The following is a 111,077-nucleotide window of genomic DNA, read 5'->3' as shown; positions in this document are numbered from 1 at the left end:
CGGTCCACCCAGGCCGGGGAGCACCCCGACGATGATGCCGAGGATCACGCCGACCGCCATGAAGCCGATATTGTGCCAGGACAGCGCGACCTGGAAGCCGGCGATGAGCGAGGAGAGATCGTCCATCGGTTACCCTTCAATAGCCGAGCATGGCTTCCAGCGGACCCTTCGGCAGGGGCACGCGGAACTGCAGTTCGAAGACCCAGAAGCAGACGATCGGCACGAGCAACGCTGTCAACGCGATCGCCCACCAGCGCGAGGTGCCGACCACCGCCATGAAGGCGATGATGAAGACGGCCGAGGCGACATAGATGCCGAGCGGCTGGATCAGCGCCACGAACAGGACGAGCGGCCCCAGCACCCTGACGACCTGGCGCAATTGCTCATAGGTGACGAAGACCCCGTCCGGCCGGCGGAAGGACTGCCAGAGGATGAAGAGCGAGGCGGCGAGGAAGATCCAGCCGACGCGGGCCGGGAAGAAGCCGTTCTGCGGGCCGCCATCCCAGCCGGCGCCACGCCCATGCGAGTCGTAGAGCACGATGCCGGCGAGGCCGATCAGCAGCAGCGCCGTGGCGATTTCGACCGGCCGGCGCGAGATGCCGGGTTCGGGTGTTTCGGTTTCGCTAGAGCTCGACATTATCCGTCCCCTCCCATGTCATCCCGGACAAGCCGCGTCAGCGGCTCTGGTGCCGTCATTCCAAGGCCGGCAGCCCTGGTTTCGTCATGCTCGCCCTTGTGGCGAGCATCCACGTCGTGAACACCGCACGCGAGCAGCGAAGACGTGGATGGTCGGGACAAGCCCGACCATGACGCCAAGGGTGCGGTTACGGCCCCGGCCTTACTTCGCCATGAAGCCGGCTTCGGTCATCAGCTTCTCGTGCTTCGCCTCGTCCGCCTTCAGGAAGGAGACGAAGGCCTCGCCATCGCGATAATCCGCCGCCAGCGCATTGCGGGCGAGGTACTCTTTCCATTCCGGCGTCTCGGAGACCTTTTTGAACAGGTCGACATAGAAGGCCTGCTGCTCCTTGCTGACCTTGCCGGGCATGAACATGCCGCGCAGCATCTGGTAGCTGACATTCAGCCCCTGCGAGGCGCAGGTCGGGATGTCGGCCCAGGACTGCCCGTCCGCGACCTTCTCGGTGTAGGCCATCTTCTGCTCGGCGAAGACGCAAAGCGGGCGCGTGGCGCCGCCACGCCAGTTGGCGAGATCCTCGGCGGGGTTGTTGGTGGTGGCCTCGACATGCCCGCCCGACAATTGCGTCGAGGCCTGGCCGCCGGAGGTGTAGGGGATATAGGCGAACTTGGTGCCGCCCTGCTTCTCCATGGCGAAGACGAGCAGATTGTCCTCGCGCTTGGACGAGGTCCCGCCGATCTTCATCGCTGGGTTCGCAGCTTTCGCCGCCGTCATCAGGTCGCCCGCGCTCTTGTATGGAGCCTTGGCGTTGACCCAGAGCAGGAAGGAATCCTGCGCCAGCATCGCGACCGGGGTGTAGTCCGTCCAGTTCAGCGCCAGCTTGGTCGCCATCGGCGTCATGAAGATGCCGCTCGAGGTGGTGATCAGCTTGTGCGGATCGCCAGCCGATTTCTGGATGTCGAGCATGCCCTCGGCGCCACCGGCGGCCGGCTTGTTGACGACGATGATCGGCTGCTTGGTGAATTGCTGCTTCTGGATGATGCCCTGGATCGTCCGCGCCATCTGGTCGGACGCCCCGCCCGCCGAGAACGGCACGACGATCTCGACCGGCTTGTTCGGCTCCCAGGCAGCGGCTTGCCCGATGCCGGCGGCCAGAATTGCGGTCGCGGCCAGCCATTGCTGCTTCATGATCGCTCCTCCCAATGATTGCGCTCTGACGGCGCGGTGAAGGAACCTTAGATCAAAAATTTTTGCATTCAATCCAAAATTTCAGAAATAAAAAATGACCACGATCCTTGCGGTGCGAGCGTCGGCCGGCCTTTGGATTGCTTCGCCGCCCGACTCCCGCAAATGCGGGCTGGTCGCAGTCAGGCAGAAGCCTGCGCCGCCTTCCGCTTGTTGCGCAGATGCTGGAACAGGATATCCGACAATTCCGAGCCAGCGCGCCGCCGTAGCGCATCGAGGATCGCCTCATGCTCGCGCATCGCCTCGCCCCAGCGGTCACGATCCTTGGCGAGATTGGCCGAATAGCGCACCCGCCGGATCCGCCCAGCCAGGCCGGCATAGGTCGTAGCCAACGTCGCATTACCGGCAGCGGCGACGATCAACTGGTGGATCGCCTGATTGCAGTGGAAGTAGCCATGCATGTCGCGGCGCAGGTAAAAACGGTACATCTCATGGTGAACCCGCTCGATTTCGGCGAATTCTTCCTCCGAAATCCGTTCGCAGGCCAGCCGCCCGGCCAACGCCTCGAGCCCACCCATCACATCGAAGAGCTCGCGGATGTCCTCGGAACTAAGCTCGCGCACCCGCGCACCGCGATTGGGCAGGAGCTCGATCAGCCCTTCCGCCGCCAGGACCTTGAGCGCTTCACGCAATGGCGTGCGCGAGATGTTGAAACGCTCGCACAGCGCCCGCTCCGGGACGCGCGCGCCATCGGCAAGATTGCCCTCGACGATGAAGTCGCGCAGCGCGACTAGAAGCCCTTCATGCAGCGAGGCGACCGGCTTCGCAGCCTCGGCCAGCGGCGGGTTCTGCTCATCAATGGTATCGAGGAATGGCTCGTTCATGCATCATCGCTAAGTCGGCTCGAGCCCGCTGTCGAGCCCGATTGCACATAATCAGCATACCAGAGGGCGATTGATCTTTCAAAAAATGAATGCAAAATATCAACCAGCAGCGCAATAGCGCCGGCCCCCTGAGAGGAAAAGACCATCATGCAAGGGCGTCACTTTCTGCACATTCCCGGTCCGAGCCCGATTCCGGACCGGATCCTGCGCGCCATCGCGATGCCGATCATCGACCATCGCAGCGCCGAGTTCGCCGCGCTCGGCAAGACGGTGCTGGAAGGCAGCAAGTCCGTCTTCAAGACCAGGCAGCCGGTGGTGATCTACCCCTCTTCCGGAACCGGCGCCTGGGAGGCGGCGATCGTCAACACGCTCTCGCCCGGCGACACCGTGCTGATGGCCGAGACCGGCCATTTCGCGACATTGTGGAAGAACATCGCGACACGCTTCGGCATCGAGGTCGAATTCATCCCGGGCGATTGGCGCCGCGGCGCCGACCCTGCCGCGATCGAGGCGAGGCTGACCGAGGACAAACTCCGCAAGATCAAGGCGGTGATGGTCGTCCATAACGAGACCTCGACCGGCGCGACCAGCCGCGTCGCCGAGATCCGTAAGGCGATTGATGCGGCCGGCCACCCTGCCCTGTTCATGGTCGACACCATCTCCTCGCTCGCCTCGGTCGACTATCGCCATGACGAATGGCAGGTCGACGTCACGGTCTCGGGCTCGCAGAAGGGGCTGATGCTGCCGCCGGGCCTCGGCTTCAACGCCGTTTCGGAGAAGGCGCTAGCAGCTTCGAAGACCAATACCCTGCCGCGCTCCTTCTGGGACTGGGAGGAGATGATCAGGATCAACGCCGGCGGCTTCTTCCCCTATACGCCGGCGACCAACCTTCTCTACGGGCTGAAGGAGGCACTCGCCATGCTGCAGGAGGAAGGGCTTGATCAGGTCTTCGCCCGCCACCAGCGCCTCGGGAGCGCCTGCCGCGCCGCGGTCAAGGCCTGGGGGCTGGAGGTGCTCTGCGAGAACCCGGCCGAACAGTCGCCGGTCCTGACCGGCGTGCTGATGCCGCCGAGCCACGATGCCGACCGCTTCCGCAAGATCGCGCTGGAGAAATACAACATCTCGCTCGGCTCCGGCCTCGGCAAGGTCGCCGGCAAGGTCTTCCGCATCGGCCATCTCGGCGAGTGCAACGAGCTCAGCCTGCTCGGCGCCCTCTCCGGCGTCGAGATGGGCCTTGCGGCTGCGGGCGTGCCGCATCGCAGCGGCGGCGTCGCGGCAGCGATGGCCGATCTCGAAGGGCGCGAGCCTGGCAACGAGGCGAAGGTCGCGGCCGTAGCGTGATCGAACATAAGCAGCCGCCTCTCCCCGTGATATTCGCCCTTGAAGCGCGGCAGCCGCACCCGCCTCGGCGATGTGTCGGACAAGCTCGGGGAACCCCTCTCCCGGATGGGAGAGGGGCAGGGGTGAGGGACCGCCGCTGATAATTGGACCGCTACGGCGCCGTTGCGCCTTCTGCGGATAGGGCAGGCCCTCATCCCTGCCCTTCTCCCACACGGGAGAAGGGTTCCCCGCGGACGCCATTTCGACCATCGGCCGCTGGAAACTCGGCGCGAACCTCATTCAGCATCAGCCGCCTTTGCCCCCCCGCGCCGCGCGCAACAGGTTGCTGCGCAACCTGACCACCGCCTTCTGCACCACCGGAAAATCCTCGCCGAGCCCCGCGGCCGCCACCAGATTCATCGGCAGCGCCTTCTCGCGCAGCTTCCGGCCTTCCGGCGTCAGGCTGACGCGCACCTGGCGCTCATCGGCCGGGTCGCGCTGCCGGCGGATATAGCCGAGCGTTTCAAGCTTCTTCAGGATCGGGGTCAGCGTGTTCGACTCCAGGAACAGCTTCTCGCCGAGGCCGCCGACGCTCTGATTGTCCTCCTCCGACAGCGCGATGATCGCGATGTACTGGGTGTAGGTGAGCCCGAGCTCGTCGAGGATCGGCTTGTAGGCGCGCCCATAAGCCAGGTTGGCCGAATAGATCGCGAAGCAAAGAAAATCCGCCAGCCGGGGGGCATCGGGACGTTTCGGGGTCGGAGCGGGCATGGCCGGGCCTCGTCGTGAGTGCGTCATCGCCCCCTCAATATATGTCGCATCCGATTAAATCGGAAGTGTTGACATCGCTTCCGAGCTTCACATATAAGACCGCATCCGATTAGATCGGACACGATCTAAAAACAGAAGGAAGCTCGACATGTCCCAGACCGACAAGGTTCTCTATACTGGCCGCACCCACACCACCGGCGGCCGCGATGGCGCCGCCCGCAGCTCGGACGGCCACCTCGAGGTCAACCTGACCTCGCCCGGCGCAGCCGGGGCCGGCACCAATCCCGAGCAGCTCTTCGCGGCCGGCTGGTCGGCCTGTTTCATCGGCGCGATCGGATTGGCGGCGCGCGAGCACAAGGTCGCAGTGCCCGCCGAGACCGCGGTCGACGCCGAGGTCGACCTGCGCCATGGCGAGCGCGGCTATGTCCTGCAGGCCCGCCTGAACGTCGCCCTGCCGGGGCTGGATCGCGAGACCGCCCGGGCCCTGGTCGATGCGGCGCACCAGACCTGCCCCTACTCCAAGGCGACCCGCGGCAACATCGAGGTCGAGATCAACCTGATCTGAACCGCATCGGACGGCGCCGCGCGGAGGTCCCGCCGACGCCTCCCTTCCCCAGTCATCGCAACTCCGGACAGAAGGCATTCCACTATGGTCAAGGCCCCTGAAACCATCGATTCCAGCCGCCGCTTCTTCGTCGGCTCCATGGCAACGGCGATTGCCGCGGCCGGGCTTGACCTGCCCCGACCAGCTTTGGCGGCGCCCGCGGCGCTGTCATCCTTCGGCCAGCTCAAGCAGGCCGAGGCCGGCGCGCTCAGCGTCAGCTATGCCGAGCAGGGCCCGACAGACGGCCCGGTGGTCATCCTGCTGCATGGCTGGCCCTATGACATCCACACCTATGTCGACGTCGCCCCGCTGCTGGCGGCCAAGGGCTACCGGGTGATCGTGCCCTCTCTGCGCGGTTATGGCGGAACCCGCTTCCTCTCGCAGGAGACGCCGCGCAACGGCCAGCAGGCGGCGCTCGCCGTGGATGTGATCGCGCTGATGGACGCGCTCAAGCTCGACAAGGTGCTGCTCGGCGGCTGCGACTGGGGGGCGCGCACGGCCTGCATCGTCGCGGCACTCTGGCCTGAGCGCGTCAAGGGCCTGGTCTCGGTCAGTGGCTACCTGATCGGCAGTCAGAAGCTGAACGAGGCCCCGCTGCCGCCGAAGGCCGAACAGCAGTGGTGGTATCAATACTATTTCGCCACTGAGCGCGGCGCGGCCGGCTACGCCAAGAACACTCGGGATTTCGCCCGCCTGATTTGGGAGACCGCCTCTCCGAAGTGGAAGTTCGACGACGCTACCTTCGCGCGTTCCGCCACAGCCTTCGACAATCCCGATCATGTCGCGATCTCGATCCACAATTACCGCTGGCGCCTCGGCCTGGCGCAGGGCGAGCGGCAATTCGATGCATTGGAGAGCAAACTCGCGGCTTTCCCGGTCATTACCGTGCCGACGATCACGCTCGAGGGCGATGCCAATGGCGCGCCGCACCCTGATCCCGCGGCTTATGCCAAGAAGTTCTCGGGCTGGTATCGGCACAGGACGGTCGATGGCGGCATCGGCCACAACCTGCCGCAGGAAGCACCGGCCGCCTTCGCCGAGGCGATCGTCGCGGTCGACCGCGCCTAACAGCAGCTTTGCAGATTACGGCTCGGGATGGTTACCCGAGCCGTTTCTCGATGCCGACAAATGTGAGCGATTCCCGAAGGGCCGGCTTTACCGCTCCTCCCGTATGATCCGCGCGATATTAGGGAGGGATTGATGGCCTTGAAGATGATGCTCGCGGGGGCTGCCGCGACGATGCTGCGACAGCTTCCTGTGGTCGCCCCAAGCGAGCAGGCGCCGCTCGTGTCGGGGGCGCCGGACGAATTGCCGATGACGCCCGCCCCGATCGAGCCATCCTGGATCATCGCCGGAGATCCCGTCGCGCGCGTTGCCCTGCATTCACGCAGCAAGGACGAGGCGGCCTCGACCGCTCTCTGGGACTGCACCGCCGGCGAGTTCCGCTGGTTCTTCGACTGGGACGAGACCGTCATCATCCTGGAAGGCGAGGTGCACGTCACCGCGCAGGATGGTTCGCAGCGGATCTTGCGCAAGGGCGACATCGCCTATTTCGCGAGCAAGACCTGGGCGACCTGGCGGATCGACACCTACGTCCGCAAGATCGCCTTCTGCCGCAAGCGCTTCCCGGCGCCGGTGGCCCTGGCCTACCAACTGCGCAACATGCTGCGCGGCGACAAGAGATCACAGGGCGGCCTCGCCGCCTGAGGCGATCCGGACGCGACTCGTTCCTCCAAATCGACACCTGCATGCGAGCGGGCGCATACCGCCGGCTCGCATGCGTGTGCTCGCATCAGGCGCTGACATTACCTAACGTCATCAAGGCAAACTCAATTCAAGAATAAGCACGATAAAAGTCCAACGTGGGATCAAAACAAAAGCATGAGCCGTATGCGTAGGTGGTCAAGAAACGAATTACCTACCGATAACATTTCATTAACCACATTTGCCCATTCTCTGACCATAAGCACGCGCAATAAGAGAGACGGCCACGACTGACCGCCGCTGACAAAAATGGAGGGAAGCATGCGTTCCACGTGGATCTTGCTGTTCATCGGCATGCTGGCGGGCGACGCGAATGCCGCGACCGCGACGGGCACCTTCCAGGTTCAGATCAACATCCAGGCCGCCTGCACGATCGCCAGCGCCACCGATATGAACTTCGGGAACGTCGGCGTCCTTTCCACGAATATCGATAGCACCAGCACGATAACCGTGCAGTGCACGGCGACCACGCCCTACAATATCGGCCTCAATGCCGGCCTCAACGGCGGCGCCGTGACGACACGGCAGATGAGCGGTGCCGGTGGCACGGTGAACTACTCCTTGTTCCGCGATCCCGCCCGGACGCTGAACTGGGGCGAAACGATCGGCACCGATACCTCGGTCGGAACAGGGTCCGGTTCGACGCAAGCCTATACGGTCTATGGCCGGGTGTCGGCGCAAGCGACGCCGAGCCCGGCTCTCTACACCGATACGATCACCGTGACCGTCACCTACTGACCGCTGCCGGCATCGCCGGCACCAGGAGATCTTCAAGCATTCAACCCGGGCAGGCCACGACCCCGTGGCCAACGGCGAACTGCGCCCGTAGCCAACAAAGGAGGACGCGATGAGATATGGCTTCGCCTTGGCCATCGCCTGCTGCCTGCCAGCATCGATGGCTTCAGCCGCCTCCCTGCAGGTTGCCCCCGTCCTGCTGACCGTGCCCGCCCCGGGCGCGGCCACGACGATCACGCTGCGCAACACGGACACCCAACCCATCACGGCCCAGATCCGGGTGTATCGCTGGGTCCAGGCCGGCGGCGAGGAGCGGCTCGAACCGACCAGCGACATCGTCGCCAGCCCGCCGCTCGTCGACCTGCGCGCGCGTCAGGACTACACGGTGCGCGTGGTCCGGACCACGAAACAGGCCGTGACCGGCGAGGAAGCCTATCGCCTCGTCATCGACGAGCTGCCAAAGCCGCAGCAACGCACCGGCACGGTATCGCTCGTGCTGCGCCACGTCGTCCCGGTCTTCTTCGCAAGCCGTGGCACCTCTCCGCCGGACGTAAGCTGGGGCATCAGCAAGCAGGGCCAGCGCCTCGTGCTCAGCGCCAGGAATCGCGGCGATATCCATCTGCGGCTGTCTGCCGTCAGCGTTCGCGATACGTCAGGCAACCTCGTCGGCGCGAACAAGGGGCTGGTCGGCTACTCGCTCGGACAGGGCATGATGAGCTGGCCGCTGCCGGCCACGGGGGCGTTGCCACGTCCAGGCAGCAAGGTCTCGATCAGCGGTTCCAGCGAAATCGGTCCGTTCAATGCGACCGCGCTCGTTCAAACGGCGCCTTAGCGGCTGTCTGGTTGTCATGCTCGTCAATGCCGGCTTGCTCCTGGCGTTTCGCGGCGATGCGGTAGCAGAAGGCCGGGCACGGGAGCTTCTGCTCGATGTCTCCATTGGTGGCCATTCGGTCGGCCTCATCGGCGCGTTCCATCAGAGTGAGACGGGCGCCCTGTCGGCCCGTCGCAAGGAACTCGAGGAGCTCGGCATCAAGGTCCCGCAGCATTTCCGGCTCGATGATGACGTGCCGCTCTCGGCCATACCCGGCCTGAGCCACCGCTACGACGAAGCCGCACAGCGGATCGACCTCAAGGCGCCCGAGGGCCTCCGGATGGCGAAAATCTATGATGCAACGCCGCAACCGGAGGCTGCGCCCGGAGCAGGCCGGACGGCAACCGGCGCGGTGCTCAACTACACCCTCTTCGGCAGCTCCAGCGGAGCGCGGTTCTACGATTTCTGGCGCTATCCCAGCCTCTCGGCCAATCTGGACGGGCGCGTCTTCAGCCCCCTCGGCGTGCTGTCGCAGAGCGGGATCGTCGCCAACCGCTCACTCGCCACCGACAAGGCCGAGATCCTGCGGCTTGACACCAGCTGGAGCTATTCCGACCCGGCCACGCTGCTGAGCTATCGGGCCGGCGACACGATCTCCGGCGGCCTGCCCTGGACGCGCCCAATCCGCCTCGGAGGCCTGCAGATCCAGCGCAATTTCGGGCTGCGGCCCGATCTCGTCACCCTGCCCTTGCCGAGCATCGACGGCAGCGCCGCCGTGCCCTCCACGGTCGATGTCTTCGTCAACGGCATCCGCACCGTTTCGCAGGATGTCGGCTCCGGGCCGTTCCGGATCAACAACGTCCCCATCCTCTCCGGCAACGGCAACGCCAGCGTCGTCGTGCGCGATGCCGCCGGCCAGCAGACCGAAACGACCTTGCCGTTCGCGGTATCGAGCAAGCTGCTGCGGCCGGGCCTGAGCGATTTTTCCGCCGAGATCGGCATGCCGCGCCTGCAATACGGGCTGCGATCGAGCCTCTATGCCGAGCAGCCCGCAGGCTCGGGCAGCGTACGCTACGGGCTGAGCGACCGCGTCACGCTGATAGCCCATGGCGAAGGGGCGCGCAGCTTCGGCAATGCCGGGGCCGGTGCCGTGGTCGGGCTCGGATCGCTCGGTGTCGTCAGCGCCGCAGGTGCCGGAAGTTGGCGCAGCGGCGCGACCGGCGGGCTGGCCTACCTCGCCTTCGAGACCCGCCTCGGCGACGTCTCCTTCTTCGCCTCGAGCCAGCGCAGTTTCGGCAACTATCACGACCTCGCCTCGGCCACCGCTTCGCCGACAGCGCTCGGCACGCTCGCCTTCGACCTGCCGGGCCGCATTGCCGCCTCCGCCACCGATCCGCACGCCTGGTCCTGGCTGCAGCTCCCGCCGCGCGCGGTCGAGCGCGTCTCCATCGGCCTGCCGGCGCCGTGGCTCGGCGGTGGGCTCAATCTCGGCTTCGCCCACCTCAAGGAGGCCAGCGGTCGCTCGAGCCGCATCGTCAATGCGAGCTACTCGCGCCCCCTGCCGCTGGGCGGCTCATTTTACGCCACGGTGTTCGCGGACCTGACGACGCGCGGATCCGCCGGCATCTTCGCCGGCCTGTCCTTCCCGTTCGGTGGCAACATCACCGCCTCGACCGGCTTCACCAGATCCGGCGGCGCCTGGGCGCTCGCGGCCGACGTCGCCAAGCCTATCGGACAGGAGCCGGGCAGCATCGGTTGGCGCCTGCGCGATGTCGAAGGCGCCAGCTACCAGCGCCGCCATTCGGCGTCGATCGCCTATCGCGGCAATTACGGCCAGGTCGAAGGCGGCGTAGAGCAGGGGGCGGGGCGTATCTCCGGGACGGCACAGCTCGACGGCGCGCTGGTCGCGGCTGGCGGCGGCCTCTTCCTCGCCAACCGCATCGACGACGCCTTCGCCATCGCCAGGGTCGGCGCCCCCGATGTCGATGTTCTCCATGAGAACCGCGTCGTGGCGCGCACGGGCGCCAACGGGACGGCGCTGATCCCCAATTTGCGCTCCTACCAGTCCAATCGCATCTCGATCGATCCGCGCGGACTGCCGGTCACCGCCCTGGCGGAGACGACCCAGGAGGTCGCGGCTCCGCCGGACCGGGCTGGCATCGTGGTCGATTTCGCAGTCCGCTCGGCGGTCAACGCGGCGATCGTCATTCTCCACGGGCGCGACGGCAAGCCGCTGCCGGCTGGCGTGCCCGGCGCGCTCCAGCCGGGCCTGCGTGGCGTCACCAGCCCGGCCCCGGATTTCACCGTGGGCTATGACGGACGCGCATTCGTCGAGCACCTCGGCACCGACAACGAGATCCGCGTTCGCCTCGCCGATGGCGAATGCAGCGCGCGCTTCCCCTTCGCGCCCCAGGAGGGAACCCAGATCACGATCGGGCCGATCCCATGTCGGTAAGGTCCCTGCTCTGTCTCATGATGACCTGCGCCATGCTCATCATCGCCGGCCTACTCGCCGCAACCGGACATGTCGCGGCCCAGTCCTGCACGCTCAGCGTCACGCCGATGATCTTCAATCCGATCGACGTCACCGCCAATGCCCAGGTCGATGCCACGGCAACCGCGACCGTCACCTGCTCCGGCCTGCCGCTGCAGCTCGTCGGGGTCTGCATCGACCTCGGCCCGGGCTCCGGTGGTGCGACCGATGCGACGAGCCGCTTCATGGTCAATGGCGCCCAGCAGCTGCGCTACGGCCTTTATTCTACTGGCATGACGCCCTGGGGCTCAAGCACCTGGGCCGGTGGCGCTGCCAATCCGGTGGGCTTCAACATCACGCTTTCGCTCGGAGGAACCGGCAGCCGCTCGGAAATCATCACCGGGCGCGTCTATGGCGGCCAGCCGACCGCGGCCCCACTGGCCTATGCGAGCACCTTCACCGGCCTTGAGGCTCGCATCCGTTACGGGCTTTTGTCATTCCTGCTCGGCTGCAATCTCCTGACCAATTCGCAGACCACGACATTCACTGTGACCGCCAATGTCCCGCCGACCTGCCGGGTGACGACGAACCTGCTCGAATTCGGTTCCGCCGGCATTCTCGGCAGCGCTCGCGATGTCGCGAGCAACCTGACACCGACCTGCACCAACGGAACGGCTTACCAGGTCGGGCTGGACGGCGGCCTCGCCGGCGCAACGAACCCGGCGCAGAGGCGGATGGCGAAGGGAACGGAATTCGTCACCTACGGGCTCTACCGCGATGCCGGCCGAACGTTGCCTTTCGGCAGCACGCCGGGGGTCGATACGCTGGTCGGGACGGGCACGGGCCTGGCCCAGGCCGTCGCCATACATGGCCGCGTGCCACCGCAGACAACGCCGTCTCCCGGCCTGTACGCCGACACGGTCGTCGCCACCGTCGTGTACTAGGTGCAGCGGCTGTGTGAGCCAACCTGGGGCCAGCCAACGGCTCGGGAGGGCGCAGTCGCGCCAGGGGGCGAACGAGCGGAATCCATCCCGAGCGCAATCAAGCACTCAGGTCCAGGCATCCAACGATTTCAAGAGGTTCCGTGGTGGGTGATGTAGGGCTCGAACCTACGACCCGCTGATTAAGAGTCAGCTGCTCTACCAACTGAGCTAATCACCCATACGCCACGAAGACGTTGCCGAAGCGACGGAGCGCGTCGGCAGGCGGGCGTATAGCAACCGCCCCTGCCCCTGTCCACCTGTTTGCGACAGAAATATGCAAACTGGTCTCGCCGCCATCGGATGGCCTGTGTGCCAGACCCGGGAAAGACCTGCCGCGAGAGGTGCGGCAGGCCCTTTTTGCCGCTCTCAGGCGGCAGCGCGGCGGTTGAGCAAATGATAGAGCGCGATCGCGGCAAAGGTCGCCGTGCCGATGCCGCCGAGCTCGTAGCCGAAGATCGGCAGCTTGAGATCGCCGGCGCCGAGAATCAGTGCGGTCGCCACCGTCAGCAGGTTCTTCGGCTGGGCGAAGTCGACCTTGTTCTCGACCCAGATCCGGCCGGCGGTCGCGGCGATCAGGCCGAACACGACGACGGCGAGACCGCCCAGCACCGCGACAGGGATCGTGCCGATCACCGCGCCGAATTTCGGCGAGAAGCCGAGCAGGATGGCGATCACGCCGGCGGCGACGAAGACCAGCGTCGAATAGACTCGCGTCACCGCCATCACGCCCATGTTCTCGGCATAGGTGGTGACGCCGGTGCCGCCGCCGGAGCCGGCGATCATCGTACCGACGCCGTCGGCGAAGAAGCCGCGTCCGATCAGCCCATCGAGATTGCGCCCGGTCATCACCGAGATGCCCTTGATGTGCCCGAGATTCTCCGCGACCAGGATGATCGCGACCGGCACGATCAGCGCCATCGCCTTGGCGTCGAACACCGGCGCGACGAAGTTCGGCAGGCCGAACCAGGCGGCTGCCGCGACCTTGCCGAAATCGACCGGCGGCGCGCCGAAGCTCGTCGCCGTCGCGGCATAGAGGATATAGGCGGCGAGCCCGCCGATCAGCACCGGCAGGCGCTGCACCAGGCCGCGGCCATAGACCGCGATCAGCGCTACTGCCACGACCGTGAACAGCGCGATCCACTTGGTGTAGGGGCTGGCCGAGATCATGTTCATCGCGACCGAGGTCAGGTTGAGACCGATCGCGGCGACGACCGCACCGGTCACCACCGGCGGCAGCAGCGTCTCGATCCAGCGCGTGCCGACGCCCTGCACGATGAGGCCGATCGCGGCATAGACCGCGCCGCAGGCGATGATGCCGCCGAGCGCAACCGGCAGGTTGGCGTTGGGGCCGGTGCCGGCATAGCCGGTCGCGGCGATGACGACGCCGATGAAGGCGAAGGAGGAGCCGAGATAGCTCGGCAGCCGCCCGCCGGTGATGACGAAGAACAGCAGTGTCGCGATACCGGAGAAGAAGATCGCGACGTTGGGGTCGAAGCCCATCAGGATCGGCGCCAGCACCGTCGCGCCGAACATGGCGACGACATGCTGCAGGCCGGCGATGATCGTCTGCCCGGTCGGCAGGCGTTCGTCCGGCATGACGTCGCCGGAGGTCTTCAGCGTCCAGTTCGGAAAATAGCCAGCCATCGTCCCCGCTCCCAGCCATCGCGCGCAGGCGCACCAGGCCGGAATAGTGGCAAGAATCGGGCCTGCGCCAAGCGAGCAGCGGGCGCCGTCCACCGCAAACAGCGCGCAACGGTGCAGATCAGCGACCGACAGGCTACCGGCGGAGAAATCCGCCCGTCAGGGCGCCGCGCCAAAGGCACGGTAGCGCTCATCGGCCCGGGCATCGAGCGCGCGGGCACGGGCGAAATCGGCCGCCGCTTCGGCCGCGTCGCCGCGGCGCTGGTGCGCGACGGCGCGGCCATACCAGGCCTGGCCGAGGCGGGCGTCGAGCGAGAGCGCCCGGTCGAAATCGGCGATCGCCGCATCGGTCTGCCCGAGCGCCGTCCGCAGCGCGGCGCGTGCCACCCAGCCATCGGGGTCAGTCCGATCGGCGGCGACGGCAGCATCGAGATCGGCCAGCGCACGATCGTATTCGCGGGCATGCTGCAGCAGCAGGGCGCGGTTGAGCAGGGCCGCGGCATTGGCGGGCGCGACCGCGACGACGTCGTCATAGGCCTTCAGCGCCGCGCTCAGCTGGCCGCGCGCCGTCAGCGCCCTCGCCCGCTGGAACAGCGCCTCGATCGAGCGCGGCTCGCTGCGCAACGCCGCTTCCGCATCGGTTTGTGCCGCGGCGTAGGCACCGTCCCGGAAACTCAGCCGGGCGCGCTGCACCAGAGCCGCGGGGTTCTCCGGCTCGAGCAGCAACGCCGTGGCGAGATCAGCCCGCGCCTGTGCCTCACGCTGCGGCTGGCCGATGCCGAACTGAGCCCGGCGGATCAGGCGCGGCACGTCGAAGGCGTCGAGCGCAAGCGCCGCATCGAGCGCAGCGAGCGGGTTCGGCGGTGCCGGCAAGGCCAGGGCTGGCTGAGGCTTTGGTTGAGGCCGCAGCGCGCGATAGACGCCTTGCACCGCCTCGCGCTCCCGCTCAAAGGCGTCGCTCGCGCCCCGCAGCAGGCCGGCAAGGCGTGACGGCCAGACCTCGATCGAGCGGCCAAGCGCGGGCAGCAGCTCCTCGCGGCGTTCGAGCGCGCCTTCATGCTCCGGATCGACCGCGAGCAGCGCGCCATAGGCGGCAGCAGCCGCGCTCCGGTCGCCGCGCACCTCCTGCGCCAGCCCGAAGCCGAACAGCGTGGCACGATCCTGCGGCTTCAGCGCCAGCGTGGCGCGGTAGGCCTCCAGCGCCGGCACAGGGCGGCCGAGCGCCAGCAACGCGTCGCCGCGCATGCCATGCCAGGCTCCGGCATCATGGCCGGGCCCGGCCCGGTCGAGATCGCGCAGCGCCTGGTCGTTGCGGCCGAGCTGCAGCAGGAGCTGCGCACGATTGCGCAGCGCGTTGCCGTCGCCTGGGACGAGGGTGATGGCAAGGTCGAGGTCGCGCAGCGCCTCCTCGCGGCGGCCGACCTCGGCGAGCAGGCCGGCCCGATTGTTCAGCCCGAACGCTGCGCTCGGCTGGACCGCGAGCAGCCGATCATAGGCGGCTATCGCCTCCTCGGCCCGGCCTGTGCGCTGCAGGAGAAAAGCGCGCCGTGACAGCGAGGCCTCGTGGCGCGCATCGAGACGCAGCGCCCGCTCGTAGCTGGCGAGCGCCGGCCCTTCATGGCCGAGCGCCTCGAAGGCGCGCCCGCGTTCGAGCCAGACCTGGGCGACGGCCGGCTCCAGCCGCAAGGCACCGTCGAAGGCAGCGATCGCCTCGCGCGGCCGCGCCAGCGCAGCGAGCGAGATACCGCGGCGATAATGATAGGAGGTGACCTCCGGCTCGAGCGCAAGCGCAGCGTCGAAATCGGCCAAGGCCGCCTCGTGCTCGCCCTCGACCTGCAGGAACCGCCCCCGCGTGCCGCGCGCCCAGCTGTTGGACGGATCGAGCGCAATCGCGCCATCGAGATCCGCGCGGGCTCCGGCGACGTTGCCGGCGCGCTCGCGCAGCAGGGCACGGTCGGCCAGCAGCGTCGCGCGCCCGCCAAGGACCATCGCCCGCTCGATCAGCGCCGCGGCTTCGGCATGCCGGCCGAGCTCGGACAGGGTGTGTGCCCGGCCGCGCAAGGCAGCCAGGTGATTCGGCACCGCCTTGAGCGCGGCATCGAAATCGCGCAGGGCCTCGTTGAGGGCGTTCTCGGCTTCGGACAACCAGCCGCGGCTGGCGAGGAGGTCGGCGCGGACGGTGCGGTTGAATTCGCTGCTCAGGGCCTCATCGCAAGCGGCGCGCCGCTCCCTGCCGCCAGCCTCGGTCGCGCCCATGCAGAGCCGGACGCGCTCCTGCGTGCGCTCTGCCTGCTCCGGCACGGAGGCGGGCGCATAGGCCGCGACGGGCTGCGCGCTCAGCACGGCCAGGACGCCCATCGGCAATAGGCGCAGTAACTTCATCGAGAATGTCTCGCGTGGTCCCCCGCGCACATGAGAGCGACACCTGTTTCGCGAATCCAGGCTTTGTTCCATGCGGGAAGCAAAAAATGAGCCGGTGTGCCGCGCTGGTCACAGCGTGGCGCACCGGCTCACCGAAGTCTGAAAGCTACTCGGCCGCTTGGGCGTGCACGCGGTTGCCGCGGGCGACGAGCTTGTTGAGCGCCGCCAGATAGGCCTTGCACGAGGAGACCAGCGTGTCCGGATCGGCGCCGCGACCGGTCACGGCCGCGCCGTCATGCGAGAGACGCACGGTGACTTCCGCCTGGGCGTCGGTGCCCTCGGTGACGGCGTGGACGTCGTATAGCTCGAGCACAGCCTCATGCGGCACGATCGCCTTGACCGCATTGAACACCGCGTCGATCGGCCCGTTGCCCTCGGCCTCCTCGGCCGTCACCCGGCCATCGACATCGAGCTTCAGCATGGCGCGCTGCGGGCCGCGCGTGCCGGCGATCACCGTCAGCGAGACCAGCTTCACCCGGTCATGGGCGGTCGCGAGATTCTCGTCGACCAGCGCCTCGATATCCTCGTCGTAGACGTGTTTCTTGCGATCGGCGAGCGCCTTGAAGCGGGTGAAGGCGTCCTCCAGCTGATTGTCGCCGAGCTCGTAACCCATCTCCTTCAGCTTCGAGCGGAAGGCGGCGCGGCCGGAATGCTTGCCCATCACCAGCGAGGTCTTGGTCACGCCGACCGAGGCCGGGGTCATGATCTCGTAGGTCTGCTGATGCTTCAGCATGCCGTCCTGGTGGATGCCGCTTTCATGGGCGAAGGCGTTCCGGCCGACGATCGCCTTGTTGTACTGCACCGGGAAGGAGCAGGCGCTCGAGACCGCCTTCGAGGCGCGCATCAGATAGGTCGCGTCGATGCCAGTGTCGTAGGGCATGACGTCGCCGCGCACCCGCAGCGCCATCACGATCTCCTCCAGCGCCGCATTGCCGGCACGCTCGCCGATGCCGTTGATCGTGCACTCGACCTGGCGCGCCCCGCCCTCGACAGCCGCCAGCGAATTGGCGACGGCGAGCCCGAGATCATTGTGGCAATGCGCCGAGAAGATCGCCTTATCGGCATTCGGCACACGCTCGCGCACCGCCCTGAACATCGCGCGATACTCGTCCGGCGTGGCGTAGCCGACCGTGTCGGGCAGGTTGATCGTGGTCGCGCCGGCCTTGATCGCGGTCTCGACCGCGCGGCAGAGATAGTCGATCGGCGTGCGGGTCGCGTCCATGCCCGACCATTCGACGTCCTCGACCAGGTTGCGCGCCTGCGTCACCGTCCTGGTGATGATCTCCAGCACTTCCTCCTCGCTCTTGCGCATCTGGTACTGCAGATGGATCGGCGAGGTTGAGACGAAGGTGTGGATACGAGGCTTCGCGGCATGGCGTACCGCCTCGCCGGCACGGGCGATATCGGCGGGAATCGCGCGGGCGAGGCCGGCGACGGTCGCGCGCCTGATCCGGCCGGCGATGGCCGAGACCGCCTCGAAATCACCGTCCGAAGCGATCGGGAAGCCGGCCTCGATGATGTCGACGCCCATCGCGTCCAGCATGTCGGCGACCTCGAGCTTCTCCTCGAAGGTCATGGTCGCGCCGGGGCATTGCTCGCCGTCACGCAGCGTGGTGTCGAAAATCAGGACCCGGTCCTTGGTGGACACGGTGTTGCTGGGATTGCTCATGGTCTTGGTCCTCGGGTCAGGACGCGCCGCACATCGATTCCGGCAGGCGCGAAAGGTCTAAGGCTTGGTTCCCGTCATCCCCTGAGCGCCCAGGCACATGTGCCCGGCCGGCCCTCAGGGGCTGGTAAGAAGAAGCAGCTGACCAAGGAGCGAGGGAGCGCGCATGCCGGCCGTCCGCGCAATGGCGCGGTTCTGGCTCTCGGCATGGGTGGCGAATGCGGCCACGAACGATCCTCTCGTCGACGGAAGCTGTCTACCGGATCGCAGCCTAGGAAGGCAAGCCTCGGAGGTCTTGAACGTTCGTGCGCTGATCGGCGAGGCGCTCATCGCCTGAACTCCTCCCTTCCCCCTTGTGGGGAAGGGTATGGGGATGGGGGTGGTGCCGCCTGGTGATCGTTCTCAGAAGAAGGCAGCAGCGATAGCGCCATCAGGGTTCGCCCATCGCTCTGGCTTTGCGACCCCCACCCCTTCCCCTCCCCACAAGGGGGAGGGGTTCCCGCGCCCTTCAGCTCATCCCGCGGCACCGGCCCGCTCCTTCAGCGTGCTCGTCCCGGCGAGCGGCGCCGGCCAGACCTGCAACCGGTAGAAATCGTCGCCCTCCAGGCCGTCCTCGCTCAGCGTGTCGAGGCCGGCATAGGAGACCCGCACCCGATAGGGCCCAGGTGCGAGCGAAAACCGCGCCCGCTCCTGCGGCGAGCCTTCGGTGCAGCCGATCACCATCACCTGGCCCGAGCGCACGCTGAAGGAACACTCGTTGACCAGCTCCCATTCGCCGAAATCGGCCTCCGGCGCCGCGTCATGGACCGAGAGCACGACCGGGACATTCATGTTCCGGGCGGTCGCGATGCCGACCGAGCATTCGCCGACGGCGAGCATCCGCTCCACCGTCTCGTCGGTCCAGAACGTCCCCCAATCCTCGTCGACCGCCTCGTCCTGGAGATAGAACTGGAAGTAGTCGGCGAAGATTTCGAGCTCGATGGTGTGCAGCGGCATCATGACGGTGAGCCTTCCGTCGAATTGTGACGGGAGTAAGTGCGCTATGCCCTCGCTGCACTGGCAAGACGAGCGCAGAGCGTGGACTAACGTGACCGGCGCGACTCGGCCGGCGGTCGCGTGCATCGGAAGCCGGCCCGCCTGACCGGAGTGCCTTGCCTGTGTTGCGCTATGATCGTCCGGCCATCGGGCTCGCCATGGGCCTTTCGGGGCTCGCCGGCTTCGTCGATGCGCTCGGCTTCCTGAACATCAGCGGCTTCTTCGTCTCGTTCATGACCGGCAACACCACCCGCCTCGGCATCGAGCTGGCGGAAGGCCGCCTGGACGGCATCATGCTCGCCGGCATGATCATCCTCCTCTTCGTGCTCGGCGTGATCTGCGGTTCGCTCGTCGGCCATGTCGGCAAACGCCGGCGTCGGGCCACTGTGCTCGCTTTCGTCACACTGGCGCTGGCGCTCTCGGCCGGTCTCTACGGCGCCGGGCTGGCCATAGCAGCCGCCGGCACCCTCGCTCTGGCGATGGGCGCCGAGAACGCCGTCTTCCAGCGCGACGGCGAGGTCACGATCGGCCTGACCTATATGACCGGCACATTGGTCAAGATGGGACAGCGCCTCGCCGGCGCCCTGCTCGGCGGCTCCAAGCGCGCCTTCCTGCGCCATTTCGTGCTCTGGCTGAGCCTGCTCGTCGGCGCGTTCCTGGGCGCCTATGCGCATGGGCACGTCGGGCTGGGGGCGATCTGGCTGGCGGCCATGGCGGCGGCCGGCTTCACCATCGTCGCCTTCTTCATGCCCAGCCAGGACTGAGCGATCAGGCCCCTTCCATCGGGGACCTTTGCCTCGCGGATGGAATCGACCATGGTTCCGGTCCGACCCGCCGGAGCCCAGCCGATGCGCACCATCCTCTTCGCCACCGCCCTCGGCCTCTCCCTCGCGGCTTGCCAGACGCCGTCGGGCGGACCGCCGCCGGCGCCCTCGCCCTCGCCCGCGCAGGCGCCGACCGGAGTCACCCCGAACACCTTCCGCATGCCGACCGGCTCTGGCTGCGCCGGCGAAGTCGACCGCTTCCAGGCGGTGATGGACAACGATCTGCAAACTGGCCACACCACCAAGGGCGTCCATACCCGCGTCAGCGCGGAGATCGACACGGCCCGCAAGAGCTGTGCCGCCGGCAATGATGGCGGAGCGATCGGGCAGATTCGCGCGACGCGAACGAAGTTCGGCTATCCGTGAGCCTGTCCGCCTCTCCTTACGGGGGGAGGCTTCGCAGGGCGAGTGCCGTCAGGAGCCAAGGGAGGCGCTAGATCATGATCACCCGCCGCATCTTCGCCGCCGCGCCCCTCGCTCTGTCTGCGCTGCCCTTGCCCGCCCTCGCCGCCCCGCGCACGCTCTCCGGCACGGTCGTCTATCGCGAGCGGATTGCGCTGCCGCCGGGCGCGACGGTCGAGGTCAGCCTGCTCGACGTCTCGCTGGCCGACGCTCCGTCCCGCACCATCGCCCGCACGCGGATCGTCCCGCGCGGGCAGGTGCCGATCCCGTATCGGCTGCGCTTCAACGACGCCGTGATCCGGCCCGGCCATCGCTACGCGCTTCGCGCCGAGATCAGGGCTCGTGGCCAGCTCTGGTTCACCACGACGGAGTACCACGCCGCCCTCGTGCCGGAGGCGAGCGGCGAGATCGTCGTCCAGCGCGTCGCGCCACCGGCAGAGGTCGGCGGTCCCGCCGGCTTCTGGCGCGTCGAGAGCCTGCATGGCCGGCCGCTGCCTGCCGGCATCCGCGCCACGCTGAAGATCGAGGCGGACGGGCGCGTCTCCGCTCATAGCGGCTGCAACGGCATGGGCGGACAGGCGACCATCCGCGACGGAAATATCCGCTTCGGCCCGCTGGTCGGCACGATGATGGCTTGCCCGGAACCGCGCATGCAGGTCGAGCGCCATTTCCGCGAAGCTCTGGAGGCCACGCGGAGCTGGCGCATCGAGCGCGGCGCGCTCACCCTGCTAAGCGGGCGCGGCGCGCGTCTCGTCGTGCTGGCGCGGGAGTAGGCTTAAGCCGCCAGCCCCCGCTTCTCCAGCAGCGCGTCCGGCGTCGGCAGGCGGCCGCGGAACAGCGTATAGGCCTCGGCCGGATCGCGCGTGTCGCCGGCCGAATAGATGTAGCGCTTGAGCTTGCCGGCGACCTCGGCGGCAAAGACGTCGCCCGCCTCGATGAAGGCGTTGAAGGCGTCGGCGTCCATCACCTCCGACCAGAGATAGCTGTAATAGCCGGCCGAATAGCCGTCGCCCGAGAACACATGCGAGAAATGCGGCGTGCGGTGGCGCATGGTGATCTCGGCGGGCATGCCGATCCGGGCTAGCTCCTTCGCCTCGAAGGCGAGCGGGTCGACCTCGGTCGGCTCTTCCAGCGAATGGAAGGCGAGATCGACCAGCGCCGAGGAGGTGTATTCCACCGTGGCGAAGCCCTGGTTGAAGGTCTGCGCCCGCTTGATCTTCTCGATCAGCGCCTCGGGGATCGGCTCAGCCGTTTCGGCATGCAGGCAGAAGCGCTGCATCACCTCCTTCGTCAGGAACCAGTGCTCGTAGAGCTGCGAGGGCAGTTCGACGAAATCGCGCGAGACCGCGGTGCCGGCGAGCGAACCGTAGTGCACATCCGAGAGCAGGCCGTGTAGCGCGTGGCCGAATTCGTGGAAGAGTGTGCGGGCATCGTCGATCGAGAGCAGCGCCGGCTTGCCCTCGGCCGGCTTGGCGAAGTTGCAGACGTTGACGATGATCGGCCGGACCTCACCGTCGAAATTGCGCTGGCCGCGATAGGCGCTCATCCAGGCGCCGGAACGCTTCGAAGCGCGGGCGAAATAGTCGCCGAGGAAGAGGCCGATATGCCGGCCACTCGCGGTCTCGATCACCTCGAAGACGCGCACGTCCGGGTGGTAGCCCTTGAGTTCCGACCGTTCGGCGAATGAGAGCCCGAACAGCTTGCCGGCAGTGTCGAAGGCGGCGGCGATGATCCTGTCGAGCTGGAGATAGGGCTTCAGCACGGCCTCATCGAGCGCATAGGTCTTCTGCCGGACCTTCTCGGCATAGAAGCGCCAGTCGGACGGGCGGATCGGAGCGTTCTCGCCTTCGCTCTGGGCGAGCGCGGCGAGGTCGGCCGCTTCCTGCCCCGCACGGGCGCGCGCCGGCTTCCAGACCAACTCGAGCAGGTTGCGGACGTTCTCGGGCGTCTTCGCCATCGAATCGTCGAGCTTGAAATGGGCGAAGGTGGCAAAGCCCAGGAGCTTTGCCTTCTCGGCCCTCAAGCTCACCATCTCGGCGACGATGGCGCGGTTGTCGGTTTCGCCGCCATTCTCGCCGCGCTTGCTCCAAGCGGTGAAGGCCTGCTCGCGCAAGTCCCGCCGCGTCGAGAAGGTCAGGAAGGGCTCGATGATCGAGCGCGAAAGCGTCACCGCGTGCTTGCCATCCTGGCCGCGATCGGCGGCGGCGCGCGCCATCGCCGCGACGACGAAGGACGGCAGCCCGTCGAGATCGGCCTCGTCCTCGATGATCAGCGCATAGCTCGCCTCGTCCTTGAGCAGGTTCTGGCCGAAGCTAGTGCCGAGGCCGGCCAGCCGCTCGTTGATCGCCGCGAGCCTGGCCTTGGCCTCGCCTTCGAGCTTGGCGCCCGAGCGAATGAAGCCGCGATGCGTCCGCTCCAGCAGGCGCGATTGCTCTTCGTTCAGCCCCAGGCCCTCGCGCTGCGCGAAGACGGCATCGACGCGGGCGAAGAGCTCGTGATCCATCATGATCGCCGACCAGTGCCGCGACATCACCGGCGACATCTCGCGTTCGATCGCCTGCAGCGCCTCGTTGGTGTCGGCCCCGGCGAGATTGTAGAATACGCCGCCGAGCCGGCTCATGCCGCGCGCCGAGCGCTCCAGCGCCTCGATCGTGTTGGCGAAGTCGGGCGCGGCGGTCTCGGCCTTGATCGCCTCGATCTCGGCCCGGTGCTTCTCCAGCGCCGCCGGATAGGCCTCACGGATATGCTCGGGCGTGATCTGCGCGAACGGCGGCAGGCCGAACGGCGTCTCCCAGGCGCGCCCGAAGGGATTGTCGGCAGGCAGGTTCAGGACTTCGGACGCATCGGCCATCGGCAACCTCGATCGGTAAGGGGGTCAATCCCGCCCGAAGATATGGACGAGATAGGACGTCATGAAGGGCGGCATGTCGTAAGCCGCACAATCGGCGAGATTACGGATGATCACGATGTCGGAAAGCTCCGGCTCCGCCTGCGCTTCGATCCGCTCCAGCATCAGCGCGCGCGCCTCCTCGGCGCTCCAGGGAACCGCGACCGGGCGCATGAAGGCGACACGGCCAGGCACGATCACCGCCGTCCAGCGCTCCTCGACCAAGATCTCGTCGAGCGTGAGGCCGGTCTCCTCGCAGAGCTCGCGGGTGACGCTGCCGGCGAGATCGAGCGTGCCGTCGGGACGGACATCCTCCTCGTCCGGCGTGCCGGCGGCGAAATAGACCTTGCCGGGATTGGCGGTGTGATCGCCCATCTTGCCGAGCAGGAAGGCGCCATCGGCCGCCCTGAGCGCCGCCATGGCGAAGCCGTTGCGGATCGTCGGCTGCGGCAAGGAACCCTGAACGCCGAAATCGCGCCAGGCCAGGAATGCGGCATAGTCGGCGGCGAAATAGCCGGCCTGAAAGACGCCGCCCTCGATCGCGGCGCGATGCTGCAGCATGATCCGGCCATTGAACATCGAGGGCTTGCCGACGGTGAGCTTGGCCCAATGCGCCGTGATCTCCTTGGTGCGCTCGCGGGCGAAGCCCCAGTCGAAAGCTTCAATCCTTGCCTCGACACGGTCGAGCGCGACGATTTCGCCGTCGACGACGCCACTGCCGCTCACAGCAGCACACCTTCGCTCATCACCACGGCTCCACCGCCGATCGTCGCCGAGGCCAGAACGCCACCAGCGACCGTCAGCGTGAGCTCGATCTGCGACGGCCGCCCCATCTCGTAGCCCTGCTCGATGACGAAGCGGTGCACGCCATCGCCGGGGCGGTCGAATGCCATGATCGCGCCGGCAAAGGCGGCGACGGCCGAGCCGGTCGCCGGATCCTCGGTGACGCCGACGTCCGGCCAGAACATGCGGGCGTGGTAATGGTGTCCCGCTTCGTCCGTCTCGCGGCAATAGACGAAGGCATTGCCGTTCGCCGCCGCCGCCACCGCGCGCTCGAACGCCGCTCCTGCGACCCGCGCTTGGGCGACCGCCTCGCGACCTGAAACCGGCACCATCGTATAGGCGACGCCCGCCGAGAAGGCGCTTGGCCGATGGCCCTCGAAGCCGAGATCGGCGAGCTCAAGCCCAAGCGCTTCCGCCAGCGCCGCGTCGGCGATCGGCTGTGCGATCGTCTCCGGCAGCTTCGGCAGGGTGAAGGTGGCGTGGGCGCTGCGGGCATTGCCGAGCGCAATCGCGCAGGGCACCAGCCCGACCTTCTCCTCCAGGACAAGCCTGTCCGCAGCCCGCCCCTCGGCCGCATCGCGCAGCGCCAGCAGCACGGCGGTGCCGACAGTCGGGTGACCGGCGAAAGGCAGTTCCTGCCCGGGCGTGAAGATACGGACCGCGGCGCGATGGGCCGGGTTGGCAGGGGCTGCGACGAAGACCGTCTCCGACAGGTTGAACTCGCGGGCGATGGTCTGCATCGCCGCGGTATCCAGCCCCTCGCTGTCGAGCACGACCGCGAGCGGGTTGCCGGCATGCGGCCTGGTCGTGAACACGTCGAGCGTGACGAAGCGGCGGCTCATGCGGTTTCCTTCGGGATAGTCAGCTCGATCGTCAGCGGGCAATGATCGGAGGCCTTGGGCCGGTCCCAGCCGACGCGCGGATAGCGGTCATGGGTCAAGGCGAGCTTGGCCATCGAGCGGTCGGCCTCACGCGGATCGAGCGGCACGCGATAAGGCAGACCGCGCCGGATCGTCTGCATTGTCGGGTTCGGATTTGCCGCAGCGAGCGCCGGCGAGAGCAGGATGTGGTCGAGCGGCATATGGCTGTCGACCAGCGCTTGCCGCTCCTCCGACCAGTAGCGCCGGAAATGCGTCCAGCGCTCATGCGGCGGCAACGCCTCCATCGGGTCGACGGCGAAATCCTCGAGCAGCGGCTCGATGCCGCTGTCGCCCTCGTCGACCGGCGCCGCCAGCGGCCCGAGCCCGATCCGATAGCCGTTGAGATCGCCGAGGATCGCCCAGTTCGCCTCGCGCCAGCCCGGTCCGAACCAATCCTTGATGATCTTCCTGACCGCCAGCGCCTCGGCCCGGCGGATCGGCAAAGTCGCCTGCCTGCCATCGTCGCGGCCATTGTTCATCGACTTGAGATGGCAGCCGAACAGGGTCAGCCGGCGGTCGCCGAGATCGAGCTCGACCGCCAGGCAATCGCGGGCGAAGACCTTGTCGTTGGGCACGATGCCGAAGGCGGCGATCTCGGGCGAGAACGCCTCGGCATCGGCGAAGCTCATGCCCTTGTAGGAGCGCACCGTGACCTGCCGCGGCTGCACCAGATCGCGCCGTGCCGCAAAGCCGATATCGATATTGCGCCGGTCATTGCCGTCGATCAGCGTGAAATGGCCGTAGCGATGATCGGCGATCCGGTGGACGTAATTGGCGAAGAAGGCCTGCAGGCTGGCGAGCGAATCGACCTCCTGCAGCATCCAGATGTCGGCATTGGCCTCGGCGATGGCGAGCGCCGTCATCTGGCGCTTGTCGTCCTCGAGCGCGACCGCGAGCGAGCGCTCGACCGCATCGCGCTCGTCGGCGCGCGGGAAATGGAACAGCGACATCGCCGCCGCCGTCTCCGCCCGCCCGCCCGGCTCGAAGCGATGGCGCGTCAGCAGATTCTCGACGTTGAAAGTGCCGAGCCGCAGCTTCATGAAGCCCTCGCGGCTACTGGCTGCCGCCAATGTGAGCCCTCATCCTGAGGAGCAAGCACAGCTTGCGTCTCGAAGGATGCTCCAGAAGATTCCGGAGCCTCCTGGAGCATCCTTCGAGACGCCGCTGCGCGGCTCCTCAGGATGAGGGCTGAGGGAGTCAAAGGCACTCGTCAAACCGCCTCGGGCGCGAAGAGCTTTGAGGGCGTCACGAACTCGTCCTGTGCCGCCACCGTCAGGATCTCGCGCGAGCCGGCCTCCTTGGTCCGCTTCAGCAGGCCGTAGATCGAGGAGGCCGCCTTGCCGAGCGCGCTCGCGGCTGAGCCGTCACGCAGATAGTGGACGAAGAACAACGCGGCGATCGCGTCCCCGGCGCCGTTGATGTCGAGGTCGATCTTCGGCGTGCGCACCCGGTAGGTGCCCTGCCCGTCCGCCGCCATCATGTCGATCGCGTCGTCCGGCGTCTCGTTGGTATGCAGCGAAGTGACGAGCACGACCTTGGGCCCGGCATCGCGCAGCGCCTCGACGGCGCGATGCGCATCGGCCAGCGTCTTGACCTCGACATCGGTGAGCAATTCGAGCTCGAACTGGTTCGGCGTGACGATGTCGGCAGCCGGCACAGCCTGCTCGCGCATGAATTCGGGGATGCCCGGCCGCACGAAGACGCCGCGGCCGACATCGCCGATCACCGGATCGCAGCAATACATCGCCTTCGGGTTGGCCTCGCGCACCTTGGCCACAGCCTGGAGGATAGCGTGGCCGATATCGGCCGAGCCCATATAGCCGGAGAGCACGCCGTCGCATCTGCCGAGCACGCCGCGCTCGCCGATGCCCGCCATCAGCTCATCGATCGTGGCGCCATCGAAGACCTGCCCCTTCCAGGCGCCGTAGCCGGTGTGGTTCGAGAACTGCACGGTGTGGATCGGCCAGACCTCGACGCCGAGACGCTGCATCGGGAACACGGCCGAGGCATTACCGACATGGCCATAGGCGACATGGGACTGGATCGAGAGGATGTTCATGGGGGATAGGCCAGCCTTCGACAAAACGACGCGGCGAACCTAGCGGCTGGTGCGGCGCGCGCCAATCGAAAGCCGTGATGGAAGCGATCAGCCTCGGCGCTATGGGCTCGACAGCTTCGCCACGCCGGCGGTGTCGGTGAATTGTGTGACGCTCTTCAGCTTGCCGTCGGAGACAGTGAAGACGTCCATGATCTCGAAAGAACCGCTGCGGCCCGTCGGCTTGCATTCGACGTCGGCACGCCAGTGCAGGGTGGCCGTCTCGCCGTCGACCGTCATCGCCAGTTCCGCGATATTGCTGAAGACATACGTCGCGATCAGCCCGGCCATTTGCTCGCGGACGGCTTCGATACCGTCTGGCTGCACGAAGACTTCGGCGGCCTGCGGCCCTCCAGCGAGACGATAGCTGCACTGCGGGTGGAAATGATCCATCAGCGCATCGAGATCGCCGCGATGACGGGCGGCATAGGCATCCCGAATGAGGGTTTCGATCGCAGCACGCTCGATCATCTTGCCTCTCCTTGCGTCAACGGCACAATCTCGCGCCGCGACAACTGCAAGTCCAGCTTGCATTTGGAGTGAGCCGCCAAAAAAAATGGCGCCGCTGTGAAGCGACGCCATCATCAGCGCGACGAGCGGGCCGAACCGGATCAGGATCCGGCAGCCGCCTTCTTCGCAAACGAGTCGATGAAGGTCTTGCCGAGGTCGACATTGGAGTTCGTCAGCTCGGGGTCGAGCAGCTTGAGCGAATCGTACATGCTCTTCATCGCGTCGGCGGTCGGGATGCCGGTGCGCGAATAGCTCTCCTGCGAGTTCTTCACCGCCGTCAGGTAGAGCGGCTTGTCACCGAGATGATATTCGGGCGGGACGAGATCGGCGACATCCTCGGGCTTGGCCGTCTCCAGCCATTTCAGCGACTTCATCAGCGCGTTGACGAGCTTTTGCGTCGTGACCGGATTCTTCTCGGCGAAGTCGTTCTTGAGATAGAGCACCGCCGCCGGGTTCGAGCCGCCGAACAGCGCCTTGGTGCCGGCCTCGGTGCGGGTGTCGATCAGCGAGACGACATCGCCATCCGATTCCAGCTTCGAGGTCACGGGATCGAGATGCGAGATCAGGTCGACCTGCTTCTGCTTGATCGCCGCGACCGCGCTGGCGCCGGCGCCGACGCCGATGATCGGAGCGTCCGTCGCCTTGAGGCCCGCCTTGACCATCGCATATTGCGCGGTCAGCGCCGTCGAGGAGCCCGGCGCGGTGACGCCGATCTTGAGACCCTTGAAGTCGGCGGCCGACTTGACCTTGTCGGCGAGGTCCTTGCGCACCGCGATGGTGATCGCCGGGAAGCGCCCGAGCTCGATCACGGCGCGGATGTCCTGGCCCTTGGCCTGCATCCGGATGGTGTGCTCATAGGCGCCGGTGACGACGTCGACCGAGCCGCCGACGAGCGCCTGCAGCGACTTGGCGCCACCGCCGAAATCGTTGATCTCGACGTCGAGCCCCTGGTCCTTGAAGAAGCCCTTCTTCTCCGCGACGGTGAGCGGCAGGTAGTAGAGCAGCTGCTTGCCGCCGACGCCGAGCGTCAGCTTGGGCTTCTCGGCGTTCTGGGCGAAGGCCGGCGCGAGGCCAAGCGCAGTGCTGAAGGCGAGCGCAGCGAGCGCCGCGCGGCGAGTGAAAAACATAGGTTTCCTCCGGTTGAGCGACGACGCGCTTCGTAAAAGGCGCGATTTTGCGACGAAGATAGGCGCATTGCCGCGGGCTGGGCAAGCGCGGGGACAGGCCACGTGAACACGAATGCGAGGACCGATCGGCGCGGAAGCGACGCGAAAGATTCAAGGCTTGTTAAAGATGGCCTTTCACATTGGCTGGATGCGGGGATTTCCGACGATGCCTCGACAAGGGCTTTCGACCAGAACGGACGAAACAGGAGACGGTCATGGTGGACGCAGTAGCGGCCCGGACTGCGCCTTCCCTACGTGAGCTCCAGCAGGGCGCATCGACGTCGCGCTCGCCGCCACAAGACAGTCGAGGCACCTCGCCTGCCGTTATGGTGCCGGCAGCACCCGAGCAGGACGACGCCGTCATCCTCGACCTGTCGGAACAGGCTCGGGCCGTTCTGGCGCAGGCGAACGCTCGCGATCGAGCCGCCCCATCGGCCAACGCCGCCGATAATCTAACCGGGCTGATCCGGTTCGAAGAGCGCTTCAAGCTCATGACCGAATACACCGCGCTTCAGCAGGAACTCGCCTGGCTCAGCGATCGGACTGCAGCCTATGCGCTCGACAAGATGTTTCAGAGCGCAGCCGTCCAGCAGGGCGAAAACGGCGAGGCAGATCAACGAGCGGAGTTCGATCGCGATATGCAACGACGCGAGGAGCTGACGCCGCGTTTTGCCGAGCTGACGCGGAAGCTCGGAGCCCTGCCAGGCCAGGAGAGTTAGCGGAAGATGCGGCTCGCGTAGAGCGCGATGGCGAAACAGGCGAGCGCGACGCCGAGCAGGATCCAGCTCGTTTCGGTCGGGTTTTCGAGAGCCGCGTTCGACGGGTCTTGCGAATCATAGTGCACGTCGACCGGCGCTCCGGCCGGATAGCGTGCGACGATCTTCTGCGCGAAATTCTCCGACCCGGACACCTCCAGGCCGAGCTTCACCTGCCGGCTGTGCAGGCGATTGCCGCCGACCGTGTAGGCGAACTCGACGATCGGGATATAGCTCGTGCGCACCCTGCCATCGTCCGTCGTTCGACGCTGCTCGACGACACTGGAGACGATCTCGCCTTGCGTGACCGGCCAGGCATTGGCTCGCGCGAGATAGCGCCGGTGCCCGACGAAGAACAGCAGCGCCGCCAGTCCGAACAAGCCGGCGAACAGCATCACCGGGACATCCGCATCCGGCATGCGTGCCTTGAGAACCTCGGCTCCCTGCGTCACTGCCCAATAGAGCCCACCGCCGAGCAGCGCTGAGACGAGCAGCAGAAGGCTGCAGCCTTTCATCGCGCCCTTGGGCGGATCGCGCTCCAGCACGCAATCATCGGGATCAGCCGGGTCGTAGTAGACGGTCACCACAGCGCCGAGCGGGTAACGCACCAGCGCCTCCTCGGCATATTTGCCGCTGATGTCGCCGAGGCTGACGCGCGTGCCGCGGTACTCCTGCCCTCCGACCTTGAAGGTGTAGGCGACAGCCGGGACGTTCACGACTGTCCCGATCTCGTTGCCGGCGGGCGGGCGGCGCGTCGTCATCTGCGAATGGGTGACGTGTCCTAGCACCTGCGCCCAGCCTTTGGCGCGCCGCACCTTGAGCATCGCGTTGATCACCATCGCGGCGACCATCACCACCATCGGCGATGCGATCAGCGCGATATTGCCGAGGGTCGTCCCGGCGAAAGGCAGCCGCTCCACCCAGCTCTCCGGCAGAACTTCCACGATCACGAAGATCAGCGCGAGCGAGGCGACCACCGCCGCGATCGCCCAGACCGGCGGCTCGCCCGAAGCTTCGGCCGCCTTGGCCGGCGACGCTTTGCGCAGCCAGCTCCGGTTGGCGCGCCAGCTGTCATTGCCACTGAGATAGGCGAGGAAGATCGTCTTCAGCGTCGCGGTGTCGACTGTCTCGGCGGCATCGAACCGGGCCTTGCCCGAATGGTAGGCCAATCGGAACCGGCCGGCTCTCTCCAGCTCCGCTTCGACATAGCCATCACCGTCGGAGAGATTGATGAACCAGTCGGGATCGTCACCGCGCTGGTCGATAGCGCGAGCGATGTCCTCGGGCGTCGGATCGGTGGTGATGCGATCGTGAACGTCGAGTTCCATGAGCGCCCCCCAACATGGAAGGGCAAGGATGACGCTCGTTCGCGCTTGGAATCAAGCGAAGCTTACGTTAGGTCGCCATGGTCGAGTGCTACCTCGGAGGGGCTAGGACATGGCTTCGTCGAGAAACGAAGCGATCCCCTGACGCCGCCTGTCGACGATCAGCCTCGTCACGTCCGGGCGGGCGTAGTGACCGGCCTGGTCGAAATTCTGCCGCTCGCGCCAGACTTCGCGATGGTCTAGCTGCGCGACCAGCAGGTCTTCGCGTCCGGTGACCGGCTCCACCACCCACTCGCCGTCCGGGCCGGCTATGCAGGATCCGCCATTGGCCAGCACGTCGGGGCAACTGGCGAGCATCGCCGCCGCTGGATGATCGGCCGGAACGTCCGATCGGCGCAGCAGCCCGGAGACTGCGAGAACATAGCTGCGTCCCTCTCGCGCCAGGAAACGAGTGGTGCCTTCGGTGTTGCGCGGGTTCCCCGGCCAGAGCGCCACATGCAGGTTCTCACCCTGCGCGTAAAGCGCCGCCCGCGACAGCGGCATCCAGTTCTCGAAGCAGTTCAGCCCGCCGACCGTGAACGGCCCGACACGGTGGACCTGCAGACCATGCCCGTCTCCCGGCGCCCAACTCAGTCGCTCCTCATAGGTTGGCATCAGCTTGCGGTGGACCGAGGCGATTGTCCCGTCGGCGGCGATATGAACCCGCGAGCAGTAGATGCTGTGCCCGCCGCGATCGACCGGCCGCTCGATGATGCCGAGCATGACCGCGATGCCACCTCGCGCCGCCGCAGTGCAAACCGGTTCGAGATGGCCGGCTTCGATCTGCACGGCCTGCTCGAGATAGAGCGCATGAAGCTCCTTCTGCAGCGGCGATTCGAACCGCGCCCCGTCAGTATGCTCGATCCAGAAGGGATAACCCGGCACGAGCGCTTCACCGAAGACGACGAAACCACACCCGGCCTGTGCGGCGCGTTCGATCCAGGCAACGATCTTATCCAGCGTCCGAACCCGGTCGAGCCAGACGGGTGCAATCTGGGCAAGGCCTACGGTCAGCGAACCGGCTTCGATATCGATCATGTTGGGGACAATCCTCACTTGAGCAGCATGTGCCCCCGGGTTAGGCATGCGCCCACGATCAGTCCAATTAATCAGTCGAATAGAGTTCGATCATGTTTCCTAATGTCAGCCTGGTTCAATTGCGCTGCTTCGCCGGTGTCGTAGAGCACGGCGGCTTTACGGCGGCGGCGGACAGGCTCTGTCTGTCGCAATCGGCCGTCAGCCAGACGGTTGCGGGGCTGGAGCGGGTGCTCGCAGCGAAGCTGTTGCTGCGCGGCCGCGACACCCTGGCGCTGACGGTCGCCGGCGAAAAGGCCCTCGCCGAGGCGCGTGCGGCGCTCGCCGCGGTCTCGCGGCTGGCGAGCTGTGCCGGCCAGGCCGAGGCATTGAATGGCGTCGTGCGGATCGGTGTCGTCCAGAGCGCCGCCATCAGACTGCTTCCCGCCTGGCTGCGTCGCCTGCGCACCGAGCACCCGCGCGTCACCGTGACGCTCTACGAGGGAACCGATCCCGAGGTGACCGGCTGGGTCCAGGCTGGAATCGTCGAGATCGGCATTACCAGCCGGACCCACCCTGAACTCGCCGCTCGGCCGGTCTGTTCAGACGACTATCTCGCCGTCCTGCCAGCGAACCACCCGCTGGCGTCGCGCAGCACCGTATCGCTGAAAGCGCTCGACGGACAACGCATGCTGCTCTCAGGCGGCGGTTGCGAGACGTTGATCCAGGAATTGCTGGTGGCGGCGGCGAGCCATCCGGAAATCGTCTGCCTGGTCCGCGACAATGCCACCTTGCTCGGCATGGTGCGTGAGGGGCTCGGGCTGACCATCATGCCTGAGCTCGCCATCGACGATGCGGACGGGATAGCAACCCTGCGCCTCGAACCCGCGCTCCGCCGCACGCTGCATGCCGTGACGCTACCGACGGAAGCACTCGCCCCGGCCGCGCTCGCCTTGCTGCGGCTGATCGAAGCCGGCCACCCTGCCAAGCGGTCGGCCGCCGTGCCAGAAGCGGCAAGTGCCGATCAGCGCTAGGTCGTGGTCGTCGAGCTCTGCCCCAGCCGCCAGAATCGGCAGGCGATCGCAACCGTACTAGCTGAGACATCCTTTTGTTCACGAAACTCACGCTAACCTGCGCTTGCAGGAAGCTGTGAGGCCAACCCGTGTCTGCAATGACAAATCAGATCAGTAGCCACAGCGGAGCATCCGACTCTCACTCAAGCGGCTTATCGTACGACAATCACCAGCAACTGCTTGAAGTCGGCCCCAATCGCGTGGCTCTTACCCTAGTAACGATCGCCCTTTTTGCACTCCTTTTCCCGCTTCTGCTGGGCGTCTGGTTCATCCCTCAGTTCATGTTCTCCAGCGATGTTTCGACTTGGACGCGGGTTCTCGCCGCCGCGCATTGGTTCGTCGCGACCCTGCTTGTCCCGCTCGCGCTCGGCGTGGCCTTCACGTGTCTCATCGATGCAATGAGGCCGTCCCCCATTCTGAAGATCGATCAAGACGGCCTGTTCGATGCCCGCGCAGGAATCGCGATCGGCTGGAACTCGATCGTTCGCGCGCGGATTGGCCATCATCGATACGGCATCGCGCATGTCGCGCTGACACTTGACCGACCTCTGCTGGCTCACCGCAACCCCATGCGTCTCGGCGGTGGGTTACAGTGGCGCCGCAGATCAAACCGGCTGTGCGTGCCGCTGATGCTGCTCGATCAGAAGGCGGATGTGATCGCCGGGACGATCATGAACTTCGTCAGCGCCCACGGCGGTGATGTTTCGTCTACCCGCCTGTAAGGCGGCCCAGGAGACCTGAACGGCTGTGGTCTCCCGCTTGAGCTTTCACGTCGTGGTTGTCGAGCTCTGCCCCGGCCGCCAGACCAGCAACCGGTTCTCGACCAGCGTCACCAGTGAATCGATCAGGATGACGAAGATCGCCAGGATCAGCATGCCGGAGAACACGCCGGTGACGTCGAAGACGCTCTCGGCCTCGTGGATCTTGTAGCCGAGCCCCGCCGACGAGCCGAGATATTCGCCGACCACGGCACCGACCAACGCGAAACCGACCGAGGTGTGCAGGGAGGAGAACATCCAGGTCAGCGCCGAGGGCCAATAGACATGACGGAAGAGCTGGCGCTCGTTCATGCCGAGCATGCGGGCATTGGCCAGCACCGTCGGCGAGACCTCCTTCACGCCCTGATAGACGTTGAAGAAGACGATGAAGAACACCAGCGTGAAGCCGAGCGCCACCTTCGACCAGATGCCGAGGCCGAACCACAGCGCGAAGATCGGCGCCAGCACGACGCGCGGCAAGGCGTTCGCCGCCTTGATGTAAGGGTCGAACACCGCCGCCAGCAACGCGTTCCGGGCGAAGGCGAAGCCGAAGAACACGCCGGCCGCCGAGCCGATGACGAAGGCGAGCACCGTCTCGGTCAGCGTGATGCCGAGATGGTAGTAGATATCGGCGCCGGTGAGCTGCTTCCAGGTCCGCGCCAGCACCTCGCCGGGCGTCGAGAAGAAGAACTGCGTCGTCTTGATGTCGCCGAACAGGCTGGTGGTCGTGACGATGTGCCAGATCGCCAGAAACACGACCATGACCAGAATCTGCAGGCCGATGAGCTTGACGCGGTTCATCCGGCGATCTCCGGGCAGAAGAGCGAGAGAACCGCAACACAAGCCCTCCCCCCGCTTGCGGTGGGGAGGGTTGGGTGGGGGGCAGCGCCGCTCGGCGCTTGGTTGCAAGAATAGACGAGCCCTGCTTTCCGGCCCCCGATCCCTAGCCCTTCCCCACCGCAAGCGGGGGGAAGGGAATCGCGGCTCACCAAAGCCATGTTCATTTGGAGGTCTCCGCGACCAGTTCCTTGCCTTCGCCCATGGCGTAGGCCTTCTGCACCTCGACCCGGAGCGAGGTCCAGATGTCGCGATGGATCTCGTGGAAGGCCTTCTCCAGCCTGATCTCGGCGATGTCGCGCGGACGCGGGAGCGGCACCTTGTAATCGGCGACGATGCCGGCGGCCGGACCGGCCGACATCACGACGACCCGGTCCGAGAGCGCGATCGCCTCTTCGAGATCGTGCGTCACGAAGATCAGCGCCTTGCGGTCCTTCGACCAGAGATCGAGCAGGAGATTGCCCATGATCTGGCGGGTCTGTGCGTCGAGCGGCCCGAAGGGCTCGTCCATCAAAAGGATCTCGGGGTCGCGGATCAGCATCTGCGCCAGCGCCACGCGCTTGCGCTGGCCGCCCGACAGCATGTGCGGATAGCGCTCGACGAAGGCACGCAGGCCGACCCGCCCGAGCCAGTCGCGGGCGTGTTTGTCGGCTTGCGCATCCGAGACGCCCATCGGCTCGAGCGCGACCTTGACGTTGTCGAGCGCCGTCTTCCACGGCATCAGCGCATCCTGCTGGAAGAGATAACCGGCGCGGCGGTTGAGGCCCGAAAGCGGCTGACCGAAGATCGTGACCTTGCCCGCCGAGGGCATCAGCAGGCCGGCAGCAGCATTGAGCAAGGTCGACTTGCCGCAGCCGGTCGGCCCGACCACCGAGACGAACTCGCCCGGCGCCACCGCAAGGTCGATCTTCTTCACCGCCTGGTAGCGCTGGCCGCCCTGGAGATGGAAGGTGATGTCGATGCCGGCGAGGCTGACCGCCGGCAGTTCTGCTGCCGCGCCCGCATCGCCGGGCGGGCTGACCTTGGACTCCATGGATATCCCGTCCCCTGCCGTCGGCGCCGTCCCGGCGCGCGCGGCTTATTTCCGTTCGTCGCGAACACTAGGCAATCGTTCCGCGAAGGCAACCCGCCCGCGACACGGGGTCTCGCCAACCAGCGGGTTGTAGTAGCGAAAAGTCGACGCTTCTGCTCTATCGCTCGCGACATCGTTCGCCGCTCTCAGGAGAATTCCCGGCCCATGCCCCCGCTTGAGCAATGGATGCACGAGCTCGTCGCGTTCATGCGTGCCAACCAGTACTGGGCGGCCCCGATCGTCTTCTTCATCGCCTTCGCCGAATGCGTCGCGATCCTGTCCTGGCTGGTACCGGCAACGGTGTTCTTCACCGCCTTCGGCGCGGTTGCCGGCGCTTCGGGCCTCAATCTGATGCCGCTCTCGCTCGCGGCGGCGCTCGGCGCGGCCTCCGGCTTCTGGCTCTCCTACTGGATCGGCCTCGTCCTCGGCCCGCGCGTCGGCGATCACTGGCCGTTACGCGACAATCCCGCTTTGCTCCAGCGCGGACACGACTTCTTCGAGAAATGGGGCGTGCTCGGCGTCGCCATCGGTCATTTCTTCGGGCCGATCCGGGCGGTGATCGCGCTCGTCGCCGGCATCGTGAAAATGCCGTTCTGGCCCTTCCAGCTGGCGAACTTCGCCGCCTCCTTCGCCTGGGGCTTCGGCCTGATCTACGGCGCCGGACGCTTCTCCGAATACATGATGCAGTTCACCGGGAAATAGCCATCGCATCGGACCGAAAAGTGGGCTCCACTTTTCGGTCCGATGCGACACCAAATTCGATCGCCATTGTCGCGTCCATTAGGACGCGCGGCGATCGAGCCAATCGCGGCGAAAACCCGGCGGAAAGCACAACGCCAGCTGAACGCTCACCTCAGATCGCGTTCAGCCGCACAGGCCGAAAGTCCGGGCATCGCGTCGAGACCGGATCCTCCGGTTCACCACCGGCGCGGCGGCGCGGACGGCCCGGCATCCGCGCCCCAGCTCCACCGGGCATGACTTACAGGAGTCGAGATCATGACCATGTCTCGTTTCGCCATCGGCCTCGCTGCGCTCGCTCTCGCCGCCGGCCCGGCCCTCGCGCAGACCGCGACCCAGCCGACGACCCCGGCCAAGCCGGCCGCCCCCGTGACGACGCCTGCCGCTCCCGCAGCAAAGCCTGCTGCGCCTGCCGCCACCCAGGCCCAGGCCAAGAAGGTCAACATCAACACCGCCAGCGCCGCCGAGCTCGAGCAGCTCAAGGGCATCGGCGAGGCCCGCTCCAAGAAGATCGTCGAAGAGCGCGCCAAAGCGAAGTTCAAGAACTTCGACGATCTGGTGAAGCGCAGCGTGCTGCCCTCGAATGTCGAGGCCGACATCAAGGACCACGTCACCTTCTGACCCCGATCAAACTAGACGAGCCGGCCGCTTCGCGCGGCCGGCTCTTTCGTTTTCGAACCGTCATTGCGAGGAGCGCAGCGACGAAGCAATCCAGGGGATGTAGAGCACGGCCGCTTCTGGGTTGCTTCGCTACGCTCGCAATGACGACCCCTGTTATCCAGCTCGCTCGAAAAGCGCTCTAGCCTTCGCTTCCCTGCCCCTGCGAGGCATCCGCCTCGCGCAGCGCCTGGGCGCAGTCGTCGCAGCAGACCTCGACGGTATTGCCGCCGACCGTGACCTTGATCGGGTTCTCGTCGAGCTCGCAATCGCAGGCGGCACAAGTTCCACTCATGGCATTCCTCCGTCTCAGGGCCGCTCATTCGGCCGCCCTGAGAAAGACCACCCGGCTGCTTACGGCGCTGTCGGATTCTTTAGCGATCCGCTCCGGGCGGGCCGGTGCTCCCGCGCTCAGGCCGCGCAGGACCTGGTCGACGCTTTCGCCGCCCGCGAGGCCACGCCGCTCTTCGACGCGCAGCGAGATGATCCCGGTCGGGTCCCCAAAAAAGGGAGCAGCCGTCGCGTCGCGCAGATCGCTGTCGCGTAAACCGAGATCTCGCAGGTCGCGCTCGGTCATATCGCAGAGAGTGCGATAATCGCGGCGCGACTGCAGCCAGCGATCGATCGCGCCGAGAATCCGGCCGAGCCCGTCGACCATTGCGAGCACGGGCTTGGCCGATCCGATGATGAAGCTGATCATGTCCTGTCTCCGTCGTTGTGATGACGAACGGACACCCATGTCCTGTCTCCGTCGTCATGATGACGAACAGGACACCCATGGGCCGACAGCCGCTGTCAGAATCTTTCGCGATCACTGACAGCTTGTGTCAGCGGAGATTGAGCGAGCGCTGGAACTCCGCCGGCGTGCGGCCATAGGCCTGACGGAAGGCGGCGCTGAAATGGCTGTGGCTGGAGAAACCCAGCTCGAGGCCGAGCTGGGTCAGGTCGTCGTAATCACCGAGCAGATCGAGCGCCCGAGCCAGCCGCAGGCGCAGCTGGTAGCGATAGAGCGGCACGGCCTCGACCTGGGCGAAGACCTGCGTGAGATAAACTGGCGAGACCCCGACCTCGCGCGCGATCTCGGCCAGCGTCCAGCGCCTGGCGAGGTCGGAGGCCATCACCAGCTTCGCCCGGTCGACCAGCTTGCGGCGCCCAATCGACGCACCGGCCGCATGCGAGGTGCGTTCGCCCAGCGCCCTCCGTACCAGGGTCAGCGCCAGCGTCTCCGCCTCGAGCGGCTCGGCGACGCCGCGCTGCAGGCTGTGCCGTAGCAAGGCGACGAGCACTTGCGCGCGCGGATCGGTTCGACGGTGCAGCGTCAGGAAAGAGGTCGAGCCCTTCCGCAGCAGCTCGGCCGGCACAAGCTCGTGGAGAGCGTCCTCGCCGAAACGTAGGTCGAGGCAGGCATCGCCACCCGCGACTGGGTGGCTGACCTGATAGCCTTCATGCGGGTTGAAGAACAGGACCTGGTTGCTCTCCGCGACGACATCCTCCCGCCCGACATGGCGCACGAAGACGCCGCGATACGGGAAGACCAGGTGGGTCGCGTGAGCGCATTCCGTGCCGCTGCGATGCCGGCACTCGCCGGAACAGACGACATCGCGCACCAGCACGATCTCGCTGTCGAGGAGCCTGTTCACCAAGAATTGCGACATGCCTGCCTTTCGCAGCGTCGGTTGACGCCGCGGAGAATTACAGCAGGCCGAGCACAACCATTGTCAGCAGGGCGAACGAAGCGCCCAGCGCCAGATACGCGATCTTGAACTGAAAACCCTGGGACGCATGCATCGATCGGATCGGTGTCATCGTCGCCTCCATCTGTTCAGCCTGGTCTGTTTCGTCGTCGAGTTCTTTCGTCGTGGCCAGGTCGCGGTGGGCTCAATAGGCCCACATTTCAGCGACGCCCCAACCGAGGATCGCGAGGGCAAGGCCAGCCACCAGAACGACCAGCACGGGCCGGTCGAGGAAGCCCTGCCTCGCCTCCACCGGGGTCTCGACCGCCGGATCGGCGTCGGAGTGGACGTCCGCCCGCATCGGCGGGATCGGCTGGCCACCCTTCTCGGGAATGCGCGCCTCGCGCTCCTTCACGTCGTCTTGCATCGCCGCCTCCATTGGCTGGCTTCGGAATCGTATCAGCCGCTGGCCGCGCGCATCAGGATGCTCGCCAGCAAGGTGACCGCTAGAAAACCACCCAGCAGCAGGACGGGGAGCTGATCCTCCCATGAGCCCGTCTTTGCGACATCGGCGAGCCCGTGACGGGCATGGCGCTGATGCAGCCGCTCGATCGCTCTCTGCCTCTGTTCGTCTTCGCGGGTCATCGCACGCTCCTGCAGATATCGACTGGAGCATAAACGCCCGCCACGGGGCGCGGTTCCAATGGCGACCTCCGACAACGCGGAACGGGCGCCCTGCCGGGCGCCCGTTCCGTTGATTGTCAAGCAGTTGAGAGCGATTCCGGAATCAGCCTCGCAGCGCGATGAAGCAGCCTACGAAGTCCGGTGCTTGCGTCAGTTCTTGGTCTTGTCGACCAGCGCCTTGGCCTTGATCCAGGGCATCATGTCGCGCAGCTTGGCGCCGACCTCCTCGATCGGGTGGGCGGCGTAGCGAGCGCGGGTCGCCTTGAACGAGGTCTGGTTGACCTTGTTCTCCAGCATCCAGTCGCGGGTGAACTTGCCCGACTGGATGTCGGTCAGGACGCGCTTCATCTCGGCCTTGGTCTCGGTCGTGATGATCCGCGGGCCGGTGACGTACTCGCCATATTCGGCCGTGTTCGAGATCGAGTAGTTCATGTTGGCGATGCCGCCCTCGTAGATCAGGTCCACGATCAGCTTCACCTCGTGCAGGCACTCGAAATAGGCCATTTCGGGGGCGTAGCCGGCCTCGGTCAGCGTCTCGTAGCCGGCCTTGATCAGCTCGACCAGGCCGCCGCAGAGCACGACCTGCTCGCCGAACAGGTCGGTCTCGCACTCTTCCTTGAAGGTGGTCTCGATGATGCCGGCGCGGCCGCCGCCATTGGCCGAGGCGTAGGAGAGGCCGAGGTCATGGGCGTTGCCGGTGGCGTCCTGGTGGATCGCGATCAGGGTCGGCACGCCGCCGCCGCGCTGATACTCGGAACGGACGGTGTGGCCGGGTCCCTTCGGCGCAACCATCAGCACGTCGAGGTCCTTGCGCGGCTCGATCAGGTTGAAATGGACGTTGAGGCCGTGCGCGAACAGAAGGGCGGCGCCCTCCTTCATGTTGCCGTGCAGCTCGTCACGATAGATGTCGCCCTGCAGCTCGTCCGGGGTCAGCATCATCATGATGTCGGAGACCTTGGCGGCCTCGGACGGGGTCATGACCTTGAAGCCGGCCTCCTCGGCCTTCTTGCGGGTGGCCGAGCCGGCCTTCAGGGCGATGATGACGTCCTTGACGCCGGAATCGCGCAGGTTGAGCGCGTGGGCATGGCCCTGCGAGCCATAGCCGACGATGCAGACCTTCTTGCCCTTGATCAGATTGATGTCGGCGTCGCGATCGTAATAAACGCGCATTGGAGGCGTCCTTCCTTGGGTTGGTCTCTTGGCTTCAGGCTTTCGGTACGGCGCCCTGCCGTCCGTGAAGTGCGAGGAACTGGTCGGTGGCGCGCGCCGCGTCGCGCTGGATCTCGGCCCGTCCATTAGCGAACGCATCGCCCAGCAGCAGCCTGATCTGCACGTCGCGGCCTACCAGGCCGAAGAAGGTGCGGAACGCCGTCTCGGCGTCGTCGAAGCTGAGGAGCCCCGCCGCGCGGCCGGCCTCCAGGACCGGCTTCAGCCGCTCGCCGATGGCGAAACGCCCGTTCGCCAGCACGATCCCGCCGAGATTGCTCTTGCCCGAGGCGGCATGGCCGATGGCGGCGCGATTGAGCGCGATCGAGGTCTGGCTCGTGATCACGGTCAGCCAGTTCTCGGCGAAATCCCGCAGGCTCTTGCGCAGCGTCGCTGCGTCGAGCGCCTGGCGGTCGTAATTATCGGCACGGACCCTGGACGCCTGCCATTGCACGGTCGCGGTCAGCAGCCCGTCGCGGTCGCCGAACCATTTGTACAGCGTCTCCTTCGAGCAGCTGGCGCGGCGGGCGACGGCCGTCATGGTGAGTTGGTCGCCCTGCTCCACCATCAACGCCAGCACGGCGTCGAGCACGGCCTGCTGCCGCTCGCTCAGCGCCTCACCTTGGCTATGGGTTGCGGGTTCGCTCATCGATCCGAGAGTACCGTACGTTACGGTTCCGGCATCTACCGCACGGCTTGCCGGGGCGCAAGGGTACGCGGGAGAAAATTCATCGCCTGCGCGCCGTCACGGCACCTATATCTTCCCCCGAGAGAAGTGCCCGATCCGGAGCATACGATGAGACAGCCTACCCCGCCCGCCGCCACCGAAGTCCTCGCCTTCTGGCGCGCGGCCGGCCCGGACAAATGGTTCGCCAAGGACGATGCTTTCGACGCTGAGATTTCCAGTCGCTTCCGGCCACTGGTCGCCGCGGCCGCACGCGGCGAGCTCTCCGATTGGGAAGAGACGCCGGAGGGTGTCTACGCGCTGCTGATCCTGCTCGACCAGTTCCCGCGCAATCTCCATCGCGGTTCGGCTCACGCCTTCGCGGCCGACGGGCTCGCCCGTGAGGTCGCCGGCCGCGCGATCGCGCGAGGCTTCGACGAGGCCTTCGACAACCCGGAGCGCCGCTTCCTCTACATGCCGTTCATGCACTCCGAGGATCTCGCCGACCAGGAGCGCTGCGTCGCCTTGAGCGAAGCCTCAGGCGACGACGACTCGACCAAATGGGCGATCGTCCACCGCGACATCATCCGCGATTTCGGCCGCTTCCCCCACCGCAATACGGTACTGGGTCGCGAGACCACGGATGAAGAGCGCCGCTTCCTCGACGATGGCGGCTTCACAGGCTGAAGGCGGCCACGCCAATCAGCCGCCGATCGCCTTACGGTGAGCCTCGGCCAATTCGGCCATGCTCTTGAAGTGGAAGTCGACATTCGGCCGGTTCGCCGGGATCTGCGTCGCGCCGCTGCCCGTCATGCCGAAGCGCCGGTCGATCCAGGCACGCGCCAGCCCGGCCCGCTCCGCCGGGACATGGTCATGGAAGAGGCTTTGCGCGGTGTGCAGGACGTCGCCTGCTTTGAGATCGAGATCGGCCTCCAGATGCGCCAGCAGATAGGCGAAGTTGCGCGGGTCGGGCTTGTAGGAGCCGATATCCTCGGCGGTGTAGATCGCGTCGAAGGTGACGCCGAGCTTGCGGTTGCTGGCCGCGAAGCTCGTGCGATCGACATTGGAGAGGATCACCAGCCTGTAATGCCGCTTGAGATAGGCGAGCGCCTCTGCGGAATCCGGAAAGGCCGGCCAGTCTGGCACGGAGCCGCCGAAGCGCTCGTTCAGATCGGCATGGATGTGGACGCCAAGATCCTTGGCGAGGCGGGCATGAACGGCAGCCAGAAGCGTCGAATAGCGCAGCGATGGCCCCGCCTCTTCCATCTCGGTCTCGATCCGGGCGAACTGCGCCAGCGCGTCCTCGCGATCGAGATCAAGCCGGCCGGCGCTCAGCAGTGGCTGCAGCGCGTTCCAGATCCCGGTCTCCCAATCGATCAGCGTGCCGTAGCAGTCGAAGGTCAGGACCTTGAAATCGGTGAGTTTCATCGGGGAGAGCCTCATGAATGGCGGGATCACGTGCCCCGACCATAGCGAGCGCCCGCAAAGCCGTGATGAGGCGAACCTCCGAACGACTTGACCGAAGCTACGCTTCTCCCTGAGAGCTAACTATACGCGAGTCGTCCCGGGCGACCGCAGGGAAGACCCGGGACCCATTCCGGAACCCTTCCGATAGAGGTTCAGGAATGGATCCCGGATCGGCGCCGCTGACGCGGCTTGTCCGGGATGACCTCGTATTGATAGCAATCTGCCCTTCAGCCACCGCTCCGGCTCGCGGCGCGGAACTCGGACGGAGTCAGGCCGAAGCGCCGCTTGAACTGCCGGTTGAAGGACGAGGCGTTCTGATAGCCGACGCCATAGGCGATCTCGGAGACCGGCAGCGCTGTCCTGGCCAGCTTGTCGGCGGCCTCGTCGAACAAGCGGCCGAGCTGTGATTGCTTCGGCGACTGCCCGGTCGTCGCCCGGTACAGGGCATGGAATCGGCTCTGGCCGAGGCCGACCGACCTGGCCATCTCGGCGACGCTTCCGGCTGGCGCATCGCGGGTGACATCGAGGACGCGGCTTTCCGAGCGCGACAAGGGCCGGGGCAGCGCGTTCGGCTCGACCAGCTGCAGTCCTGCCAGCGCCAGGCGCGCGGCATCACTTGCCCGGCAGGCGCCAGCTTCGACCTCGGCGCCGAGCTGGCGGAACATCCGCCACAGCCAGGGCTCGACCCGCGTCAGCGACGGCAGGGCATCGCGCAGCAGGGCCGGAACCGCCTCGCCGGCAAAGGCCGACGCCTCCACGTCGAGGATGAGCATGCTGCAGTCGCGGCTCGGTTCGAAATCGTGCTCGTGATCGCGCGGGATGATGGCGACGCAATGGCTGGAGACGACGCTGCGATGCCCCTCGATATCGAGCCGCATCGCGCCGCGCATCGGCAGCAGGATCTGGCTGTAGTCGTGGCGGTGGCGGTCGCCGCCGCGATAGCTGCGGATTTCAAGATGGATCGACATCGCCCGCTCACGCGCAAGGGATCATGCCGCGCATTTGCCGCCGATTACCGCAGGCGATCAAGAGCCGCGGCTCAGCCGCCCGCCATCTGCTGCGCCGCGATCCGCTGCAGGAAGATCGCCACCACCGTCAGCACGAAGCCGGCCCACCAGAGCGGCGAGCGCAGGCTCTTGCCCGAGCCGAGCGGCTCGGCTTCCGTCTGGCCGCGAAGCCGTTGCATGATCGGCCAGGCGAAGCAGGCGAAGCCGATGGCGCCGAGGCCGAGCGAAAGCAGATTGACGGTCTCGGCGTTCATGGGGCGTCTCGCATCGCAATCATACCCATGAACGCGACGACTCGCTCCCTGACGCGCACGGTAATATCGTCTGGCAGGCGTCCGATGAAGCGAAAATGACGGCGCTGGTGATCGACCATGCGCGCCTGATCGGCCAGGACCGCCCCGCTCACCACACAGCCGGAAGGTATCTGCACTTTTGTAGGCCAGGGTTCGACATTGGATGTGATCGGGCAAATCAGGGTTCGCGAGGACACACGATGCAGCGCCTCACTGGACAGCACCAGTGCCGGCCGGCGCCCTGCCTGTTCCGAGCCGACGACCGGATCGAATTCGACCCAGAAGACATCCCCTGCCTCAGGATTTCTTGGGACGGGGGTTGTAGTCGTCATAGATCACTTCGGATCCGACATCGGGGCCCCAGTCGACCGTATCGTCCGGCGCGTTCTCCGGCCCTAGCCTCTTAATCTCGGAGACAATCCAGTCGAGCGTGACTGGCCTTGGTTCAGGCAAGGGCGCGCGCTCGGACTCCACCGGCACGAGTTTCACCGCGCCGCCGTCGACCGTGACATCGAGCGTCATGCCCTGTGCCAGGCCGAGCTCCTTCACCACCGTTTTCGGCAGGCGCACCGCGGTGCTGTTGCCCCATTTCGAGACCTGGACCTTCATGCCAGCCTCCTTCGGATATCCATATAGAGGCCGCTCGGATATCCGGCAACAGCGGGCAACCCGGTCCGCATGCCTGACCTCCTCGGACGCGCTTAGAGTCCGGCTCTGGTCGAGGGCCTTTCGGCAACTGCCTCGACGGGATCAGGCTCCTCCAACCCCAGCCGTCGCAGCAGATCGCCGATCAGCCCCGAGACCAGCAACGCCAGCATCCGGTCGATGCCCGGCAAGCGCGCCAGCGGCAGAACCATCCGGTCGCGGATCAGCGGCAGTAGAGCGCTGTCGCGCTACTCAAAGCCTTTGGCTCGCATGGCTGCAACTGCTGATGGCGAGGCGATGAATTCCATCAGCCCCTTGGCCTCGGCGACCCGTGGCGTTCCTTGCATGACCCCCGCGGCGAAGTGCAGGTAATTCTGGACCTCGGTGGGCAGCGGCCCGACCAGATCGACCCCAGGGGATGCCAAAATGACGGTAATCTGCGAGAGCCCAAGTTCCACCTCACCGGATGCAACCGCTGCCTCGGCTCCGCTTGGGCCGAAATGCTTTGTTTTCGGCTTCAAGTCCGCGGCGATCCCAAGGCGCTCGAACAACTGGGACAAGTAGATACCGCCCGGAGCTCCGCTGGCTGGGTCGATATAGGCGACGGACTTCGATGCGACTAGCGCTCGCTTGAAACTGTCGACCGACCCAATATCCGGCTTCGATACACCCTTACGCGACAGAACGCCCATCCCGACCTTCGCGACGTCACGCGCCGTTCCCACCTCGAGCTTGTTCTGCTGCTGCAATCTTGTGAGAGCGTCCGGGGTCATGATGACAAGATCTGCCGCATCGCTCGCCTGCAAACGATCTAATAGCTGTGGCGGCGTGCCATAGGTGATGGTGACCTTGTGTCCTGAGGACTGCTCGTATTGCGGCACCAACTCGGACAGGGCGCTGCGTAGCGGCGGTAGGCTTAGGACGCGAATCTCGGCTGCCTCCGCGATGCGCGGGACGATGAACAGCGCCATGCCAATAAAGGCGGCCGAAACCCGATGCATCTTGCTCTCCAGGCTACGACTTCACGAAGCGGAATATCCACGATCTACGTGCCAGAAGCGGATGCACCAAAAAGCAATGTTAGCTCAAACCGCTCATCTTGTCTCGCAGCGACGAAGCGAGCTTCAGATGCAGCAGCTGACGGTTGCGGCGGGGCGGACGGCGGCGAGGAGATTGGTGGCGAAGCGGTCGTAGCATGTTGCGACCCGGCGGAAGTCCTTCAGCCGACAGCCGCAGCTCCGGAATCCATCGAAGAGTGTCGCGCTTTACGATGGATTCCGGCGCTCCGGCCGGAATGACGAAGGGTTTCCGCAATCAACTACATCGCCTCCGGGCCGCGGCTCATCGCCGCGATACCGGTGCGCGAGACCTCGGTGAGCCCGACCACCGTCATCAGCTTGATGAAGCGCTCGACCTCTTCGGTCGCCCCGGTGAGCTCGAAGACGAAGGAGGTCAGCGTCGCATCAAGCGTGCGCGCGCCAAAGGCGGCGGCGAGCCGCATCGCCTCGACGCGATGGTCGCCCTTGCCGACGACCTTGAGCAGGCAGAGCTCGCGCTCCAGCGCCTCGCCCTGCAGGGTCAGGTCGACGACGCGGTGGACCGGCACCAGCCGGTCGAGATGCGCCTTGATCTGGTCGATGACATTGGCGGTGCCCGAGGTGACGACAGTGATGCGGGAGAGGTGCTTCTCGTGCTCGGTCTCCGAGACGGTGAGACTCTCGATGTTGTAGCCGCGGCCGGAGAACAGCCCAGCGATGCGGGCGAGAACGCCCGGCTCGTTGTCGACGATCACCGCCAGGGTGTGGCGGGCGATCGGCTGGGCTGTCGGGGCGCTCGGATAGTGCGTCGTGTTCATCGCTGGGCCTTGCTGCGGCTGAGATTTGGGCGGAAATCGGTCAGGACGGGTTCGTCGACCTCGTCCTCGGATACGATCCAGGGCTCGGCCAGCGCGGCCTCGCGCCAGGCCTGGAAGCCGGGCGTGCCCTGTACGGTCTCGACATAGGCGGCGCTGACAGGATCGAGCGCGACCGAATAGGTGGTGAAGCGGCTGGCCACCGGCGCGAACATCGCGTCGGCCGCGCTGAACTCGCCGAACAGGAACGGGCCGCCGGCGCCGAAGCGCTGCCTTGCATCGCGCCAGATCTCGCCGATGCGGGCGATATCGGCCGCCACCGCCGGGCCGCGATCGCGCGCCGGGTGCACCCAGGCGAGGTTCATCGGGCAGGCGCCGCGCAGGGCGGTGAAGCTGGAGTGCATTTCCGCCGAAATCGACCGCGCCAGGGCCCGCGCCGCCGGATCGCGCGGCCAGATCGGCAGCTCGGGATGCGTCTCGGCGAGATATTCGATGATGGCGATCGAATCCCAGACCGCGATCACGCCGTCGACCAGCGACGGAACCTTGCGGGCGGGCGTGTACTCGGCAACGGCGCGCTTCCAGTCCGGATCGTCCATGGTCGGCCCGAAGGGGATCAGGATCTCCTGGAAGGGGATGCCGAACTCACTCAGCACCAGCCAGGGCCGCAGCGACCAGGAGGAATGGGTCTTGTTGGCGATGATCAGCTTCATGGCGCGCTCCATCCGTCGAAGGGAGCGCGGACGCTATCGGCACGCCCCGCGACGATCCCGCGCCTTTTCGTGATCTCACTCATGACGTCAGGCAATCGGCAGGTCACGCCGCCTGCTCCATCGCCAGCGTGAAGTCGAGCGCCGCCTCGACATGCAGCGCAGTGGTGTCGAAAACCGGCAGCTCGAAATCCGTCTGCGAGAGCAGGAGCCCGATCTCGGTACAGCCGAGGATGACGCCGTCGGCGCCCTCCTCCCGCGCCGCCCTGGCGACGATCTCGCGATAGCGCGCCTTGGAGGCCGCCTCGACGCGGCCCTGGCAGAGCTCCTCATAGATGATGCGGTGGACGTCTGCCCGTTCCGCCTCGTCCGGCACCAGCGCCTCGACGCCGAAGGCGCCGAGCCGGTCGCGATAGAAGCGCTGCTCCATGGTGAAGCGCGTCGCCAGCAGCAGCGGCCGACGGCTCGCACTCTTGCGGATCGCCTTGGCGGTGACGTCGGCGAGATGCAGGAAGGGCAGGTTCGTCGCCTGGGTGATGTGGTCGGCGAGCTTGTGCATGGTGTTGGTGGCCAGAACGATGCAGACCGCCCCGCCCTGCTCGAGCCGACGCGCACTCGCCGCCATCGCCGCCCCCGCACGGTCCCAGTCACCCTTCGCCTGCATCTCGGCGATCGACGAGAAGTCGACCGAGTGCAGCAGGACATCGGCCGAGTGCAGCCCGCCCTGGCGCGCCCGCACGCCCTCGTTCAGCAGCCGGTAATAGACCGCCGTCGATTCCCAGCTCATTCCGCCGATCAGGCCGATGGTCGCCATGTGATCCCCCAACTCATTACCGCCGGGTCATCCCGGGCGAGCGCTGCTCGACCCGGGATCCATTCCTGAACGGTTCCGGCATGGATCCCGGATCAGCGCCGCTTCGCGGCTTGTCCGGGATGACGCGTACCAGGCTTGGGCTCAAACGAGCTGCTTGCCCTTGGCGTCGATGATCTCGCCGGTATCGCCTTCGAAATCGGGCAGGATCATCTCGTTATGCGCCTTGCCCGACGGGATCATCGGGAAGCAGTTCTCTTCCTTCGCCACCAGGCAGTCGAAGATCACCGGTCCGGGCGTCTCGATCATCTGCATGATCGCAGCATCGAGATCGGCAGGATCAGAGCAGCGGATGCCGTGCCCGCCATAGGCCTCCGCCAGCTTGACGAAGTCCGGCAGCGAGGCCGAGTAGCTCTCCGAATAGCGCCCGCCATGCAGCAGTTCCTGCCACTGGCGCACCATGCCCATGTACTCGTTGTTGAGGATGAAGACCTTGACCGGCAGCCGGTACTGCACCGCCGTCGACATCTCCTGCATGTTCATCAGGATCGAAGCCTCGCCGGCAACGTCGATGACGAGCGCGTCGCGGTGCTTCATCTGCACGCCGATCGCCGCCGGCAGGCCGTAGCCCATGGTGCCGAGCCCACCCGAGGTCATCCAGCGGTTCGGCTCCTGGAAGCGCAGGTATTGCGCCGCCCACATCTGGTGCTGGCCTACTTCGGTGGTGAAGTAGGTGTTGCGGTCCTTGGTCAACTCGTAGAGCCGCTCGATCGCATATTGCGGCTTGATCACCGAGCCGGACTGCTTGTAGCCGAGGCTGTTCCGCGCCCGCCAGCCGTCGATCTGCGTCCACCAGGCGGTGAGCGCGGTCTTGTCTATCTGCGGCGAGGTCTCGCGCCAGATCCGGACCATGTCTTCGAGCACATGGGCGCAGTCGCCGATGATGCCGATATCGACCTTGACGTTCTTGTTGATCGAGGACGGATCGATGTCGATGTGGATCTTCTTCGAGCGCGGTGAGAAGGCGTCGAGCCGGCCGGTGATGCGGTCGTCGAAGCGCGCGCCGATATTGATCATGACGTCGCAGTCATGCATGGCGAGGTTGGCCTCGTAGGTGCCGTGCATGCCGAGCATGCCGAGCCACTGCCTGTCGGCGGCCGGGAAGGCGCCCAGCCCCATCAGCGTCGAGGTCACCGGATAGCCGGTCAGCCGCGCCAGTTCCCGCAGCAGCGCCGAGGCGTGCGGGCCGGCATTGATGACGCCGCCGCCGGTGTAGAACACCGGCTTCTTCGCCTTGGCGATGAGCTCGACCGCGGCCTTGATCTTGTTCAGGTCACCCTTGACCACCGGCCGATAGGTCTTGTGCTGGTTGTCACGCGGGCGGCTATAGGCGCCGGTCGCGAACTGGATGTCCTTGGGCACGTCGATCACGACCGGGCCCGGCCGGCCATTGGCGGCAACGTAGAAGGCCTCGTGCAGGATGCGCGGCAGGTCGGCTATGCTCTTCACCAGATAGTTGTGCTTGGTGCATGAGCGGGTGATGCCGACCGTGTCGCATTCCTGGAAGGCGTCAGAGCCGATCAGATGCGTCGGAACCTGGCCGGTGATGACGACGAGCGGGATCGAGTCGAGCAGCGCATCGGTCAGGCCGGTGACCGCATTGGTCGCGCCAGGGCCGGAGGTGACGAGCACGCAGCCGACCTTGCCCGGCGCCGAACGGGCATAGCCCTCGGCGGCATGGACAGCGCCCTGCTCGTGGCGGACGAGCACGTGCTTGACCCTGTCCTGCTGGAAGATCGCGTCATAGATCGGCAGTACGGCGCCGCCGGGATAGCCGAAGAGATGCTCCACACCCTGGTCCTGGAGGGCGCGAACGACCATCTCGGCACCGGTCATCATCTCGCTCATAACGGTCTCCTACGGAGGTCTTGGTCAGTTTCGATCGGAAAAAGGCAATAAAAAAGGCCCTCGGAGGGGCCTGGGCGTGCGCTGGCGTCGGGGACGCCCGGTTGTTAAACCGGCCCCTACCAGCGCACCTGTACGATAATAAGCTTGCGCATGTCGCAGCCCTGTCGAAACGAAAGTTGCCGGACGCTAGCCGAGCAACGCCGCATGGTCAAGCGGGATCAGAGCCGGCGCACGACGATCACTTGAAGGCTGCGCACTCTCGGTACGAAGCCGCGACCTGTCCTCTCCCCCCTTGTGGGGGAGAGTTAGAGAGGGGGGTTATGCCACCCTCGACATGGGCCCAACTTGGCGCGGAGAGGACTGCGGATGCGATCCCCCCTCCCAACCCTCCCCCACAAGGGGGGAGGGCTCCCGCGCCCTACAGACGAAGGCAGCTCCCAGGCGAAGCGAATAGCTCAGTCCGCATTTGGAGCGCGACAAGCCGCGAGCGCCACGCCGAGCGCAGCCTCCGGCGCAGCCGCCGTCCAGCCTTCCATCTGATGGCGGAACCAGGTCATCTGCCGCTTGGCGTAGGCCCGGGTATCGGCCTTGCCGCGTACCACTGCCTCGTCCAGCGAAAGCCCGCCGTCGAGATAGGCGATCAGCCCCGGCACACCATGGGCGCGCATCACCGGCAGCAGCGGGTCGAGCCGGCGCTCGCGCAAGGCCGCGACTTCGGCGAGCGCACCCTGAGCCATCATCGCATCGAGACGCTCATCGATCCGGGCACGGACCAGCTCCCGCTCCGGCGCGAGGAAAAGCTTGAGCAGCTCTCGCCCCGCCAGTGGTCCCGGTCGCCGCGCCCCCTGGAAGCTCGCCAGCGAGCGGCCGGTCGCCTGCAATACCTCCAGCGCCCGCATCACTCGCAGGCGATCGCTCGGCCGCAGGCGCGCCGCCATCCCCGGATCCTTGCCGGCGAGTTCGGCATGCAGCGCGCCGGTCTCGCGCTCCGCCGCCCAGGCCCGGAACGCGGTCCGAACCTCCTCCGGCACGGGCGGAATCTCCGAGAGCCCCTCGGTCAGCGCCTTGAAGTAGAGCCCGGTGCCGCCAACCAGCACAGGCAAGGCGCCCTGCCCCGTCAGTTCCTGCAGCAGCGTCGTGACCTCGGCCGCATAGGCCGCAGCAGAATGGTTCACGGCGCCGTCGATGTGACCATAGAGCCGGTGCGGCACCTCGCCCATCTCCGCCAGCGTCGGCCGCGCCGTGATTATCGAGAGATCGCGGTAGACCTGCATCGAGTCGGCATTGACCACGACGCCGCCGAAACGCTGCGCCAGCGTGACCGCCAGCGCCGACTTGCCGCTCGCGGTCGGACCTGCGATGAGCACCGCGCTGTATTTCACTTCGCTTCCGGCTCCCTCATGACGCTCGTCGCCACCTTCGTCTCCGCCCATGGTCAGGCCCTGCTGGGCGATGCGCTGCTCGCCCGCCTGCGCGCCGCCTCGCCCGCCCCGGCCCGGATCGAGCGGCTCGACGGCGAGGTCGCGGCCGACCTCTTCGCGGAAGCAGGCGATGCGCGCAAGCTCGAAGCGGCGCTGCGCCCCGCGCTCGACGGCGCACCCGTCGACATCATCGTCCAGTCTGCGCAAACGCGCCGCAAGCGCCTGTTCCTCGCCGACATGGATTCCACCATGATCGGCCAGGAATGCATCGACGAGCTCGCCGCCTATGTCGGCCTGAAGGAGAAGGTCTCTGACATCACCGAACGCGCCATGCGCGGCGAGCTCGAATTCGAGCCGGCACTGCGCGAGCGCGTCGCGCTGCTCAAGGGAATCGCGCTCGACGTGGTCGACGAGATCATCGCCAAGAGCATCACGCTGACGCCGGGTGGCAGCGCGCTGGTGCGCACGATGCGCGCCAATGGCGGCTACACGGCCTTGGTCTCGGGCGGATTCACCGTCTTCACTGGCCCGATCAGCGCAACGATCGGCTTCGACGAGCACCGCTCCAATATCCTGCTCAGCGAAGGCACCCTGCTCTCAGGGTCCGTCGCCGAGCCGATCCTCGGCAAGCAGGCCAAGCTCGACGCCCTGATCGAGTTGCGCGCCCGCTTCGCCCTGCCGCATGAGGCGACGCTGGCTGTCGGCGACGGCGCCAACGATCTCGCCATGCTGGGCGAGGCCGGGCTCGGCGTCGCCTTCCGTGCCAAGCCGGCGGTCGCGGCTGCGGCCGATGCCCGCCTCGACCATGCCGACCTCACCGCTTTGCTCTACGCCCAGGGCTATCGCGGCGACGAGATCGTCAGGGACTGACGATCAGTCGACCAGGGCAATCGCTTGAAAGCGATTCTCGCACTATGCGGCGGCTCAAGCCCTCCCCCCGCTTGCGGTGGGGAGGGTTGGGTGGGGGGCAGCGCCGCTCGGCACCACATCGAAAAACAGACGCGCCCTGCTTTGCGGCCCCCCATCCCTAACCCTTCCCCACCGCAAGCGGGGGGAAGGGGACGCGCATAACCTTCAAGGCGATTGCACTGCTCAGTCCACGATGAACAGCCGCGCGCCCTTTGGCGCGCGCGAGCGGTGCGGCTCCGCGTTATCGGCAACCTGATAGCTCATCCCGGCCCGCAGCAGCATGACCCGGCCGTCAGCCAGCGTCGTCTCGAGCTCGCCGTCGAGGCAGAGCAGGATGTGCCCCTTCTCGCACCAATGGTCCGAGACATAGCCCGCCGAGTATTCGACCATCCTGACGCGGATCGGATTATCCGCCGGCCCGAAGCGCCGTGTGCGCCAGGTCGCCTGGCCCTCTTCGCCGGGAAAATGCTCCGGCTCGACGGAAGACCAGTCGGTCGTGCCGAAGGGAATGTCGCTGATCCGCATTGGACGCCTCTTTGATTGGGTCCGGAACCTTGTCGGAGCGGTGACCGCGCTTCCAACGCAAAAATCTGATGGCGCCGATCAGCGCCAAGAAAAAAGGCGGCCCGGAGGCCGCCTTTTCGTTGATCAATCGATGAGGAGCGGTCAGCTCATCGTCACCGCGACGAAGCGGACTTCGCCCTGGCCGTTCGAGACGAGCAGGAGGGCCGACTTCTTGCCCTCCTTCTTGAGGGCGTCGAGCCGCTTGGTGACCTCCTCGGGCGAATTCACCGCCTCCTGGCCGACCTCGACCACGAGTTCGCCGACGAGGATGCGCTTGTCGGCGGCGTTCGAGTTGCTGTCGACCTTGGTGATGACGACGCCCTTCAGCCCGTCCTTGATCGAGTAGCGCTTGCGCAGCTCCTCGGTCTGGGCCGAGAATTCGAGGCCGAGCGCCGAGGCGGTCGCCGGCTTGGCAGCCTCGCCCGTCGGCTTGTTCGCCGAGGCCGGCTGGACCTTCTCGCCATCCTCGAGCCGGGCGAGCTTGACCGTCTTGGCGAGCTCCTTGCCCTTGCGGACGACCTGGATCGGCACATCCTTGCCGACCGCGGTGCCGGCGACGATGCGTGGCAGCTCGCGCGAATCCTTCACGTCCTTGCCGTCGAACTTGACGATCACGTCACCGATTTCGAGGCCGGCCGGCTTGGCCGGGCCCTTCTCGTCGATGCCAGCGATCAGCGCGCCGCGCGCCGTACCGAGGCCGAGCGCTTCCGCCGTGGCCTCGTCGACGTTCTGGATGCGCACGCCGAGCCAGCCGCGACGGGTCTCGCCGAACTCACGCAGCTGGTCGACGATGTTGGTCGCGAGCGACGATGGCACAGCAAAGCCGATACCGACCGAGCCGCCGGTCGGCGACAGGATCGCAGTGTTGATGCCGATCACCTCGCCGGCCATGTTGAACAGCGGGCCGCCCGAATTGCCCTTGTTGATGGCCGCGTCGGTCTGGATGTAGGTGTCGTACGGGCCCTGGTTGATGTCGCGGTTGCGGGCCGAAACGATGCCCGACGAAACCGAGCCGCCGAGGCCGAACGGATTGCCGATCGCCATGACGGGGTCGCCGATACGCGCCTTGTCAGAATCGCCGAACTTGACGAAGGGCAGCGGCTTGTCGTGCTTCACCCGCAGCACGGCGAGGTCGACCTTGGTGTCCTTGCCGACGACCTCGGCCTTGAGGCGCAGGCCATCGCTGAACACCACGGTGATCTCGTTGGCGTCGCCGATGACGTGGTTGTTGGTCACCACAAGGCCGGACGGATCGATCACGAAGCCCGAGCCGGCCGATTGCGAACGGCGCTGCTGCGGCGGCTGTTGCGGCTGGTTCTGACCCTGTTCGCCGCCACGGCCGCGGCGGTTGAAGAATTCCTCGAACAGGTCGCCGAACGGGGTGTCGGGGCCGAGCTGCGGCAGTTGCGGCAGGGTGCGGCCGCGGTTCTCGCTGGTCGTCACCGCTGCGATGTTGACCACCGCCGGCATCACCCGCTCGGCGAGATCGGCCAGCGAGATGGTGGTGCCATGGACCTGCGGCACGGCCTGGACAGGCCCGGGCGCCGGCGTCGCCTGGCTGAATGCGGGCACCGTTGCGAAGGCCATGCCGGCGACAGTCGCGACCCGCGCCAGACGGTAGGCATGGGAATGTGTAAATGCCATCGATGTCCTCATGATCATGAGCTGCCGCGCCAAGTGATCGGCTTGACGGCATTGCAGCGCAGCCGGAATCCGAACGCAACTTAAGAACGCCAAAATGCGGCGGAAGGGCGACGCAAGATTGCGTCATAACGTCGTGATCGCCCGAAAAAGGTCCAGTCAGCCTCTCGCCAGCCAGACCAGCCCGACACCGACGACCGCCGAGACGATGCCGATCAGGCGCATCCGCTCAGCGGGCGTCTCGGAGGCGCTGCGCAGCGCCTCCTTGGCGATCTCGGGAATCGACGCGAAGAGCAGTCCCTCGATGGCGAAGACCAGGCCGAGCGCCGCGAGGAAATCTGTCATGCGCAGCGCTCGGTCCTAGATCACGATGATTTTGGATCGATTCGATCCAAAATCATAAAACGTGATCGATTCTAAGGGCTTAGAGCAGGGGTTCAGCGAAAAACCGGTTCCCACTTTTTCGCATCCTGCTCTAGGATCAGGGCTTGGGCGCGGCCGGCGTCGCCGGGGCCGCGCTGGTTCCCGCGCCGGCCCGTCGGCCGGACGGATCGTTGAAGAAGCGGAAGAACGGCGAATCCGGCGTCAGCAGCATGCGCGTGTCGCCGGACTTCAGGCTCGCCTCATAGGCCTGCATCGAGCGGTAGAAGGCGAAGAACTCCGGATCCTTGCCGAAGCCCTCGGCGAAGATGCGGTTGCGCTCGCCCTCGCCCTGACCGCGGGTCTCGTCGGATTTCCGCTGCGCCTCGGCGACGATGATGATCGCGTCGCGCTCGGCCTTTGCCCGGATCTCCTGCGACTGCTGGCCGCCGAGCGCGCGCGCTTCTGCCGCCTCGCGTTGGCGTTCGGTCTGCATGCGCTGGAACACCGCCTGCGAGTTGGCCGCCGGCAGGTCGACACGGCGCAAGCGGACGTCGACCACGGTCATGCCGAAACGGCCCGCCTCGCGGTTCACCTCGTCGCGGATGCGGTTCATCAGCCGCGAGCGATCATTGCGGACCATCGACGTGAACGTCGCCTCGGCGAGAACCGAGCGGACATTACCATTGACGATCGAGGCGAGCTGCGAATTCGCCCGCGGGATGTTGTTGACCGCCTGGTAGAAGCGCAGCGGATCGGAGATCCGGTAACGCGTGAAGGCGTCGACCACGAGACGCTTCTGGTCCGAGGCGATGATCTCCTGCGACGGCAGGTCGAGATCGAGGATGCGGTTGTCGAGGAAGACGACCTGCTCGAACGGTGCCGGCAGCTTGAGATAGAGCCCCGGCGCGGTCGCGACGGTCCTGACCGCGCCGAAGCGCAGCACAATGGCGGAGTCCGTCTGCCTGACGACGAAGGTGCAGGCATAGAAGACGACCGCGGCGATGGCGACGATCGCCAGCAGACCTACACGAAGGAAGCCGTTCATCGCACAGCTCCCTGGGTCTGGCCGGCCGGACGGCGCTGCTGCTGCCCGAGCTCGCCGAGCGGCAGATAGGGCACGACACCGCTGCCGGAGCCGTTCTGGTCGAGGATCACCTTGTCCATGCCACCGAAGACGCGTTCCATGGTTTCGAGGAAGAGCCGCTCGCGCGTGACGGCGGGGGCGTTCTTGTACTGCTCATAGACCGAGTTGAAGCGGCTGATCTGGCCGAGCGCCTCGTTGACCGTCTGGTCCTTGTAAGCCTCTGCCGACTGGAGGAGCTGCGCGGCCTTACCACGCGATTCCGGCACGACGCGGTTGGCGTAAGTCTCCGCCTCGTTGCGCAGGCGCTCCTGGTCGGCGCGCGCCGCCTGAACGTCGCGGAAGGCATCGATGACCTGCTGCGGCGGATCGACCTTCTGGAGCTGGACGAGGTTGATCTGGACGCCGGCCCGGTAGGTGTTCAGCGTGTCCTGCATCAGCTGACGCACTTCGGTCTCGATCACGCCGCGATCGGTGGTCAGCACCGGCTGAATGTTGCGCCGGCCGATGATCTCGCGCATCGCGCTCTCCGCAACGGCCTTCACCGTGCCCGGCGGATCCTGGATGTTGAAGACATAGTTCTCGGGCGCGCCCGCATCGATCTTCCACTGCACGATCACATCGATGTCGACGATGTTCTCGTCACCGGTCAGCATCAGGCTTTCCTCGGTGACATCGGTCTGGCGCGAGGCGCGCACCGACTCGACGGTACGGAAGCCGACTTCGGTGGTGATGACGTTCGTCACCTGCGGCTTGACCACGCTGCCGATCGGATAGGGCCAGTTGTAGTTCAGGCCTTCGCCGGTCTTGCCGATGTATTTCCCGAAGACGAGATTGAGACCGACCTCGTTCGGGCGGACGATGTACCAGCCGGTCATGAACCAGATGAAGATCAGGAACAGGACGCCGATGATCAGGCCGGGCCCGCCAAGATTGCCGCCGGGCAGGAAATTCTTGAGCCGGTCCTGACCGCGCCGGATGATCTCCTCGAGATCCGGTGGTGTGTTGCCGCCGGACGGACCGCCGCCCCAGGGACCACCGCCATTGCCGCCGCCACCGCGCTGACCCCAGGGGCCACCGCCGCCGCCGCTTCCGCCGCTTCCACCGCTCTGGTTACTCCAAGGCATGCCTCAGCCGTTCCTCACTCTTCGCTTTCAACCGTGCATAGCTGAACGGCAGAACGCTGTCAGCGCCATCAGGCGCAATGCGCGTTGAATTGGGCATCGGCCACGGATTCGTCAACGACGCAAGCCCCCTTGGTCTTAGACCGTTCGTCGCAGTTCGCGGTTTGACGGCTCAGGAGGTCCGCTCGAAGGTCGCTCAGGCGGCATTCGGCAAAGGACGTGCGCGCTCTACCCGTTGTCGCTGTTCGGGCGTGTTCATCACCGCCCAGAGATCACTACGCCGCTGCACATTCAGCCAGAAGTCCGGGCTGTTGCCGAAGACGCGCGCCAAGATCAGCGCCGTTGCCGCCGTGACGTTCCTGCGGTCGCCGCACAGTTCGTTAACGTGCTTGCGCTGAACGCCCATCGCCTCGGCCAGGGCCGCCTGGGTCAGGCCCATCGGCTGCATGAATTCTTCCGACAGGATTTCGCCGATGGTCGCCGGCTTGCGCTTGGTTGTCAGCATGATCGCCTCGCCTTGCCTCATCGATAGCTGTGATCGTCCAGATAAAGCTCACCCGCCTCGCCCCGCTCACCATCCCAACGGAAAATGAGTCGCCATTGCTGGTTGACCCGGATCGAGTGAAGCCCGGCCAGATTGCCGCGCAGTTTCTCGAAATGATTGCTGGGCGGCACACGCAGATCCCGATCGTTTACAGCATCGTCAATCATCTGGAGCTTGCGAAATAAGCGGGCCTCGAGCTCGGGCGGAATATTGCGAGAGCGGACGTCCTCCACGAAAAAGAGCCGCAGCCATTCATCGCGAAAGCCGATGATCATTCCGCCACTCCAGCGCGGCCCCTATGTACCACCCTATGGCTCAATCAGCAAGAAGTAGGAGGCAGGTACGAAGCTTTCGCCGCATCGGCTGTCGAAAAATCTTAGCCCTCAACCCGCTAGAAATAGCAGCTTTGTTCCAGATCAAGGCTGCTCAGAAGGGCGCTTGTCTCTGCCGCTCGAAGGTCGCGAACGCGAACGAAAACTCGTCGTCCGCGCTGGCCGGATGCTCGCTGCGGGCGCTCTCGCGGAAGGCCGTGCGGTCGAAATTGGGGAAGACCGCATCGCCCTCCGGACGGGCGTGGACGAAGGTCAACTCCAGCCGGTCAGCGACCGGCAGCGCCTGCGCATAGACCTCGCCACCGCCGGCGACGATCACGGCACGCGCGCCCATCGCTTGGCCGAGCCCCTGAGCCGTTGCGAGCGCCTGATCCAGCGACGGCACGACATAGACGCCTTCAGGCTGGAAGTCCGGTTCGCGCGAGAGCACGACGGTCTGGCGCCCCGGCAGCGGCTTGCCGATCGACAGGAAGGTCTTGCGCCCCATGATGATTGGGCAGCCCATGGTCAATTCGCGGAAGCGGCGCATGTCGGTCTTGAGCCGCCAGATCAGCTGGTTGTCGCGGCCGATCACGCCGTTCTCGGCGAGCGCTGCGATCAGGACGACGGGAAGCTTCGCCACCGGCTCAGCTCCCGGCCGCGAGCTTGCGCAGAGCCTCGCCGTCGACCCGTTTCACGGTCCATTCGCTCTGCGCCACCGCGCCGATCGAGCGGTAGAACACCCGCGACGGCTCGTTCCAGTTCAGCACCCACCAGGCGAAGCGCGACAGGCCCTCGTCGACGCAGCGCTTCGCCAGTCGCACCATCAGCCCTTTGCCGATACCACGGCCGCGATGCTCGGGCCGGACATAAAGGTCTTCCAGCCAGATGCCGTGGCGGCCGGTGAAGGTCGAATAAGTGTAGAACCAGATCGCGACACCGGCCGGGGCGCCGTCCCATTCGGCGATGTCGCAGAACACCTTCGGCTCCGGGGCGAACAGGGCCGCCGCCATGTCGGCCTCATTGGCCTCGACCTCGTGTAGCAGCTTCTCATACTCCGCGAGCTCGCGGACGAAGGCGAGGACGAGGCCGGCTTCGTCGGGCCGGGCGGGGCGGATCGTCATGGACATGGGAGAGCACTGCCGGAAGCCGAAAACCACGGGCCCCGTATAGGAGGCGACAGCGATGCCGGCAACGCGGCTGTCATACCGGCCGCGCGAATCCCGAAGTTTCGCGTGGAGCCTTGTCTGGCAATTCTACGCAATACGTTTCGAGTAGTCCGCGACGGCCGCCCGGGGGGCGGTCAAGTGGACCACCCCCCTTTCGGCCAGGCAGCACGACGGGACGAGCCGGGCGGAAGGACAGCTTCAGAACGACAGCGTCGCAGCGCCTTCCTTGATCTCCGCATGCATTGCGCTGGCGCCGACGATCACGACGCCATCCAGCAGGTCGGCCTGCTCATAGCCGCGCGATTTCACGCAAGGCGGGCAAGCCCAGATCGTCCCGCCGCGCTGCTGGAAATCCGCGATCAGCGCGGCCAGCGGCTCCAGCGGCGCGGCCTGCGTCATGCTCTGACCACCCTTGCGGACGAGATCGATCGCCGTGCTGGTCAGGAAGATCGAAACCTTCAGCCCGGCGGTGAGGCCGCCATTGGCGATCGTGAAGGCAACGGAAGACAGTTCGGATTCGATGCCTTTGGTGATCAGGACAACGAGTTTGTCAGTCGGATTGCGCATTGTATCCTCGGGTTCTCGGATAGACTGCACGCTTCGTAGGAGCAGGTTGGACCGACGTCTTTGGCCGGAATGCCGAAAGCCTTGCCCGAAAATCCGACCGGCAGCAGCGGCTCCGCCGGCGACGATGCCCTGTCGTCCCTGCTGGGGACGATCAGATTGTCCGGCTCGCTCCAGTTCTGCTTCATGCCGACCGGTTCCTGGCAGACCGACGCCGCGCCGTCACTGGCGCAGCTCTCGGCCGATGCGAGCGGCACCATGCCGTTTCACGTCGTCGCGGAAGGCAGCTGCTGGCTCGAGCTGGACGGTGTGCGAACCGCGCTCGAAACAGGGGATGTGATCGTTTTCCCCTTCGGCAGCGGCCATCAGCTCGGCGCCGGCGAGAATGGCAGGCTGGTCACCCCAACACAGGACCTGCCGCAAAAGCCCTGGCGCGATATCCCCATCCTTCGCTATGGCGACGAAGCCCGGCGCGTGCGGCTGCTCTGCGGCTATCTGCAATGCGATGCTCTGAGCTTCCTGCCCCTCAGGCAATCCCTACCGAAGCTGATCCATACGCGCACGCAAGGCGCGAACGATGCGGACTGGCTGCGGGCGACGATCCGGCAGATGGTTGCCGAGGTCGATCGGCCACGGGCCGGCGGCATCGCGATGCTGCCGAGGCTGACCGAGATCGCCTTCATCGAAATTCTGCGCCATCAGATTTTGATGGCCCCTCCCGCCGCGACGGGCTGGTTCGCAGCGCTCGCCGATCCTCGGCTGTCGCGCTGCCTGGCTCTCATTCACGATGATCCGAAGCAGGATTGGTCCCTGAAGAGGCTGTCTGCCGCATCGGCCGCATCGCGCAGTACGCTGGCAGAACGTTTCCGCATGACCCTCAACACCTCGCCGATGCGATACTTACGCGATTGGCGCCTCCATCTGGCCAGCGTGGCGCTGGGCACCTCGGGGCAAGCGATCGCGGTAGTGGCGCATGCGGCCGGCTACGACACCGAGGCGGCGTTCAATCGCGCCTTCACGCGAGCCTATGGCAAACCGCCCGCCGCTTGGCGCAAAGCGCTCAAGGCGCCTCCTCCGGTATGCCCCTGACCAAATAAGCTGCGGCCCCGCCGCTCATCAGTGCCAGGCAAAACCAGGTCAGCGCGTAGACCAGATGGGTGTTGCGGAAGCTGACCTGGGTCATGCCGCCTTGCGGCAGCGGTCCGGGCTCCGTGGCCGCATCGGCATCGACGAAATAGGGCGCGACCTCACCCAGCCCCCGCGCCTGCGCGATCGCCGTCACATCGCGCGAATACCAGCGGCCGGCTGCGGGATCGTTGGCGCGCAGGAAGCCACCGTCCGGCTCGCTCAGCCGCAGCAGCCCGACCACCCTCGCCTCTTCGCCGGCGACCTTGCGCCGGTCCACCGCGGCGCGCTGTCCTTCCGGCACGAAGCCGCGATTGACGAGGACTGTGAAGCCGGCATCCACCCGGAACGGCGCCAGCACCCAGAAACCGGGGCCGCGCTCCGTCACCGCCATCGTCAGCGTCTCAGGAGTGTCGAGATAGCGCCCCTGCAGGACGACGCGGCGATATTCATCCGCTGCGACGCTGATCCCGTCCCATTGCGCCGGTCCTGGCGCAGCAACCGGCGGGGCCGTAAGGCGCTGCTCGACGCGGGCGATCAGGTCGAGCTTCCAGCCCAGCCGCAGGAGCTGCCAGATGCCGAGGCCGGCGAAGACCAGGGTGGCAAGGCCGAGCCCGGCGATGAAAATCACCCGTGCGACACCGCCGTGTCGTCGCTTCTCCGCGCCAGGCGACACGGCGCAGGACTCACATCTTGTGCAGGTCGGGCATCATGTTGGCGTTGAGGTGGAACATCACCCAGAGCGAGCCTGTGAGCGCGATCGCCACGATGACGATCGTGAAGATCAGCGCCAGCATCGTCCAGCCGCCCTCCGAGCGGCCGTTCATGTGCAGGAAATAGACCATATGGACAACGATCTGCGCGGCGGCGAAGAGCATGATCACGATCGCCGTCAGCGTCGAGTTCGCCAGCACGTCGTTCATGACGAGCCAGAACGGGATCGCGGTCAGGACGACGGAGAGCAGGAAGCCGGTGACGTAGCCGCGCAGGCTGCCATGCGCCGCGCCATGGGCGTCGTGCCCGTCATGATGGCTGGCTTGGGCCTCGGCGTGGTTCTGGCTCATTTCAGCACGCCCATCAGGTAGACGAAGGTGAAGACGCCGATCCAGACGACGTCGAGGAAGTGCCAGAACATCGAGAGGCACATCAGCCGGCGCTTATTGGCCTCGATCAGTCCGTGCTTCGACACCTGCGTCATTAGCACCGCGAGCCAGATCAGGCCGAAGGTGACGTGCAGCCCGTGCGTGCCGACCAGCGTGAAGAAGGAGGACAGGAAGGCGCTGCGCATCGGCGTAGCGCCTTCATGGATCAGGTGGGCGAATTCGTAGAGCTCGATCCCGAGGAAGGCGAGGCCGAAGAGGGCGGTGACCACGAGCCAGCCCTGCATCGCCGCCTGCCGGCCCTTGTCCATCGCCAGCATGGCAAAGCCATAGGTGATCGAGGAGAAGAGCAGCATCGCGGTGTTGACCGCCACGAGCTTCAGGTCGAACAGGTCGGCGCCGGATGGCCCCGCCGCGTAATTGCGCCCCAGCACGCCATAGGTCGCGAAGAGGACTGCGAAGACCAGGCAGTCGCTCATCAGATAGAGCCAGAAGCCGAGCATGGTCGAGCCGCCGGGGTGCGCGTGCTCCTCCTCGGTGACGTAGAACGCCGGAACGCCGTTCGCGGTCTGCGCTGTCGCCTTAGCCATCATCGCCCCTCAGGCCCGGCCCAGAAGCCGGGTGCGAGCGTCTTCCGCCCGCACAACCTCGTCGGCCGGGATGTGGAAGTCGCGGTCGTAGTTGAAGGTGTGGATGATCACAGCTGCGAGCACGCCGACGAAGGAAAGCGCCGCCAGCCACCAGACATACCAGATCAAGGCGAAGCCGCAGATCGTCGCCAACCCGGCGATGATCAGGCCGGCGCCGGTGTTCCTGGGCATGTGGATCGGCCGGTAGCCCGTGAGCGGGCGCTGGTAGCCGCGCTTCTTCATGTCGGCCCAGCTGTCGAGGTCATGTGCGATCGGCGTGAAGGCGAAGTTGTAGGCCGGCGGCGGCGAGGAGGTCGACCATTCCAGCGTGCGCCCGTCCCACGGGTCGCCGGTCGTATCGCGCAATTGCTCGCGGCGCAGGATGCTGACGCCGATCTGGATCAGGAAGCACAGGATGCCGAGCGCGATCAGTACCGCTCCAACAGCCGCGACCACGAACCAGATCTGCAGCGAGGGATCCTCGAAGCGGCTGAGGCGCCGTGTCACGCCCATCAGGCCGAGGATGTAGAGCGGCATGAAGGCGACGTAGAAGCCGACCACCCAGAACCAGAAGGAGAGATGGCCCCAGAACGGATCGAGCTTGAAGCCGAAGGCCTTGGGGAACCAGTAGGCGATGCCGGCGAAGACGCCGAAGACCACGCCGCCGATGATGACATTGTGGAAATGGGCGATCAGGAACAGGCTGTTGTGCAGCACGAAGTCGGCCGGTGGCACCGCGAGCATGACGCCGGTCATGCCGCCGATGACGAAGGTCAGCATGAAGGCGATGAGCCACATCATCGGCAACTCGAAGCGGATGCGGCCGCGATACATCGTGAACAGCCAGTTGAAGATCTTCGCTCCCGTCGGGATCGAGATGATCATCGTCGTGATGCCGAAGAAGGAGTTCACGCTGGCGCCCGAGCCCATCGTGAAGAAATGGTGCAGCCAGACCAGGTAGGACAGGATGGTGATGACCACCGTCGCATAGACCATCGAGGCGTAGCCGAAGAGGCGCTTGCCGCAGAAGGTCGAGGCCACCTCGGAATAGACGCCGAAGATCGGCAGGATCAGGATGTAGACCTCCGGATGGCCCCAGATCCAGATCAGGTTCACGTACATCATCGGGTTGCCGCCGAGATCGTTCGTGAAGAAGTTGGTGCCGACATAGCGGTCGAGCGTCAGAAGCGCGAGTGTCGCCGCCAGGATCGGGAAGGTCGCGACGATCAGCACGTTGGTGCACAGCGCCGTCCAGGTGAAGATCGGCATCTTCATCAGATCCATGCCGGGCGCGCGCATCTTGACGATGGTCGCGATCAGGTTGACGCCCGATAGCGTCGTGCCGATGCCTGCGATCTGCAGCGCCCAGAGGTAGTAGTCCATGCCCACCCCGGGCGAGTAGGCGGCCCCCGACAGCGGTGGATAGGCGAGCCAGCCGACTTTGGCGAACTCGCCGATGAACAGCGAGGCCATCACCAAGACGGCGCCGCCGACCGTCATCCAGAAGCTGAAATTATTGAGGAAGGGAAAGGCGACATCGCGCGCGCCGATCTGCAGCGGCACGACATAGTTCATCAGTCCTGTGACGAAGGGCATCGCCACGAAGAAGATCATGATCACGCCATGGGCGGTGAAGATCTGGTCGTAATGATGCGGCGGCAGGTAGCCCTCATTGCCGGCGAAGGCGATCGCCTGCTGGCCGCGCATCATCAGCGCATCGGCAAAGCCGCGCAGCAGCATGATCACGCCGAGGATCATGTACATGATCCCGATCTTCTTGTGGTCCACGCTGGTGAACCACTCGTGCCAGAGATAGCCCCAGAGCTTGAACCGGGTGATCAGCGCGACGAGCGCGAGCCCGCCGAGCACGACGGCCGCGAAGGTCGCGATCAGAATCGGCTCGTGATAGGGGATCGCCTCTAAGGTGAAGCGTCCGAAGATGAGCTTCCACCAGTCGGGATAGGAGGTCATGCTTTCCTCGGCTCGCGGATGCGGCTCAATTGACGGCGCGGGCGGATAGGCCCGCAGCGCCGTAGACATCGGTCGGCGTGCAGATCGCCGTCACGAACGGGCGCGGCGGCAGTGGCTGACCGCCGCGGCGCACGCTCTTGTCGTATTCGAGCGCGACGACGGTATGGATACCCTCCTTGCCGCCGCCGCCCTTGGCGTCCATCGCCATCATGTCGCGCATGCACATCTTGGTGCGGTCGACGCACATGTTCAGGATGGCGGTGAAGAGATCCGACGGGATGTCGCGGAAATAGCGGACCGGCTCGCGCTCGCTCGGCCGCTCCAGCACGAGATATTCGTCGCGCCCGAGCGCGCTGCCGCCACGGATCGCGCCCTGCACCCACTCGCCGAAGGCCTTGTCGTCGACGCCGCGGAAGCGGAAGCGCATGTCGGAGAAGCCGGCGCCGCTGTAGTTGGCGGAGAAGCCCTCGAACTCGCCGGGATGGTTGATCACGGCGTTGAGCTTCGTCTGCATACCTGGCATGGCGTAGATCTGGCCGGCAAGCGCCGGGATGAAGAGCGAGTTCATCACCGAGGACGAGGTGATGCGGAACTCGATCGGCTGGTCGACCGGCGCCACCACCTCGTTGAGCGAGGCGATGCCCTGCGCCGGGTAGAGGAAGAGCCACTTCCAGTCGAGCGCCACGACCTGGATCACCATCGGCTGCTTCAGCGGATTGGGCTCGCCCACCTTGGCCGTAACGGCCGGCTTGGCTGCGCTGATCCGTCCGAGCTTCCGATACGGATCGAGCAGATGCGTGCCCATCCAGGTCATCGCGCCGAGGACGACGATAATCAGCAGCGGCACCGACCAGATCACCACCTCGAGCGGCAGCGAATGGTTCCAGTCCGGATCGTAGCTCGCCTTGGCCGAGGCGCGGTAGCGCCAGGCGAAGAAGATCGTCAGCGCCATCACCGGGATGATGACGAGCAGCATCAGCGCGACGGAGGCGAGCATGAGATTGCGTTGCTGCAGCGCAACATCGCCCGACGGCGAGAGCAGCACCATCTGGCACCCGCCGAGCAGGGCGAGGATCGGTAAAACCGCTAAAAGCCGAAAGATCCGCAAGAGACTTAAGACCTCCCTATCGGGGAACAGCCGTTGTCTATGTCCATTCTTTCGCACCGCACATAAGACAATCTGTCTCATTGCGGCAGTTTGACGGGTCGCTTCTATCCACCGTATCCATTTGCACGAGGTGCGGGCAAGCCCGGTTCTCCGGCACGCCCGCCAGCTTAGGAATTCGCGGTCATGAGCGCTGACGCGGCGAGCCACTCACCGGGACACGTGGTCGACGAGCACGGGCGGGACCATGTTTCCCCCGCCGACATCGCACTCGGCGTCATCATCGGGCGAACGTCAGAATATTTCGACTTCTTCGTCTTCGGCCTCGGCTGCGTGCTGGTCTTCCCCGAGCTGGTCTTCCCGTTCGTCGACCGGCTCACCGGCACGCTCTACAGCTTCGGCATCTTCGCGCTGGCTTTCGTCACGCGCCCGATCGGCTCCGTGCTGTTCTTCTCGATCGACCGCAATTATGGCCGGGCGACCAAGCTCACCGTCGCGCTCTTCCTGCTCGGCGGCTCGACCGCGGCCATCGCCTTCCTGCCAGGCTACCAGACGATCGGCATCTGGTCCTGCGTCATCCTCGCCGCTTTCCGCCTGCTGCAGGGCATCGCACTCGGCGGCGCCTGGGACGGCCTGTCCTCGCTGCTGGCGCTGAATGCTCCCGCCAACCGGCGCGGCTGGTACGCCATGCTTCCGCAGCTCGGCGCGCCCTTCGGCTTCATCCTCGCCGCCGGGCTGTTCGCCTATTTCGAGGGCGCGCTCTCGAAGGAGGATTTCCTCGGCTGGGGCTGGCGCTATCCCTTCTTCGTCGCGCTGACGATCAACGTCGTCGCGCTGTTCGCCCGTCTGCGCATGGTCGCGACCCATGAATTCGCAGAGCTGATGGAAACGCGCGAGCTGGTGCCGACGCCGGTATCGGAGCTCATCCGCGCCCATGGCCGCACGATCATCCTCGGCGCCTTCGTGCCGCTGGCGAGCTTCGCGCTCTTCCACCTCGTCACCATCTTCCCGGTCAGCTGGATCAATCTCTTCACCGACCGCTCGGTCTCCGAGTTCCTGCTGGTGCAGTCCGCCGGCGGTGTCGTCGGAGCCGGTGCGATCGTCACCTCCGGCTTGATCGCCGACCAGATCGGGCGCCGCAACACGCTGCTGCTCTCCGGCGGAATGATCGCGCTCTTCAGCCTGTCGAGCGTCGTCGCCCCGCTGCTTTTCGGCGACAGCCTGGCCGGGCAGACGATCTACGTCATCATCGGCTTCGGACTGCTCGGCCTGTCCTACGGCCAGACCGCCGGCGCAGTCGCAGGCAGCTTCGGCACGCAGTACCGCTACACCGGCGCGGCGCTGACCTCAGACCTCGCCTGGCTGCTCGGCGCGGGCTTTGCCCCGCTGGTGGCGCTGACGGTGTCGAGCACGTTCGGCCTCGCCTGGGTCGGCATCTACCTGCTCTCCGGCGCGCTCTGCACGCTCGCGGCGCTGGCGATCGATCGGCGGTCGGAAGCACGCTACGAGTGAGCCGGCCACACCACGACCCCGACCTGAAGCGGGCACCGGTCACGTTGATACTGTCGCCCTCGATCAGCGCGCGTGCTCGACCAGGCGGGCACGCTGCAGGAAAGCGTGATCGGCGAGTCGAACTGATCGCCAAAGCCGGCAAAGACATCGGCGGTAGTGTCGTTGATAGGAAGGAGATCGGGCTGCTCGAGGCATAGGTCCCAGGTCGCGAATGTCGAGCCGGCGGCAACGACGTAGCGATCAAGCAAGGACGCATCCGGAGCTGAGCGCTCAATCCAGTCTCAACTTGCCGGGAGCAACGCCGAAGACTTTGCGAAAAGCCGTGGAGAAATTGGCGGCGCTGGCATAGCCGGCGATGTGGGCGGCTTCGGCGATCGTCACCCCTTGATATTGCAAGGCGTTGCGCGCCCGGTTGAGCCTGAGGTCCTTGACATAGCTATAGATCGTCGTGCCGAAGGCGAGGCGGAAATCGCGCTGCAGGCTGCGGATGCTGACCCCGAAGCGCGAGGCAATCTCGTCGATGGGTACGCCGACCGCCTCGTCGGATTCGATGAAGCGTTTCAGTGCCTCCAGCCGGTCGAGATCGCGCCGGCGCAGTGAATAAGCCTCGTTCGGCTTGATCCCGGCGATCGAACGCAACGCTTCGGCGCTCGCCTCGATCGCCCGGCTGGTCAGAAGAAGGGTATGGAGCAGTGGCTCGAATTGCGGCGGGCGCAGGATCTGCTCGGCGAGCGCGATCTGGCGTGCTGTCAGCGGCCAGGCGCCATAGCTCACGGGCTGCTGCGACAGCCGCGCATAGGCCGCCGAGGCGCCAAGCCCGTCCTCGGCGTGGTGTGCGAGCCACTCCGCCGTCAGCACGACGATCGCCGCGCGCAGATGGCAGCCCTGCCGGGCGAAGCGCTTGAAATGCTCCGGCTGCTGCAGGGCGAGGAAGGCGCCCTGCGGCTGGCCGTTGTTGGCGTCCGGGCCGATGCAGATCTTTTCGTCGCCGACCAGCATCGAGACCTCGCCGCCGAGCACGAAGGAGAAGCTGATCGAAGGCGGCATCGTGATGTCGGCGGAGAAATCGGCCAGATCGAGCACATCGACGGTATGGACCGAAAGCCCAGGCGCCAGCTCAGTATAGGCGAGCCGGCCGCGATGCAACTGGTCATGCACCAGCCTGCGGTTGTCGGTGATGCGGAAGTCGCCGCCGAGGCCGTCTGCCAGAGTCTTCAGATCGGCATGGCCGAGCGAGCGGCGGATCGGATTGGACTGTCGCGGCAAAGGGCTCCCCGAAGCTCGTGCCTGGTGACCGCAATGGCAGTTTGCGTGCCCAACTTGTCAAGGATTTCATCCCAGTTTGAAAATAGTCGAAAGTGAACAGTTTTGGCGATGCAATAGTCGCTTTTGCAAATACATCGGCCATGGAGACGGGCGTAACGCCGTGTTCTATCGCTCTGGACAACCCAGAGCCGAAGATCCATGCGAAACCTGTTCCTCTCCGACACCGCCTTGACCTGCTGGCTCGGCGCCGTCGCCTCTCTGGTCTTCGCTGGCGGGCCAGTCCAGGCACAGACGGCAGAGCCGATCGATCTGCCAGCGATCGTCGTGCAGGGCGAGACGGCGACCTCGCCGGTGCACGGCTATGTGGCGAGGCGCAGCGCGACCGCCACCAAGACCGACACCCCGATCATCGAGACACCGCAATCGGTCAGCGTCGTCACGCGCGACCAGATCGAGGCGCAGGGGGCAAGGGGGGTCGGCGAGGCCTTGCGCTACACAGCCGGCGTGGTGCCCGAATGGCGTGGAGTTGCAGGCGGCAATTTTGGCGCTGCAATCGGCAGTGTCATGATCCGCGGCTACGGCGTCGACGGCTATTGGGACGGCCTCAAGATCCCTGCGATCGGCACCTATGGCGCCCCTGCACCCGATCTCTATCTGATGGAGCGCGTCGACGTCCTGAAGGGGCCGTCCTCGGTGCTGTTCGGTCAGGCGGCTCCCGGCGGTGTGCTCAATCTCGTCAGCAAGCGGCCGACGGATCAGCCCTTGCGCGAGGTCACTGCGAGCATCGACAGCAATGGCCGTGCCTTCACCGGCTTCGACATCGGCGGCCCGGTCGATCCGCAGGGGCAATGGTCCTACCGAGTCACCGGTCTGGGCGTAACCGGCGAAACGCAAGTCGACCATACCCGCGAGGGGCGTTTCGCCATCGCGCCGTCGATCACATGGCGGCCGAGCTCCGACACGAGCCTGACCGTGCTCGGCAGCTACCAGCACGATCCTGAAATCGGTTATTATGATGCGCTGCCGGCGATCGGCACCGCCGTGCGCAACCCGCTTGGGCGCATCCCCAAGGGCTTCTATGCCGGCGAGCCGGGCTTCGACCGCTTCGACCGGACATACGCGTCGCTCGCCTATCTGTTCGAGCACCGCTTCAACGAGGTTCTGACCATCCGGCAGAACCTGCGCTATGTCCGTTCCGAGTTCTCCTGGGACGCCGTCCAGGTCTCGGCGCTCGCCGCCAACCGGCGCACGGTCAACCGCTATGCCCTGATGAACCGGGCGGAGGGTTACGGCCTCTCGCTCGACAATCAGGCCGAGCTCAACTTCGACACCGGCCCGCTCAAGCACAAGCTGCTGATGGGCCTCGACTATCTGCGTTCCGACTTCAAGAATGCGATGGCGAACGGCACCGCCGGCCCGATCGACCTGTTCGCGCCGGTCTATGGCACCGGCACGATCCGCTTTCCGGCGACGCCGCAGACCAACACCTCGCAGGCCTCCGAACAATTCGGCTTCTATGCGCAGGATCAGATTCGCCTGGGCAACCTGATCGGCCTGTTCGGCGGTCGCTTCGACCGGGCCGAGAGCGATACGCTGAACCGCAACAACGGCGTCATCACGCGCCAGTCCGACCATGCCTTCACCGGCCGGGCCGCGCTGCTCTATCTCTTCGACAATGGGCTCGCGCCCTATGTCAGCTACGCTGAATCCTTCCAGCCGACGAGCGGCACCGATTTCTTCGGCGCGCCCTTCAAGCCGCGCACCGGCCAGCAATGGGAAGCCGGTATCAAGTACCAGCCGGCCGGCTTCCGCGGCCTGTTCACGCTCGCCGCCTTCGACATCACCGAGCAGAACCGCACCACGCTCGACCTCGCCCATACTTGTGGCGCGACCGGCAATGCGCGCGGCTGCGGCAACTTCAACATCCAGATCGGCGAGGCGCGATCGCGCGGCGTCGAGGCCGAGGCCAAGGTCGAGATCACGCCAGAGTTCAATCTGATCGCCGCCTATACCTATCTCGATGCCCGCGTCAGGCGCAGCGACGGCGGCGACCAGGGCATGCGCCTGACCAATTCGCCGCGCCACAGCGCCTCGGCCTGGCTCGACTACTCGTTCCGCAGCGGGCCGCTGGCCGGCTTCGGCCTCGGCGCCGGTGTCCGCCATGTCGGCGCCTCCCCGGCGAATACGCTGACCACGCTGAACTATTTCGAGGCGCCAGCGGCGACGCTGGTCGATGCGGCGCTGCGCTATGATTTCGGCGTGTCGATGCCGCAGCTCGCCGGGCTGCAGCTGAAGGTCAATGTCCAGAACCTGCTCGACAAGGCCTATGCCGCGAGCTGCGGCGGCACCAGCCTCGACGCCGGCTACTGCTTTGGCGGCCAACGCCGGACGGTGACCGCCAGCCTGACCTATCGGTGGTGAGCGATGGTTGAACGCATGTCCCATCCGACCCGCCGCGCCGCACTGGCGAGGCTAGCAGCGGCCGCGGCGGCGGCGAGTTTCGCACCGGCGCTGCGGGCGCAGGCACCGGTCAGCTTCACCGACATGGCCGGCCGCAGCGTGACCCTGCCGCGCCTGCCGCAGCGGATCGTCCTCACCGAGGCCAATGATCTGCTCTCATTCGCCTTGCTCGATCCTGATCCGGCCGCGCGGGTGGTCGGCTGGGCGGCGCTGCGTCGCTTCGACAACGGCACGTTCGAAGCCTATCGCCGCCGCTTTCCGGCGATCGACCGGATCGAGATCGTCGGCGACTGGTCAGCCGACAGCTTCGCGGCCGAGAAGGCGATCGCGCTCAAGCCCGACCTTGTTCTGATGACGGCTTATCAGGAGCCCGGGCTTGGAAATGGCGACCTGACCCGCCGCTTCGAGGCAGCGGGAATTCCGGTCGCCTTCGTCACCGCCGGCGTGAACACGCGCACCAGCGCGACCGAGATCGCGCCCAAGCTCAGAATGTTCGGCGCGATCCTCGGTCGCGAGCCCAAGGCTGAAGACTATATCGCCTTCTACCAGTCCCATCTGGCGGCGGTCACCGAGCGGATCGCCCACGCCAACCCCACGCGGCCCTCCGTGCTGATCGAAACCTATGCCGGGCTCGGTGAATGCTGCCGGGCACCGGGGCGCCATGGCTGGAGCGAGTTCGTCGAGGTCGCCGGCGGCCGCAATCTCGGCGTCGACACGCCCCAGGCCGGCGGCATGCTCAGCCTCGAATACCTGCTGGCGCAGGAGCCGGAGGTCTATATCGGCAATGGCGGCTCCTATCTCGACGGCAAGGGGCTGGTGATCGGCCCGGGCTACGACCGGGCGACCATCCACGCCTCCCTGCTGCGCCTGACCGAACGGACCGGCTTCAGGGAGATCAGGCCGGTGCGCGAGGGCAAGGTCTATGCGATCTGGACCGTGTTCGCGACGCAGCCGATCAACATCGTCGCGATCGAGCAGATCGCGAAATGGTTGCATCCGGCACTGTTCGCCGATATCGATCCGGCCGCGACGATGGCGGCGATCAATCGCCGCCTGTCGGTGCCGATGGAGGGCATCTACTGGCTCGGCCTCAACGAGCAGGAGCCGGCTCGATGACGGCCCGCGCGCGACAGGCTCTTCCCGGCGATGATGTCGGCGGCGGCTTGCGAGAGTTCACCTTCCACAGTGACGACGGCTGGCCCCTGCTGGCGTGGATCGGCGAGGCCGGTGACGTCCGTCTGCCGCCGTTGGTCATGCTGCATGCCGGCGGCCCTGACCACCACATGCTGCTGCCGCTCGCAGCGCGGCTGGACCAGGGGCGAACGATCGTGCTGCCCGACATCCGCGGCTATGGCCGCTCGCATTGTGCCGATCCGGCGCGCCATCGCTGGTCGCAATATGCCCGGGACGTCGTCGCACTGATCGATCATCTTGGCCTTCGCCAGGTCGATCTGCTCGGCATAGGGCTCGGCGCGACCATCGCGATGCGGGCTGCAATCGCCACCCCCCAGCGGTTTCGCAGGATGGCGCTCATCAGCGTCGAAGACATCGAGGACGATGCCGACAAGGAGAAGGAAAAGGCCTATCTCGCCGCGTTCGCGAGCCGTGTGCGCGAGCAGGGGATAGCAGCCGGCTGGGAGCCGATCCTGGCGCATTTCCCGCCGATCGTCGGCAGAATGGTGCGAGACGCGATTCCGCGCTCCGACCCTGCCAGCATCGCCGCCGCGGCGGCGATCGGCGAGGATCGCTCCTTCCGGCAGCCGGAGGAACTGGTGGCCTTGACGACCCCTACGCTGATCATTCCGGGTATCGACAGTCGACACCCACGCGAGCTCGCCGGGAAACTCGCGAGGATCATGCCAACCGCGGAATTGTCCTCGGCGGCGATGACAGACGAGATGCAGTCGGAGCAAGATTTTGCCGATGCGCTCGCCCCTGAGATCGCGCGCTTTCTCTCTGCTTAAATACTGGAAATCCTCGAGGGCTATGCCGTTCCAGATCCGGACCACCTCGACTGTTCCAGGTCTTCGACCTCTGCTGGGCATCGCCGGCCGACGATCGCGTCGATAACGGCGGAGGCCGTAAGCGGTGGACGCGCCAAGCCATCGTTAACGAGCATGGCCGACGTCACCTCAAACACGTCGCAGCAATGCTTCAAACAACTCCCAGCAGTCGCACCAGCGCGTAGCTGATCGCGCTGAGGGTGATCAGCGAGAGCGTCACCGCGAGCGTGACGCGCGGGCCGGCCTTGGCGACCGTGCGGATATCGACGCCCAGGCCGAGCGCCGCCATCGACACCACCGTCAACGCCTTGGCAGTTGCCGCGACCCCCGGCAGGAGAACGGCCGGAATGGCTCCGGCCGAGCGCAGCGCCGCCATGACGAGAAAGAGGACGATGAACCACGGCACCAGCAGGTGGAGCGGAACGGCGCGGCGCGCCGGGTACTGGCCCGTCGTGATAGCGGGCGCTGCCTCATCGGCCTCTTTGCACAGGCGACCGGCCAGCAGCGACAGGGCGAGCACAACCGGGGCGAGCATCAGGACGCGGACGAGCTTGACCAACGTACCGATCTGCACCGCCATCGCACCGACCGGCGCTGTCGCGGCCAGGACCTGGGGCACCGCATAAACAGTCAGCCCGGCCATGATGCCGAACTGGGTTTCGCTCAGGCCGAGCACCGGAACCAGCAAAGGCAGGCCAAGGACCACCAGCACGCCCAGCACGGCCGTAAAGGCGATCGAAGAGGTGACGTCCTTGCTGCTGGCGCCGATCACGGGAGCGACGGCGGCGATGGCCGAATTGCCGCAGATCGAATTGCCGCAGGCGATCAGGATCGCCATCCGACGCGGCAGCTTCAGCGCCCGCGCGATGGCGTAGCTCGACACGATCGCCACCAGGACGATTCCGGCGATGCCGGCCAGCAGCGCAGGCCCCGCAGCCAGGATCGTCGCGGCGCTGAGCGAGGCGCCCAGCAGCACCACGGCGATCTCCAGGAGCGTCCGGGCCGAATAGACGATGCCTCCGCGCCAGCGCTGGCCGGGTGTCCAGACCGTTCTCACTGCCGTGCCGATCAGGATCGCAAGGACCAGCGCTTCAAGCCAGGCGCGGCCGAAGGCGAACTCTTCAAGGCGCTCGAACAGCTTGGCGGCGAGCGAGACGCCGCTGCACAAGGCGAGGCCCGGCAGGATGTCGCGGGCTTGCCAAACAAGCCTTCCGAGCAAGCCGCGTGAGGCTGCGTCGGTGCCGTGTGCCGTCATTGGAGGACCTTCGTGACGCTGTGGGCGCGCAGCGGCGGTATCGAAATCAAGCAACCTGCCGCTGGGATTGAACCATTCCGTTCGGCACCGCGACCCCACCGCCGGCCGCGGACTTGTCGGGCTGGCGCCATCAAGGAGGCTGGCGCAGCGTCGCGAGAGAGATCTGAGTTTCGCGAGCAGAATATTCCTCCCGAGCCGAAGTCATACTTCGACCCGGGAGGAATTTCTGGCCCAGCACCATGGCGTGATGAAGCTGAGTTCGCTCAGAATTTTAGTGTGCCGTTGAAACCCTGGCTTGGTCGCTGCTCACGCGCGAACTGGAGGTTTCGCGAGACAGAAGGATGGAGATGGTGGTCAATGCCAGCGCGCCAGCCACATACCAGGCAATGGCCATCGGCGTCTGGAATTCGCGCAGCAGCGTGGTTGCGATCAGGGGAGCGATACCGCCGCCCAGGATTCCCGCCAACTGGAAGCCCAGGGAAATGCCGCTGTAGCGGACATGGGTGGGGAAAAGCTCGGTGATGAAGGCGGCCAATGGCCCATACATGAAGGCCCAGCAGGTCATTGCGACGCAGATCGCGACAGTGATCATCGTGGGATCGCGCGTATCGATCAGGGAAAAGAAGAAGAAGACCCAGATCATGCCGCCGATCGACCCTACCAGGAAAACCGGCTTTCTTCCGATGCTGTCCGACAATGTCGCGACGGCGGGAATGACAGCGATCTGGATCGCGGAGGCGATCAGCACGGCGTTGAGTGAAATCGACTTGGGCAAGCCCAGGCGGCTGGTGACATAGGTCAGAACGAACAGGGAGAAGATGTAGAAGGCCACATCGGTTCCGATGCGGATGAAGCAGGCGATCATCAACTGCCGCGGATAGGATTTAAGCAGCTCGACAAGCGGCCGGCTTGTTTTGCGCGTCTCCGACAAGGCTGCGAATTCAGGCGACTCCTCGACGCCGCTGCGCACCCACAGTCCGACGACGATCAGGACGGTGCTCAGGAGGAAAGGCACCCGCCAGCCCCAGGACACGAACTGCTCGTCACTCAGCATCATCGATGTCAACACGATGACCCCGACAGACAGCAGATTGCCGATCGGCACGCCGATTTGCGCAAAGCTCGTATTATATCCCTTGCGCTTTGCATCGCCGTGCTCTGCGGTCATGAGCACCGCGCCGCCCCATTCGCCACCCAGAGCGAGGCCCTGGAGGATGCGCAGAACGATCAGCAGGATCGGGGCGGAAATGCCGATCTGATCGTACGACGGCAAAAGACCGATGCCGACGGTGGCGACGCCCATCAACAGCATGGTTATGACCAGAACCTTCTTTCTTCCGACCGTGTCGCCCATGTGGCCGAAGAGCAATGCACCCAGCGGGCGTGCAATGAAGCCCACAGCGAACGTTGCGAAGGAAAGCAGGATGCCGACGGTAGGATCGTAGCTCGGGAAGAAGATCTTGTTGAAGACGAGCGCGGCCACCGCTCCATAAATGAAGAAGTCGTACCACTCCAAGGCGGTTCCAAGAAAAGCCGCGAACGCGACTCTCCTCATTTTCTTCGACTCGTCACGTGATCCGGATACTCGCATGGATAGGTCCCCTTTTTATGAAGCGAGCCATTCTTGGAGCTCGCGGCTGTCGGGGAACGGTATCAAAGCGCTTTCGTAGAAGTAGAGCGTATATATGCGTATACTTGCGCAGCAGGCCGTCGTTTTACATGCTTTCCGGCATAGGCTCCCATCTGCATCCGGCTCAAAAAAAGAACCCGGGATCGGCTGCGGCAGCCGACCCCGGGTTCTTCGAATGCGACGTGTTTGGGCGAGATCAGACGATCCCGAATCCTCCGCCGCCGGGCGTCAATATCTCGAACACGTCGCCGGCGTGCATTTCGGACTTGTCGCAGCTCATGAGCTCATCGATCCGCCCGTCGCTTCTGACGATGCGGTTGCGCCCGGGCTTGCCGTCCTGCCCTCCCTGAGCTCCCGCCGGCCCATCAAGACGCCGGTTCGATACGATGGCCATGTCGAGGCCCTGCAGGAAGCGAACCCGACGTTTCACACCGTCGCCGCCTTTCCATTTGCCGTCGCCGCCCGAACCGCGGCGAACGCTGAACTCCTCGAGAAGCACTGGAAAGCGCAGCTCGAAGACTTCAGGGTCCGTCATCAGGGAGTTGGTCATATGGGTATGCACCGCCGAAGCACCGGCATTGCCTTCCACGGCCCCTGCTCCACCGCAGATGGTCTCGTAGTACTGGTAGGTTCCGTTGCCGAAGGTGAAGTTGTTCATCGTGCCTTGAGAGCCCCCGATGACTCCCAACGCCCCGTACAGGGCATCGGTTACCAGGCAGGACGTCTCCGGATTTCCAGAGGACACGGCAGCCGGATACTCCGGGCAAAGGAACGACTTTTCCGGGATGACGATTTCGATCGGCCGCAGGCAACCAGCATTCAGCGGGATATCGCGGTCGATCAGCGTGCGGAACACATACAGCGTCGCAGACCGGGCAATCGCAGGCGGCGCATTGAAATTGGTCGGAACCTGCGGGCTGGTGCCGGTAAAATCGACCTTGATCGACTTGCTCTCCTTGTCGATCGAGATCTTGACGTGAACCTTGTGCCCGAGGTCATGGACCGCGGTGTATTCGCCTTCAGGAATACGATGGACAATGGCGCGAAGCTCGGCCTCCGACACGTCCATGATGTATCCGGCATAGGCCACCACAACCTTCTCGCCGAACTCATCGATCAGTTGCCTCAGTTCATCCGAACCACGGATGCAGGCTGCCACCTGGGCCTGGAGATCGGCGATGTTCTGAGACGGGTTCCGTGCCGGATATTGAGCCGTCGTCAGCAGGCGCATCAACTCTTCCAGCGCGAACTCGCCCTTATGCACCAGCCTCATCGGTTCGATGAGCGCCCCTTCTTCATGGATATCGCGGCTGTCCGGCGGCAGCGATCCCGGTGTCTTCCCGCCGATATCAGCCTGATGGCCACGGGCGGCCGTGTAGAAGAGAACCTTTTTGCCGGACACGTCGAACAGCGGCATGATGACGGTCACATCGGGAAGATGCGCTCCCCCCTTATACGGCGAGTTGAGCACAAAGAGGTCGCCCGGCTCCATCGTGTGCGCGAACTCCCTGGCTACGACCTCGACGCTTTCGGACATCGCCCCAAGATGAATGGGAATGTGAGGTGCGTTGGCGATGAGCTGCCGGTCGGCATCGAAGATCGCGCAAGAAAAATCGAGGCGTTCCTTGATGTTTACAGATTGCGCCGAATTGGCCAGCGCATAACCCATCTGGTCGGCGATTGACCTGAAACGATTGTTGAAAAGCTCCAGTTGGACCGGATCCATGCTGCTCGCATCGATCGATTTCGAGCGAGAAAGACCTGTATACCCGAGCTTTAGCGAACCTGTGCTGTCGCACACCGCCTTCCAATTGGAATCCACGACGGTCGTCGAATACGGATCGATGATGATCGCCGGTCCCTGGACTTCCGTACCTTCACCCATCTGTTCCAGCTTGAAGACCGGCACCTGGTGCATTCCGTGGTCGTAATAGAGTTCGGTCGTATCGAACGGCTCGATTGTCTTTCCGACGGACACCCTGCGGCTATCGATGGGCCTATGCGCCCGACGATGCGATCCGCCGGCCTCGATCGCGAGGGACTCGATCACGATCTCGCTTTGCGGACGGTTGAAGCCATAGTGCTTCTGGTGGGCATCCTCGAACGTGGCGCGCAGGGTCTCCAGATCGTCGAAGACGATTTCCAGGCCGGAGCTGGAGCCACGATGACGCACGACGGCCCGGTGGGTGACCGTGATATCGTCTTCATGAACGCCCTGCTTGACGAGTTTTGCCTTGGCGTCTCGTTCGAGAAGCTCGATCTGCCTCAAGAGATAGGCACGCGCATCATTGTCGAAGATTCGCTCGATCGTCGCGCTTTCGATTGCGCGCAGATCGGCCAGCCCCATGCCGTATGCCGAAAGGACGCCGGCGAGTGGATGAACGAAAATGCTTTCCATGCCGAGGGTTTCGGCAATCTTGCAGGCATGCTGGCCGCCGGCGCCGCCGAAACAGCACAAGGTATATTTCCCGAGGTCATAACCGCGTTCGGTCGAGATCTTCTTGATCGCGTTCGCCATGTTCTCCACGGCGATGTCGAAGAAGCCCTCGGCGCATTCGTGCTTGGTCCTTTCGCTCTCGCTCGCTGCATTCACGCGCGCCGTGAGTTCGTCGAAAAGCCGGCTCGAGCGATCCATATCCAGCGGAAGATCGCCATTGGGACCGAAGATACTGGGAAAGAATTTCGGAGAAATCCGGCCAAGCACCAGGTTGCAGTCGGTCACCGTCAACGGGCCGCCATTCCGGTATGCGGCTGGTCCAGGCACGGAGCCCGCAGATTCCGGGCCGACACGGAAGCGCAAGCCGTCAAAGCTGACGATGGATCCCCCGCCGGCTGCGACCGTATGGATCATCATGATGGGCGAGCGAATTCTTGCGCCGGCAATCTCGCTTTCGGTCGTACGCTCGAAGTGTCCAGCGTAATGGCATACGTCCGTGGAGGTGCCACCCATGTCGAAGCCGATGAGGTTTTCTATACGCGACGCGGTGCAGCTCGCAACGGCACCGACGATGCCTCCCGCCGGTCCTGACAAGATGCAGTCCTTGCCCTTGAACTGCGCGGCTTCGACGAGTCCACCGTTCGACTGCATGAAGAACAGCGGTGTCTTTCCAAGCGGCCCGTCGAGGCGCTGGATGTAGGACTGAAGGATCGGCGTCAGATAGGCGTCGACGACCGCAGTTTGTGCGCGTCCGACGAACTTGATCATGCCGCTGCATGCGTTGGATGTCGAAACTTGTGTGAAGCCGACGCCCCTGGCGATCCGGGCGACACTTTCCTCGTGTTCGGGAAAGCGATAGCCGTGCATGAAGGCGATCGCGCAGGATCGGTAGCCTTGATCGTATAGCGCCTGCAGTTTCGTCTGGGCCTTGAGCTCGTCGAGCTGTCGCAGGACCTTGCCGCCGACATCGACACGCTCGTCGACCTCTACGACTGCTGAGTAGAGCTCGGATGGCAGCCGGATATCCAGGTCGAACAGGCGCGGACGGTTTTGGTAACCGATTTGGAGCGCATCGCCGAAGCCCTCGGTGGTAACGAAGACAGTCGGCTCTCCCTGGCGTTCGAGCAGAGCATTGGTGCCGACGGTGGTACCCATGCACACGACATCGATGAGATCCTGGGAGATCGGATCGTCCGGCGACAGGCCCAAGACCTCGCGAATGCCGGTGATGGCCGAGTCCTCGGTCTGTCCCACACGGTTCGACAGCACCTTTTTGACGATGACTTCGCCCGTCGGTGACCAGGCCACGATGTCGGTGAACGTGCCGCCCCGATCAATGCCGAACTTGTAACCCTTGGTCTCTGATTGAAACACAGCCGCTCACCCCTCTTGACAATTGTCTTGTCAAGATCGGGCAACCGGGACATCGTGGTCTACGACGTATATATTCGTATACAAGGCCACCCATGGACTGGGGAACGCAACTTAAACGTTATCGCCGGGCGCAAGGGATGACCCAAGCCCGAATGGCCGAAATCACCAATGTCGAGCAGGCTACGATCTCCCGTTGGGAGCGTGGAACGCACGAACCCGAGTTGGGGATGCAGCGTCGGCTCCGGGATCTCATCTTCGGGCGCGGCATGTCCTCCGACGGATTCATTCTCAAGAACGCAGCGAATTCGCCATTCGCCATGAAAATTTCGACACGACATGGGAAGAATATCGTGGCGTCCGCGACGGCTGCTGCTCTTCATGGAGTCTTGCAACCAGTTCTCGCCGAGGCAAATTATCGTCCGTATTTCACGGCCGAACTTGAAGACAACTGGCAAAAGGCAGTGGAATTGGGTTTCTTCGATGGCGAGATTGCCAATGTACGTGTCTGCAATCGATGGAAGCCGCTGAACGACGGACCTGAAATGGCCTGCGTCTCGTATTGGACGCCAGCTCGCTTGTCGGATGGAGAAATCGTCATGGTCGGCGAGTTTCGCCTGATCGACCTGCAGGAACTTGCGAGCAAGCCGTCCGATGAACGTTTTGTCGTCCAATCCATGGACACCGCCGTCATGTAGGCAAGACAGGCTGCGGCCAGGTGATGCGCCACTGCGTCGAAGCTTAGGTCTCGCCGACAAGGGCGAGGCATTCCGGATCGAGATTGGACTGGCTCATGAACCAGTCCTGCCAGCACTTCAGAATGTCGGCGGTCCCCGCTATTCGTGGCGCTGCTGGAACTCGGCGGGTGTGCATCCCGCCTCGCGCTTGAAGAATTTTGAGAAATTGGTTGCCTCGTCAAAGCCGAGGCTGCCTGCGACCAGATAGATCGGCAAGTCGGTGTGGGCCAGCAGGCGCTTGGCCTCGAGCGCGATGCGCGCAGCTATGACTTGCTTGGCAGTTCGCCCGGTCGCCTGCGCCGCGGCGCGCGTAAGGCTTCTTTGCGTGCAACCCAATGCGCTGGCATAGGCGGCGACCTGATGCCAGGCGGCATAGTTCTGTTCCACCAGAGTCCGGAACTGCGCGTAGCGCTTGTGACCGCGGCTGTGAACTGCCTCGGCCCCGGTCTGCCGATCGTGCAGGACGCTGAGACGGAGGAGCAGTCCGCAGAGCTGATGCCTCAGAAGCGGGTGCAGCAGCGTCGAGGAGATATCTTCCCGGGCGTCCTTTTCCATTCTCCCGATGACTTCAGTCACGGCAGCGAAATCGGCTGCCGGCAGGGACAGATGGTTTGGGAGCCGATCCAATCCAAGCACCGGTAGCAGCTCAGAGTTCGTTTCCGCGAGGGCGGGCAGGAATTCGGCGCGGAACAGTATCAGCCACCCATCCCAGCCTTCGCCGCTGCCGAAGCTGTGCACCTGCCCCGGTCTCAGCACCAGGAGCGATCCGGCCGCGCAGGCGACCGGCTCGAAATCCACCAACTGAGTGGACGTGCCTTCCGTGACGCAGATCAGCATGGGGAAGGTGTAACGATAAGTCGCTCGGATCGCAGCGGGCGTTGCTCGCCGCCACAAATCGGCGAAAGGGAAAACCTCGACATCGAGCTCGAGGCCGGACGGTCGATAATCGAGCCAGGCGATCTTTGCTTCGTCGGCTTGCCTTACCATCGAGCACCCGGTCGTCAGCACCAAAGTACGCGCCAATGTCCGATATCTATCAGAGACCGGCCGCAAAGCACCACGATCTGCTCCCGAGAATTCGTTATCTATCGCCGGCAAGCACTCAAACCGATCCGTGAACGGACTGACATGACCAATATCGACATTGCCAAGGCCTATATCACCGCAGTGCAGACGGGCGATCAGGCGTCGCTCGGAAACCTTCTGTCCCCGGCTGTCGTCTGGCACCAGCCAGGCAACAACCGGTTTTCCGGCACGAAGAACGGCATTGCCGAGGTCGGCGGCATGATTGGTGCGATGATGGAAGCCTCGCGGGGGACCTTCGCCATCAACAGCGCCAGCCGCTACATGGCCAATGGCGACCTGGTCGCCATCGAGATCGAATTCTCGGGCGAGCAAGACGACGCGAAGCTTTCACAGGCCGGCATCGACCTGCTGAGGCTCAACGGCGGCAAGATCGTCGAAGTGTGGCTGTTTTCCTCAGACCCGATCCAAGAAGATATTTTCTGGGGCAAGTAAGCCAGTCTGCGGAAGGCCGTGCGCCTTGGTGCGCGGCCTCTTCCTGCGGAGATTTTCAGGAGCAGCAGATGAACGCAAAGAGCATCGAAATCACCCAGGTGCGCAATGCGACCATGGTCATCGACTACGCCGGCGTGCGTTTCCTGATCGACCCCATGCTTGCCGAAAAAGGAGCCTATCCGGGCTTCCCCGGCACCCTCAACGAGGAATTGCGCAATCCGCTGGTCCCGCTGCCGCTTGCGCAGATTATCGATGTCGACGCCGTACTCGTGACGCATCTGCATCTCGACCATTGGGACGAGGCCGCCGCACAAGCCCTGCCGAAATCGCTTCCGGTCCTGGTGCCTTGCGAGGCCGATGCGGATGAAATCCGGAAGGCAGGATTCACGGATGTGCGTGTCATCGGAGCCGCGACCGCGTTCAAGGGCGTGACCTTGACGCGTACCAGCGCGGTGCACGGGGTCGAGGCGGTCGTGCAGGCTTTCCCGCCGGAGTTCCTGAGGGTTGGCGGAGCCGTCTTCAGCCATCCGGGCCATAAGACCCTGTACCTCGCAGCGGATACCGTCTGGTACGAGAAGGTCCAGGAGGCTATCGCGGCGCATAGTCCGGATGTCATTGTGCTGAACAGCGGCAATGCACAGGCCGCCGGACTCGGCCGGCTCATCATGAACGCCTCGGACGTTCTGGAGGTCCACAGGGCCGCCCCATCGGCGATGCTGATCGACACTCATATGGAAGCTGTCAACCATTGCACCCTGACGCGCTCGGCCCTGCGCAGCTTCGCGGAACAGCAAGGCTTTTCGGACAGGCTTCGCTTGCCCGCGGATGGTGAGAGAATCACCGTGTGATCGACCTCTGGCCGGGCAGCGGCGAGTATTGGCCCTGTCCGGCCGAGGAGCGAACTTTGTTTTGGCAAGCGGCAATCACCACTGCCAGGGCATCAGCCGGCGCTGCAGCCATTGCAGACCATAGGTCAGCGTGACGCCGAGCAGCATGACGACGACCATGTCGGCATACATCTTCTCGGGGTTCAGCACCTCCCAGTAGTAGAAGGTGATGTAGCCGACGCCCTGCTTGGCGCGCAGGAATTCCTGCGTCCCATGCGTGACGAGCACTGGGACTTTTGCGGCGCGGTAGGCCTGTTCTGCATCCAGGGAGACGCCCTTCATGACGGCCGTGAGCACGTGGCGGGGAACCTGGGCGTTGAAGGCGAGCATTCGCTCGAACTCTGCGGGGGTCGGAGCGACGTCAAAGCAGGAGCGCAGGAAAGCGCGCAGCGCGTCAACGCGCGTTCCGAGGTCGGGCGAAGCGGTCGCCGGCAGGTGCCCACGATTCTCCGGAGGGCCCGCGACCGCTTTATCAGCGCATCCACGAAGTTCACGCCGCCCAGCGCGCCGCCTCCGTACTTGGAGAGGTAGTTTCCCACCGGGACGCCAGCCATGCAGGACCGTAGAGAGCCAGCCCGCTCCCGATCTCACACATTCAGGCAGCGTCTTGGCCATGCCGACGTCTTCGGCTCAGGCCGCGAGGCGGGCGTTGGGAAGCGGATCGGAAAAACGCCATCCCGCTGCGGCCAGCGCATGGGCACCGTCGACCAGCCCCGCCAGCGGATCATCGGACAGGATTTCGAGGGCGGCCGATCCCGCAAATCCCTGCGCCGCGAGGGTCGCGCCGATCGCCGCGAAATCGATCGCGCCGGCCCCGATCGGATCATGCCGCCATTGACCGGCGGGGCTGTCGGAGACATGGACGATCCCGAGACGCGGCCCGAGCAGGCGAAGCCCTTCGACCGGGTCCTCCCCTATGGCAAAGGCATTCGCGACATCGTAGACGACGGAAACGTCGTCCAGCCCCTCCTCGCGCAGGAAGCGGTCGATCGCGCCGGCATCGGCGAGCAGCCCCTGCGGATGGTTCTCGAGGATGACGCCGAGCCCGGCGCGGCGCGCCTCTTCGACGATCGCGTGGAAGGCCGGGCGGAAGCTTTGCATCAGTTCGGCATTCGCGTTCGCCAGCAGCGCATGCCGCCGGCCGGAGCCGACGCAGACCCAGCGCGCACCGAGCTCGGCGCAGCGGGCGATGGCGCGGCGATAGGCTTCCATGGAAAACGCGACGACATCCTGCGAGGCGCTGGCGAGATTGATGTCGCTGCTGGCGAGATCGGCCGCGAGCAGATCCATGCCGCTGCGCTCGATAATGGCGCGCAGGCGCCGCGTCCGTGCCGGATCCTCGCGCCACGGATCGAAATGCGGTGGCGTGGCCATGAGCTGGACCTGGGTGAACCCCGCCTCGGCGATGCGCTCGACGGCGGCTTCCGCGCTTTCCTGCCAGACGAAACCGAAGCTGTGGGCCGCGAGCCTGAGCATGTCACAGAGCCCCATCGCGATAATAGGCGAAGGTGCGCTCGATCCCGGCGCGCAGACTGGTGGCAGGCAGGTCGGGGAGGACGTCGCGCACCTCGCCCTCCTCGATCTCGGAAGCCGAGGGCATCGTCTCGCCGCCTCGCCGGATGTCGGCCTGTGGGTTCAGGCGCAAAAGCTCGGCGATGACGTCTTGCGGCGTCGCGAGCGTTCCAACGAGATTGAAGACATGCGCGCCGTCCGGCCGGCGCAGCACTGCACGCTCATAGGCGGCGGCGACATCGTCGACATAGACGAGGCCGGCGGCGCCCTCATACGGAAAGACGTAAGCCTCGCCGAGTGCGGCGGCTCGGCAGGCCAGCGAGGGGCCGGCGCTGAGGCCGCTCTCCCGCCCCGGGCCGTAAACGACGTAAGGGCGGAAAGCGATGCTCGCCAGGCCGTGATCATGCCAATAGGCGCGCGCGCTCCCCTCGCAGGCCAGCTTGAAGGCGCCATAATGCGAGATGGGCACGGGCGTCTGCCCGCCGGAGGGACCATAGACCCCGGCCGTGCTGGTATAGACCACCCGGTCGATGCCGAGCTCGCGCGCCGCCTCGAAAACATTGAGCGTGCCGATCAGATTGATCTGCGCGCCGCGGATGGGGTCGGCCTTGCAGGCCCAGGTCAGCACGCCGGCCAGGTGGATGATGGCGTCGCAGCCTTCAGCAGCGTCACGGACATCGGGGAGGCGGACGATGTCGCCGCGGCGCCATTCGCAAGCCTGCGCCGCCTCGGGACCGGCGATTGCCGCGATCAGGCTGCGGTTCTCGGCGAGATCGAACACGCGGACAGCATGGCCGCCTGCCGTCAGGCGCCGGACGATCCAGGCGCCGAGGAAGCCCGCGCCACCGGTGACGAGAATACGCATGAAGCCCTTGCCTGCATCGTTACGGTGGAGAATCGAAGAATCTCGCCTGCCCGCCTGGGCGCGGCCGCGAGAGCGCCGGCGTCGCCATCATCGCCAGCGACAGCTCGCGCGCGGCGTCCATGAGCTGCGGTGCGAAGCCCAGCATCTTCGCCTCGGTCAGTCTGATATGCGGGCCGGCGATCACAACGACGCCGACGACCTCGCCGGTCTGCGGGCTGCGGATCGGAGCGGCAGCGGCATTCATCCAGGCCGAATAGGTCTGGACCACGATGCTGAAGCCCCGCTTGCGTGCCTGGCGCAGATATTTGAGCAGGGCCGCGCTGGTCTGTGGCGCGCGCGGGCCGAACTCCTCGCGCGAGCCGTAGCCCTGCTTCTCGACGAGGGCGAGCGCCTCGTCCTCGGGCAGGCAGGAAAGCCAGGCGTGGCCGCTGGCCGAACAGGAGAGCCGGGCGGCCTGGCCCATGTCCGGATCGTAGCGCAGGCCAAAGGGCGAACCCTGCGACTTCGCCACCCAGACGAGCTCACGCCCGTCGATCAGGGCGAAGCGCAGGAGTTCACCCGATTCTCGCGCCAGACGGTCGAGCACCGGCTGGGCGAGATCGGTGATACCGACGCCGCCCAGGAAGCTGAACGCCAGCGAGGCGATCTTGGCGGTGAGCTGATAGGAGCCGAGCTGCCGCTCCTGCCGGGCATAGCCGCGCTCGACCAAGCTCGTCAGCACGCGGTGTGTCGCGCTGCGCGGGATGGAGAGGCGCTCGGCGATCTCGTAGAGCTGAAGCCCATGCGCGTTGGCCGCGAGCAGCTCCAGCACGCTCAGCGTACGCTCGAGCAGCCCGCTCGGGCCCGATTCCTGATCGCCGGCGAGGTGTTCTTCGTGGTCGATTCGCTTTGCCATGGGCCTATCCGGAAACCAGCGTGACGCGCCGGCCTGTCTGCGCCGCCTCGCTCACCGCCAGCGTCGCGCGTAACGTCCTGGTCGCATCGGCCGCATCGATGAGAGGCGTCGCTTCGCCCCGCGCCACCTCGCACAGGTGGCGCAACTGCTCGACGTAGGGGCTGGCGCGTACCACCGCAAGCGAATCGCGGGAGATCGGATTGAACCAGCTCCGCTCGCCGCCATAGCGCCAGAGATCGAGGCCGGGCAGCGTCAGCGAGCCCTCCGTGCCGGAAATGTAATGCGAATTCACCGGCGCGGGCTGCGCGGGATAACCCGGCAATTCACCGGAGGCGAGATCCCAGCTCCAGGGCGTGACCGCGGTATCGGAGAGGCTGATCGTGACGAGCGCGCCGTTGACGAGCCGGAGCACGACCGCTGCGGTATCCTCCACGCCAAAACCGCGCACCGCGTTCGAGGTCGCGGCCTGCACGGATTCGATCTCGCCGCAGACGAAGCGGATCAGGTCGATCTCGTGGATCAGGTTGATCAGGATCGGGCCGCCGCCGGGCTCGCGCCGCCAGGCCATCTCGAAATAGCCGTCCGGCTTGAAGAAGGTGTAGAGCACCGAGGCGTTGGTGAGGCGCCCCAGCGCGCCCAAGGCGACCAGTTCGCGCGCGCGGGCGATGATCGGGTTGTGGCGCCGGTGATGGCCGACGAGCACCGGCACGCCGGCGCGTGCCGAGGCCTCGGCCAGCGCCAGCCCCTCCTCGACCGTGCTGGCGACGGGTTTCTCGACCAGAGCGGTGACGCCGGCGGCGAGTGCATCGAGCGCGATCGGCAAATGCGTGTTGTTCGGGGTGGCGACGATCAGCGCCTCCGGACCTGTCTTCTCCAGAAGCGCGGCATGGTCCGCAAACCAGGCGATGCCGCGCTCCTCGCAGAAGCGCCGCCCAGCCTCCGTCGGGTCGGCGATGCCGGCCAGTCCGGCGAATCCGGACGCCTGGATCACGTCGGCGTGCAGGCGCCCGATCGCCCCTGCCCCCACGATAGCGACTGAGAATTGCGACATCCGGCTCCCCGATCCAGCGGCATATGTCCCCTGCCGCGAAGCCGGCGTCAAGAGACTTTGGAATCCAATTCCGATCTTGAAAATAATAATGGAACTCAATTCCACTTGTGCTAAACGGCATCGTCCGACGCGCCTCGATGCGCCGCCGGATCCAATTCGGGACAGCCCGATATCGATGTCTGGGAGGACACAGTGACGGATCAGAAAAAGCAGCCCGAAGGCTCCGTGATCGGCCGGCGCAGCCTTATCGCAGGAGCGTCCTCTCTAGGTGCGGCAGGGCTCATCTCCGGCAAACTCGGCATGCCCTATATCGGCAATGCCGCCGCGGCCGAGCCGATCAAGATCGGCATGATCTGGGCCAAGACGGGCACGATCGTCGACCAGTCGGAATATCTGGCACAGGGCAGCCTGCTGGCGCTGGAGCAGCGCAACAACATGCTGCTCGGTCGCCCCGCGGAGATCGTCTGGCTCGACGAGCCGAATCCGCAAGGCGCGCAACAGAATGCCGAACGCCTCGTCGGCGAGCACAAGGTCGTCGGCATCGTCGGGGGCGCGCTGAGCTCCTTCGCGCTCGCCATCTCCGCCGTGGCGAAGAGGGCGAAGATCCCCTATATCGCCGCCAATGCCGCCACGGGCGAGCTGACCGGGAAGTCCTGCAACAAGTACACCTTCCGCCTGCAGCCCCCGGTCGATGTCCATGCCCGGGTTCTCGCGCCCTATTGCGGCGAGATCGGCAAGAAGTGGTACCTGATGACGGCGGCCTACGCCTTCGGCCAGGACATCAAGCGCGCCTTCTCCGAATACGCGGCCGCCAATGGCTGCACCCTGGTCGGCACGGACGAGGTGCCGGTCGGCACCCCGGATTACAGCTCCTTCATCCTGAAGATCCGCGCCGCCAAGCCCGATGTGGTGATCGGTGGCATCGCCGCCAGCGACCTGACGACGTTCCTCAAGCAGTGGAACGAGCTCGGCATGCGCGGGCGCATCCCCTTCGCCGAGATCTCCGTCGGCAACACCGATCTCTGGGGCGTCGGGCCGGAGGCGGCCGATGGTCTCTATACCCTGACCTGGTACTACAAGAACCCGAACAACCCGCCCGAAGAGCAGGCGATGGCAGCTGCCTACGAGAAGAAATACAACCGGCCGGCCGCCGACAAGACCTGGATGGGCTGGATGGGCATGAAGGCCCTGCTCGACGCGATCGAAACCGCGAAGTCGACCGAGCCCGCCGCCATCGTCAACGCGCTCGAGAAATGGTCGGTGAAGCGCGGCGACCTCGATGTCGGCTATCGCGATTTCGATCACCAGATGATCAGCCGGCTGCTGGTGGCGAGCATCAAGCCGAAGATCACCGACAAATGGGACTATTTCGACGTGAAGGCGGAGCTGCCGGCGACATCTGGCGGCATCGCCCGCGCCTTCGGCAACCAGGCCGAAAGCGCCTGCAAGATGGATTCCCTCTGAGCTGAGGAGCCACAGGCAGCCTTTCCGAACACGGCCCGGGGATGCCCGGGCCGATCCCTGACGCGCGGCCATGACGCCGCTCTCCGCAGGATCGATGCGCCATGCTCGACATGATCTTATCCCAGGCCGTGAATGGCCTGGTGCTGGGCTTCCTTTACGTGCTGATCGCGGTCGGGCTCTCGATCATCTTCGGGCTGCTCGGCATCGTGAACTTCGCCCATGGCGCCTTCTTCGCCATCGGCGCCTATCTTGCCCTCGTGCTGAACCGCGAGTTCGGCTGGGCGGTGGCGCTGCTCGCACCGGTGCTGACCGGCGCGCTCGGGATGCTGGTCGAGAGGGTGCTGATCCGCCATCTCTACGGCAAGGAGCCGCTGCTCGGCCTGATCCTGACCTTCGCGCTGGCGCTGCTGTTCGAGTCGCTGCTGCGGATGATCTTCGGCGGCGCGCCGCTGCCTTTCGCGGCGCCGCGCTTCCTCTCCGGCTTCGTCGAATACGGGCCGGTCCTGATCACCAAATACCGGATGTTCGTGCTGGCGGTGACTGTCGCCGCGCTGGTCGGCTTCTGGGCCTTCCTGACCTACACGCCCTTCGGCCGGATCATCCGGGCGGGCTCGCGCGACGCCGAGATGGTCGGGCTGCTCGGCATCAACCTGCCGGTCGTGTTCAGCTTCGTCTTCGGCATCGGCTGCTTGCTGGCCGGGCTCGCCGGCATGCTGGCCGCACCGCTCTGGACGGTGAACCCGACCATGGCGGCCGGGGCCATCATGCCAGCCTTCGTGATCGTGACGATCGGCGGGCTCGGCTCCTATGCCGGCGCCATCGTCGCCGGCCTGCTCGTCGGCCTGACCACCGCCATGACCATCCAGTTCCAGCCGGAATGGGCGGGAGCGGCCATGTACGTCCTGATGGCGGCCATCCTGCTCGTGCGTCCGCGCGGCCTGTTCGGCGAAAAATGGGAGCGCTTCGAGTGACCGCCCGTCAGCTTTTCCGCCACCCCGCCCTCTTAGCCGGGCTCGTCCTATCCGGCCTCACCCTGCTCTGGCTCGCGCTCAGCGCGCCCGTCGGGCTGATCACGCAGATCGCGATCTACACGCTCTACGGCATGGGCGTGAACCTGCTCGTCGGCTATACCGGGCTCGTGCCGTTCGGCGCCTCAGTGTTCTTCGGCTGCGCCAGCTATGCGCTTGCCTTCTTCGTGCTCGGCCGTGTCGCGACCGATGTGGTGGCGCTGGTGCTGGCGGTGCTGTTCTCGCTCACGCTCGCCCTCGTCATCGGCGCGCTGATCCTGCGCCGCAAGGGCCTCTACTTCTCGCTGCTGACGCTGGCCTGCTCGCAGATCGCCTTCGAGGTCGCGTTCAAATGGACCGCCGTCACCGGCGGCGAGAACGGGCTGCAGGGCGTTGCGCGGCCCGCTTTCGCGTCGGACCTGTCCTTCCATGTCTTCGCCGTGGCGAGCGTCGTCCTCGGCATCGCCCTGCTCTGGCAGATCGTGCACTCGCCGTTCGGCCGGGCGCTGCAGGCCGTGCGCGACAACGAGCAGCGCGCCCGCAGCCTCGGCTTCAACGTCTATCTACTGCGGCTCGGCTCCTTCGTCCTGATGGCCGGCTTCGTCGGCTATGCCGGGGCGCTGCTGACGCTGCTGCTGCAGGGCGTCTACGCCAACAACCTGAGCTGGCAGCATGCCGGCGACGCGCTGCTGATGACAGTGCTCGGCGGCGTGCACCACTTCCTCGGCCCGCTCTGGGGCGCGATCACCTTCATCATCATGGAGAACCGGCTCTCGGCCATCACCGAGAACTGGTGGCTGATCTTCGCGCCGATCATCATCCTGTTCGCGCTGCTCTCGCCGGAAGGCATCCAGGGCCTGGTGCAGCGGCTGCTGCGGCGCGAGCGCTGGACACTGACCCGCAACACGATCCCGCCGCGGCCCGCCATCATCGCGCCCTATGAGAGCGCCGCGCAGGCGATGGATCCGCAGCGCCCGATCCTGGAGACCAAGAAGCTGAACAAGCGCTTCGGCAGCCTCGTCACGGCCAAGGACATCGACCTGGAGGTCCGGCCTTTCGTGCTGCACTCCCTCATCGGGCCGAACGGAGCCGGCAAGACGACCTTCTACAACATGCTCACCGGCGTGCTGCCGCCGAGCGAGGGCAAGATCCTGTTCGAAGGCCGCGACATCACCAGGCTGCCGATCCATATCCGAGCCCGCCTCGGCATCAGCCGATCATTCCAGATCCTCTCGATCTTCCCGAATCTCAGCGTGTTCGAGAATGTCCGCATCGCCGTGCAGGCCCAGCGTGTCGGCGCGCGCGGCCTCATCGCCGACGCCCATCGCAACGAGGAGGTCAACGGCCGGACCTGGTCGATCCTCGACGCGGTCGGCCTCGCCGACAAGGCCGCCTTGCCGAGTCTCGACCTCCCGCACGGCGCCAAGCGCCTGCTCGAGATCGCGGTCACCCTGGCGATTGAATCCAAGCTCCTGCTGCTCGACGAGCCATTGGCCGGCCTCGCCGAGGCCGACCGCATCGTCGTCGCCGATCTGATCCGTCGGCTGGCGCAAAAGCACGCCGTGCTGCTGATCGAGCACGACATCGACCGCGTGCTGGCGATCTCCGACCGCATCTCCGTGCTGCATCAGGGGCGAATCATCGCGGACGGCAAGCCGGCCGAGGTGGCGAAAAATCCCGAGGTCATCTCGGCCTATCTCGGCGCCGCGAAGGGCTCCGACCAGATCGCGCCGGCAGTGGAGCGCAAGGTCGATGCAAAGGCCGGGCTGCTGCTCGATGCGCGGGACATCGCCGTCGGCTATGGCGGCAGCACGGTGCTCTCCAATGTCAGCCTGACGGTGCGCGAGGGCGAAGCCGTCGCCCTGCTCGGCCGCAACGGCGTTGGCAAGACGACGGCGCTGCGGGCGCTGACCGGCAGCCTGGCGCTCGACGCGGGGACGATCTCGTTCGGCGGCACGCCGCTGGCGACGCTGCGCCCCTTCGAGATCAACCGGCTCGGCATCTCGCTGGTGCCGGAAGGGCGGCGCCTCTTCCCGAACCTGACCGTGGTCGAGAACCTCCAGCTCGCCGCGCGTCCGGGCGGGATCGGGCTGGAGGAGGTCTTCCAGTTGTTTCCGCGGCTGCGCACGCGCCAGGCGGCCAAGGCCGAGAACCTCTCGGGCGGCGAGCGCCAGATGGTCGCCATCGCGCGCGCTCTGATGGTGCCGAGCAAGCTGATCCTGCTCGACGAGCCCTTCGAGGGGCTGGCTCCGGCCGTCGTCAACGAGGTGATGGCGGCGCTGGTGAAGCTGCGCGGGCGCGTCGCGATGATCATCGTCGAGCACCATGCCGAGACCGTGCTGCCGATCGTCGATCGCGCCTATGTGCTGGTCAACGGCCGGATCGCCTTCGGCGGAGGCGCCGCCGCGCTGGAGCAGGACCACGCCCTCCAGGCCCGCCTGCTCGGCGTGGTGCATGCCGAGGACCCGGCACCGGCAGCCCATGCGGCTGCAATCTGACGCGGAGATCGAGAGTACGATGGACTTCAACATCACAGGCGCGACGCGCCTCAACGTCATCATCGGCGACCCGATCGCCCAGGTGAAATCGCCGGCCGGCATGACGGCCGCCTTCTCTGCGCGCGATCATGACGCGGTCGTCGCGCCCGTCCGCGTCTCGTCCGAGGATCTGAAGGATTTCCTCGAGATCGCCAACCGGCTGCCCAACCTCGACGGCATCATCGTCACTGTCCCGCATAAATTCGCCTGCTACGAGCACTGCGCCAGCGCGACGGAGCGGGGCGAGTTCCTCGGCGCGGTCAACATCCTGCGGCGGCGCAAGGACGGCGCCTGGCATGGCGAGATGGTCGACGGGCTGGGCTTCGTCGGCGCGGTGAAGGCGCAGGGCTACGAGCCCGCCGGCAAGCGCGCTTTGCTGATCGGCGCCGGCGGGGCTGGCTCGGCGATCGCGCTCGCTCTGATCGATGCCGGCGCGCGCGAACTTGCGATCCACGATGCCGACGCTGCCCGGCGCGACCGGCTGATCGCGCGGCTCAACGCGAGGGACAAGCTCAAGGTCGTGCCCGGTTCGCCTGATCCGACCGGCTTCGACCTCGTCGCCAACGCGACGCCGGCCGGCATGAAGCCGGGCGACGCCCTGCCCGTCGAGATCGACAAGCTGGCGCCGGGCACCTTCGTCGGCTGCGTCATCACGGTTCCGATCGTGTCACCCTTGATCGAGGCGGCGCGCCGACGGGGCTGCCCGACCTCGACCGGCAGCGAGATGTACCAGGCGCTGCAGGGCGCGATGGTGGATTTCCTGATGGCCGGCGAGAGGCTCGGCTGAGGAGGCGCCCGATGTTCACCACCTTGGACACCGTTCCTGCGGACGCGACTTACGACATCGTCGTCGTCGGGGCCGGCGGCGGCGGGCTGGCGGCGGCAGTCTTCGCCGCCATCGCCGGCAAATCCGTGCTCGTCGTCGAGCGTACCGACCATGTCGGCGGCACGACCGCGCTCTCGGCGGCGACGACCTGGATTCCGAACTCCATGCATGCGGGCAAGGTCGCGACCGACGATAGCTTAGAGAAGGCGGCCGCCTTCCTGACGGGCGTCGTCGGCAATCGCTCACCAGCCCATCTGCGCGAGGCCTTCCTCAAGAGCGGCCCGGAGGCAATCGCGACTCTGGAGGCCAAGACCGATGTCAGGTTCCGGCCCTACGCCACCCATCCCGATTACGAGCAGCAGGTCGAAGGCGCGACGATGCGCGGGCGGGCGCTCGAGCCGATCCCCTTCGACGGCCGCGAGCTGGGCGGCGATCTCGCCCGCATCCGCCCGCCGATCCCGGAATTCACGCTGTTCGGCGGCATGATGGTCGACCGCACCGATATCGGGCATCTGCTCGGGCTGAAAAAATCATGGACATCCTTCCGCCATGCTGCGGCGATCCTCTGTCGCTATGGCCTCGACCGGCTGAAGAGCCCGCGCGGCACGCGCCTGGTCATGGGCAATGCGCTGGTCGGGCGCCTGCTGCTGACGCTGAGGAAGCATGGCGGAGCTGTCCTCACTGGCACCTCCGTATCGGAATTCCTGACCGATGCCGGCAACGTGACGGGCGTGGTCCTTACGCAAAATGACCGGACCCGGCGGATCGCAGCGCGGCATGGCGTGGTGCTCGCGGCCGGCGGCTTCAACCGCCACAAGACCCGGCGCGCCGAATTGCTGTCCGCGCCGACGCCGGCGCTCAGCCCCTCGGCTCCCGGCCATACCGGCGAGATGCAGGATCTGGCGATCGGGCTAGGCGCGCGGCTCGGCGAGGGCAATCTCGACAATGCCTATTGGGCGCCGGTCTCCGTGCGCAAGCGGCCGGATGGCAGCACCGCCGTCTTCCCGCATTTCGTGCTCGACCGGAGCAAGCCGGGCACGGTCTGCGTCGACCCGCGTGGCCGGCGCTTCGTCAACGAGTCGACCTCCTATCACCTCTTCGTGCGGGCGATGTTCGAGGCCAACCAGAGCGCGCCGACGATCCCCTGCTACATTATCACCGACGCGGTCGGGCTCCGGAAATACGGGCTCGGCCAGGTCCGGATGGGCACGAAGAACCTCAAGCCCTATCTCGACGACGGCTATCTCGTCGAAGGCGCGACCGTCGCGGCCCTCGCCGGCAAGCTCGGCATCGATGCGGCGACGCTCGAGGCGACCATCGCCAATATGAACGCCTATGCGAAGACTGGGGTCGACCCGGAATTCGGGCGCGGGACCACCGCCTATCACCGCGCCAACGGCGACGCCTCGCAGAGCCCCAACCCGACGCTGGGGCCGATCGCGACCGGGCCTTTCTATGCGGTCAGCCTCCAGCCCGGCGATATCGGCGCGGCGACCGGCCTCGTCATCGACGAATGGGCCCGCGTGCTCGATGGCGAGAATAGGCCGATCGGCGGGCTCTATGCCTGTGGCAACGAGGCGAACTCGATCATGGGCGGAACCTATCCCGGCCCGGGCATCACCATCGGCCCGGCGATCACTTTCGCCTATCGGGCGATGCAGCACGCGCTGGGGCAGGCGCAGACCGCGGCGCAGCCGAGGCCGCACCGGGCAGATGTCGCCTGATGGCGGCGACGGGTGAACTCAACTGCGATCTCCTGGTGGTCGGCTCGGGCGCGGGGGGGCTCGCGGCGGCGGTGACCGCCGCCTGGCTCGGGCTCGACGTCATCGTGATCGAGAAGGAGGCGCAGTTCGGCGGCACCACCGCCTGGTCGGGAGGCTGGATGTGGATTCCGCGCAACCCGCTGGCGCAGGCCGCCGGCATCCGCGAGGACATCGAGGCGCCGCGCCGCTACCTGCGCAGCGAGCTCGGCGACGGCTATGACGAAGCCTTCGTCGACATGCTGCTGGAGCAGGGACCGCGCATGGTCTCCTTCTTCCAGGACGAGACCAGCCTCGCCTTCATCGACGGCAACGGGATCCCGGATTTCCATGACGGCTCCGACGGCACGGCGCTGGGCGGCCGCTCGATCTGCGCGGCCCCTTTCGACGGGCGCCGGCTCGGGGAGCGCATCAAGGATCTGCGCTCGCCTCTGGCCGAAGTCGCGCCTTTCGGCATGAACATCGGCTCGGGCGCCGATCTGCAGCATTTCCTGAAGGCGACGCGTTCCCTGCCCTCCTTCCTGCATGTCGCGCGTCGGCTGGCGCGCCATGCGCTCGACCTCGTCGCCCATGGCCGGGGCATGCATCTGGTCAACGGCAATGCCCTCGCCGCCCGCCTGCTCAAATCGGCCGACGATCTCGGCGTTCGCCTGATGGCCGCGACGCCGGCGAGCGCGCTGATCCGCGAGGGCAGGCGCGTCGTTGGTGCGATGGCGAGCGTGGCGGGCAAGGCGGTTCCGATCCGGGCCCGGCGTGGCGTCGTGCTGGCGGCGGGCGGCTTTCCGCATGACAGGGCACGCAAGGCGCAGCTCTTTCCGCATGCGCCGTCGGGCAGCGAGCACTGGTCCGCCGCACCGCTCGCCAACAGCGGCGACGGCATCCGGCTGGGCGAGACGGCCGGCGGCCATGTCGACATCGACCTTTCGGATGCCGGGGCCTGGGCACCGGTTTCGCTCGTACCGAAGAAGGATGGCGAGCCGGCGCGCTTTCCGCATCTGGTCGAACGCGCCAAGCCCGGCCTCGTCATGGTGAGGCGCAACGGAAGACGCTTCGTCAACGAGGCGGATTCCTATCACGACGTGATGAAGGGGCTGTTCGCCGCGACGCCGCCGGGCGAGACCTGCGAGGCTTGGCTGATCTGCGACCATGCCTTCCTGCGCCGCTACGGGCTCGGCCGGGTGCGGCCGCGCCCGTTCCCGATCGGGCGCTGGCTGGGCAACGGCTATCTGCGCCGCGGCCACAGCCTCGGCGATCTCGCCCGTGGCTGCGGCATCGACGCCGCCGGGCTGGAGCAGACGATGCGCGCCTATAACCGCGAGGCGGCGCATGGCCGCGACCCGGAATTCGGCAAGGGCAACTCGCCCTATAACCGCGTGCAGGGCGAAGCCTCGCACAAGCCCAACCCCTGCATCGCGCCGATCGCCGCCGCTCCGTTCTACGCCGTGCGGATCGTGCCCGGGAGTCTGGGCACCTTCGCCGGGCTGAAGACCGACGCCCATGCCCATGTGCTCGACGCCCATGAGCGCCCGATTCCGGGGCTCTATGCCGTCGGCAACGACATGGCGAGCATGATGGCCGGGCGCTATCCGGCCGGCGGCATCACACTCGGTCCCGCCATGACCTTCGGCTATGTCGCCGCCCACGACGCGGCCGGCGTCCCCCTCGACAACAATCGCTCCTGAAACAGCCGGAAAAACCGCCATGCGCTACGAGATCGCCACCCTCACCGTCCACCTGGGCAAGACCGCGAACGTCATCGCCGGCATCGAAGCCTATGTGAAGGCGCCCGAGGCCAGGGGGACCCTGCTCGGCTGCTGGACGAGCGAGATCGGCGCGCTGAACGAGATTTTTGCCCTGCGCGGCTTCACCGACGATGCCGAGCTGCAGGCCGAGCGCCACCGGGCGCTCGACACCACGAACCCGTTCGGGGCCGGCGAGCACATCGAAGCCCTGACATTCGACAGCTATGCGCCCTTCCCCTTCCTGCCGCCGATCCAGCCCGGCAAGCTCGGCAACGTCTACGAGATCAGGACCTACCGGCTGAAGCATGGCGGCGTGCCGGCCACCATCGCCGCCTGGGAGGCGGCGATCCCCGAGCGCATCAAGCTCTCACCGCTGGTGATCGCGATGTATGCGCTCGACGGGCCACCGCGCTTCACCCACATCTGGCCCTTCGCCAGCCTCGATGCGCGTGCCGCCGTGCGGGCCGATTCCGTCGCAAAGGGTATCTGGCCGCCCAAGGGCGGGCCCGCCTGGCTGACCGGTGAGATGCACTCGACGATCACGCTGCCGGCCGCGATCTCGCCGCTGGCCTGACCGAGGATGCCAGCGATGAATCCGATGTTCTCGCTCGCCTATCTGACGAGCGTCCCGCTCGAGCCACCCGAGGCGATCTCGATCGCAGCCGAGCTCGGTTATGACGCGGTCGGCTTGCGGGCGCTGCCGGCCGCGCCCGGCGGCGAATTCAGCCGCCTGATCGAGGATGCGGCGCTGCTGGCGGAGACGAAGCGGCGCATCGCCGATACCGGTGTCTCCGTCTTCGATGTCGAGATCGTCCGGCTGGGCGCCGATTTCGCCGTCGAAACGGTGCTGCCCTTCCTGGAGACCAGCGGAGAACTCGGCGCACGCGCCATCCTGGTGGCCGGAGACGATCCCGACGAGGCGCGGCTGACGGCCTCCTTCGCCGCCTTCTGCGAGGCGGCGGCGCCGTTCAGACTGACCGGCGACCTCGAATTCATGCCCTGGACGAAGGTACCCGATGCTCGCGCCGCGCTGCGGATCGTGACCCATGCGGCGCAGCCCAATGGCCGCGTTCTGGTCGACGCCCTGCACGCCGGCCGCTCCACCACGACGCTGGCCGACATCGCCGCGATCCCGGCCGGGCTGTTGAGCTACGCCCAGATCTGCGATGCGCCGGCCGAGATTCCGACGACCGACGCCGAGTTGATCCACACGGCGCGCTGCGCGCGCCTGTTGCCGGGTGAAGGCGGCGTCGACCTTGTCGGCATCTTCACGCAATTGCCGGCGGCGCTGCCGATCAGCGTCGAGGTCCCGCATCTGGAGCGCTGCGCCGCGCTCGGCCAGCGCGAATGGGCAAGGCAGGCGCTGGCCGCGGCGAAGGCGCTGCTGGCGCGCCGCGACGAGGCGGTGACGAAGGGCGCGAGCTTGAGACGGGACGAAGGAGCAACCGCATGAACGCCATCGACCTCCACGGCAAGGTTGCGCTGCTGACCGGCGGATGCGGCGGCATCGGGCGGGCCGTGAGCCAGCGCTTCGCCGCTTCGGGTGCGACCGTCGCGATATGGGATCTGAATGAGGCGGCCGACGACAGGATCGACGTCACCGACGAGGCCTCCGTCGAGGCCGGCATGGCGCGGCTGCTCGGCCGTCACGGCCGTCTCGACATCCTGGTGAACTGCGCCGGGATCACCGGCCCGACCGTGCCGATCGAGCGCTACAGCCTCGCCGACTGGCGCCGCACGCTCGACATCAATCTGACCAGCACCTTCCTGTGCTGCCGGGCGGCCGTCCCGCTGATGCGGCAGCGCAATGCCGGGCGGATCGTCAACCTCGCCTCGATCGCCGGCAAGGAAGGCAATGCGACGATGACCGGCTACTCCGCGGCGAAGGGCGCGGTGATCGCGCTGACCAAGGCCCTCGGCAAGGAACTCGCCGATACCGAGGTGCGGGTGAACTGCCTCGCTCCGGCCGTGATCGCGACCGAACTGGTCAAGCAAATGTCGGAGGAGACCTATCGGGCGGTCACCGCGAAAATACCGCTCGGGCGTCCCGGCCGCCCCGAGGAAGTCGCGGCGATGATTGCCTGGCTGGCCTCGGACGAGTGCTCTTTCTCGACGGGTGCCTGCTTCGATCTCTCCGGTGGCAGGGCGACCTACTGAAGTACCGTCACAGGCCCATCGCTCAGCCCATGGTTAAGATATCGCCGCCCTGATCGACGAGGGACAGCTCTATGCTAACCCGCTGATATTGCCGCGGCTCTGAGTGCCGGCATGCCCGATGCGAGGCTGGGTGAAGCTATCCGCGCCGTGGTCGTTCCGAGAGAAGGTGTTAAGCTCGCGTCATAGAAGGTCCGCGCTTGGCTGGCTGAGCGCATTGAGCGTTTTAAACCTGCCGGAAATCGTAGCAAACGAGGGTTTGATGACGGGTGTCAACGCTAGGGCCTTCGCCGACCGCTTCGGCGTCACTTCGGACAATCCGGCCTTCGATTCGCTTCCTCCAGAGCTCGCACGCATTCTCGCCCGAAGGACGCATCGGGCTTATGCGGAGCGGCCGGTTCCGCAGGATTTGATTGAAGCGCTGCTGGCCGTTTCACTCTCGGCATCCTCGAAATCGGACTTCCAGCAAGCCTCCGTCGTCATTGTAAACGATCGCTCGTTGCGCGCCGACATCGCAAGGCACTTCCCCGCGATGCCATGGATCGGGGAATCGCCTCGGTTTCTCGTGTTCTGCGGCGACAGCCTACGCCTGGAGAAACTCGGCGCATTGCGCGGGCATCACCAGAGCAACCGCAATCTCGAAGGCTTCCTGAACGCGTCGGTTGATGCGGCACTGACCATGCAGGCCTTCGTCCTGGCCGCCGAAATGGCAGGGTTGGGCTGCTGCCCGATCAGCGTGATTCGCAACAAGATGCCGCAGATGGCGCAACTGCTCGGGCTGCCCGACGGCGTCTTTCCGGTGGCGGGGCTCTGCGTCGGCTATCCTGCTGGTGATGGGCACATATCGATGCGCCTGCCGATGTCTGTCACGGTTCATCATGATCGCTATGACGATAGCGAACTGACGTCGGAGATCGAGGCTTACGATACACGGCGCGAGGCAGTTCATCCCACAGAGCCCGATCGGCAGCGAAATCAAGCCCGCTTCGGTATTGCATCCTCATATGGGTGGTCCGAGGACAAAGCCCGACAAGCCGCAGATCCCGAGGGCGCAGCGTTTGCGAAGTACATATTGGATGTGGGCTTTGACATGTCGTGACAGAGAAATGAAACATCTCTGCTCCGGCAAGAAGACGCTGATCCGTACGATCAACCGCCTCGAAGCCTTTTCTCGTAATCCTCGAATATGCTGAGTAGAAAAGTCGTATAGCCCCGACTTGCTCCGAGTTCACTGGCGTAGTGGGCGCAGCTGATTTTTCCAGCTCTCGACGTGTCGATCGTGCTGGTGGCAACATCAGCGCCTAATAGCCTTCTAAAGCCCCCCGCCGCTAGCTTGGCTCGGTCAACTATTCAGATTGAACCAAGGGGCGTCGGTTACACCGCGACGTCGGCCTTGATGGCGGCGTGGGGCGAATACCCCTCCACCTCGAAGTCCTCGATGCGGTAGTCGTCGATGCTGGCCGCCTGGCGGTTCAACCGCATCGTCGGGAACGGCCGCGGCTCCCGTTCCAGCTGTCCCTGTGCCTGCTCGAGATGGTTGAGATAGAGGTGGACATCGCCGCCGAACCAGACGAGCTCGCCCGGCTGCAGGCCGGCCTGCTGCGCGATCATCAGCTGGAGCGCGGTCGCACCGACCCAGTTGAACGGGACTCCGAGCAGCAGGTCGGCCGAACGCTGGTAGCACAGCGAGTTGAGGCGCCCGTCGCTCGTGACATGGTATTGATAGACCATGTGGCACGGCGGCAGCGCCATTGAGCTCAGCTCCGGCACGTTCCAGGCGTGGAAGAGCATGCGCCGGCTGGTTGGATTGTTGCGCAGCGTCCTGATCAGATCGGTGATCTGGTCGTGCTCACGCCCGTCGGCCCCGAGCCAGCGCCGCCATTGCTTGCCATAGACCGGGCCGAGATCGCCCCAGCGCGCCGCGAAGCCATCATCCTCGACGATGCGCCGCTCGAAATCGGTCTGTGAGATGTCCTCGCCGGTCTCGCGGCGATAGATCGCAAGCGGCCAATCGGTCCAGATCCGCACGTTCTCGCGGACCAGCGGCTGGATATTGGTCTGGCCGGTCAGGAACCACAGCATCTCCTTCACCGCAATCTTCCAGAAGACGCGCTTGGTGGTGAGGATCGGCGCCGTGCCGTCCGAGAGATCGAAGCGGGCCATCGCTCCGAAGATCGAGCGCGTGCCGACGCCGGTCCGGTCGATCCTCTCGTCGCCGCGGCTCAATACGTCGTCGACGAGGTCGAGATATTGCTGCTCTGGATGCCTGCGGACCACTCCCGCCTCCACGATAATGGCACAACGGCCGGGACGATTCCGGCCTCGTCGGCGCAGCTTCTCCCACAGCTCTCACGATAATGACAGGGATCGTGAACGACCGGGATATTGCAATGCCGCAGGGCCGCCCCAATCTGAATGCCTGATGAACAGAAGGGGCGCTTCGGGTTTGCGCTTGGAGCATCGGATTTAGAGCCTCTAACAAAACCTGAGCAGATCTGGATGGGCCTTGGAGGAGCCGAATGCCAGGAGGAGCGCGCAGCCGATATCCTTCGATATCGGCAAGTCGGTCCGACGCCGCAGGCGGCCCTCCAAGGCCCACCTTCGGCACCGGGAATTCGCCCGCCCGCGGCGTTGCGCCGCTTGCCGATACCAACGGTATCGACTGCGCGCCGCTCCTGGCGGATCGGACGAATTGCCGGCGTCCAGACCTGCTCAGGTTTTGTTAGAGGCTCTAAGGTGGCTTCCGGGTTTCCGGAACGATCCGATGCTCCATCAAAAACCCGGCTGATGAGGACCGTATCATGAGCAGACTATCCATGCTGGCCGCGCTGCTTCTGGCAGTCGGCATGGCGGGGCAGGCCTCGGCTTCGGCTTGGGCCGACAGCAAGCCCCATAATCCGGCCGCCGCCACCGCGCCGAGGATCAGCGAGGCGCAGGCTCGCTCCATCGCCTTCAAGCATGGCCTCGTCCATGTCGAGGAGATTGCCCTCGCCGACTGGCGCTGGGAGATTGCCGGGCGCGCCCAGGGCGGCATCGAGGTGACTCTCGATCTCAATGCCTATGACGGCTCGGTGATCGGCGGCGCGGCAGCGCCCTGATCGCACCCTGTTCGGGAACGGCGCAGGCCACAGGGCTTTTCCTGTGGTTTCTGCGCCGCCTCCGCAGAAATTAGCCGGGACGGCGTTCTGCTCTCTTTCCCCGCGCGCACTCAGTCCCTATATTCCGCTTGCCGTCCGCAAGGTCGGCTATGGCGATAAACGGACGTCGGAATAAGCCTTTCGGACCCGGGGGCGGTACCCGGCGCCTCCACCACAGCCCTGCGGCGCGAGCGGCAGGGACTTGCAGCCACCAGGCTGCAGGGCTGCGGCGGGGGCGAAATAGGATCGACGAGGGTGTAAAGGTCGTTCTTTTGCTCGGCATGGTTCCGCCGTTATCGGGCCAAAAGCATAGTTGCCAACGACAACAATGCTCGGGTTGCTGTCGCCGCGTAAGCGGTGCTGGTTCCCAAACCAAAGCCCTTGCGTTTAGCCGCGTAAGGCGGGGCTCGGAGGCGCCTGGCAACAGAAGCCTCCACTTTTCTGCCTGGGCCTGCACGAAGCAGTACCGGGCAGCGGAAGCAGCTGGCCTCTTTTGCATGAGAGGCGCTCTAAACTAATGGAATTGGTCACGTTTTTTCGTTTCGGGGCGCTTCCCTCCGGTCGCGGCGTGATCTAGAGCAGGATGCGAAAAAGTGGGGACCGGTTTTTCGCATGAATCCTGCTCCAGCTTTTTGATGAGAGACGGATTCAGATTTCAAATGGCATCGCATGGCGATCCCTTTGAAATCATCCGGCTCTAGAGGAGCGGAAACGGAATCCGGACGCGATGACCAAGGATATTCTCCGCTACGACCTGATGGTGCAGGACGCGCTCAAGGGCGTCGTCCGCAAGATCCTGTCCGAGGCGGGCCGCGACGGGCTCCCGGGCGATCATCATTTCTACATCACCTTCCGGACGACCGCGCCCGGCGTGCGGCTCTCGCAGCGCCTGCGCGAGAAGCACCCGGACGAGATGACGATCGTCCTCCAGCATCAGTTCTGGGACCTGAACGTCAGCGATCATGCCTTCGAGGTCGGCCTCTCCTTCTCCGGTGTGCCGGAGCGGCTGCTGATCCCTTATGACGCGATCACCACCTTCTTCGATCCGTCGGTCCAGTTCGGCCTGAAGTTCGAGACGCAGGATGCCGCCGGCGAAGCGCCCGCGAGTGAGGCGCCCGCACCGGTGAAGGGGCCGCGCGGCGCCGCCTCCGAACCCAGCGTCGCCCCTGCGGCACCGCTCGCATTGCCCGCCAAGGCGCCAGCGAAAGCGTTGCCAGCAGCCAGGTCGAAAGCCGAGGCAGGCGAGACCGGCAAGCCCGATGCTCCGGTTGACGAGAAAGCGGCCGAGGCCGAGGACGAAGGCGGCGCCCAGGTGGTCAGCCTCGACGCCTTCCGCAAGAAGACCTGAGATCTAAGGACTCCCCCTATGACCGGATTCCGTAGCGAGACCGATTCCTTCGGTCCGATCGATGTCGCCGCCGACCGCTATTGGGCGGCGCAGACGCAGCGCTCGCTGCAGAACTTCAAGATCGGCGGGCCGGCCGAGCGCATGCCGCTGCCGCTGGTGCATGCGCTGGTCATGGTCAAGAAGGCCGCCGCGACCGTCAACGCCAGGCTCGGCCTGCTCGACGCGACCGTCGAGAAGGCGATCGTTCAGGCCGCCGACGAGGCGCTTTCTGGCACGTTCGACGAGCATTTCCCGCTCGTCGTCTGGCAGACCGGCTCCGGCACCCAGTCGAACATGAACGTCAACGAGGTGCTGGCCAACCGCGCAAACGAGATTTTGGGCGCCGGCCTCGGCAAGAAGAGCCCGGTCCACGCCAACGACCACGTCAACAAGGGTCAGTCCTCGAACGACAGCTTCCCGACCGCGATCCACATCGCCGCCGCGCTCGCCGTCTCGAATGAGCTTCTGCCGGCGCTCGGCCGGCTGAAGGACGCTTTCGCTGCCAAAGCCGAGGCCTACGCCGATCTCGTCAAGATCGGCCGCACCCATCTCCAGGACGCGACCCCGGTGACGCTCGGCCAGGAATTCTCCGGCTATGTCGCGCAAGTTCAGCTCGGCATCGCCAGGATCCAGCAGACCCTGCCCGGCCTGCTGGCGCTCGCCCAGGGCGGCACCGCGGTCGGCACCGGCCTCAACGCCCATCCCGATTTCGCCAAGGCCTTCTCGGCTGAGGTCGCCAAGCTGACCGGCCTGCCCTTCCGCACCGCCGACAACCTGTTCGAGGCGCTGGCCAGCCACGGCGCCATCTCCTACAGCCATGGCGCGCTGACCGCGCTCGCCATGGATCTGTTCAAGATCGCCAACGACATCCGCCTGATGGGATCCGGGCCACGCTCGGGCCTCGGCGAGATCAGCCTGCCCGAGAACGAGCCCGGCTCGTCGATCATGCCGGGCAAGGTCAACCCGACCCAGGCCGAGGCCCTGACCATGGTCGCGACCCGCGTGCACGGCAACCAGGCGACCGTCACCTTCGCCGCCAGCCAGGGCCATTTCGAGCTCAACGTCTTCAAGCCGGTGATCGCGCAGGCTTTCCTGCAATCGACCCGGCTCCTGGCGGACGCGGCCGACAGCTTCCGCATCAATTGCGTCGAGGGCATCGAGCCCAATCGCGAGCGTCTTGCCGAGTTGCTCTCGCGCTCGCTGATGCTTGTCACCGCGCTGGCCCCCGCGATCGGCTACGACAAGGCCGCCAGCATCGCCAAGGCGGCCCATCACAACGGCACGACCCTGCGCGAGGAAGCGCTGAAGGCCGGCGTCGATGCCGAGCTCTTCGACAAGACCGTCGTCGCCGAAGACATGCTCAGCCCGGGCTGATACCAAGGGGCATGCGAATGACCCTTGGTATTCCGCATGTGGATGGCTCACGCGATCGGCCGCATGTGAGACATCCACATTGGAGCAACGGCCTGACGCGTCAGCGTCACTGGCCGTTGGCATAACGATGGCCAAGATTGTCAATCTCCGCCGCGCCCGCAAGGCTCGCGATCGGGCAACGGCCGAAGCGCAGGCGGCGCAGAACCGGATCGAGTTCGGCCGGACCAAGGCCGAGCGCAAGCTGACCGAGGCAGAGAAGACGCTCGCCGAGCGCCGCCTCGAAGGTCATCGCCTGACCGACGACAAGGACGAGGCGTGAGCGGCCTGCGCAAGCGCTCCCTCGCCATCGCCGGCCATCGCACCAGCGTCTCGCTCGAAGAGCCGTTCTGGGAGGCACTGAAGGAGATCGCCGCGACCGAGAAGCGCCCCATAGCCAGCCTGGTGATGGAGGTCGATTCCGGCCGGGGCGAGCTCAACCTCTCCTCGGCGCTGCGGCTGCGCGTATTGGCGCATTATCGCGGGCGCTCCGAAGCCGCGCGGATCATCCCCGCGGATTGACGAGCAGGCGCCGCGCTGTCTCGACCACCGCGCGCGTCAGATCCGCCAGGCGGTCCGCCGCGATCCGATTGACCTGCCAGAACAGCGGTATGTCCAGCGGTGTACCGGGCATGAGTTCGCGCAGTCGCCCGGCGGCGAGAGGCTCCCTCACCAGCAATTCGGGATTGGCGCACCAGCCGATGCCGAGCAGGCTCGCTTCGACGAAGCCCTGGGTCGAGGGCACCCAATGCACGGGATGACCGGGGCTTTCGCCGAGCGCGAGCTCCATCCACTGGCTTTGCAGCCGGTCCTTCTGGTTGAAGACTAGGGAGGGCGCTTGCGCCAGCGCCGGCAGCGTCACGCCCTCGGCGAAATAGCGCGCCATGAAGTCCGGGCTCGCCGTCGCGAGGTAACGGAGCGAGCCGAGCGGGATCACGCGGCAACCCTGGATCGGCTTCTCCAGTGCCGTGACGGCGGCAAGCACCCGCCCCTGCCGTAGCCAGTCTGCCGTATGCTCCTGATCGTCGACGGCGATATCAAGCAGATGCGTGCTCCGGTTCGCGAAGTCCGCCACCGCGCCGAGGAACCAGGTTCCCAAGCTGTCGGCATTGGTGGCGACCCGCAGCGTGACGCGCTGCGGCGGCAAACCCGGTTCGGCCAACGCCGGCAGCTGCATCATCAGCTCGCCCTCGAGCAGGCCGACCTGCTCCATATGGCGGCAGAGCCATTCGCCCCGTTCCGTCGCGATGCAGGGTTGGCCCCTGATGATCAGCACGGTCCCGAGCCGTTCCTCGAGCTGCTTGACGCGCTGCGAGACGGCCGAGGGCGTGACGTTCAGCGCCTGCGCGGCTTTTTCGAAACTACCCGTTCTGACGACGAGGGAGACGGCCTGCAAAGCGGGATAGTCGAGCATGACATTAGCTCTGCTTAATCAGAGTTATAATGTTTAACTACACTAAAGCACGTGGAGCGCCTAGGCGAGATGGAGAAACAGGACCGCCGCCCATGCTTCTTTCCGTCTATGTCACCGGCCTGACCATGGGCCTCAGCCTGATCGTCGCCATCGGCGCCCAGAACAGCTTCGTGCTGCGGCAGGGCCTGCGCAACGAGCATGTCTTCGCCATCTGCCTCACCTGCGCGTTGTCGGATGCGGTCCTGATCCTTGCCGGCGTCGTCGGCCTGAAGCAGGCGACGGCGATGCTGCCCATGCTCGAACCGGCCCTGCGCTATGGTGGCGCCGCCTTCCTGGTCTGGTACGGGGCGCGCAGCCTGCTCTCGGCTTTGCGCTCATCCGAGGCGCTTGCAGTCGGCACCACAGGCGGCGCGACCTTGTCCGCCAGCCTCGTCACCTGTGCTGCCCTCACCTGGCTCAACCCGCATGTCTATCTCGACACCGTGCTGCTGATCGGCAGCATCGCGAGCCAGTTTCCCGGGCAGGAACTGGTCTTCGCCGCCGGCGCCATGACCGGCTCGTTCCTGTTCTTCTTCGGGCTCGGCTATGGCGCTTGCTGGCTGCGCCCGCTCTTCGCCGATCCGAGATCCTGGCGCATTCTCGACGGCATCGTCGCCGCCACCATGTGGGCGATCGCCTTCAAGCTCCTTCAGGGCGGTTGATCGACTCTTGTCCCTGCAGGCCTCCATCCGTCATTGCGAGCGAAGCGAAGCAATCCAGGAGGACGTAGAGTACTGCCGCTCCTGGATTGCTTCGTCGCTATGCTCCTCGCAATGACGGTTCTCGCGCTTCACAAAGGCGCCTCCCGAGCAAACAATCACAGGTAAGAACGTCGTCAAATCAAGATCTTGCATGCAGCGCTTGAATCAACCCCGCATGCGCTTGAATCAGTTTGCCAGCGGCTTGGATCAGTTCTGCAGGGGCGAGCGCGACAGCGGTCGCGGCACCGACTGGATATCGAGCGGCGGCGGCAGCGGCGGAGCCTCGCTGCGCGGCCTGACATACGGATCGCCCGGAATATAGGAGGGCGGCGCCCCTTGCAGGATCATCGGCCCGGGTCGCCCCTCGATCGCGGCGCGGATCGCAGCCTGCCTCGCCCGCTCCTCGGCTTCGACCCTGCGCCTGTCCTCATCCGCCCGGCGGCGGTCCTCCTCGGCCCGGCGCGTCTCTTCCAACCGCTTTGCAGCCTCGAGCTTGCGGGCCTCCTCTACGAGGCGCGCCTCTTCCAGCCTGCGGGCGATCTCCGCCCTGCGGACCTCCTCGGCTTGCCTTGCTTCCTCTGCGCGCCGTGCGATCTCGGCCTTGCGTGCCTCCTCCGCAAGCTTGGCCTCCTCGGCCTTGCGCGCTTCCTCAGCCCGCTTCTCCTCGGCGATGCGGCGCTCCTCCTCCGCCTTCAGGAACTCAGCCAGCTTACGCTCGTTCTCGCGCAGCTCGCGCTCGGCCCGCAGACGCCGGACATTCATCGCCCGCTCGCGCTGATCCGCCTCAAAGGCCTCGACCCGTTCGATCTCGCGCGCCAGCGCCCGCGCCGCCACCACGTTGGAAAGCGCTCCGACATCGGTCTCGCGCTTGGGCGCCTCCAGCGGCCCGCGCCAGGCGACGCCGACCTGCGGCAACTGTTCGGGCCAGCCCTTCGGCGCCGCGCCGAGCGGGCGGAGATTCAGGCGTAGATCGGTCGTCATCGCCCGCCAGTCGACCAACCCCGTGGCGTCGGCCCGGAGGCCGGCACGCTCGACACTGACGGGCGACACGCGCAGCACGCCGGCCGCCTGGGTAAAGGGGATGGTGACGTTGCCAAGCGGCCAGCTCGCCTTCTCCAGCGCCGCGCCGATCCGGTCCTGCAGGCGATCCGTCTCGCTCTCGGAAGCATCCTCGCCCGTCGCGGCGATCACCTTGGAGATCGCGGAGGGGTCGAAGCGCGCCATGCCGGCGCCCGAGACGCTGATCGAGCCGGCTCCGCCGAGCGCCGCGATTAATCGCGCCGGGCTCTCGCCGGAGCCGCCGGCCTCGAAGCTGCCCGAGAGCCTGCCCGTGAGAGCGCCCTTGGTCAGCGCAGAAAGGTCGAGCCCGGCCAGGCCGAGCTTGCCGGCGACCTGCGCCAACCCACCATCCCGGCGCACCGTGAGCCGTCCGTTGACGTCGCCACCGGCATGGCCACCGCGGAGATTGTCGAACGTGAGCCCATCGGGCCCTGCCGAGAAGTCGAGGCGAGCCTTGGACAACGCGATCCTGTCGGTCAGCTCGAGCCGATCGGCGCCGAGGGCGAGCCTGATCTCGCCCAGGGCCGTGCCGCCCTGGAAGCGGCTCGGCGACCACTGACTCCCGCTGACCGGCTGGGCTTGGCCGAGCACGGCCGCAAGCACCGGCTGCAATGCGAGCGACGGCAGGTCGAGCTTCCCGCCAATGCCACGCTCGGCCGAGAAGCTCAGCGCGCCGCGCGCCGCCTTGCCGCCGGCATTGACGACGAGATCGTCGAGCCTGGCTTCCTCGCCGAAGGAGACGCGCCCATGCGCGTCGAGCACCCCGTCCGGAACCAGCCGCGCCAGCCCCTCGGGCAGCACCTGCCCCGGCCCATCGGCCTGGAGGCTCAGCCGCGCTGCATCGCCTGCGCCTTCGAGCACGAGCATCAGCCCCGGCCCGGCAAGCGAGCCGACCGGGCCGGCGGCGCCGAAGCCGAGCGTAAGCTCGCCTGGTCCGCCCCGCGCCGGACGCGGCAGCCCGAAGGCGGCGAAGGCGCGGCGACGGTCGTCGAGCGAGAGTTTTACATCGCCGCCGCTCCACTGGCCGGCTGCGTCGAGCTTGCCGTTGAGTGAGAGCCGGCCGGCCTGGGCCGAGCCCTCGGCGATGACGCTGGTGTCTCCGTTCGGCGCGCGTGCCAGCTTGAAGCCGGCATCGATGCCGGCGAGCCCGTCCTCGATCCGCGGCAAGACGCGCCGCAGTCCTTCCGGCAGCAAAGGCCCGGCCAGCGCCGTCAGCGCCGCGAAACGCGGGGCGCGCACCCGCCCGGCGATTTCGCCGCCGCCCGGCAGCAACGCGCCCTCACCCTCGACCTTGACGCCGCCGAAGCCGTCGACGGCCAGGCGGCTGAGGCGCCAGTCCGAGCCCTGACGGGTCAGTGCAAGCCGGGCCGAGCCCGGCGCCGCCGCCAGGTAGCGCAGGCCATTCAGGGTAAGATCGAGCGCAAGGTCGCGCCGGCCGGTGAGTGCGTTCAGGCTGTCGCCTGGTGGCAAGGTCGACAGGTCAAGCCCGTTCAGGGTCAACTTGGCATCGAGGCGGCCCGCCGTGATCGCACCTGAGCCTTCCAGCCGCGGCCCCGAGCCTGCCCGCGCAGTCAGGCGCGTAACCGCGAGTTGTTCCTGGCTCCAGTCCAGCGCGGCCGTGCCATCGACGCTGCGCAGGGCGGCAAAGCTGTCGGCCAGCCCGGCCTCGACGCCGAGCCGCGCCAGGGCCAGCGCCGCACGGCGCGCATCCGGCGCCTTCGCCTCGACCGTGCCGCGAAAACCCTGGCCGTCCAGCGCGCCACGCGCGTCGAGGACGGCATTGGCGATCCTGACCGTGGCACTCCCCGCGTCGAGCCCGTCACGATCGAGCTTGCCGCGCAGGGCAAAGCCGCTGAAATCCTCGCCGCGCCAGGCGATCTGGTCGAGCTCGAGCGAAAAATCGACCTGTCCCGGCAGCGCCTGCAGGGCGCGCTGATAGCCCGGCCGCTGGGCGAGCGCCTCGATCAGCGCGTCCGCGTCGAGCCGGCGTGCCTTGAGTTGGACGCTAACGGTGCTGTCAGCCGGATTGAATGAGCCCTCGCCTTCCAGCCGCGCCGCGCCGCCGGCGATGTCGACGGCAAGGCCAGAGAAATCGAGGCGCCGGCTGTCGCCACTCACCCGTCCCGCCAGGCTGACGGCGCCGCCGGGTGCCATGGTGAAGCCGCCTTCGAGCCCGGGCCGGACACGCCCCTCGGTCGCCCCGAGGGTCAGCGAACCGTCGAAGCCGAACTGCGCCTGCTCGCCGGTGACCGACAGCTTGGTGCGCAGCCGCCCATCGGCCTCGACCGCGCCGGTGACGAAGCGCACGGACGAGCCGGCAACCTCCCCTTCGACGCGCCAGGGTCCGTGCAGGCTGACGGCGGAGACATCGAGAGACAGCGGCGCCAGTGTCTGCGCCGCCGTGCCGGGCTCGCGCCAGATCACGGCCGCCCGCCGGATCGCGAGACGGTCGATCGCCGTTTCGCTCGGCAGGCCCGTTCCCTGGCGGACCGGCAGGGCGATCGCGCCGGTCTCGTCGGCGACGAGGCTGAGCGTCAGCCCATCCGCTTCGGCCTCGACCAGCCTGAACTCCCCGCGTGCCAATGGCGCCAGAGCAAGCTCGGCTGTCAGCGTCTCGACGGTGGCGCTGCTCGCACCACTTTCGCCGGAGCCGAGGCGCACCTGGCCCAGCACCAGTCGCGGCGATGGCAGCAGCCGCAGCCCGATTTCGCCGGCGACACGCGTCTCCACGCCGAGCGCGGCGCCGATGCGCTGCTCGAAATGGGGCCTGTACTCGCGCCAGTCGACGAAGCCCGGCCCCACCAGCGCAGCCAGCAACGCCGCGACGAGCAGCCCGGCCAGGAAGGTCAGGGCCTCACGCACGCTCTTGCATCAATCCTCGAAATGTCGACGGCCCGATCATGCACGCAAGTCGCGGCAGGATCACGACATTCTTGTGGGTAATACCGCTCGACAACGCGGTTGGATGTCACAAGGCGATGATCTTGCCCGGATTGAGGATGTTCTGCGGGTCGAGCGAGCGTTTGATCAGCCGCATCACTGCGAGGGCGGCGGGACTGTGCTCGATCTCGAGGTACTTCATCTTCTTCTGGCCGACACCGTGCTCGCCTGTGCAGGTGCCGCCCATGGCGAGCGCCCGCTTGACCAGCCTGTCGATGAAGGCCTCGCAGCGCGCGACCTCGTCGGGGTCGGCGAGATCGACCAGCGGCTGGGTATGGAAATTGCCGTCGCCGACATGGCCGACGATCGGCGCGATCAGGCCGGAAGCCTCGATGTCGCGCTTGGTCTCGTCGACGCATTCGGCCAGCCGCGATATCGGGACGCAAACATCGGTCGCGACAGATTCCGCCCCAGGGCGCAGCGCCCGCGCCGCCCAATAGGCGTCGTGCCGGGCCTGCCACAGCTTGGAGCGGTCCTCCGGCCTGGTCGCCCAGTCGAACGCGCCGCCGCCGAATTCGGCCGCGATCTCGCCGAAGCGCTCGGCCTGTTCCGTCACGCCCTCGTCCGAGCCGTGGAACTCGACGAACAGCATCGTCGTCTCCGGCAGGCCGAGCTTGGAGTGCAGGTTGACGCCGCGCATCATCACATCGTCGACCAGTTCGATCCGCGCCACCGGCAGGCCGGACTGGATCGTCATGATCGTCGCATCGCAAGCCGCCTTCACCGAGGGGAACGCGCAAACGCCGGCCGAGACCGCTTCCGGAATGCCGTGCAGCTT

110 protein-coding genes, 1 tRNA gene, 1 other RNA gene and 1 pseudogene (2 of these 113 running past the window's edge) are annotated in these 111,077 nt (G+C 66.0%); 43 read left to right on the top strand and 70 right to left on the bottom strand.

Going from position 1 to position 111,077, the window contains the following annotated elements:
- The 4 genes from ACSQ24_RS07565 to ACSQ24_RS07550 form a co-directional block, all read right to left on the bottom strand.
- A protein-coding gene (locus tag ACSQ24_RS07565) for a tripartite tricarboxylate transporter permease (protein ID WP_436094094.1) crosses the window boundary here: on the bottom strand, positions 1 to 126 show its 5' end (the start). It extends 1,404 nt beyond the left edge of the window; only the first 126 of its 1,530 coding nucleotides appear in the window; it begins with the start codon at positions 124 to 126; its stop codon lies beyond the left edge, outside the window.
- Positions 127 to 136: 10 nt separating this feature from the next.
- Complete coding sequence (locus tag ACSQ24_RS07560) at positions 137 to 637, bottom strand: tripartite tricarboxylate transporter TctB family protein (protein WP_436094093.1); 501 nt, start codon at positions 635 to 637, stop codon at positions 137 to 139.
- A gap of 201 nt (positions 638 to 838) precedes the next feature.
- Positions 839 to 1,822 carry a Bug family tripartite tricarboxylate transporter substrate binding protein gene (locus ACSQ24_RS07555; protein ID WP_436094092.1) on the bottom strand — a complete coding sequence of 328 codons (984 nt, stop codon included), beginning with the start codon at positions 1,820 to 1,822 and terminating at the stop codon, positions 839 to 841.
- Positions 1,823 to 2,001: 179 nt separating this feature from the next.
- Positions 2,002 to 2,703: a GntR family transcriptional regulator gene (locus ACSQ24_RS07550; RefSeq protein ID WP_436094091.1), complete on the bottom strand. Its 702-nt coding sequence runs from the start codon at positions 2,701 to 2,703 to the stop codon at positions 2,002 to 2,004.
- A gap of 147 nt (positions 2,704 to 2,850) precedes the next feature.
- On the opposite strand from ACSQ24_RS07550, the gene ACSQ24_RS07545 reads away from it, so the two are divergent.
- Entirely contained in the window at positions 2,851 to 4,044 is a 1,194-nt protein-coding gene (locus ACSQ24_RS07545; RefSeq protein ID WP_436094090.1) for a pyridoxal-phosphate-dependent aminotransferase family protein, read from the top strand.
- A 285-nt stretch (positions 4,045 to 4,329) separates the two neighbouring features.
- Here ACSQ24_RS07545 and ACSQ24_RS07540 read toward each other — a convergent pair whose 3' ends face one another.
- Complete coding sequence (locus ACSQ24_RS07540) at positions 4,330 to 4,794, bottom strand: MarR family winged helix-turn-helix transcriptional regulator (protein ID WP_436094089.1); 465 nt, start codon at positions 4,792 to 4,794, stop codon at positions 4,330 to 4,332.
- 148 nt (positions 4,795 to 4,942) lie between these two features.
- Between ACSQ24_RS07540 and ACSQ24_RS07535 the strand changes: the two genes are divergently transcribed.
- From ACSQ24_RS07535 to ACSQ24_RS07505, 7 genes are all read left to right on the top strand, one after another.
- Positions 4,943 to 5,359, top strand: coding sequence for an organic hydroperoxide resistance protein (locus ACSQ24_RS07535; RefSeq protein WP_436094088.1), 417 nt, complete (start codon positions 4,943 to 4,945; stop codon positions 5,357 to 5,359).
- Between the two features lie 84 nt (positions 5,360 to 5,443).
- Positions 5,444 to 6,466, top strand: a complete 1,023-nt coding sequence (locus ACSQ24_RS07530) for an alpha/beta fold hydrolase (RefSeq protein ID WP_436094087.1) — start codon at positions 5,444 to 5,446, stop codon at positions 6,464 to 6,466.
- A gap of 132 nt (positions 6,467 to 6,598) precedes the next feature.
- Positions 6,599 to 7,105 (top strand): cupin domain-containing protein, encoded by a 507-nt coding sequence (locus tag ACSQ24_RS07525; protein WP_436094086.1) that lies wholly within the window; start codon positions 6,599 to 6,601, stop codon positions 7,103 to 7,105.
- A gap of 318 nt (positions 7,106 to 7,423) precedes the next feature.
- A complete protein-coding gene (locus tag ACSQ24_RS07520) occupies positions 7,424 to 7,900 on the top strand; it encodes a Csu type fimbrial protein (protein ID WP_436094085.1) in 477 nt (158 codons plus the stop codon).
- A gap of 109 nt (positions 7,901 to 8,009) precedes the next feature.
- The gene (locus tag ACSQ24_RS07515) at positions 8,010 to 8,729 is read left to right on the top strand and encodes a fimbrial biogenesis chaperone (RefSeq protein ID WP_436094084.1); all 720 of its coding nucleotides are present in this window, start codon (positions 8,010 to 8,012) and stop codon (positions 8,727 to 8,729) included.
- Positions 8,730 to 8,745: 16 nt separating this feature from the next.
- Complete coding sequence (locus ACSQ24_RS07510) at positions 8,746 to 11,163, top strand: fimbria/pilus outer membrane usher protein (protein WP_436094083.1); 2,418 nt, start codon at positions 8,746 to 8,748, stop codon at positions 11,161 to 11,163.
- A gap of 32 nt (positions 11,164 to 11,195) precedes the next feature.
- A complete protein-coding gene (locus ACSQ24_RS07505) occupies positions 11,196 to 12,125 on the top strand; it encodes a Csu type fimbrial protein (protein ID WP_436094082.1) in 930 nt (309 codons plus the stop codon).
- Between the two features lie 141 nt (positions 12,126 to 12,266).
- On the opposite strand, the gene ACSQ24_RS07500 is transcribed toward ACSQ24_RS07505, so the two are convergent.
- The 5 genes from ACSQ24_RS07500 to ACSQ24_RS07480 all read right to left on the bottom strand — a co-directional run bounded on the left by ACSQ24_RS07500 (position 12,267) and on the right by ACSQ24_RS07480 (position 18,891).
- A tRNA-Lys gene (locus ACSQ24_RS07500) sits at positions 12,267 to 12,342 on the bottom strand.
- Positions 12,343 to 12,530: 188 nt separating this feature from the next.
- A complete protein-coding gene (locus tag ACSQ24_RS07495) occupies positions 12,531 to 13,808 on the bottom strand; it encodes a solute carrier family 23 protein (protein ID WP_436094081.1) in 1,278 nt (425 codons plus the stop codon).
- Between the two features lie 156 nt (positions 13,809 to 13,964).
- Positions 13,965 to 16,187 (bottom strand): tetratricopeptide repeat protein, encoded by a 2,223-nt coding sequence (locus tag ACSQ24_RS07490; protein ID WP_436094080.1) that lies wholly within the window; start codon positions 16,185 to 16,187, stop codon positions 13,965 to 13,967.
- 145 nt (positions 16,188 to 16,332) lie between these two features.
- Positions 16,333 to 17,895, bottom strand: coding sequence for a 2-isopropylmalate synthase (locus tag ACSQ24_RS07485; RefSeq protein WP_436094079.1), 1,563 nt, complete (start codon positions 17,893 to 17,895; stop codon positions 16,333 to 16,335).
- A gap of 510 nt (positions 17,896 to 18,405) precedes the next feature.
- Positions 18,406 to 18,891 (bottom strand): hypothetical protein, encoded by a 486-nt coding sequence (locus ACSQ24_RS07480; protein WP_436094078.1) that lies wholly within the window; start codon positions 18,889 to 18,891, stop codon positions 18,406 to 18,408.
- Positions 18,892 to 19,049: 158 nt separating this feature from the next.
- Here ACSQ24_RS07480 and ACSQ24_RS07475 point away from each other — a divergent pair, with 158 nt between their 5' ends.
- The 3 genes from ACSQ24_RS07475 to ACSQ24_RS07465 all read left to right on the top strand — a co-directional run bounded on the left by ACSQ24_RS07475 (position 19,050) and on the right by ACSQ24_RS07465 (position 20,926).
- The gene (locus tag ACSQ24_RS07475; protein WP_436094077.1) at positions 19,050 to 19,691 is read left to right on the top strand and encodes a YoaK family protein; all 642 of its coding nucleotides are present in this window, start codon (positions 19,050 to 19,052) and stop codon (positions 19,689 to 19,691) included.
- An 84-nt stretch (positions 19,692 to 19,775) separates the two neighbouring features.
- Entirely contained in the window at positions 19,776 to 20,117 is a 342-nt protein-coding gene (locus tag ACSQ24_RS07470) for a hypothetical protein (RefSeq protein ID WP_436094076.1), read from the top strand.
- Positions 20,118 to 20,191: 74 nt separating this feature from the next.
- Complete coding sequence (locus tag ACSQ24_RS07465; protein ID WP_436094075.1) at positions 20,192 to 20,926, top strand: YbaY family lipoprotein; 735 nt, start codon at positions 20,192 to 20,194, stop codon at positions 20,924 to 20,926.
- 2 nt (positions 20,927 to 20,928) lie between these two features.
- Here ACSQ24_RS07465 and ACSQ24_RS07460 read toward each other — a convergent pair whose 3' ends face one another.
- The 7 genes from ACSQ24_RS07460 to ACSQ24_RS07430 form a co-directional block, all read right to left on the bottom strand.
- A complete protein-coding gene (locus ACSQ24_RS07460; protein WP_436094074.1) occupies positions 20,929 to 23,004 on the bottom strand; it encodes a M3 family metallopeptidase in 2,076 nt (691 codons plus the stop codon).
- A gap of 24 nt (positions 23,005 to 23,028) precedes the next feature.
- Complete coding sequence (locus ACSQ24_RS07455) at positions 23,029 to 23,766, bottom strand: NUDIX hydrolase (RefSeq protein ID WP_436094073.1); 738 nt, start codon at positions 23,764 to 23,766, stop codon at positions 23,029 to 23,031.
- Positions 23,763 to 24,665 (bottom strand): PhzF family phenazine biosynthesis protein, encoded by a 903-nt coding sequence (locus ACSQ24_RS07450; protein WP_436094072.1) that lies wholly within the window; start codon positions 24,663 to 24,665, stop codon positions 23,763 to 23,765. The genes ACSQ24_RS07455 and ACSQ24_RS07450 overlap by 4 nt, the downstream gene beginning before the upstream one ends.
- Entirely contained in the window at positions 24,662 to 25,813 is a 1,152-nt protein-coding gene (locus ACSQ24_RS07445) for an endonuclease/exonuclease/phosphatase family protein (RefSeq protein WP_436094071.1), read from the bottom strand. The genes ACSQ24_RS07450 and ACSQ24_RS07445 overlap by 4 nt, the downstream gene beginning before the upstream one ends.
- Before the next feature lie 140 nt (positions 25,814 to 25,953).
- Entirely contained in the window at positions 25,954 to 26,802 is an 849-nt protein-coding gene (gene pdxY / locus ACSQ24_RS07440) for a pyridoxal kinase PdxY (RefSeq protein WP_436094070.1), read from the bottom strand.
- 99 nt (positions 26,803 to 26,901) lie between these two features.
- Positions 26,902 to 27,309 carry a nuclear transport factor 2 family protein gene (locus tag ACSQ24_RS07435; RefSeq protein WP_436094069.1) on the bottom strand — a complete coding sequence of 136 codons (408 nt, stop codon included), beginning with the start codon at positions 27,307 to 27,309 and terminating at the stop codon, positions 26,902 to 26,904.
- A 140-nt stretch (positions 27,310 to 27,449) separates the two neighbouring features.
- On the bottom strand, positions 27,450 to 28,475 hold the full coding sequence (locus tag ACSQ24_RS07430; RefSeq protein WP_436094068.1) for an ABC transporter substrate-binding protein: 1,026 nt from the start codon (positions 28,473 to 28,475) through the stop codon (positions 27,450 to 27,452).
- A 254-nt stretch (positions 28,476 to 28,729) separates the two neighbouring features.
- Here ACSQ24_RS07430 and ACSQ24_RS07425 point away from each other — a divergent pair, with 254 nt between their 5' ends.
- Positions 28,730 to 29,233 carry a hypothetical protein gene (locus ACSQ24_RS07425; protein WP_436094067.1) on the top strand — a complete coding sequence of 168 codons (504 nt, stop codon included), beginning with the start codon at positions 28,730 to 28,732 and terminating at the stop codon, positions 29,231 to 29,233.
- Here the strand turns inward: ACSQ24_RS07425 and ACSQ24_RS07420 are convergent.
- Both ACSQ24_RS07420 and ACSQ24_RS07415 read right to left on the bottom strand, forming a co-directional pair.
- Positions 29,230 to 30,597, bottom strand: coding sequence for a DUF3592 domain-containing protein (locus ACSQ24_RS07420; protein ID WP_436094066.1), 1,368 nt, complete (start codon positions 30,595 to 30,597; stop codon positions 29,230 to 29,232). The genes ACSQ24_RS07425 and ACSQ24_RS07420 overlap by 4 nt on opposite strands.
- A gap of 102 nt (positions 30,598 to 30,699) precedes the next feature.
- Positions 30,700 to 31,671 carry a carbon-nitrogen hydrolase family protein gene (locus tag ACSQ24_RS07415; protein ID WP_436094065.1) on the bottom strand — a complete coding sequence of 324 codons (972 nt, stop codon included), beginning with the start codon at positions 31,669 to 31,671 and terminating at the stop codon, positions 30,700 to 30,702.
- Positions 31,672 to 31,763: 92 nt separating this feature from the next.
- Between ACSQ24_RS07415 and ACSQ24_RS07410 the strand changes: the two genes are divergently transcribed.
- Together ACSQ24_RS07410 and ACSQ24_RS07405 are read left to right on the top strand one after the other, a co-directional pair.
- Positions 31,764 to 32,681 (top strand): LysR family transcriptional regulator, encoded by a 918-nt coding sequence (locus ACSQ24_RS07410; RefSeq protein ID WP_436094064.1) that lies wholly within the window; start codon positions 31,764 to 31,766, stop codon positions 32,679 to 32,681.
- Between the two features lie 128 nt (positions 32,682 to 32,809).
- Positions 32,810 to 33,442: a hypothetical protein gene (locus ACSQ24_RS07405; RefSeq protein ID WP_436094063.1), complete on the top strand. Its 633-nt coding sequence runs from the start codon at positions 32,810 to 32,812 to the stop codon at positions 33,440 to 33,442.
- Between the two features lie 45 nt (positions 33,443 to 33,487).
- On the opposite strand, the gene ACSQ24_RS07400 is transcribed toward ACSQ24_RS07405, so the two are convergent.
- Positions 33,488 to 34,279 (bottom strand): ABC transporter permease, encoded by a 792-nt coding sequence (locus ACSQ24_RS07400; RefSeq protein ID WP_436094062.1) that lies wholly within the window; start codon positions 34,277 to 34,279, stop codon positions 33,488 to 33,490.
- A 199-nt stretch (positions 34,280 to 34,478) separates the two neighbouring features.
- Positions 34,479 to 35,348, bottom strand: a complete 870-nt coding sequence (locus tag ACSQ24_RS07395; protein WP_436094061.1) for an ABC transporter ATP-binding protein — start codon at positions 35,346 to 35,348, stop codon at positions 34,479 to 34,481.
- 204 nt (positions 35,349 to 35,552) lie between these two features.
- Between ACSQ24_RS07395 and ACSQ24_RS07390 the strand changes: the two genes are divergently transcribed.
- Positions 35,553 to 36,089, top strand: coding sequence for a DedA family protein (locus ACSQ24_RS07390; protein WP_436094060.1), 537 nt, complete (start codon positions 35,553 to 35,555; stop codon positions 36,087 to 36,089).
- Positions 36,090 to 36,383: 294 nt separating this feature from the next.
- Positions 36,384 to 36,746 carry a ComEA family DNA-binding protein gene (locus ACSQ24_RS07385; protein ID WP_436094059.1) on the top strand — a complete coding sequence of 121 codons (363 nt, stop codon included), beginning with the start codon at positions 36,384 to 36,386 and terminating at the stop codon, positions 36,744 to 36,746.
- Positions 36,747 to 36,924: 178 nt separating this feature from the next.
- Here the strand turns inward: ACSQ24_RS07385 and ACSQ24_RS07380 are convergent, their stop codons facing one another.
- The 7 genes from ACSQ24_RS07380 to ACSQ24_RS07350 form a co-directional block, all read right to left on the bottom strand.
- Positions 36,925 to 37,077, bottom strand: a complete 153-nt coding sequence (locus ACSQ24_RS07380) for a hypothetical protein (RefSeq protein ID WP_436094058.1) — start codon at positions 37,075 to 37,077, stop codon at positions 36,925 to 36,927.
- 24 nt (positions 37,078 to 37,101) lie between these two features.
- On the bottom strand, positions 37,102 to 37,482 hold the full coding sequence (locus ACSQ24_RS07375; RefSeq protein ID WP_436094057.1) for a DUF1127 domain-containing protein: 381 nt from the start codon (positions 37,480 to 37,482) through the stop codon (positions 37,102 to 37,104).
- Positions 37,483 to 37,609: 127 nt separating this feature from the next.
- On the bottom strand, positions 37,610 to 38,437 hold the full coding sequence (locus tag ACSQ24_RS07370) for a helix-turn-helix domain-containing protein (protein ID WP_436094056.1): 828 nt from the start codon (positions 38,435 to 38,437) through the stop codon (positions 37,610 to 37,612).
- A 223-nt stretch (positions 38,438 to 38,660) separates the two neighbouring features.
- Positions 38,661 to 38,882: a hypothetical protein gene (locus ACSQ24_RS07365; RefSeq protein WP_436094055.1), complete on the bottom strand. Its 222-nt coding sequence runs from the start codon at positions 38,880 to 38,882 to the stop codon at positions 38,661 to 38,663.
- A 32-nt stretch (positions 38,883 to 38,914) separates the two neighbouring features.
- The gene (locus tag ACSQ24_RS07360) at positions 38,915 to 39,100 is read right to left on the bottom strand and encodes a hypothetical protein (protein WP_436094054.1); all 186 of its coding nucleotides are present in this window, start codon (positions 39,098 to 39,100) and stop codon (positions 38,915 to 38,917) included.
- A gap of 189 nt (positions 39,101 to 39,289) precedes the next feature.
- Positions 39,290 to 40,309, bottom strand: a complete 1,020-nt coding sequence (ilvC, locus tag ACSQ24_RS07355) for a ketol-acid reductoisomerase (protein ID WP_436094053.1) — start codon at positions 40,307 to 40,309, stop codon at positions 39,290 to 39,292.
- Positions 40,310 to 40,343: 34 nt separating this feature from the next.
- Entirely contained in the window at positions 40,344 to 40,994 is a 651-nt protein-coding gene (locus ACSQ24_RS07350; protein ID WP_436094052.1) for a TetR/AcrR family transcriptional regulator C-terminal domain-containing protein, read from the bottom strand.
- Positions 40,995 to 41,141: 147 nt separating this feature from the next.
- On the opposite strand from ACSQ24_RS07350, the gene ACSQ24_RS07345 reads away from it, so the two are divergent.
- Positions 41,142 to 41,696: a DUF924 family protein gene (locus tag ACSQ24_RS07345; protein ID WP_436094051.1), complete on the top strand. Its 555-nt coding sequence runs from the start codon at positions 41,142 to 41,144 to the stop codon at positions 41,694 to 41,696.
- Between the two features lie 15 nt (positions 41,697 to 41,711).
- Here the strand turns inward: ACSQ24_RS07345 and ACSQ24_RS07340 are convergent, their stop codons facing one another.
- The 13 genes and pseudogenes from ACSQ24_RS07340 to miaA all read right to left on the bottom strand — a co-directional run bounded on the left by ACSQ24_RS07340 (position 41,712) and on the right by miaA (position 51,135).
- Positions 41,712 to 42,437, bottom strand: a complete 726-nt coding sequence (locus tag ACSQ24_RS07340; RefSeq protein WP_436094050.1) for a haloacid dehalogenase type II — start codon at positions 42,435 to 42,437, stop codon at positions 41,712 to 41,714.
- A gap of 266 nt (positions 42,438 to 42,703) precedes the next feature.
- Entirely contained in the window at positions 42,704 to 43,444 is a 741-nt protein-coding gene (locus ACSQ24_RS07335) for a helix-turn-helix domain-containing protein (protein WP_436094049.1), read from the bottom strand.
- Between the two features lie 71 nt (positions 43,445 to 43,515).
- Positions 43,516 to 43,737, bottom strand: a complete 222-nt coding sequence (locus ACSQ24_RS07330) for a hypothetical protein (protein WP_436094048.1) — start codon at positions 43,735 to 43,737, stop codon at positions 43,516 to 43,518.
- Positions 43,734 to 44,108 carry a type II toxin-antitoxin system PemK/MazF family toxin gene (locus ACSQ24_RS07325; RefSeq protein WP_436094047.1) on the bottom strand — a complete coding sequence of 125 codons (375 nt, stop codon included), beginning with the start codon at positions 44,106 to 44,108 and terminating at the stop codon, positions 43,734 to 43,736. The genes ACSQ24_RS07330 and ACSQ24_RS07325 overlap by 4 nt, the downstream gene beginning before the upstream one ends.
- Positions 44,074 to 44,385: an AbrB/MazE/SpoVT family DNA-binding domain-containing protein gene (locus ACSQ24_RS07320; protein ID WP_436094046.1), complete on the bottom strand. Its 312-nt coding sequence runs from the start codon at positions 44,383 to 44,385 to the stop codon at positions 44,074 to 44,076. The genes ACSQ24_RS07325 and ACSQ24_RS07320 overlap by 35 nt, the downstream gene beginning before the upstream one ends.
- 92 nt (positions 44,386 to 44,477) lie before the next feature.
- On the bottom strand, positions 44,478 to 44,633 hold the full coding sequence (locus ACSQ24_RS07315; RefSeq protein WP_436094045.1) for a hypothetical protein: 156 nt from the start codon (positions 44,631 to 44,633) through the stop codon (positions 44,478 to 44,480).
- 36 nt (positions 44,634 to 44,669) lie between these two features.
- Positions 44,670 to 45,422: a molybdate ABC transporter substrate-binding protein gene (locus ACSQ24_RS07310; protein ID WP_436094044.1), complete on the bottom strand. Its 753-nt coding sequence runs from the start codon at positions 45,420 to 45,422 to the stop codon at positions 44,670 to 44,672.
- Between the two features lie 123 nt (positions 45,423 to 45,545).
- Positions 45,546 to 45,647 (bottom strand): annotated as a pseudogene (locus ACSQ24_RS07305) (IS5/IS1182 family transposase); the annotation flags it as partial.
- Positions 45,648 to 45,739: 92 nt separating this feature from the next.
- On the bottom strand, positions 45,740 to 46,276 hold the full coding sequence (gene ilvN / locus ACSQ24_RS07300; RefSeq protein ID WP_436094043.1) for an acetolactate synthase small subunit: 537 nt from the start codon (positions 46,274 to 46,276) through the stop codon (positions 45,740 to 45,742).
- Complete coding sequence (locus tag ACSQ24_RS07295) at positions 46,273 to 46,986, bottom strand: glutathione S-transferase family protein (RefSeq protein ID WP_436094042.1); 714 nt, start codon at positions 46,984 to 46,986, stop codon at positions 46,273 to 46,275. The genes ilvN and ACSQ24_RS07295 overlap by 4 nt, the downstream gene beginning before the upstream one ends.
- 103 nt (positions 46,987 to 47,089) lie before the next feature.
- Entirely contained in the window at positions 47,090 to 47,797 is a 708-nt protein-coding gene (locus ACSQ24_RS07290; protein ID WP_436094041.1) for an aspartate/glutamate racemase family protein, read from the bottom strand.
- 141 nt (positions 47,798 to 47,938) lie between these two features.
- Complete coding sequence (locus ACSQ24_RS07285; RefSeq protein WP_436094040.1) at positions 47,939 to 49,702, bottom strand: acetolactate synthase 3 large subunit; 1,764 nt, start codon at positions 49,700 to 49,702, stop codon at positions 47,939 to 47,941.
- Positions 49,703 to 50,157: 455 nt separating this feature from the next.
- Positions 50,158 to 51,135, bottom strand: coding sequence for a tRNA (adenosine(37)-N6)-dimethylallyltransferase MiaA (gene miaA / locus ACSQ24_RS07280; protein WP_436094039.1), 978 nt, complete (start codon positions 51,133 to 51,135; stop codon positions 50,158 to 50,160).
- On the opposite strand from miaA, the gene serB reads away from it, so the two are divergent.
- A complete protein-coding gene (serB, locus tag ACSQ24_RS07275; protein ID WP_436094038.1) occupies positions 51,103 to 51,993 on the top strand; it encodes a phosphoserine phosphatase SerB in 891 nt (296 codons plus the stop codon). The genes miaA and serB overlap by 33 nt on opposite strands.
- 222 nt (positions 51,994 to 52,215) lie before the next feature.
- Here serB and ACSQ24_RS07270 read toward each other — a convergent pair whose 3' ends face one another.
- The 10 genes from ACSQ24_RS07270 to ACSQ24_RS07225 all read right to left on the bottom strand — a co-directional run bounded on the left by ACSQ24_RS07270 (position 52,216) and on the right by ACSQ24_RS07225 (position 59,396).
- Positions 52,216 to 52,557, bottom strand: a complete 342-nt coding sequence (locus tag ACSQ24_RS07270) for a DHCW motif cupin fold protein (RefSeq protein ID WP_436094037.1) — start codon at positions 52,555 to 52,557, stop codon at positions 52,216 to 52,218.
- A 141-nt stretch (positions 52,558 to 52,698) separates the two neighbouring features.
- On the bottom strand, positions 52,699 to 54,240 hold the full coding sequence (locus tag ACSQ24_RS07265) for a Do family serine endopeptidase (protein ID WP_436094036.1): 1,542 nt from the start codon (positions 54,238 to 54,240) through the stop codon (positions 52,699 to 52,701).
- A gap of 156 nt (positions 54,241 to 54,396) precedes the next feature.
- Positions 54,397 to 54,582: a DUF2065 domain-containing protein gene (locus ACSQ24_RS07260; RefSeq protein WP_129157134.1), complete on the bottom strand. Its 186-nt coding sequence runs from the start codon at positions 54,580 to 54,582 to the stop codon at positions 54,397 to 54,399.
- A 136-nt stretch (positions 54,583 to 54,718) separates the two neighbouring features.
- Positions 54,719 to 55,645: a protease modulator HflC gene (gene hflC / locus ACSQ24_RS07255; protein ID WP_436094035.1), complete on the bottom strand. Its 927-nt coding sequence runs from the start codon at positions 55,643 to 55,645 to the stop codon at positions 54,719 to 54,721.
- Entirely contained in the window at positions 55,642 to 56,808 is a 1,167-nt protein-coding gene (gene hflK, locus ACSQ24_RS07250) for an FtsH protease activity modulator HflK (protein WP_436094034.1), read from the bottom strand. Before hflK ends, hflC begins: the two co-directional genes overlap by 4 nt.
- 193 nt (positions 56,809 to 57,001) lie before the next feature.
- Positions 57,002 to 57,310, bottom strand: a complete 309-nt coding sequence (locus tag ACSQ24_RS07245) for a HigA family addiction module antitoxin (protein WP_436094033.1) — start codon at positions 57,308 to 57,310, stop codon at positions 57,002 to 57,004.
- Positions 57,311 to 57,327: 17 nt separating this feature from the next.
- Positions 57,328 to 57,624: a type II toxin-antitoxin system RelE/ParE family toxin gene (locus ACSQ24_RS07240; protein ID WP_436094032.1), complete on the bottom strand. Its 297-nt coding sequence runs from the start codon at positions 57,622 to 57,624 to the stop codon at positions 57,328 to 57,330.
- A gap of 151 nt (positions 57,625 to 57,775) precedes the next feature.
- Entirely contained in the window at positions 57,776 to 58,303 is a 528-nt protein-coding gene (locus tag ACSQ24_RS07235) for a dihydrofolate reductase (protein WP_436094031.1), read from the bottom strand.
- 4 nt (positions 58,304 to 58,307) lie between these two features.
- Entirely contained in the window at positions 58,308 to 58,790 is a 483-nt protein-coding gene (locus ACSQ24_RS07230; protein WP_436094030.1) for an N-acetyltransferase family protein, read from the bottom strand.
- A 237-nt stretch (positions 58,791 to 59,027) separates the two neighbouring features.
- Positions 59,028 to 59,396, bottom strand: coding sequence for a DsrE family protein (locus tag ACSQ24_RS07225; RefSeq protein WP_436094029.1), 369 nt, complete (start codon positions 59,394 to 59,396; stop codon positions 59,028 to 59,030).
- Positions 59,397 to 59,465: 69 nt separating this feature from the next.
- Here ACSQ24_RS07225 and ACSQ24_RS07220 point away from each other — a divergent pair, with 69 nt between their 5' ends.
- Entirely contained in the window at positions 59,466 to 60,482 is a 1,017-nt protein-coding gene (locus ACSQ24_RS07220) for a cupin domain-containing protein (RefSeq protein ID WP_436097840.1), read from the top strand.
- Here ACSQ24_RS07220 and ACSQ24_RS07215 read toward each other — a convergent pair.
- The 5 genes from ACSQ24_RS07215 to cyoA are packed head-to-tail and all read right to left on the bottom strand — an operon-like array spanning position 60,454 to position 65,326.
- Positions 60,454 to 61,194 (bottom strand): SURF1 family protein, encoded by a 741-nt coding sequence (locus ACSQ24_RS07215; RefSeq protein ID WP_436094028.1) that lies wholly within the window; start codon positions 61,192 to 61,194, stop codon positions 60,454 to 60,456. The genes ACSQ24_RS07220 and ACSQ24_RS07215 overlap by 29 nt on opposite strands.
- A 10-nt stretch (positions 61,195 to 61,204) precedes the next feature.
- A complete protein-coding gene (cyoD, locus tag ACSQ24_RS07210) occupies positions 61,205 to 61,582 on the bottom strand; it encodes a cytochrome o ubiquinol oxidase subunit IV (RefSeq protein ID WP_436094027.1) in 378 nt (125 codons plus the stop codon).
- Positions 61,579 to 62,208, bottom strand: coding sequence for a cytochrome o ubiquinol oxidase subunit III (cyoC, locus tag ACSQ24_RS07205; RefSeq protein ID WP_436094026.1), 630 nt, complete (start codon positions 62,206 to 62,208; stop codon positions 61,579 to 61,581). Before cyoC ends, cyoD begins: the two co-directional genes overlap by 4 nt.
- Before the next feature lie 9 nt (positions 62,209 to 62,217).
- Positions 62,218 to 64,218, bottom strand: a complete 2,001-nt coding sequence (gene cyoB, locus ACSQ24_RS07200) for a cytochrome o ubiquinol oxidase subunit I (RefSeq protein WP_436094025.1) — start codon at positions 64,216 to 64,218, stop codon at positions 62,218 to 62,220.
- A gap of 25 nt (positions 64,219 to 64,243) precedes the next feature.
- Positions 64,244 to 65,326 (bottom strand): ubiquinol oxidase subunit II, encoded by a 1,083-nt coding sequence (cyoA, locus tag ACSQ24_RS07195; RefSeq protein WP_436094024.1) that lies wholly within the window; start codon positions 65,324 to 65,326, stop codon positions 64,244 to 64,246.
- 183 nt (positions 65,327 to 65,509) lie between these two features.
- On the opposite strand from cyoA, the gene ACSQ24_RS07190 reads away from it, so the two are divergent.
- On the top strand, positions 65,510 to 66,835 hold the full coding sequence (locus ACSQ24_RS07190; RefSeq protein WP_436094023.1) for an MFS transporter: 1,326 nt from the start codon (positions 65,510 to 65,512) through the stop codon (positions 66,833 to 66,835).
- Positions 66,836 to 67,105: 270 nt separating this feature from the next.
- Here ACSQ24_RS07190 and ACSQ24_RS07185 read toward each other — a convergent pair whose 3' ends face one another.
- On the bottom strand, positions 67,106 to 68,101 hold the full coding sequence (locus tag ACSQ24_RS07185; RefSeq protein ID WP_436094022.1) for a helix-turn-helix transcriptional regulator: 996 nt from the start codon (positions 68,099 to 68,101) through the stop codon (positions 67,106 to 67,108).
- A gap of 198 nt (positions 68,102 to 68,299) precedes the next feature.
- Here ACSQ24_RS07185 and ACSQ24_RS07180 point away from each other — a divergent pair, with 198 nt between their 5' ends.
- The 3 genes from ACSQ24_RS07180 to ACSQ24_RS07170 are packed head-to-tail and all read left to right on the top strand — an operon-like array spanning position 68,300 to position 72,525.
- A complete protein-coding gene (locus ACSQ24_RS07180) occupies positions 68,300 to 70,522 on the top strand; it encodes a TonB-dependent siderophore receptor (RefSeq protein WP_436094021.1) in 2,223 nt (740 codons plus the stop codon).
- A gap of 15 nt (positions 70,523 to 70,537) precedes the next feature.
- Positions 70,538 to 71,677: an ABC transporter substrate-binding protein gene (locus ACSQ24_RS07175; RefSeq protein WP_436094020.1), complete on the top strand. Its 1,140-nt coding sequence runs from the start codon at positions 70,538 to 70,540 to the stop codon at positions 71,675 to 71,677.
- A complete protein-coding gene (locus ACSQ24_RS07170; protein ID WP_436094019.1) occupies positions 71,674 to 72,525 on the top strand; it encodes an alpha/beta fold hydrolase in 852 nt (283 codons plus the stop codon). Before ACSQ24_RS07175 ends, ACSQ24_RS07170 begins: the two co-directional genes overlap by 4 nt.
- 190 nt (positions 72,526 to 72,715) lie before the next feature.
- Here ACSQ24_RS07170 and ACSQ24_RS07165 read toward each other — a convergent pair whose 3' ends face one another.
- The 3 genes from ACSQ24_RS07165 to ACSQ24_RS07155 all read right to left on the bottom strand — a co-directional run bounded on the left by ACSQ24_RS07165 (position 72,716) and on the right by ACSQ24_RS07155 (position 79,260).
- Complete coding sequence (locus tag ACSQ24_RS07165) at positions 72,716 to 73,819, bottom strand: YeiH family protein (protein WP_436094018.1); 1,104 nt, start codon at positions 73,817 to 73,819, stop codon at positions 72,716 to 72,718.
- A 271-nt stretch (positions 73,820 to 74,090) separates the two neighbouring features.
- Positions 74,091 to 75,374 (bottom strand): MFS transporter, encoded by a 1,284-nt coding sequence (locus ACSQ24_RS07160; protein WP_436094017.1) that lies wholly within the window; start codon positions 75,372 to 75,374, stop codon positions 74,091 to 74,093.
- A gap of 271 nt (positions 75,375 to 75,645) precedes the next feature.
- Positions 75,646 to 79,260 (bottom strand): hydantoinase B/oxoprolinase family protein, encoded by a 3,615-nt coding sequence (locus tag ACSQ24_RS07155; RefSeq protein ID WP_436094016.1) that lies wholly within the window; start codon positions 79,258 to 79,260, stop codon positions 75,646 to 75,648.
- A gap of 92 nt (positions 79,261 to 79,352) precedes the next feature.
- Between ACSQ24_RS07155 and ACSQ24_RS07150 the strand changes: the two genes are divergently transcribed.
- On the top strand, positions 79,353 to 79,955 hold the full coding sequence (locus ACSQ24_RS07150) for a helix-turn-helix domain-containing protein (protein ID WP_436094015.1): 603 nt from the start codon (positions 79,353 to 79,355) through the stop codon (positions 79,953 to 79,955).
- Positions 79,956 to 80,093: 138 nt separating this feature from the next.
- Here ACSQ24_RS07150 and ACSQ24_RS07145 read toward each other — a convergent pair whose 3' ends face one another.
- Positions 80,094 to 81,002 (bottom strand): AraC family transcriptional regulator, encoded by a 909-nt coding sequence (locus ACSQ24_RS07145; protein WP_436097839.1) that lies wholly within the window; start codon positions 81,000 to 81,002, stop codon positions 80,094 to 80,096.
- 120 nt (positions 81,003 to 81,122) lie between these two features.
- Here ACSQ24_RS07145 and ACSQ24_RS07140 point away from each other — a divergent pair, with 120 nt between their 5' ends.
- Both ACSQ24_RS07140 and ACSQ24_RS07135 read left to right on the top strand, forming a co-directional pair.
- Positions 81,123 to 81,512: a nuclear transport factor 2 family protein gene (locus ACSQ24_RS07140; protein ID WP_436094014.1), complete on the top strand. Its 390-nt coding sequence runs from the start codon at positions 81,123 to 81,125 to the stop codon at positions 81,510 to 81,512.
- Positions 81,513 to 81,580: 68 nt separating this feature from the next.
- Positions 81,581 to 82,360, top strand: a complete 780-nt coding sequence (locus ACSQ24_RS07135) for an MBL fold metallo-hydrolase (protein ID WP_436094013.1) — start codon at positions 81,581 to 81,583, stop codon at positions 82,358 to 82,360.
- A gap of 75 nt (positions 82,361 to 82,435) precedes the next feature.
- Here the strand turns inward: ACSQ24_RS07135 and ACSQ24_RS07130 are convergent, their stop codons facing one another.
- The 5 genes from ACSQ24_RS07130 to ACSQ24_RS07110 all read right to left on the bottom strand — a co-directional run bounded on the left by ACSQ24_RS07130 (position 82,436) and on the right by ACSQ24_RS07110 (position 86,722).
- Positions 82,436 to 82,729, bottom strand: coding sequence for a hypothetical protein (locus tag ACSQ24_RS07130; RefSeq protein WP_436094012.1), 294 nt, complete (start codon positions 82,727 to 82,729; stop codon positions 82,436 to 82,438).
- A gap of 300 nt (positions 82,730 to 83,029) precedes the next feature.
- Complete coding sequence (locus tag ACSQ24_RS07125; RefSeq protein ID WP_436094011.1) at positions 83,030 to 83,875, bottom strand: sugar phosphate isomerase/epimerase family protein; 846 nt, start codon at positions 83,873 to 83,875, stop codon at positions 83,030 to 83,032.
- A 1-nt stretch (position 83,876) separates the two neighbouring features.
- Complete coding sequence (locus ACSQ24_RS07120) at positions 83,877 to 84,776, bottom strand: NAD-dependent epimerase/dehydratase family protein (protein WP_436094010.1); 900 nt, start codon at positions 84,774 to 84,776, stop codon at positions 83,877 to 83,879.
- A gap of 19 nt (positions 84,777 to 84,795) precedes the next feature.
- Positions 84,796 to 85,671 carry an IclR family transcriptional regulator gene (locus ACSQ24_RS07115; RefSeq protein ID WP_436094009.1) on the bottom strand — a complete coding sequence of 292 codons (876 nt, stop codon included), beginning with the start codon at positions 85,669 to 85,671 and terminating at the stop codon, positions 84,796 to 84,798.
- Between the two features lie 4 nt (positions 85,672 to 85,675).
- Positions 85,676 to 86,722: a Gfo/Idh/MocA family protein gene (locus ACSQ24_RS07110; protein WP_436094008.1), complete on the bottom strand. Its 1,047-nt coding sequence runs from the start codon at positions 86,720 to 86,722 to the stop codon at positions 85,676 to 85,678.
- Between the two features lie 192 nt (positions 86,723 to 86,914).
- Between ACSQ24_RS07110 and ACSQ24_RS07105 the strand changes: the two genes are divergently transcribed.
- The 10 genes from ACSQ24_RS07105 (at position 86,915) to ACSQ24_RS07060 (ending at position 99,311) form a co-directional block, all read left to right on the top strand.
- On the top strand, positions 86,915 to 88,186 hold the full coding sequence (locus ACSQ24_RS07105) for an ABC transporter substrate-binding protein (protein WP_436094007.1): 1,272 nt from the start codon (positions 86,915 to 86,917) through the stop codon (positions 88,184 to 88,186).
- A gap of 101 nt (positions 88,187 to 88,287) precedes the next feature.
- Positions 88,288 to 89,157 (top strand): branched-chain amino acid ABC transporter permease, encoded by an 870-nt coding sequence (locus tag ACSQ24_RS07100; protein ID WP_436094006.1) that lies wholly within the window; start codon positions 88,288 to 88,290, stop codon positions 89,155 to 89,157.
- Positions 89,154 to 91,691 (top strand): branched-chain amino acid ABC transporter ATP-binding protein/permease, encoded by a 2,538-nt coding sequence (locus ACSQ24_RS07095; protein ID WP_436094005.1) that lies wholly within the window; start codon positions 89,154 to 89,156, stop codon positions 91,689 to 91,691. Before ACSQ24_RS07100 ends, ACSQ24_RS07095 begins: the two co-directional genes overlap by 4 nt.
- A gap of 19 nt (positions 91,692 to 91,710) precedes the next feature.
- Complete coding sequence (locus ACSQ24_RS07090) at positions 91,711 to 92,517, top strand: shikimate dehydrogenase family protein (RefSeq protein WP_436094004.1); 807 nt, start codon at positions 91,711 to 91,713, stop codon at positions 92,515 to 92,517.
- An 11-nt stretch (positions 92,518 to 92,528) separates the two neighbouring features.
- Complete coding sequence (locus tag ACSQ24_RS07085; RefSeq protein WP_436094003.1) at positions 92,529 to 94,280, top strand: FAD-dependent oxidoreductase; 1,752 nt, start codon at positions 92,529 to 92,531, stop codon at positions 94,278 to 94,280.
- On the top strand, positions 94,280 to 95,998 hold the full coding sequence (locus ACSQ24_RS07080) for an FAD-dependent oxidoreductase (RefSeq protein WP_436094002.1): 1,719 nt from the start codon (positions 94,280 to 94,282) through the stop codon (positions 95,996 to 95,998). Before ACSQ24_RS07085 ends, ACSQ24_RS07080 begins: the two co-directional genes overlap by 1 nt.
- A gap of 19 nt (positions 95,999 to 96,017) precedes the next feature.
- A complete protein-coding gene (locus tag ACSQ24_RS07075; RefSeq protein ID WP_436094001.1) occupies positions 96,018 to 96,632 on the top strand; it encodes an NIPSNAP family protein in 615 nt (204 codons plus the stop codon).
- 15 nt (positions 96,633 to 96,647) lie between these two features.
- Positions 96,648 to 97,511, top strand: coding sequence for a sugar phosphate isomerase/epimerase family protein (locus ACSQ24_RS07070; protein ID WP_436094000.1), 864 nt, complete (start codon positions 96,648 to 96,650; stop codon positions 97,509 to 97,511).
- A complete protein-coding gene (locus tag ACSQ24_RS07065; protein WP_436093999.1) occupies positions 97,508 to 98,215 on the top strand; it encodes an SDR family NAD(P)-dependent oxidoreductase in 708 nt (235 codons plus the stop codon). Before ACSQ24_RS07070 ends, ACSQ24_RS07065 begins: the two co-directional genes overlap by 4 nt.
- 259 nt (positions 98,216 to 98,474) lie before the next feature.
- Positions 98,475 to 99,311 carry a nitroreductase family protein gene (locus ACSQ24_RS07060; RefSeq protein WP_436093998.1) on the top strand — a complete coding sequence of 279 codons (837 nt, stop codon included), beginning with the start codon at positions 98,475 to 98,477 and terminating at the stop codon, positions 99,309 to 99,311.
- Positions 99,312 to 99,586: 275 nt separating this feature from the next.
- Here ACSQ24_RS07060 and thyA read toward each other — a convergent pair whose 3' ends face one another.
- Complete coding sequence (gene thyA, locus ACSQ24_RS07055) at positions 99,587 to 100,489, bottom strand: thymidylate synthase (RefSeq protein ID WP_436093997.1); 903 nt, start codon at positions 100,487 to 100,489, stop codon at positions 99,587 to 99,589.
- A gap of 524 nt (positions 100,490 to 101,013) precedes the next feature.
- Between thyA and ACSQ24_RS07050 the strand changes: the two genes are divergently transcribed.
- The 6 genes from ACSQ24_RS07050 (at position 101,014) to ACSQ24_RS07025 (ending at position 104,668) form a co-directional block, all read left to right on the top strand.
- Positions 101,014 to 101,310, top strand: a complete 297-nt coding sequence (locus ACSQ24_RS07050; protein WP_436093996.1) for a PepSY domain-containing protein — start codon at positions 101,014 to 101,016, stop codon at positions 101,308 to 101,310.
- A 91-nt stretch (positions 101,311 to 101,401) separates the two neighbouring features.
- Positions 101,402 to 101,787, top strand: a transfer-messenger RNA (tmRNA) gene (ssrA, locus tag ACSQ24_RS07045).
- A 289-nt stretch (positions 101,788 to 102,076) separates the two neighbouring features.
- The gene (locus ACSQ24_RS07040) at positions 102,077 to 102,697 is read left to right on the top strand and encodes an SspB family protein (RefSeq protein WP_436093995.1); all 621 of its coding nucleotides are present in this window, start codon (positions 102,077 to 102,079) and stop codon (positions 102,695 to 102,697) included.
- Between the two features lie 18 nt (positions 102,698 to 102,715).
- Entirely contained in the window at positions 102,716 to 104,110 is a 1,395-nt protein-coding gene (gene fumC / locus ACSQ24_RS07035) for a class II fumarate hydratase (RefSeq protein ID WP_436093994.1), read from the top strand.
- Positions 104,111 to 104,237: 127 nt separating this feature from the next.
- A complete protein-coding gene (locus ACSQ24_RS07030) occupies positions 104,238 to 104,429 on the top strand; it encodes a DUF4169 family protein (RefSeq protein ID WP_436093993.1) in 192 nt (63 codons plus the stop codon).
- A complete protein-coding gene (locus ACSQ24_RS07025; RefSeq protein WP_436093992.1) occupies positions 104,426 to 104,668 on the top strand; it encodes a ribbon-helix-helix domain-containing protein in 243 nt (80 codons plus the stop codon). The genes ACSQ24_RS07030 and ACSQ24_RS07025 overlap by 4 nt, the downstream gene beginning before the upstream one ends.
- Here the strand turns inward: ACSQ24_RS07025 and ACSQ24_RS07020 are convergent.
- The gene (locus ACSQ24_RS07020) at positions 104,652 to 105,560 is read right to left on the bottom strand and encodes a LysR family transcriptional regulator ArgP (protein ID WP_436093991.1); all 909 of its coding nucleotides are present in this window, start codon (positions 105,558 to 105,560) and stop codon (positions 104,652 to 104,654) included. The two genes, ACSQ24_RS07025 and ACSQ24_RS07020, sit on opposite strands and share 17 nt — an antisense overlap.
- Positions 105,561 to 105,652: 92 nt before the next feature.
- Between ACSQ24_RS07020 and ACSQ24_RS07015 the strand changes: the two genes are divergently transcribed.
- Positions 105,653 to 106,261: a LysE/ArgO family amino acid transporter gene (locus tag ACSQ24_RS07015; protein WP_436093990.1), complete on the top strand. Its 609-nt coding sequence runs from the start codon at positions 105,653 to 105,655 to the stop codon at positions 106,259 to 106,261.
- A gap of 246 nt (positions 106,262 to 106,507) precedes the next feature.
- Here the strand turns inward: ACSQ24_RS07015 and ACSQ24_RS07010 are convergent, their stop codons facing one another.
- Both ACSQ24_RS07010 and ACSQ24_RS07005 read right to left on the bottom strand, forming a co-directional pair.
- A complete protein-coding gene (locus ACSQ24_RS07010; RefSeq protein WP_436093989.1) occupies positions 106,508 to 110,221 on the bottom strand; it encodes an AsmA family protein in 3,714 nt (1,237 codons plus the stop codon).
- 106 nt (positions 110,222 to 110,327) lie between these two features.
- Positions 110,328 to 111,077: the 3' portion of an FAD-binding oxidoreductase gene (locus ACSQ24_RS07005; RefSeq protein ID WP_436093988.1), read on the bottom strand. Its footprint extends 696 nt past the window's final position; 750 of the gene's 1,446 nt are visible here — the last part of the coding sequence; its start codon lies beyond the right edge, outside the window; it ends in the stop codon at positions 110,328 to 110,330.

Source organism: Allobosea sp. LjRoot237 (genome assembly GCF_964253285.1).
GTDB lineage: Bacteria > Pseudomonadota > Alphaproteobacteria > Rhizobiales > Beijerinckiaceae > Allobosea.
The sequence above is the reverse complement of the archived record's forward strand: the minus strand, read 5'-3'. Positions and strand labels throughout refer to the sequence as shown.

Coding starts and splice junctions, on each gene's coding strand:
- ACSQ24_RS07560 (WP_436094093.1), bottom strand. CDS start 637: ATGTCGAGCTCTAGCGAAACCGAAACACCCGAACCCGGCATCTCGCGC.
- ACSQ24_RS07555 (WP_436094092.1), bottom strand. CDS start 1,822: ATGAAGCAGCAATGGCTGGCCGCGACCGCAATTCTGGCCGCCGGCATC.
- ACSQ24_RS07550 (WP_436094091.1), bottom strand. CDS start 2,703: ATGAACGAGCCATTCCTCGATACCATTGATGAGCAGAACCCGCCGCTG.
- ACSQ24_RS07545 (WP_436094090.1), top strand. CDS start 2,851: ATGCAAGGGCGTCACTTTCTGCACATTCCCGGTCCGAGCCCGATTCCG.
- ACSQ24_RS07540 (WP_436094089.1), bottom strand. CDS start 4,794: ATGCCCGCTCCGACCCCGAAACGTCCCGATGCCCCCCGGCTGGCGGAT.
- ACSQ24_RS07535 (WP_436094088.1), top strand. CDS start 4,943: ATGTCCCAGACCGACAAGGTTCTCTATACTGGCCGCACCCACACCACC.
- ACSQ24_RS07530 (WP_436094087.1), top strand. CDS start 5,444: ATGGTCAAGGCCCCTGAAACCATCGATTCCAGCCGCCGCTTCTTCGTC.
- ACSQ24_RS07525 (WP_436094086.1), top strand. CDS start 6,599: ATGGCCTTGAAGATGATGCTCGCGGGGGCTGCCGCGACGATGCTGCGA.
- ACSQ24_RS07520 (WP_436094085.1), top strand. CDS start 7,424: ATGCGTTCCACGTGGATCTTGCTGTTCATCGGCATGCTGGCGGGCGAC.
- ACSQ24_RS07515 (WP_436094084.1), top strand. CDS start 8,010: ATGAGATATGGCTTCGCCTTGGCCATCGCCTGCTGCCTGCCAGCATCG.
- ACSQ24_RS07510 (WP_436094083.1), top strand. CDS start 8,746: ATGCTCGTCAATGCCGGCTTGCTCCTGGCGTTTCGCGGCGATGCGGTA.
- ACSQ24_RS07505 (WP_436094082.1), top strand. CDS start 11,196: ATGCTCATCATCGCCGGCCTACTCGCCGCAACCGGACATGTCGCGGCC.
- ACSQ24_RS07495 (WP_436094081.1), bottom strand. CDS start 13,808: ATGGCTGGCTATTTTCCGAACTGGACGCTGAAGACCTCCGGCGACGTC.
- ACSQ24_RS07490 (WP_436094080.1), bottom strand. CDS start 16,187: ATGAAGTTACTGCGCCTATTGCCGATGGGCGTCCTGGCCGTGCTGAGC.
- ACSQ24_RS07485 (WP_436094079.1), bottom strand. CDS start 17,895: ATGAGCAATCCCAGCAACACCGTGTCCACCAAGGACCGGGTCCTGATT.
- ACSQ24_RS07480 (WP_436094078.1), bottom strand. CDS start 18,891: ATGATGCCGCTGCACACCATCGAGCTCGAAATCTTCGCCGACTACTTC.
- ACSQ24_RS07470 (WP_436094076.1), top strand. CDS start 19,776: ATGCGCACCATCCTCTTCGCCACCGCCCTCGGCCTCTCCCTCGCGGCT.
- ACSQ24_RS07465 (WP_436094075.1), top strand. CDS start 20,192: ATGATCACCCGCCGCATCTTCGCCGCCGCGCCCCTCGCTCTGTCTGCG.
- ACSQ24_RS07460 (WP_436094074.1), bottom strand. CDS start 23,004: ATGGCCGATGCGTCCGAAGTCCTGAACCTGCCTGCCGACAATCCCTTC.
- ACSQ24_RS07450 (WP_436094072.1), bottom strand. CDS start 24,665: ATGAGCCGCCGCTTCGTCACGCTCGACGTGTTCACGACCAGGCCGCAT.
- pdxY (WP_436094070.1), bottom strand. CDS start 26,802: ATGAACATCCTCTCGATCCAGTCCCATGTCGCCTATGGCCATGTCGGT.
- ACSQ24_RS07435 (WP_436094069.1), bottom strand. CDS start 27,309: ATGATCGAGCGTGCTGCGATCGAAACCCTCATTCGGGATGCCTATGCC.
- ACSQ24_RS07430 (WP_436094068.1), bottom strand. CDS start 28,475: ATGTTTTTCACTCGCCGCGCGGCGCTCGCTGCGCTCGCCTTCAGCACT.
- ACSQ24_RS07425 (WP_436094067.1), top strand. CDS start 28,730: ATGGTGGACGCAGTAGCGGCCCGGACTGCGCCTTCCCTACGTGAGCTC.
- ACSQ24_RS07420 (WP_436094066.1), bottom strand. CDS start 30,597: ATGGAACTCGACGTTCACGATCGCATCACCACCGATCCGACGCCCGAG.
- ACSQ24_RS07415 (WP_436094065.1), bottom strand. CDS start 31,671: ATGATCGATATCGAAGCCGGTTCGCTGACCGTAGGCCTTGCCCAGATT.
- ACSQ24_RS07410 (WP_436094064.1), top strand. CDS start 31,764: ATGTTTCCTAATGTCAGCCTGGTTCAATTGCGCTGCTTCGCCGGTGTC.
- ACSQ24_RS07400 (WP_436094062.1), bottom strand. CDS start 34,279: ATGAACCGCGTCAAGCTCATCGGCCTGCAGATTCTGGTCATGGTCGTG.
- ACSQ24_RS07395 (WP_436094061.1), bottom strand. CDS start 35,348: ATGGAGTCCAAGGTCAGCCCGCCCGGCGATGCGGGCGCGGCAGCAGAA.
- ACSQ24_RS07390 (WP_436094060.1), top strand. CDS start 35,553: ATGCCCCCGCTTGAGCAATGGATGCACGAGCTCGTCGCGTTCATGCGT.
- ACSQ24_RS07385 (WP_436094059.1), top strand. CDS start 36,384: ATGACCATGTCTCGTTTCGCCATCGGCCTCGCTGCGCTCGCTCTCGCC.
- ACSQ24_RS07380 (WP_436094058.1), bottom strand. CDS start 37,077: ATGAGTGGAACTTGTGCCGCCTGCGATTGCGAGCTCGACGAGAACCCG.
- ACSQ24_RS07375 (WP_436094057.1), bottom strand. CDS start 37,482: ATGATCAGCTTCATCATCGGATCGGCCAAGCCCGTGCTCGCAATGGTC.
- ACSQ24_RS07370 (WP_436094056.1), bottom strand. CDS start 38,437: ATGTCGCAATTCTTGGTGAACAGGCTCCTCGACAGCGAGATCGTGCTG.
- ACSQ24_RS07365 (WP_436094055.1), bottom strand. CDS start 38,882: ATGCAAGACGACGTGAAGGAGCGCGAGGCGCGCATTCCCGAGAAGGGT.
- ACSQ24_RS07360 (WP_436094054.1), bottom strand. CDS start 39,100: ATGACCCGCGAAGACGAACAGAGGCAGAGAGCGATCGAGCGGCTGCAT.
- ilvC (WP_436094053.1), bottom strand. CDS start 40,309: ATGCGCGTTTATTACGATCGCGACGCCGACATCAATCTGATCAAGGGC.
- ACSQ24_RS07350 (WP_436094052.1), bottom strand. CDS start 40,994: ATGAGCGAACCCGCAACCCATAGCCAAGGTGAGGCGCTGAGCGAGCGG.
- ACSQ24_RS07345 (WP_436094051.1), top strand. CDS start 41,142: ATGAGACAGCCTACCCCGCCCGCCGCCACCGAAGTCCTCGCCTTCTGG.
- ACSQ24_RS07340 (WP_436094050.1), bottom strand. CDS start 42,437: ATGAAACTCACCGATTTCAAGGTCCTGACCTTCGACTGCTACGGCACG.
- ACSQ24_RS07335 (WP_436094049.1), bottom strand. CDS start 43,444: ATGTCGATCCATCTTGAAATCCGCAGCTATCGCGGCGGCGACCGCCAC.
- ACSQ24_RS07330 (WP_436094048.1), bottom strand. CDS start 43,737: ATGAACGCCGAGACCGTCAATCTGCTTTCGCTCGGCCTCGGCGCCATC.
- ACSQ24_RS07325 (WP_436094047.1), bottom strand. CDS start 44,108: ATGACGACTACAACCCCCGTCCCAAGAAATCCTGAGGCAGGGGATGTC.
- ACSQ24_RS07320 (WP_436094046.1), bottom strand. CDS start 44,385: ATGAAGGTCCAGGTCTCGAAATGGGGCAACAGCACCGCGGTGCGCCTG.
- ACSQ24_RS07315 (WP_436094045.1), bottom strand. CDS start 44,633: ATGGTTCTGCCGCTGGCGCGCTTGCCGGGCATCGACCGGATGCTGGCG.
- ACSQ24_RS07310 (WP_436094044.1), bottom strand. CDS start 45,422: ATGCATCGGGTTTCGGCCGCCTTTATTGGCATGGCGCTGTTCATCGTC.
- ilvN (WP_436094043.1), bottom strand. CDS start 46,276: ATGAACACGACGCACTATCCGAGCGCCCCGACAGCCCAGCCGATCGCC.
- ACSQ24_RS07295 (WP_436094042.1), bottom strand. CDS start 46,986: ATGAAGCTGATCATCGCCAACAAGACCCATTCCTCCTGGTCGCTGCGG.
- ACSQ24_RS07290 (WP_436094041.1), bottom strand. CDS start 47,797: ATGGCGACCATCGGCCTGATCGGCGGAATGAGCTGGGAATCGACGGCG.
- ACSQ24_RS07285 (WP_436094040.1), bottom strand. CDS start 49,702: ATGAGCGAGATGATGACCGGTGCCGAGATGGTCGTTCGCGCCCTCCAG.
- serB (WP_436094038.1), top strand. CDS start 51,103: ATGACGCTCGTCGCCACCTTCGTCTCCGCCCATGGTCAGGCCCTGCTG.
- miaA (WP_436094039.1), bottom strand. CDS start 51,135: ATGGGCGGAGACGAAGGTGGCGACGAGCGTCATGAGGGAGCCGGAAGC.
- ACSQ24_RS07270 (WP_436094037.1), bottom strand. CDS start 52,557: ATGCGGATCAGCGACATTCCCTTCGGCACGACCGACTGGTCTTCCGTC.
- ACSQ24_RS07265 (WP_436094036.1), bottom strand. CDS start 54,240: ATGGCATTTACACATTCCCATGCCTACCGTCTGGCGCGGGTCGCGACT.
- ACSQ24_RS07260 (WP_129157134.1), bottom strand. CDS start 54,582: ATGACAGATTTCCTCGCGGCGCTCGGCCTGGTCTTCGCCATCGAGGGA.
- hflC (WP_436094035.1), bottom strand. CDS start 55,645: ATGAACGGCTTCCTTCGTGTAGGTCTGCTGGCGATCGTCGCCATCGCC.
- hflK (WP_436094034.1), bottom strand. CDS start 56,808: ATGCCTTGGAGTAACCAGAGCGGTGGAAGCGGCGGAAGCGGCGGCGGC.
- ACSQ24_RS07245 (WP_436094033.1), bottom strand. CDS start 57,310: ATGCTGACAACCAAGCGCAAGCCGGCGACCATCGGCGAAATCCTGTCG.
- ACSQ24_RS07240 (WP_436094032.1), bottom strand. CDS start 57,624: ATGATCATCGGCTTTCGCGATGAATGGCTGCGGCTCTTTTTCGTGGAG.
- ACSQ24_RS07230 (WP_436094030.1), bottom strand. CDS start 58,790: ATGTCCATGACGATCCGCCCCGCCCGGCCCGACGAAGCCGGCCTCGTC.
- ACSQ24_RS07225 (WP_436094029.1), bottom strand. CDS start 59,396: ATGCGCAATCCGACTGACAAACTCGTTGTCCTGATCACCAAAGGCATC.
- ACSQ24_RS07220 (WP_436097840.1), top strand. CDS start 59,466: ATGCCGAAAGCCTTGCCCGAAAATCCGACCGGCAGCAGCGGCTCCGCC.
- cyoD (WP_436094027.1), bottom strand. CDS start 61,582: ATGAGCCAGAACCACGCCGAGGCCCAAGCCAGCCATCATGACGGGCAC.
- cyoC (WP_436094026.1), bottom strand. CDS start 62,208: ATGGCTAAGGCGACAGCGCAGACCGCGAACGGCGTTCCGGCGTTCTAC.
- cyoB (WP_436094025.1), bottom strand. CDS start 64,218: ATGACCTCCTATCCCGACTGGTGGAAGCTCATCTTCGGACGCTTCACC.
- ACSQ24_RS07190 (WP_436094023.1), top strand. CDS start 65,510: ATGAGCGCTGACGCGGCGAGCCACTCACCGGGACACGTGGTCGACGAG.
- ACSQ24_RS07180 (WP_436094021.1), top strand. CDS start 68,300: ATGCGAAACCTGTTCCTCTCCGACACCGCCTTGACCTGCTGGCTCGGC.
- ACSQ24_RS07175 (WP_436094020.1), top strand. CDS start 70,538: ATGTCCCATCCGACCCGCCGCGCCGCACTGGCGAGGCTAGCAGCGGCC.
- ACSQ24_RS07170 (WP_436094019.1), top strand. CDS start 71,674: ATGACGGCCCGCGCGCGACAGGCTCTTCCCGGCGATGATGTCGGCGGC.
- ACSQ24_RS07165 (WP_436094018.1), bottom strand. CDS start 73,819: ATGACGGCACACGGCACCGACGCAGCCTCACGCGGCTTGCTCGGAAGG.
- ACSQ24_RS07160 (WP_436094017.1), bottom strand. CDS start 75,374: ATGAGGAGAGTCGCGTTCGCGGCTTTTCTTGGAACCGCCTTGGAGTGG.
- ACSQ24_RS07150 (WP_436094015.1), top strand. CDS start 79,353: ATGGACTGGGGAACGCAACTTAAACGTTATCGCCGGGCGCAAGGGATG.
- ACSQ24_RS07140 (WP_436094014.1), top strand. CDS start 81,123: ATGACCAATATCGACATTGCCAAGGCCTATATCACCGCAGTGCAGACG.
- ACSQ24_RS07135 (WP_436094013.1), top strand. CDS start 81,581: ATGAACGCAAAGAGCATCGAAATCACCCAGGTGCGCAATGCGACCATG.
- ACSQ24_RS07130 (WP_436094012.1), bottom strand. CDS start 82,729: ATGCTCGCCTTCAACGCCCAGGTTCCCCGCCACGTGCTCACGGCCGTC.
- ACSQ24_RS07125 (WP_436094011.1), bottom strand. CDS start 83,875: ATGCTCAGGCTCGCGGCCCACAGCTTCGGTTTCGTCTGGCAGGAAAGC.
- ACSQ24_RS07120 (WP_436094010.1), bottom strand. CDS start 84,776: ATGCGTATTCTCGTCACCGGTGGCGCGGGCTTCCTCGGCGCCTGGATC.
- ACSQ24_RS07115 (WP_436094009.1), bottom strand. CDS start 85,671: ATGGCAAAGCGAATCGACCACGAAGAACACCTCGCCGGCGATCAGGAA.
- ACSQ24_RS07110 (WP_436094008.1), bottom strand. CDS start 86,722: ATGTCGCAATTCTCAGTCGCTATCGTGGGGGCAGGGGCGATCGGGCGC.
- ACSQ24_RS07100 (WP_436094006.1), top strand. CDS start 88,288: ATGCTCGACATGATCTTATCCCAGGCCGTGAATGGCCTGGTGCTGGGC.
- ACSQ24_RS07090 (WP_436094004.1), top strand. CDS start 91,711: ATGGACTTCAACATCACAGGCGCGACGCGCCTCAACGTCATCATCGGC.
- ACSQ24_RS07085 (WP_436094003.1), top strand. CDS start 92,529: ATGTTCACCACCTTGGACACCGTTCCTGCGGACGCGACTTACGACATC.
- ACSQ24_RS07080 (WP_436094002.1), top strand. CDS start 94,280: ATGGCGGCGACGGGTGAACTCAACTGCGATCTCCTGGTGGTCGGCTCG.
- ACSQ24_RS07075 (WP_436094001.1), top strand. CDS start 96,018: ATGCGCTACGAGATCGCCACCCTCACCGTCCACCTGGGCAAGACCGCG.
- ACSQ24_RS07070 (WP_436094000.1), top strand. CDS start 96,648: ATGAATCCGATGTTCTCGCTCGCCTATCTGACGAGCGTCCCGCTCGAG.
- ACSQ24_RS07065 (WP_436093999.1), top strand. CDS start 97,508: ATGAACGCCATCGACCTCCACGGCAAGGTTGCGCTGCTGACCGGCGGA.
- ACSQ24_RS07060 (WP_436093998.1), top strand. CDS start 98,475: ATGACGGGTGTCAACGCTAGGGCCTTCGCCGACCGCTTCGGCGTCACT.
- ACSQ24_RS07050 (WP_436093996.1), top strand. CDS start 101,014: ATGAGCAGACTATCCATGCTGGCCGCGCTGCTTCTGGCAGTCGGCATG.
- ACSQ24_RS07040 (WP_436093995.1), top strand. CDS start 102,077: ATGACCAAGGATATTCTCCGCTACGACCTGATGGTGCAGGACGCGCTC.
- fumC (WP_436093994.1), top strand. CDS start 102,716: ATGACCGGATTCCGTAGCGAGACCGATTCCTTCGGTCCGATCGATGTC.
- ACSQ24_RS07030 (WP_436093993.1), top strand. CDS start 104,238: ATGGCCAAGATTGTCAATCTCCGCCGCGCCCGCAAGGCTCGCGATCGG.
- ACSQ24_RS07020 (WP_436093991.1), bottom strand. CDS start 105,560: ATGCTCGACTATCCCGCTTTGCAGGCCGTCTCCCTCGTCGTCAGAACG.
- ACSQ24_RS07015 (WP_436093990.1), top strand. CDS start 105,653: ATGCTTCTTTCCGTCTATGTCACCGGCCTGACCATGGGCCTCAGCCTG.